Source organism: Sphingomonas sp. Xoc002 (genome assembly GCF_050408055.1).
GTDB lineage: Bacteria > Pseudomonadota > Alphaproteobacteria > Sphingomonadales > Sphingomonadaceae > Sphingomonas > Sphingomonas yabuuchiae.
The window spans coordinates 430865-543216 of the sequence record NZ_CP191175.1; the positions used below are offsets into that span (position 1 = coordinate 430865).

Sequence of the window (112352 nt, forward strand, 5' to 3'; positions counted from 1 at the left end):
GCGACCGGATGGGGGGCGGTGATGCCCGCTTCGGCCTGGGCGCAGAACGGCCCCAAGCCGATGGCATCTATGGCGGCCCCCATGCCTGCCAATGCGGTGCAGCCCTTCGACATGGCCGACGTCACGCTGGCGGACAGCCCCTTCCTCCATGCGCAGAAGATGACCGAGGCGTATCTGATGCGCCTGCAGCCCGACCGGATGCTCGCGAACTTCCGCACCAATGCCGGATTGAAGCCCAAGGCGCCGGTCTATGGCGGCTGGGAGTCGGAGGCGCAGTGGGCCGATATCAACTGCCATGGCCATACGCTGGGCCATTATCTCTCCGCCTGTGCGCTGGCGTACCGCGCGACCAAGGACAAGCGCTACCGGCAGCGCATCGACTATATCGCGAACGAACTGGCCGCGTGTCAGCAGGCGGCGGGCACCGGCCTGGTCTGCGCCTTTCCGAAGGGGCCCGCACTGGTCGCGGCGCATCTGCGCGGCGAACCGATCACCGGTGTGCCCTGGTACACGCTGCACAAGGTCTATGCGGGCCTGCGCGATGCGGTGCAGCTGGCGGGGAGCGAGGCGGCGCGGCCGGTGCTGATCCGGCTGGCCGATTGGGGCGTCGTCGCCACCAAGCCGCTGTCGGATGCGCAGTTCGAGACGATGCTGGAGACCGAATATGGCGGCATGAACGAGGTGTATGCCGATCTGTATTTCATGACCGGCAAGGACGACTATCGCCGCCTCGCCGAACGCTTCTCGCAAAAGGCGGTGATGAAGCCGCTGGGCCAGGGCCGCGACTATCTCGACGGGATGCACGCCAACACCCAGATCCCGAAGATCATCGGTTTCCAGCGCGTCTATGAGGCGAATGGCGATGACGCCTATCACAACGCCGCTGCCTTTTTCTGGCGGACGGTCGCGCATACCCGCGCCTTCGCCACCGGCGGGCATGGCGATGGCGAGCATTTCTTTGCCATGGCGGACTTCGACAAGCACGTCTTCTCGGCCAAGGGATCGGAGACATGCTGCCAGCACAATATGCTGAAGCTGACCCGCGCGCTGTTCCTGCGCGACCCGCAGGCGGACTATGCCGATTATTACGAGCGGACGCTCTACAACGGCATCCTCGCCTCGCAGGACCCGGACTCGGGCATGGCGACCTATTTCCAGGGTGCGCGGCCGGGGTACATGAAGCTCTATCACACCCCCGAGGACAGCTTCTGGTGCTGCACCGGTACGGGCATGGAAAATCATGTGAAGTATCGCGACTCGATCTACTTCCATGACGACCGTGCGCTGTACGTGAACCTGTTCATTCCCTCGACCGTGACCTGGGCCGACAAGGGGGCGTCGCTGACCCAGGCGACGAACTTCCCCGAGGCGGCCAACACCCAGTTCCGCTGGAAACTGCGCCAGCCGACCGAGCTGACTCTGAAGCTGCGCCACCCGAAATGGAGCCGCACCGCGACCCTGCTGGTCAACGGCGCGGAAGTGCAGCGGTCGGACAAGCCGGGAAGCTATGCGGAACTGACCCGGACGTGGAAGACCGGCGACACGGTCGAATGGCGCCTGGTCATGGAACCCGCTGTCGAGAGCGCCCCCGCCACGCCCGAGATCGTCGCCTTCACCTATGGCCCGATGGTGCTGGCGGGCGCACTGGGTCGCGAAGGGCTAACTCCGGGGGCGGACATCATCGTCAGCGAGCGGAAGTACGGCAAGTATAACGACACGCCTTTCCAGGCCCCGACGCTATCGGGTGAGCCGGATGCCCTGGCGAAGTCGATCAGCGCGACCGGCAAACCGCTGGAGTTCACCATCCCGGCGGCGGACGGCCAGAAGGTGCGACTGGTCCCGTACCACCGCATCGCGCACGAGCGTTACGCGACGTACTGGAAGCTGGCCTGATCGCGGGCCAGCCAATGACCAAGACCACCCCGGCGAAGGCCGGGGTCCAGTTGCCACTCCGTCGCGGCTAAAGGCGTAAAGAGATTTTGTTCGCGCGGAGGCGCGGAGGACGCAGAGAGGGCGTCCGATTGGCTGCGGCACCACTCCCTCATCATTGGTGGAGAGGGGTAGGGAGCGGCCCCAGGCGAGACACCTCCGCGTTCTTCGCGCCTCCGCGCGAACAAAATCTCTCGGCGCATCGGCGCTCCACCGCACGCATGGCATCTGGGCCCCGGCCTTCGCCGGGGAGGCGCGCTTGAATGAATGTCGGGAATGGTGGGCGATGACGGGCTCGAACCGCCGACATTCTCGGTGTAAACGAGACGCTCTACCAACTGAGCTAATCGCCCCCTCTCGGGAAGCCCCGCCTAATGCCGATGCGCTTGGCGTCTGGCAAGCCGCTTTTGTGCGTCAAACCCATCTGGTTCGTTTGTTGGATACAAACCCGGCCGCCATAGGTACATAACAGGAACATCGAGGGGCGGATGCGACCGGGGAAGCGGTCGGGTTCGCGCTCGGTGTTTCGGGGGGAGCGGGGATGGCCGGAACGGGGGAGGCCGCGCGGTGGACGCTGGCGCGGCGACGGCAATTCCTGGCGGCGCTGGCGGTCAGCGCCGATGCGGGGGCGGCGGCACGCGCGGTGGGAGAGACGCTGCGGGCTGCACGCACCTTGCGGGCGCGCGACCGGGCCTTTGGCGAGGCCTGGGACGAAGCGATCGGTGCGGCGCACGCGCTGGTCGAGGAAGGGCTGCTGCGCCGGATGCTGACCCTGTTGGCGGCCGAGGACGGGGAGGAGGGCGGAGAGGCCGGTGCGGGGACCACCGGCCTCTCCATCACCCCACCGCTCAGCGCCACCGAGGTACAATTCTATCTGAAGCTGCTCAGCCGCCGCGATGCGCTGGCCAAGGCCGGTGACGGGGCGAGCGAAGCGGCACGGGCCGACGCGGCGGAAACCGATGCGGCGCTGGAACGCGCGCTCGATGGGCTGGCGCGTCGGCGGTTGAAGGGGATGGCGTGATGGCGGGACAGGATGCGGCAACGCGGCTCGCCACGCTGGCGATGCTGGAGCCGCGCGCGCGCGAACAGGCGCTGGCCGCGCTGAGCCCTGCGCAGAAGCGCGAACTGGTCGAGCGATGGGAATTATGGGCGCATGACGGACAGGTGGCGCCGCCGGGCGACTGGCGGGCGTGGCTGATCCGCGCCGGGCGTGGTTTCGGCAAGACGCGTGCGGGGGCGGAGTGGGTGAGTGCGCTGGCCCGCGAGCAACCGGGGGCGCGGATCGCGCTGATGGGCGCGACCCTGCGCGATGTCGAGCGGGTGATGGTGCGCGGCGAAAGCGGACTGCTGGCGGTGGCGCGCAAGGGCGAGACGCCCAAATGGATCGGAAGCCTAGGCCAGGTGCATTTCGCATCCGGCGCGATCGGCTTCGCCTATTCGGCCGCCGCGCCCGAGGCGCTGCGCGGGCCGCAGCATCATGCCGCTTGGTGCGACGAACTGGGCAAGTGGAAGGGGGAGGCCGGATGGGACAATCTGATGATGACGCTCCGGCTTGGCGAGCGGCCGCGCGTGCTGGTCACGACCACGCCGCGCGCGACGCCCTTGATGCGCAAGGTCATGGCGCTGCCCGATTGCGTCGAGACGATCGGGCGGACCAGCGACAATGCGCATCTGCCCGACAGTTTTCAGGACGCGATGCTGGCGCAATATGGCGACACGCGGCTGGGGCGGCAGGAACTGGACGGCGAGATGGTCGACGACCGCGAGGGGGCCTTGTGGACCCGTGCGCTGCTCGACCGGCAGCGGGCCAAGACGGTGCCCGTGCTCGACCGGGTCGTGGTCGGCGTCGATCCGCCCGCGACCAGCAGCGGCGATGCCTGCGGGATCGTGGCGGTCGGGCTGGGGCGCGACGGGCATGGCTATGTGCTGGAGGACGCCAGCGAGGCCGGGCTCTCGCCGGAGGGCTGGGCCGCGCGGGTGGCGGGCTGTGCCCGGCGCAACCGCGCGGACCGGGTGGTGGCCGAGCGCAACCAGGGCGGCGACATGGTGGAAAGCGTGCTGCGGCTCGCCGATCCGATCCTGCCGGTGCATCTGGTGTACGCCTCGATCGGAAAGGCCGCGCGGGCGGAGCCGGTGTCGTTTCTCTATGCGCAGGGGCGGGTATGGCATTCGCGAGGCTTCCCCGCGCTGGAGGACGAGCTGTGCGGGCTGGGGGTGGCGGGGGCCTATGACGGGCCGGGCCGCTCGCCGGACCGGGCGGATGCGCTGGTCTGGGCGCTGACCGAGCTGATGCTGTCGGGGCGAGGGGCCCCGGGCATACGGAATTTGTGAGGGCATCCTTTCCTCCCGTGCAAGGGGAGGTGGCAGGCCGCAGGCCTGACGGAGGGGTGTCCCGGTCGGAGAGGTAAGGCCGTCCTCGCGGGCGGTGACACCCCTCCACCAGCTTCGCTGGTCCCCCTCCCCTTGCAGGGGAGGAATGGTTTTCGAGGAGTTCGATCATGAGGATGTTCGGTCGCAAGACCGGGCGGGGGGCCGCGCGTCCTTTGCTCGGGCTGGGTTTGGCGCGGTCGGGGGTGCCGTTGACCGGTGCCGCGCCGTCCTATGAAACGCAGGTGCGCGAGGGTTACTTACGCAATCCGGTGGCGCAGCGTGCGGTGCGGATGGTCGCGGGCGGACTGGCCGATGCGCCGCTGACTGCTTCGCATCCCGAACTGGTCGCTTTGGTCGCGGCGCGCAGCGAGGGGCAGGCGCTGCTGGAAACGGTGGCGACGCACATGCTGCTGCACGGCAATGCCTATGTGCAGATCCTGCGCGACGCCGATGGCGAAGTGGCCGAGCTGTTCGCGCTGCGCCCCGAACGGGTCGCGATGGAGCTGGACGCCAGCGGCTGGCCCGCCGCCTATCTCTACCGCGCGGGCGGTCGCGTGACGACCTTGCCGGTCGATCCGGTGAAGCCGTCGGTGGTGCATCTGAAAAGCTGCCACCCGCTCGACGATCATTACGGGCTGGGCTGTCTGGGCGCGGCGGCGGGGGCGATCGCGATCCACAATGCGGCCGCCGTGTGGAATCGGGCGCTGCTCGACAATGCGGCGCGGCCGTCAGGGGCTTTGGTCTATGATCCGGGTGACGGTTCGACGCTGACGCCCGACCAGTTCGAGCGGTTGCGCGCCGAGATGGAGGGCTTTGCGGGCAGCGGCAATGCGGGGCGTCCGTTGCTGCTGGAGGGCGGGCTGAAGTGGCAGGCGATGAGCCTGACTCCGGCCGAGCTGGACTTCATCGCGGCCAAGTCGTCGGCGGCGCGCGAGATCGCGCTGGCCTTCGGCGTGCCGCCGATGCTGCTCGGCCTGCCCGGCGACAACACCTATGCCAATTATCGCGAGGCGAACCGTGCCTTGTGGCGACAGGCGATCCTGCCGCTGGCGGGCGGAATCCTGAGCGGCCTGTCGCAGGGACTGGCGGGCTGGTTCGAAGGAGCGAGCCTGTCGGTCGACATCAACCGCGTCACCGCGCTGGCCGAGGAACGCCAGATGCTTTGGGCCATGGCGGCAAGCGCCGATTTCCTCGATCCGGCGGAGAAGCGCCAGATGGTCGGCCTGTCATGAGCGGGGACGTTCTGGCGCGGCTGTTGGCGCAGGCGGCGGACAGCGGTGCGGACCTGGTGACGCTGCGCGCGGTGGCGGAGGAAGCAGGGGAGCTGGGCGCAACGCGGGCGCTCACCCGGCTGGGCCTCGCCGATGCCGACGCCGCGGGGGATGTCGCCGAATTGCGCGAACTGCTGACCGCGTGGCGCGAAGCCAAGTCGTCGGTGTGGAAGAGCGCGGTCGGCTGGCTGACCCGACTGCTCGGGGCGCTGCTGCTGGCGGGGATCGCGATGCGCCTGGGGATGGAGGACTGGCTGAAATGAGCCTCTCCTTTACCGGCTATGCCGCGATCTGGGATCGGATGGACCGGGCGGGCGACGTCATGCGGCGCGGGGCCTTTGCGGGCGCGGGTGACGTACCGCTGCTCTGGCAGCATCGGGGCGAGGCGATGGGGCGTATCACCGCGCTGGCCGAGGACGATAGCGGCCTGGCGGTCGAGGGCGTGGTCGACGACCCGGCACTCGCCGCGCTGGTCCGCTCGGGCGCGGTGGCGGGGCTGTCGGTCGGATACCGGCCGCGCGTCGTCCACCAGGGCGCGGCCCGCGCCATCCTGTCGGCCGAACTCATCGAGATCAGCCTGGTGACGGTGCCGATGCAGCCGCTCGCCCGCGTGACTCACATTTTGACCAAGGGGGACTGATATGGACGTGATCGAACGACCCGTGCTGGACGGCGCAGGCACCAAGACGAACGGCGCGTTCGACGGCTATGTGCGCAGCGGCGCCACCGTCGAGCTGAAGGCCTTTACCGGCACCACCGGCGACAGCGGCGGTTTCGCCGTGCCGCGCGAGATCGACGCGGCGATCGGATCGGTGCTGCGCAACGTCTCGCCGATCCGCAGTATCGCCAATGTCGTGACGGTCGGCTCGGCGGGTTATCGCAAGCTGGTGACGACCGGCGGCACGCCTTCGGGCTGGGCGAGCGAGACGGCGGCGCGGCCCGAAACGGCGACGCCCAGCTTCGTCGAACTCGCGCCGCCGATGGGCGAGCTCTACGCCAATCCCTCGGCCAGCCAGGCGATGCTCGACGATGCGGCCTTCGATGTCGAAGGCTGGCTGGCCAGCGAGATCGCGACCGAGTTCGGCCGCGCGGAGGGGCAGGCCTTCGTCAATGGTTCGGGCGTCAACCGGCCCAGGGGTTTCCTGACCAACCCCATCGCCACCGCCAAGGACGGCGTGCGCCCCTTCGGTACGCTCCAATATCTGGCCAGCGGCGCGCCGGGCGCGTTCGGGGCCAAGCCGGAGGAGCGGCTGCTCGATCTGGCCCAGTTGCTCCGGGCGCCGTATCGCCAGGGCGCTTGCTTCGTGATGAATGCGGCGACGGCGACCAGCATCCGCAAGCTGAAGACGACCGATGGCGCATTTATCTGGGCACCTGGGCTGGCGGCGGGCCAGCCCGCCACGTTGCTCGGCTATCCGGTGATCGAGGCGGAGGACATGCCCGACGTCGCACAGGATGCCTGTGCCATCGCCTTCGGCAATTTCCAGGCGGGGTATCTGATCACCGAGCGCGCCGAGACCGCGATCCTGCGCGATCCGTACAGCAACAAGCCGTTCGTCACCTTCTACGCCACGCGCCGAGTCGGCGGCTGCGTCAGCGACTCGGAGGCGATCAAGCTGATGAAGTTCGCGACGGCCTAAGCCCTCGAAAAATCGGGGCAGCCGACAAAGGGCTGCCCCGTAGTTCAGGGAGGATGCCGAACCGGCCGGGGGGCGCGGGGTCGGCATGGCCGGTGCCCAAGGGGGAGGCGGGCAGCGGCTGTCGGACTCTCTGCGCGCCAACTGTGACGCCCGTGTGTCGAGCCTGTCGCAACTTGTATCGGTGAAGGAGAATTCATGATGAGCGGGACGAAGGAGGCCATGCCCCTTGCGACCGTGACGGCGGCGGCGGGCGCGGTGCGCGCGTTGCTGCGGCTGGAAGAGGGTAATGAAGCGGCGCTGGTTGAGCGCGTCGCGGGCGTCGCGCTGGGGCTGGCCGAATCCTTTTGCGGGCAGATGCTGATTCGACGGTTAGTCGAAGAGCCGCTGCCGGGATCGGTGGCGTGGCAGGCGCTGGCGGCGACGCCGGTCGTGACGATCCTGTCCGGCGGAGAAAACGCGATCGACCGCGACGGGCGCGGCTGGGTTCGCACGCGGGAGGCCGCAACGGTGCGCTATCGTGCAGGCCTAGCCGAGGCTTGGGACAGCCTGCCGCCCGAGATCGCACATGGCGTGGCGATCATGGGGGCGCATCTGTTCGACAATCGCGATGCCGCCGCCGTGCCGCCCGCCGCCGTCGCCGCACTCTGGCGGCCCTATCGGTGGATGCGGCTCGACGGGCCGAGGCGGGCATGACCGCGCGCGAGGCGTTGCGCGCCGGGCTGATGACCGCGCTCCGTCCCGCGCTCGTGCCGCTGGGGGTGGCCCTGTTCGATGCGGTGCCGGTGCGGGCGAGCGTGCCGCACGCCGTGCTGGGCGAGCCGAGCGATAGCGATTGGGGCGCGGCGGGAATCGAGGGGCGCGAGCTGCGCATCGCGCTGACCCTGAACGATGAGGGCGAGCAGCCCCGGCGGTTGCGCGCCTGCGTCCAGGCGGTGGAGGCGATCGGTCTGCCGGTGGAACTGGCGGACGGGTGGCGGGTGGCGGGGTTGAGCGTGACCGCGACCGCATGGCGAAGACGGGCGCGCGCTGGACCGCGAGCGTCGAATGGCGCGCCCGGCTGTGGCGCACGGGACAATAGGGGGGACAGGACATGGCAATCGAAAAGGGAAGCGCCTTTCTGCTCAAGATCGGCGACGGGGCCGAACCGCCCGCCTTCGCCACGATGGCGGGGCTGCGCACCACCCAGCTGTCGATCAATGGCGAGACGGTGGTGGTGACCAGCAAGGATTCGGGCGGTTGGCGCGAATTGCTGTCGGGCGCGGGCGTGCGGCATGTCAGCGTGGCGGGCGCGGGCGTCTTCACCGGATCGACGGCGGAGGCGCGAATGCGCGGCCATGCGCTGGCAGGCACGATCGAGACCTATCGGCTGAGCTTCGAGAGCGGCGGGTCGATGACCGGACGGTTCCTAGTCACGCGGTTGGATTACTCGGGCGATTTCGGCGGCGAGCGGACCTACACGCTGGCACTGGAAAGCTCCGGCCCGGTGGTGTCGGCATGAGCGCGAATCCGATGCGCGGCGAGGCGAGCGTTCGGGTCGGCGGCAGCGAGCTGGTGGTACGGCCGAGCTTTCAGGCACTGGTCGCGGCGGAGGGCGAGCTGGGGCCGCTGTTCGAACTGGTCGAGCGGGCGGGCGAGGGTAAACTCTCGCTGGGCGAGGCGGCGGCGCTGATCTGGCATTGCCTGCGCGAGGTGCCCGAGGGGCTGAGCCGCGAACAGCTGGGCGAGGCGCTGGTCGATCTGGGGCTGGCGGCGCTGGCGCCCGTGCTGCGGCAATTGCTGCGCCAGATACTGGGCGGCCGATGACCTTCGCCGAAGCGGCGGCGCGGCTGGCGGGGATGGCGGGCGCGGTGCTGGGCTGGTCGCCCGACCGCTTCTGGCGCGCCACCCCGGCCGAGCTTCAGGGAATCGTGGCGGCGATGACGGGCGGGGCGGACGGCGGTGATCCGCCCTCGCCCGCCACCCTCGCCCGCTTGCGGGAGATGTATCCGGATGGATGAGCAGGATTTCGCACCCCGCATCGATATGCGGGGCTTCATGGCGGACATGGGGTCGATGCGGGCCGAACTGTCGCGCGGGCTGGCCGACGCGGCGGAGATCGGCGCGCGCTCGGTCGAGGGGGCGCTGCTGCGCGCCGCGCGGACCGGCAAGTTCGGCTTCGAGGAACTGAAGGCGACCGCGCTGTCGGTGCTCGACCAGATCGCGCGCCTGGCGCTGAAACAGGGCGTGGGCACACTCAACGATGGCGGGTTGCTCAGCCTGCTGGGCGGCCTCGCCTCGGGTCTGCCGGGGCGGGCGACCGGTGGGCCGGTTTCGCCCGACCGCCCCTATCTGGTCGGTGAGCGCGGGCCGGAGGTGTTCGTGCCGACGAGCAGCGGACGGGTCGAGACGCTGCGCCCCGGTGGTTCCCCGCGCGATGTGCGGGTGGCGATCACGATCAACGCCGGGGCGGGCGAGGCGGCGGGCGTGCTGCAACGCTCCAGCCGACAGGTGGCGCGGGCGGTCAGGGCGGCGCTGGCGGAGGATTGAGGGCCGTGCCCCTCCACCACGCCCTTCGGGCGCGGTCCCCCTCCCCATCGGAGATGGGGAGGATTTGAGAGACCCATTCCTCCCCAAGCTGCGCTTGGGGAGGGGGACCGCCGGGCGTCTGCCCGGTGGTGGAGGGGCCGGATTTGGGGGATGAACGATGCAATGGTGCCTGCATAGCGAACGCCGCGACCAGCGGAGCGACACGCTGTCGCGCTTCGACCCGCGTTACTGGACGGTCGATTTTCCGCGCCCGATGATGGCAGCGGTGGTCGCGACCGCACCGGACGCGCTGCGGATCGACGCGATATTCTATCGTGCCGACGATCTGGCGGGGCTGATCTGGGAATCGGCCGACCGGCACGACCATCCGCTGCTGCGCTACGACACGGTGCGCGATTATCGCGATTGCCGGTTGCGGTTCCGCTGGCGCTCGGGCGGGATCAAGCCGCTGGATGCGCGGCATGGGCCGACGCTGACCATCGAGGGGCGCGACGAGAGCGGCAAGGCCCGTGCCTGGTATGTCCGGCTGTGGAATTACGCGACCGGCACGCCGGAGGATGCGGAGATCGTGATCGACTTCGCGGACCTCGCGGGCGGGTTCCGGTTTCCGGAGGATCGCGATCCCGTCTGGGCGGGCGATGTCGACCGCATGTTCGTCTCTTTGGTCGCACCCGATTATGATGCGGGCGCGACCCTGCTGGCGCAGCCGCGCGAGGGCTGGGTGGAGTTGACCGGCATCGCCTGTGACGGACCGGGCGCGGTGATCGGGGTCGGGGCAGGCGTCATGCCCGAACAGGGGTTCCGCGTCGCCAGCGGTTATGACGACAGCTATCACCTGACGCCGCAGCGTTTGCTGCGCAACATGCTGCATCTCGGCTATCGCGGCGGCATCGTCCATTATGTCGGCATGAGCCATTATTTCCGGCTCGAACGCAGCGGGGACGGGCTTTACGCCAGTCTGATCGGCGGCGCGCTGAACATGGCCTGTGCGGCATGGCATCGGGGTTTCGCGGGCGAGGCCAAGGCGTTAGGATACGACCTGATCTGGTCGCTGTCCTATGAGCTGTTCGACGCGCATTGCTGGGGCGACTGGAAACAGCGCTCTGCCGATGGCGCGCCCGCGCTGACCGGCTGGGCGCCGCCCTCGACCCTGCTCAGCCCGGCACATTCCGGCGCGATGGCCTATCTTCAGGCGGTGGCGCGGGCGTTCCTGGCGATCGGCCAAGCCGCTGGGCTCGCCCCGCAATTCCAGGTCGGTGAACCCTGGTGGTGGGTGCGTCCCTCGGACGGTGCGCCATGCCTGTACGATGCGGCGGCGGTGGTGGCCTTCGCGCCGGTGCCGATGGCAAGCATCGCGGGTGCGAAGAGCCAGGCGCAGCGCGACACGCTGGACCGCGCGGGGGCGTGTCTTGCGGCCTCGACGGCGGCGTTGTGCGCGGCGGCGAAGGCGGCGGCGCCGGGCTGCGTCACGCACCTGCTCACCTATCTGCCGACCGTGCTCGATCTGCTCGCGCCCGAGGCTAGCCGCGCCAACATGCCGATCGGCTGGGCGAGCCCCGCCTTCGATGTGCTGCAGCTTGAGGATTATGACTGGGTGACGGCGGGCGACACCGCCTCGACCCGAAAGGGCGTCGCGCTGGCCGAGGCACGGCTCGGCTATCCGCCTGCGCGCCAGCATTACCTGGCGGGCTTCGTGCTGCGGGGGGATCAGCAGGACCAATGGGGCCGCATCGCCGACGCGGCGCAGGTGGCGCGCGAGCGGGGCGTCGCCGCGACGTACCTGTGGGCGATGCCGCAGGTGATGCGCGACGGATTTGTGTGCTGGGAAGGGGAGGAGGACGAGGTGCAGGCTTTCGACGATGTGCTGTTCCCGCTGGCGCTGGGGCGCGAGGCGGAGGTGACGCCGGGCTTCTCCACCGCGATCCTGACCAGCGCGGGCGGGCGCGAGGCACGCAATGCGGCCTGGGCGGAGGCGCGGACGACCTATGATGTCGGACCCGGCATTCGCTCGGCCGAGGACATTGCCACGCTGCTCGGCTTTTTCCGGGCGCGGATGGGACCGGCGCGGGGCTTCCGCCTCCGCGATCCCTTCGACAGCAGCGGCACCGACGAAGCGATCGGCATCGGCGACGGCACCACCCGCCGCTTCGCGCTGGTCCGTCATTATGGCGACCAGTCGCGCCGCATCACCCGGCCGGTGGCGGGCAGTGTCGCCGTGAAGGTCGCGGGCCTCGCCGTCACCGGGTTCGGGCTGGAGCCGGGCGGCTGGCTGCTCTTCGACACCGCGCCTGCCAAGGGCGCGGCGATCACCGCCAGTTTCCTCTTCGACGTGCCTGTCCGCTTTGCCGAGGATCGGCTGAGCGCGACGCTGGCCGGGTTCCGCGCGGGCGCGGCGGCGTCGGTCCCGCTGGTCGAGGTGCGGGAGGCATGAGCGCCGACACGCTGACGACATGGGTGTTGTGCTGGCGGATCGACCGGCGCGACGGGGTGACGATCGGGCTGACGGGCCATGACCATGACCTGTGGATCGAGGGGCTGCGCCATCGCGCTGCGCCCGGCCTGACGCCCAGTGCGATCCTGCGCGGCGATGGCCTCGCCCCCGATCTGATGGAGGCATCGGGGGCGCTGACCAGCGCGGCGATCGGCGAGCGCGATCTGCTGAGCGGCCGCTGGGACGGGGCGAGCGTGGCGGCGATCGCGGTCGACTGGACCGGCGAGGCAGCGCCCGTGCCGCTGGGACAGGGAACGATCGGCGCGGTCCAACTTGGCGAAGGCGGCTTCACCGCCGAATTGCGCGGGGTGGCGGCATCGCTCGACCGGCCGGTGGCGGAGGAAACCTCGCCCGATTGCCGCGCCTCGCTGGGCGACCGGCGGTGCCGTGTGGCGATGGCGGGGCGGCGGCGGTTCGTGCGGGTTGCGGCCTGGGACGGCGAAGTCGTGCTGACCCTCGACGCCGCCGAGCCGGTCGCCAACGCCTATGGCCAGGGGCGGCTGATCTGGTTCGGCGGCGACAATGCCGGACTGGAGGCCATGGTCGCGCGGTCCGAGGGGAATCGGCTGTGGCTGTCCGCCGCACCGGCCTTTGCGGTCGAACCGGGCGCGCTGATCGAACTGGTCGAGGGGTGTGACAAGCGGCTCGAAACCTGCCTGTCGCGCTTCGGCAATGTCGTGAATTTTCGCGGCGAGCCGTTCCTGCCCGGCATCGACCTGCTCACCCGCTATCCCGGCGCATGAACGGCGTGGAGGCGGCGGCGCGGGCGCTGGTCGGCGTGCGGTTCCGGCTGCACGGGCGCGACCCGGCGCATGGGCTGGATTGCGTGGGGCTGGTCGCGCTGGCGACGGGGCGGGAGGCGCCGACCGGTTATGGCTGGCGCAGCGGCGACGAGGGGCGGGTGGCGGCGCTGCTCGATGCCGTGTTCGAGCGCTGCGGGGATGAGCCGGGCGCGGTGCTGCTGATGCAGGCCGGGCCGGGGCAGCTTCATCTGGCGATCCGGGTGAGCGACGGGATCGTCCATGCCGATGCGGCGCTGCGTCGTGTCGCCTGGCGGCCGGGTGTGCCGCCCTGGCCGGTGCTGGGATGTTGGAAGGGGGAGGGGTAATGGCGACCTTGGTCTTGGGCACGGTGGGACGTGCGCTGCTGGGGCCGGTGGGCGGCGCGATCGGCGCGCTGATCGGCAATCGGGTCGATCATGCGGTGCTGGGCCCGCCGCGCAGGCAAGGCCCGCGTCTGGCCGAACTGTCGGTGCAGACATCGACCTATGGCACGCAGATGCCAGCCGTCTTCGGCACGATGCGCGTCGCCGGGCCGGTGATCTGGGCGACCGATCTGGTCGAGGCACGGGGCGTGACCGGCGGCGGCAAGGGGCGGCCGGGTACGGAAAGCTACAGCTACTCCGCCAACTTCGCGGTCGCCTTGTCGGGGCGGGCGATCCGGCGGGTCGGGCGGATCTGGGCCGATGGCCGGTTGCTGCGCGGGAGCGCGGGGGACTTCAAGGTCGCGACCGGCTTTCGCCTCCATCCCGGCACCGAGGACCAGACCGTCGACCCGCTGATCGCCTCGATCGAGGGCGCACGCGCGTCGGCCTTTCGCGGTGTCGCCTATTCGGTGTTCGAGGGGTTGGCACTGGCCGAGTTCGGCAACCGTATCCCGCAACTGACCTTCGAGGTGGAGGCCGATTCCGGTTCCGTTTCCTGTGACGGGATCGCGCGGGCGCTGTCGCCCGTGGTGCGGCCCGGCGATGCGGGGATGAACGTGGCGGGCTTTGCGGCGAGCGGCGGCAGCGTGCGCGCGGTGCTGGAGATGCTGGCCGACATGAGCGGCGGGCAATGGGTCGCCGAGGGGGCGGGCGTACGGCTGACCGTGCCGGGTGCCGGGGCCGGGACGGTCATCCGCGACGAGGGCATGGGCGCGGAGGGACCCGGCCGTCGCGGCGTGCGCGAGATGGCGGGCGAAAATGTGGTCCCCGCCAGCGTCACGGTCGCCCATTACGATCCGGCGCGCGATTATCAGATCGGGGTGCAGCGCGCACGCCGCCCCGGTGGCGTGCGGGACGAGCGAGTCGAACTGGCCGCCGCGCTCGACGCCCCGACCGCGCGTACGCTGGCGCAGGACCGGCTGGCGCGCCACGACGTGGAGCGGGTGCGGCGTATCGTGACGCTGGGTCCCGAGGCGCTGACCGTCATGCCGGGCGGCATCGTGCGGATCGAGGGTGAGGCGGGGCGCTGGCGCGTGATCGAGGCGGCGTGGGAGGCCATGGCGGTCCGACTGACCTGCGTGCCGCTGGGGCAGGGCGGGCCGATCCTGCCTGCCTCGCCCGGCCGGATCGCACGGGCGGCGGATCGGGTGACCGGCACGACCCGGCTGATCGCGTTCGAGGCACCACCGCTGACCGACGAGCTGCTCTCGGCGCCGCGCCTGTCGGTGGTGGCGGCGGGCGGCCCCGGCTGGCGACAGGCGGAACTGGCCTATAGCCTCGACGACGGCGCCAGCTGGACGGCGCTCGGCCCGACGGCGCTGCCCGGCATCATCGGGGTGGTCAGCGCGGTGACGCCCGGCGGCGGCGGCGCCCTGGTCGATCGTCGGGGAAGGTTCGACGTGCAACTGGCCGAGGATCTGGCGGATGCCGATGACGCCGCGCTGGATGCGGGCGCCAACCTCGCCTGGATCGACGGCGAACTGATCCAGTTCGCCCAGGCACGACCGCTGGGTGACAAGCGCTGGCGATTGAGCGGCTTGCGGCGCGGGCTTCGTGGAACCGAGGCGATGATCGGGCGGGCGGCGCCCGGCGCATCCTTCGTCCTGATCGCGCCTGGTTCGGTGCGGACATGGGACGTGCCGGTCGAGATGCTGGGCCGCAGCGTGCGTTTCCTGGCGCACGGCCGGGGCGACCCGGTCGAGGGCGTCCAGACCGCCGCCGCGGTGACGGGTCTGTCGGTCCTGCCGCCTTTGCCGGTCGGCTGGCGGTGTCGGCGCGGTGCGGACGGGCGCGTCACCATCGGTTGGACGCGGCGGAGCCGGATCGGCTGGCGCTGGCTGGACCGGGTGGATGCGCCGCTGGGCGAGGAGACGGAGCGCTATCGCATCACCATCGGCGACCGGGTCGGGGAACTGACCGCACCCATGTGGAGCGGCACGGTGGCGGACGGAACGCGAGTGGCGATCCGGCAGATCGGGACCTGGGGTGCATCCGCGCCGCTGGTCGGAATCGTGGGGGAGGGATGATGACGACAAACGACACACCGCGCTGGATGTTGCCGATGCTGGCGGCGGGACAGGCGCAGAAGGAACTGACCCACAACGAGGCGCTGAGCCTGCTCGACCTGGTCGTGCAGCCTTGCGTCGAGGCGGTCGGCGTGAATGCGCCGCCCGCCGCTCCGCTGCCCGGCCAGGCCTGGATCGTCGGCGACCGGCCGGACGATATCTGGACGGGCCGTGCCGGAATGATGGCAGGCTGGACCGATGGCGGCTGGCGATTCCTGGTTCCGCGGGTAGGATTGTCGGTGTGGAGCCGGGCCGATGACTGCCGCTGCGAATGGGATGGAAATCAGTGGCGGCTGGGCCGTGTCGCCGCCCGGTTGCTGGTGATCGAGGGAAAAAAAGTTGTTGGCGCGCAACGACCTGGCATCGCCCTGCCATCCGGTGGACAAGTCATTGATTCCGAAGCGCGTTTGGCCCTGAACGCGATCATTGTGGCGCTTCGCGACCATGGTCTGGTGGCCTCTGGCTGACCGGAAATCTGTGCTTTTAATGCCACAGTCGGGGGCTTTTGTTCGCTTGCGTGGAAACCAACGCTCCGATAGTGGGTTTGCGCTGTCCGTAGTGACAACCAAGAAAGGGGACTATGATGCGGAAGCTTGCCATTGTTCTGGCACTCGCCTCCACCGCTCTGGCTTCGCCTGCCCTCGCCCGCGACAAGTCGTGGTACGTCGGCATCGAAGGCGGCGGGATGATCGTCGAAGACATCGATTATGATGTCACCGGCACGCGCACCGGCGTTGCGACCGTCGACCATGACTATGGTTACGACGTTGACGGCGTGATGGGTTACGACTTCGGTGGTTTCCGTCTGGAAACCGAAGTCGGCTATCGCCGCGCGACGGTTGACGGCTACAGCTCGACCACGCTGACCAACACCGGCATCGGTGCTGGCACCGTTCCGGCCGGCAGCTACAGCTATGCCGGTGGTTCGACCTCGGCGCTCAGCTTCATGCTGAACGGCTTGCTCGACTTCGGTGCTGACGACGGCATCCAGGGCTTCGTCGGCGGCGGTGTCGGTGTGGCTCGCGTCAAGGCGAACTACAAGCTCAACAATCAGGCCGACTTCCTGAACGACTCGGACACCGTGTTCGCGTGGCAGGCTCTGGCGGGCATCCGTGCACCGCTGACCGACCACATCGACGCGACGCTGAAGTATCGCTTCTTCAACGCCGAGAACGTCAAGCTGGTCGACGTCGCCAACAACACGCATGACGGCCGTTTCCGGTCGCACTCGCTGCTGGGTGGCGTGGCGTACAACTTCGGTGAGCCGGCCGCTCCGCCGCCTCCGCCGCCGCCCCCGCCGCCCCCGCCGCCTCCTCCCCCGCCGCCCCCGCCGCCGGCTCCCGAGGCCGTGCCGTGCTCGCCGGGTCCGTTCATCGTGTTCTTCGAGTGGAACAAGTCGGACATCACCCCGGAAGCAGCGTCGATCCTCGACAACGCGATCACCCAGTACCAGAGCTGCGGCAATGCCCGCGTGATGGTTGCAGGCTTCACCGACACGTCGGGTACGCCGAAGTACAACATGGGTCTGTCGCAGCGTCGTGCCGACGCGGTGAAGGCGTACATGACCTCGCATTCGATCCCCGATGGCTCGATCGCCACGGAAGCCTTCGGCGAACAGCGCGACAAGCTGCGCGTTCAGACCGCCGACGGCGTCCGCGAGGTCCAGAACCGTCGCGTCGAGATCACCTACGGTCCGGGCGCTGGCCAGTAAGCCACGCTCAACCAAGGTTGATTGCGAAAAGAGGGAGGTCGGCGAAAGCCGGCCTCCTTTTTTCTTGTCCGCAATGCGAGGGGAGGGGGGTAGCCAAGCTTGCTCGCCGGAGGCTCGGTCCACCCCTTACTCAGGCTGCGCTAGCCAGCTACTCAAGCAGGCTCCACCGATCCCCCTCTTAAGGGAGAGGGGAAAGGCGGCATTACGAATGTCGATCGATCCCGGCGTGACATTCCGGCGTCCGAACCGCCCCTGCCAGCAACGGCTATCCCGTCACACCCGGACCGCCTTGGCGTGGCGTCCATCCTCGCCGAAGATGCGCAGGTAACGTTCGATTTCGGCCGGATCGCCGGTCGCCTTGGCAGGATTGTCGGACAGCTTGACCGCCGGATGCCCATCCGCGCTGATGACCTTGGCCACCAGCGAGATCGGCTCCAGCCCCGCCGCGCCCGCCGGATCGCAGTCGCGGAAGTCGTTGGTCAGGTTGGTGCCCCAGCCGAAGCTCATCCGCACCCGGCCATGGAAATGGCGATAGGTCGCTTCGATACTGTCGACATCCATGCCGTCCGAAAAGATCAGCAGCTTGCGGCGCGGGTCGCGGCCATGCGCCTGCCACCAGGCGATGATTTGCTCGCCCCCCTCGATCGGCGGCATGGAGTCGGGGCGAAAGCCCGTCCAGTCGGCCAGCCAGTCGGGCGCATTGCGCAAGAAGGCGGTGGTCCCGAACGCATCGGGCAGCGCGATCAGCAGGTTGCCGTCATACAGCGCCTGCCACTCCTCCAGCACCCGGTACGGCGCCGCCGCTACGCCCGCATCGTCGGAGGCGAGCGCGGCCATCACCATCGGCAGCTCATGCGCGTTGGTGCCGATCGCCTCCAGGTCATTGTCCATCGCCAGCAGCACGTTGGACGAACCAATAAACCGGTCCCCCAGCCCTTCCTTCAGCGCCTCGACGCACCAGCGCTGCCACAGGAAACCGTGCCGCCGCCGCGTACCGAAATCGGAGAGAACCAGATCGGGCAGATCGCGCAGCCGCTCGACCTTGTCCCACAGCTTGGCCTTGGCGCGGGCATAGAGGATGTCGAGCTCGAACCGCCCCTTGCCCTTCAGTGCGGCGCGCGAGCGCAGTTCGTTGACGATGGCGAGTGCCGGGATTTCCCACATCGTCGTCTCGGCCCAGGGGCCGTCGAAATGCAGCTCGAACTGCCCGTCCACGGTGCGCAGCTCGTAATCGGGCAACTGGAAGCGGGCGAGCCAGTCGAGGAACTCGGGCGAGAACATGCGCTGCTTGCCGTAGAAGCTGTTGCCCGCCAGCCAAATCAGCTCCTTCTTGCCGAACCGGAGCGAACGCGCATGGTCGAGCTGTTCGCGCAGTTCGGCTTCGTCGATCACTTCGGCCAGCCGGACATGCTTGCTGCGGTTGATGAGCGAAAAGGTCGCCGTCACCTCCGGATGAAGCCGCCGGATCATCTGCAGCATCAGCAGCTTGTAGAAATCGGTATCCAGCAGGCTGCGCACGACCGGGTCGAGCCGCCAGCCATGATTATAGACGCGGGTGGCGATGTCGGTGACGGGCATGGACGCTCCCCCAGATCATGGGCCAAACTCAGCCGTGGGACCCGGGCGATGCACCATCGCCCGGACTGGGGCAAGCATGGCGCGGCTTGCGCCCGCCGCTGTTTTGGCCACTATGGTCGCCATCCGGGGAGGATGGGGGGACTATGAGGTTGCGTGGCGTAATGGCGATCGCCCCGGTGTGGGCGCTGGTGTCGGTATTGGTGGCGGTGGGCGCCGGGGCCCAGAATGCGGCAAAGCAGGCAGCGAAACAGGCGGGGCGGCCCGTAGCGGCCGAGCGCGGCCCGCAAGCAGGGCCGGTCCCTGCCTGGGTCACGCGGTCCGAACCGCTGGCGGTACCCGCCGATGTCGGTGGCCCGGTCTTCATGCGCCGACAGGATGTCGTGGCGCACATCACCGACCAGGGGCAGGCCCAATATATGGGCTATCGCATCAAGATCCTGCAATCCAACGCCCTGCAGATCGGCAATATCGCCATCGCCTGGGACCCGGCGGCAGGGCCGCCGATCGTCCACGGCATCCATGTCATTCGCGACGGCCAGACGATCGATGCGATGAAGGCCGCCGCGTTCGAGGTGCTGCGCCGCGAGGGCAAGCTGGAAGAGGCGATGCTCGACGGCACGCTGACCGCCGTGCTGCGCGTGCCCGACCTGCGCGTCGGCGATGAGCTGGAGGTCGAATGGACGACCTTTGCCAAGGACCCCACCATGGGCGGCAAGGCATCGGGCCTGCTGGTGCTGGCCGCCAGCCCGGCGCCCGGTCGCTATCATCTGGGGCTGAACTGGGAGGCCGGGCACAAGCCGCAGCTGAAGATCAGCCCGGACATGACCGCCGCGCTGAAGACGCGGGATAATGGCGTCGACTTCCACTTCGACAATCCCGCGACGCTGACCCCACCCAAGGATGCGCCGCCGCGTTACCAGTGGCAGCGCATCGTCGAATATAGCGATTTCGCCGACTGGCCCTCGGTGTCCCGCCACTTCGCCCCGCTCTATACCAAGGCGGCGATCCTCGCGCCCAATTCGCCGCTGCGCCAGGAAGCGGCGCGGATCGCCGCGGCTGCGCCCAGGCCGCTCGACCGGGCGGCGGCCGCGCTGAAGCTCGTCCAGCAGGATGTCCGCTACATCTATGTCGGGCTGAACGGCGGCAACCTGACACCCGCCTCGGCCGACGAGACGTGGCAGCGGCGCTATGGCGACTGCAAGGGCAAGACCGCGCTGCTGCTGGCCCTGCTCCGCGAACTGGGGATCGAGGCGGAGGCGGTGCTCGTCAATTCCAATGCCGCCGATGACGGGTTCGAGCAGCGTCTGTCGGGGCCGCAGCTGTTCGACCATGTGCTGGTCCGTGCGCATGTCGATGGCGCAACCTATTGGCTGGACGGCACGATGCCCGCCGTCGTGCCGCCCGCTGCGCGCCCGGTCTTTCCGGTGCAATGGGTCTTGCCGCTGACCACGCGCGGTGAGGCGCTGGAAAAGCTGAACCGGCCGCTGGCCGACGTGCCGGACGAGACGACGCTGTACGACATCGACACGCGGGCCGGGTTCGACAAGCCCGCCAGGATCACCTCCACGACGATCACGCGCGGCGTCGCGGGGCTTCAGCAGCAGATGCAGTTCTCGGCGGTGACGCCGGGGCAGATGCTCGATGCCTTTCGCCAGCAACTGACCGGCGATTTCTGGCAGGCGATCGACAGCGTGCAGTGGCGTTACGACCAGACGGCGCAGGCCAGCATCCTGACGATCGCAGGCACCGGCACCGTCGACTGGGACAAGGATGATGACGGCGGCCGCTCCTTCGCACTGCCCGGCGGCGGCTTCAGCCCGCCCGATCGCCGCGTGCGCAGTGCCGATCAGCCGCAGGGCGTGCCCTTCTATTCCAAGCCCGAATATAGCTGCCACGTCACCACTGTCCGCCTGCCCACAGGCACCGACGCGAAGCAATGGTCGTCCAAGCCCAGTTTCGACACGATGATGTTCGGCCGCCATTACCGCCGCGCCTGGCAGATGCGCGACGGCACCATCCGCATGGTCCGGGGCTCGCGCGTCGAACAGCCCGAGATCGATGCCGCCATGGCGGCGCGCGACAATGGCCGGATCGACGCCTTCGACAACAGCATGGCCTGGATCTTCTATGCGCCGAAGGGGACGAAGCCCGGCGTCGGCCAGGGCGAGACCGTGCCCGCCAGCTACGACCATGACTGGGTCGCCGATCCCGCGCCGTGCATGCCGACTGCCAAGGGGGTGTGAAACGATCCTGCCCTGCAAGGATACCCCTGCGAATGTCGGGCCGTCGCTCCAGAGCATGCACCACCCCGGCCTTCGCCGGGATGGTGGGGGGAGTTTCGTCGGGGGTATCCTGCAAGGGTAAGGAAACGGCCAATCTTGTTGATTTTGCGCCCTTTCTGCGCTTTCCCTTGATCGTCGCAGCGGGGGGAGAGCAGGGCGGTGCATCCGGCGGAGGGTTTCGAACTGATCATCGCCATGTTCCTGGCGGTGGTCGGGCTGCATTATCTGGCGCATCGGCTGTCGCTGCCGCCCGCCGCCGCGCTGATCGTCGGGGGCGGGGCGATCGCCTTCATGCCCGGCCTGCCGGGGATCACCATCGATCCCGAGTTGGTGCTGGTCCTCTTCCTGCCGCCGCTGTTGATGGACGGCGCGTGGTTCACCGCGATCGCGCCGTTTCGACGGCACATGGTCGGGATATTGTCGCTGGCGGTCGGCGCAGTGTTCTTCACCACCGCCATCGTCGCGGTCGTGACCAAGCTGTTGCTGCCCGCGCTGCCCTGGGCTGCCTGTGTCGCGCTGGGCGCGATCCTGTCGCCGCCCGATGCGGTGTCGGCACGCGCGGTGTTGCAGCGCGTGCGCCTGCCGCGACGGCTGTCGACGCTGCTGGAGGGCGAGAGCCTGCTCAACGATGCCGCCGGGCTGGTGCTGTTCCGCTTCGCCGTCGCCGCCGTCCTGACCGGAGGGTTCAGCCTGGGCGCGGCGGTGGGCAGCTTCTTCCTGCTGGTACTGGGCGGGATCGCGGTCGGTGCGGCGATCGGCGCGGCCTGGGTCCTGCTGCTCCGGCGGCTCGGCGACGATACGCTGATGATCGCGCTGACGCTGCTGGTCTGCTGGAGCGCCTATATCGCGGGCGAGCTGCTCCATGTCTCGGGCGTGATCGCGGTGGTCACGGCGGGGCTGACCTGCGGCTGGTACCAGCATGTCGTGTTCAGCGCGAGCGTCCGCATCCGGACCGTGGCGTTCTGGCAGGTGCTGGTCTTCCTGCTCGAAGCGGCGGTGTTCACCCTGATCGGCCTGTCGCTGCGCGGCCTGTCGGAGCGGGTCGGCGACCCGGCGGTGGTGATCGACACGATGGGCCTGCCGGTGCTGGTCATCGTGGCGGCGGTGATCGTCGCGCGGTTCATATGGATTTTCGGGGTCGATGCGATCGTGGCGGGCCTGCGCCGCCTCGGCTGGCTGATCGCCCGGCCGCTCGGCGGGCGCGCCGCGCTGGTGATGAGCTGGGCGGGCATGCGCGGCGTGGTGACGCTGGCGGTGGCGCTGTCGCTGCCCGAACAGATGCCCGCGCGCGACCTGATGCTGGTGACGGCCTTCGTCGTCATCCTCGTCACCGTGCTGGTACAGGGCACGTCGCTGGGCTGGGTGATCCGGCGGGCCGCACCGCGCGAGGACCCCACCTCGCATCCCCCGCTCAACCTTCATGCGGCGGAGGCGGCGATGTTCCGCGCCCAGTTGGTCGCCGTGGAGCGCGAGGCGCATGACGATGCCGGGCGACTGATCCACCCGCAACTGCTGCGCCGTTACCAGGCGCGCGCGACGGCCGGGCAGAATTTCGAGGGCAGCGCCGAGGAACTCACCGCCGCGATCACGAGCCATTTCGACGTCATCATCGCCGCCGTCACGGCGGGTCGCGCCGAACTGGTCCGCCTGCACCGCGCGGGCGAGATCGACGACGAGACGCTGCACGATCTGGAACATGACCTGGACCTGGAGGAACTGGCCGCCACCGCCGCCAAGGGGTGAGGCCGGATCGCCGCCACGCCCCCTCGCGTTGTGCAGGGCAGACCTTGGGGAGACATCTGATGGCCGACCATATCCTGATCTTCTACGGCTCCTACCGATCCGATCGGCAGGGCATCCGGCTGGCCGATTATCTGGTCCGATCCTTCCGCGAACGCGGTGCCGAACCCGAGCTGATCGACGCCAAGGCGGTCGGGCTGCCCATGCTGGACCGGATGTACAAGGAATATCCCGCCGGTGAAGCGCCCGAGGCGATGGAGACGCTCGCCGCCAAGATCCGCGCCGCCGATGCCTTCGTCTTCGTGACCGGCGAATATAATTGGGGGCAGCAGCCGGGGTTGAAGAACCTGACCGATCACTTCCTGGAGGAATGGTATTGGCGCCCCGCCGCCATCGCCAGCTATTCGGCCGGGCGGCTGGCGGGCGCACATGCCAGCGTCGCCTGGCACGGCACGCTGGGCGAAATGGGGATGGTCGTGGTGTCCAGCACGCTGACCGTCGGTGGCATCGGCCAGACGCTGGATGCCGAGGGCCAGCCGACCGGCGATGGCGGGGCCGCGCTGTCGCGCAGCTTTCCGCGCTTCGCCGACGATCTCGCCTGGTGGACCCAGGCCGCGCGGGAACAGCGGGCGAAGATCGCCCCGCCTTACTGAACCTCCCCGCCCCTGAAGGGGAGGGCCTAAAGCTTCTATACTATCGTCAGATCACCGTGCCGGTCAGCGTGCCGATCAGCGCGGTCACGCCCATCGCCAGCGCGCCCAGCAGGACCACGCGCGCCATGCCGCGCCCGACCGGCGCGCCGCCCGCTTTCGCGCCGAGCGCGCCCAGTACCGCCAGCAGGACCAGCGCCGTCGCGGGCGTCAGATAGAGGACCCAGGCCCGGGGCGACAGCGCGGCGGCCAGTACGGGCAGGATCGCGCCCGCGCTGAACGCCCCCGCCGAAAACAGTGCCGCCTGGAGCGGGTCGGAGCCGCCGTCATCGGCCAGCCCCAGTTCGTCACGGCGATGCGCGCCCAGCGCGTCATGCGCCATCATCTGCTCGGCCACCTGCCGCGCCAGCCCCGCCTCGACCCCGCGCTGTTCGTAGATCGCAGCCAGTTCGTGCGTTTCGGCCAGCGGCGCACGGACAAGCTCCGCCGCCTCGCGTGCCAGATCGGCCTGCTCGGTATCGGCCTGCGAACTGACCGAGACATATTCCCCCGCCGCCATCGACAGCGCGCCGCCGACCAGAGCGGCGATCCCGGCCACCAGCACGGCGCCCGCCGTCGCACCCGGCGCGGCCGCGACGCCGACGATCAGGCTGGAGACCGAGATGATGCCGTCATTGGCCCCCAGCACGGCGGCGCGAAGCCAGCCCGTGCGATGGACCAGATGCTGTTCGCCCATGGCGTGAATGGTGGTCTGGCTCATGGGATGTCCTCAGGCATGCCGGACGCGCAGCATCCGGGGCGCGCCTGTGGCGGGGGCCCGTCCGGGCGGTCGATCGAATGTCGGGAAGCGGCGGCGCAATATGGCGGAGACGGAGGGATTCGAACCCTCGGTACGGTTTCCCGTACGACGCTTTAGCAAAGCGTTGGTTTCAGCCACTCACCCACGTCTCCGGCTGCGGCGAGGTGCGGCTATAGCGGGGCCGGTGGAGGCAATCAACCGGGTCTGGGCGGGATTTTATCAGGAAAATCGACTAATCCCCATTTCGTCATTCATTGCGCCGCAAGCTGCGGGCTGGTTAACGTGGCCTATCGGTTCGCCGGGGGAGTTGAGAATTCATGCGTATCGTCTGTCTGGGCCTGTCATGGCGTCTGTCCCTGCTGGCTGGCCTGGCCATGGTCGCCACCGCGCCGGTTGCGGCGCAGGTCCGCACGATCGACCCCAATCAGGGTATCGACAGCGACCTCGGCACCCAGCCTTCGCGCCCCGCGCCCCAGCAGAGCGCACCGCCGCAGGACTATGATCCGCCGGCCCAGTCGACCCCGCCCGCCCAGCAACCGCCGGTCACGACCACGCCCGGCACCCCCGATTCGCGCGCGGCCCAGACGACGCAGGCCGCCGATACGTTCGAGCGCGACGACCTGCTGGCGGCGGGCGAGGGTGTGTTCGGACAGGGCGCCGAGGGGCTGGCGGGCATCATCGAGCGTATCCTGCGCGAACAGGGTCGGCCCAACGCCTATATCGCCGGGCGCGAGGCATCGGGCGCGTTCGTCGTCGGCCTGCGCTATGGCTCGGGGGTGATGACCCACAAGGTCGAGGGGCAGATGCCGGTCTATTGGACCGGGCCGTCGCTGGGCTTCGATATCGGCGGCGATGCGAACAAGGTGTTCGTGCTGGTCTACAACCTCTACGACACCGAGGAGCTGTTCCACCGCTTCCCGGCGGCCGAGGGGCGGCTGTATTTCGTCGGCGGGTTCGCGGCGACCTATTTGCGGCGCGGCAATGTCGTGCTGATCCCGGTGCGGCTGGGCGTCGGTTGGCGCGCGGGCGTCAATGTCGGCTATATGAACTTCACGCACAAGGCGCGGTGGTTGCCGTTCTGATCGGGTCTTGAGGGCCGGGGGATTCCCTTGGCCTATCCCCGCACCAGCAAGCGATAAGGCTCGCTGACGGCCATCACCGGCACGTCCCAGGGATGCGCGGCGAGCAGGGCGTCCGCCAGCGCCTCCACATCCGCCTCCGCATCATAGATGGCGGTCAGGATGACGGTCGGCGACCAGCTCGCCGCACCGACCTTGCCCAGGGTCGGCACCGCGCCCGCGCCCGGCCGGAACCCCTCATAGCCGAGCGCCAGCTCGACCACTTCGCGATATCGCCCGAAATCGCCCAGCGGGGCTGTGCGCAGGATCGCCAGCAGCGCGGCGGCGGTGGGATCGTCTTCCACCGCCGCCGGATGGCCCGCCATCAGCGCCGCGAGCGTGGCGGGTGCGACCGGGCAATAGACCCGGATGTCCCGCACCCACCGGCTCTCGCTCATCCGAAGTCGACCGCCTCGAAGCGGATCGGCTGGCCGGTCGGCGCATCGGCGAGCTGGTCTTCCCACATCGCCACCTGGCCGCGCACGATGGTGCCGATCGGCTTGCCGGTCAGTTCCATGCCGGTGAAGGGCGACCAGCCGCACTTGGACTGGAGCCACTGATCCTCGATGGTCCAGCGCTTCTTCAGGTCGACGATGGTGAAGTCGGCATCGTAGCCCGCCGCGATCCGCCCCTTGCCGACGATGCCGAAGATGCGCTGCGCGCCCGCACTGGTCAGCTCGATCACGCGCTGAAGCGACAGGCGGCCATTCGCGGCATGGTCGAGCAGCAGCGGCAGCAGCGTCTGCACCCCCGGCATGCCGCTGGGGCTGCCCGGATAGGGCTTGGCCTTTTCCTCCAGCGTGTGCGGCGCATGGTCCGAGCCGATCACGTCGGGCACGCCCTGGTTCAGCCAGTGCCACAGCCCGTCGCGATGCGCGCCCGAGCGGATCGGCGGGTTCATCTGCGCCAGCGTGCCGAGACGCGGATAGGCCTCCTCGCCCGCCAGCGTCAGATGCTGCGGCGTGACTTCGCAGGTCGCGATGTCCTTGTGCTGCGCGATATATTCCAGCTCGGCGGGCGTGGTGACGTGCAGGATGTGGATGCGGCGATTCGCCTCGCGCGCCAGGCGCAGGATGCGACGGGTAGCGAGCAGCGCGCTCTCGTCGTCGCGCCAGACCGGGTGCGACGACGGATCGCCCTCGATCCGCTGGTCGGCGCGGGCGTTCATCCGGTCCTCGTCCTCGGCATGGATCGCGACGCGGCGATGGCCCGAGGCGAGCACTTCGGCCAGCCGCGCATCCTCCGACACCAGCAGGTCGCCGGTCGAGGCGCCCATGAAGATCTTCACGCCCGCCGTGCCCGGCATCCGCTCCAGCTCGGCGAGGTCGCGGGCATTGTGGTTGGTGGCGCCCACGTAAAAGGCGTGGTCGCAGAACATCGTCCTGGCGCGGGTCAGCTTGTCGGTGATCGCCTCGGCCGAATCGGTGTTCGGCTTGGTATTGGGCATCTCGAAGACGGCGGTGACGCCGCCCATCACCGCGGCGCGGCTGCCGGAGGCCAGGTCTTCCTTGTGCATCAGGCCGGGCTCGCGGAAATGCACCTGGCTGTCGATCACGCCGGGCAGGATGTCGAGGCCGGTGCAGTCGATCACCCGGCCCGCATCGCCTTTTGCCCCGATCGCCACGATCCGGCCGTCGCGCACGCCGACATCGGCGCGGACGGGGCCGCCGGGGGTGTGGACGGTGCCGCCGGAGAGAAGCAGGTCGAAGGTCATGGCAAACGGGCCTTTCGCATAGGGTCACGCCCTCCTACCTTGCGGTCATGACCGATGCCACCCCAACAGCCATTCCCGCGAGGACCGCCGCGACGACCCTCTCCGATCGCCGCCTGATCCGTATCGCGGGCGAGGATGTGCGCGGTTTCCTGCAAGGGTTGGTAACGCAGGATGTCGTGGGCCTGACGCCGGATGCCCCGCGCTGGGCCGCGCTGCTGACGCCGCAGGGCAAGGCGCTGTTCGACTTCCTCCTATGGGCCGAGGGCGAGGCGGTGCTGGTCGACGCGGAGGCGTCGCAGGCCGAGGCGCTGGCACGGCGGCTGGGCATGTATCGCCTGCGCCGCGCGATCGCGATCGATCCGGTCGAGGGACTGGCCGTCCATTGGAGCCGCAGTGCCGAGAGACGCCCCCATGATCCGCGCCTGCCCGAATTGGGCCATCGCTGGCTCGCCCCGGCAGGGGAGGCGGCGAGCGGCTGGACCGCGCACCGGCTGTCGCTGGGCGTGACCGAGGGTGTCGGCGAGCTGGGCTCGGGCGAGACGCTCTGGCTGGAATGCAATGCGCGCGAGCTGAACGGCGTCAGCTTCACCAAGGGCTGTTATGTCGGGCAGGAGAATACGGCGCGGATGCACCACCGCTCGAAGGTCAATCGGCGGCTGGTCGTCGCTCCCCTGGGCGAGGCGGGCGACCGGACCCGCGCGACCTATCCGGAACTGGGCCTGATGGTCGAGCATCGCCGCGTCGAGGCGCTGGGCGACGCGATCCGCCCCGACTGGCTGGCGGCGGCGTTGCAGGCCGATCCGGACTGACCGGCCCTTCGGGTTACCGCGACAGGGCCCGGGTGATCTGCGCGGCCGGCGCGGCCAGCACATGGCCGACCTGGATCGCGATGGTCGCGGCGGCGACCAGCCCGAACAGCCCGAGCGCACCGAACTGCATCGCCTGCGACACCGAGCGGCTGCGCTCCATCCGCCGGGCGGCGTCGATCTCCCCCGCCATGGTCTGGCGCAGGGTGGAGCGATCCTCGCTGCGACGCGTGCCGACCGGGCGGGCTTCCAGGCGGGGCTCGTTGACCAGCGCATCGGCGCTGATCACATCCTGCGTACGGACGCCCGAGAATCGGTCGCGCCGCCAGACGACCCGGCCGATCACCACCTGACGACCGCGCCGCAGATCCAGATATTCACCCGGCGCGAGCGGATCGTCACAGGCGATCATCATGCCCCGCGACGAGATGTTGTGAATACACGCATCGCCCCAGCCCCGGACGGACTTGATACGACAGGGGATCAGAACCTGTCGGCGCGCTTCGCGGTTTTTATAGCCCGGTCCGGACCGCCCCATGGCAGTATCCTGTTCCAAATTCGACGAATTTTCCGTCCATAGTCAGCATAGGAAAAGAAAGGGTGAATCGGTTTTCACCAATGTATGTTGCGCCGGGTCTGACGGCGTAAGCAGACGTCTTGGCTGCGGCATCTTTGCTGTGGAGAATGCGAAAGACATGACGTGCCCGACCTTTTCGGGTAGCTTCGCGACCTGGAAACCGAGGAGAGGTCATGCCGAAGATCGGTCTTGCGCTTGCCCTGTTGTGCGTGTCGTCATCCGCCCTGGCCGCAACTCCCCAGGCCTATAGCTGGGGCAGGCCCGGTGCTTCGCGGGAGGCTTTCGACGGCGGCAGCCGTGCCTGCATGTTGCAGGCGGCCCGGCGCGACGTGGCGGGAGACGAGGCGACGAAACGCTATGTGCGCGGCGCCGCCGTCCTGGATCGCGAGAGTAACGTCGCCCCGATCGTCCCGACCGACGACACGTTCGATATCAGCACGCGCCAGATGCTGCTGCGGCGCGCCTATGCCCCGGACCGGCAGGTCGATGCCCTGCAGTCGCAATTGCAATCCGAAGTCGACCGGTGTCTGGTCCAGTCGGGCTATGTCCGCTTCGCCCTGACCCGCGAACAGACGCGCACGTTGCGCCGTTACCGCCCCGGCTCGGAGCAACGAAAGGCCTATCTCTATACGCTGGGCAGCGACGCCCGGATCGTGACGGCACAGAAAGTCGCCGACTGATCGCACCCGCCCCCCTTGCCAGCCCGTCGGGCGGGCCATAGCCTCGCGCGCATCTCTTGGGGGGGCCAGGGTTACAGTGACGACATGTTTTGTGCCGCGACGCCGGTGGATCGGCTTCGTGTTGATGGCGGGGGCGGCGGCGGCGTCGCTGGGTGGGGCTTCGACGGCGGCCGCTGCGGTCAACGAGACCAAGGCGCAAGCCGTTGCCGTCGAGGCGATGCCCGACTGGGTGCGCGACCGCAGCGTCCCGGCGGCGACGCCCGCTCGGGTCGAGCGCGCGCAGGACGGCACCGTCTATCTGCTCAACGACCAGCAGTTTCGCGCCCGCGCCGATGGCCATGACGACTGGTTCCGTTTCGCCAGCAAGGTGATCGACCGCAGCGGGCTGGAGTCGGCGGGGCAACTGACGCTGACCTATGACCCGGCGTTCGAGACGGTCGGCGTCGCCTTCATCCGGGTGATCCGCGACGGCAAGGTGATCGACCTGACCCGCGAGACCCAGTTCCGCATCGTCGAGCGCGAAAGCGACCTGAAGGACGGGATCGTCAACGGCAGCCTGAAGGTCATGGCGAACCTGCGCGATGTACGGGTCGGCGACGTGGTCGATTATGCCACCATCGTCCACACCCGGTCGACGCTCTGGGCCGGCCAGTCCTTCCACCATTTCTCGCAGCGTTTTTCCGATCCGTTGGCGCTGCGCACGATCCGCATGGTCTGGCCGAGCGGCATGACCCCGGCCTTCAAGGCGCTGAACAGCGATATCGCGTTCAAGACCAGGGCGATCGACGGCGGCACCGAATGGGAATGGTCGGCGGAGGATCCCGCACCGGCCAAGGGTGAAGCCAATGTCCCCGACGGCGCCTTTCAATGGGGGCGCGTCGACGTGTCGACGATGGCACGCTGGGCCGATGTCGCGGCCTGGGCCAACGGGTTGTACCAGGGTGACGAGACGCTGCCCGCCGACTTCACCGCGCGGCTGGATGCGATCGCCAAGGCCTCGCCCGCCGCAGCGGACCGGCTGACCGCCGCCTCGCGCTATGTGCAGGACAATATCCGCTATGTCGGCGAGGAACTGGGCGAGGGGTCCTATGTGCCCCGGCGTCCCTCGACCGTGCTGGCGCGCGGCTATGGCGACTGCAAGGACAAGAGCCTGTTGCTGGCCCTCGCGCTGCGTCGGCTGGGCATCGATGCGGTTCCGGCGCTCGTCTCGACCAGTGCGGGCGAGCGCCTGCCCGACCGGTTGCCCGCGCCGACCCAGTTCGATCATGTCATCGTGCGGGCCGTCGTGGACGGCCGGGTGATGTGGATCGACCCGACCGGCACGCACCGGGGCGGGCGCGGGGCGGCGATCGTTGCCTCGGACCTGGGCTATGCGCTGCCGATCCGGGCGGGGCAGGCCGCGCTGGAAAAGATGGAGGGCTTTGCCGACCATGCCGGGCGCATGAGCGTCGTCGAACAGTTCGCGGTCGACGAAAAGGCCCCGGTCGCCATGACCCTGCATGTCGAGACACGTTTCACCGAGGCGCGGGCCGATCAGGTGCGGGCGCAATGGGCGTCGGGTTCGGCGCGCAGCATCGCGGACAACAACCTGGATTTCTATCGCAAGCGCTTTCCCGGCATTACAGAATCCAGGCCGTTGGTCCTTAAGGACGACCGTGACGCCAATGCGCTGACCATGGTCGAGGACTATACCCTGTCGCACGACGCGTTCGACAAGGCCAAGCTGTCCGCCAAGTTCGTCACCCGCGCCTATGCGCTGCAGAATGTCCTGCCCGACCGGCAGACCGGGCCGCGCCGCAACCCGCTGGAGCTGCCCGACCATATCGTCAACGAGCAGGTGATCGAACTGCGGGTCAAGGACCGGATCCTCCAGCCGCTGGCGGATATCGATGCCAAAAGCGGCCCTATCGGGTTTTCGCGCGTGTCGACCAGGCTGCCCGACGGACTGCGCCTTGCCTATCGTCTGGATACCGGCACGAGAGCCTCGGTGCCCGCCACGGATGCGGATGCCGTCTATACCGTGTCGGATCAGGTCGGCGACGAAACGGGGATCGAGTTCTACCTCGAAAAGTCCGGGCGTCCGTCGGAAATCCCCGGCGGGCTCGATCCGACCCTGATCGAGGCGATCCGTCCCGACATGGAAAAGGTTCAGGCGCTGATCGAAAAGCCCGACCAGGCCTCCAAGGTCGAGGCGCTGTCGCTGATTGCGCGCATGTCCGAAAAGCTGCCCCATCCGTCGCCCGCCGCCGGCTTGATCGACGGGTTGAAGGGCGCGGTGCTGTCGATGCTGCAACGGCCGCAGGCGGCGCTGGCCGCCTTCCGCTCCGCCACCGAGCAGTTCGACGGCAATCCGCAGGTCTATCGCGCCTGGATCGGTTATGAACTGGACCAGGGCACGGCGGAGTCGGCTGTCAAGGCGCTGCGACGCACCCGCGCGGTCCAGCCGGAAGTGCTCGCGAGCCTCGACGAGCAATGGATCCGCCTGGCCCTCCAGAAGGTGCAGCGCCTGCCGGTCGATCAGCGGACGCCGGTGCGCGAGGATATCTGCCTGACGCTGGTCGAGGGTGGGTGGCAGCAGTCGCCGCGTACCCCGATGGGCGAAGCCATGCTGGGCTGTGCGCTGATGGCGCAGGCACGGCGCGGACAGGTGGCGGAGGCCCGCACGCTGATTGCCCAATCGCCGCCGACGGGCCCGCTGGTGGTGATGGGCATGGACCGGCGCTATCAGGCGCTCTGGCCCGAACTGGACCGGCTGGCCGCCGATCATTTCCGCGGCGCGCTGCAGGCCGAACTGGCGCGCAGCGCGGCGGCGGCCAAGGCCGCGCCTGGCGATTACAAGGTCGTGATGCGCCATATGCAGGCGCTGCGCAGCCTGGGGCGTTTCGATCAGGCGATCGCGGCGGGCAAGGCGATGGCGACCGACCGGGCGAAAATCGAAATGGTCGGCAGTGATGGCTTCTGGCTCGTCAACGAATATGCCGCCGCGCTGAACATGGCCGGGCGCAACGACGAAGCGATCGCGGCGATGGAAAACGTCCTGACGCTCGGGATCGGGCAATATCCGGAACTGGGGTCGCTGGCGATCAACCATGCCGAAATGCTGATGAGCGCCGGGCGCAATCAGGCGGCGGTCGACCGGCTGAATACGCTGGCGACCGACCATTCGGCCAGCCTCAGCCCCTTTGGCCAAGCGTGGATCTGGGCAGACCGGGGGTGCGCGCTGTACCGCATGGGCCGGATCGAGGAGTCCAAGGCGGACGAGGCGAAGCTGACCGCGAAGCCGTCGGAGAATTGGGGTGCGGTCACGCGTATCGCGGCCTGCCGTGGCGACGTGTCGGCGGTTGCGAACCTGCTGATCGCCCGCCTGCGGGACGAGGATGCGCGCGCCGGTGTGATGGAGCAGTTCCTGACCTTCGAAACGCCGGAAGCGCAACTTCCCGCCGACCAGCCCATCCTCCAGACCCTGGCCAAGGCCCGCGCGACGCCTGCCCTGCAAGCCGAATTCGCCAAATATGGCCGCACCCTGCGCTATGCCGGGACGACGCAAGGGTGGAGCACGAACTGACGATCCTCCCTCCCGGTGGGAGAGGATTACCATGACAGGCCTTCGTCGTTCATGATAACCCTCTGATCGAACAGGCGAACATGCCTGGCGAACACGGGAGAGCATCATGCGGGACGCCGATCGTCGGACCATCATCGCGGGGCTGGGAGCCGGGCTGGCCCTGGCGGCGGGGGGCGGGGCCTGTGCCGCGCCGCGCGGCCGCAAGGCGGGATACGCCATTGTCGGGCTGGGCCGCTATGCCGAGCTGATCATGTCGAAATTCGCCGAATGCGAGCAGTCGCGGCTGGTCGCGCTGGTCAGCGGCACGCCGGAAAAGCTGGCGCGCTTCGGCGAGAAATATGGCGTGCCCGAGAGCCACCGTTATTCCTATGCCGATTTCGACCGCATCCGCGACAATCCGGATGTCGACATCGTCTATGTGATCCTGCCCAATTCCATGCACGCCGAATATACGGTGCGCGCGGCCAAGGCGGGCAAGCATGTCATGTGCGAAAAGCCGATGGCGATCTCAGTCGCCGAATGCCGCACGATGATCGCGGCGTGCCGGGCGGCGGGGCGCAAGCTGATGATCGGATATCGCTCGCGGTTCGAGCCGCACAACCGGTTGGCGATCGACATGGCACGGAAAGGTTTCGTCGGGCCAACGCGGATCATCACCGCCGATCATGGCTTCAACGCGCAGCCCAACCAGTGGCGGCTGGACCGCAAGCTGTCGGGCGGCGGCTCGCTGATGGACATCGGCATCTACAGCCTGAACGCCACCCGCTATCTGACCGGCGAGGAGCCCGTGGAGGTCAGCGCGATCGAATCCACCGACCGCAGCGATCCGCGTTTCCGCACCGTCGAGGACCGGATCAGCTTCCTGCTGCGCTTCCCTTCGGGCATCGAGGCGACCTGCGTGTCGAGCTACAGCTCCAACCATAATATGTACCGCGTGTCGGGCACCGATGGCTGGATCGAACTGGAGCCCGCCACCTCTTATGAGGGGCAGAAGATGTGGGTCCGCCGCAACGGCCGGACCGAGGAGCAGCAGGTGCCCGCAGGCAAGGGCCAGCATGCCGGACAGCTCGACCATTTCGCCGAGTGCATCGCCAATGGCACCGATCCGCTGGTGCCCGGCGAAGAGGGGCTGGCCGATATGCGGGTGATCGAGGCCATCTATCGCTCGGCGCGGGAGGGGCGACGGATCACCCTGGCCTGACCGTTGCCACGGGGCGGTACGGCGGATTTCGCCCTGAAATCCGTCGCATGGCGCGGGAATTTGGTCTAGCGTCGGGACCAGCGCCCGGCTCCGTCGGTCGCGGCCCTGGAGGATTGCACCCACTCATGACGACCGCCCCCGGCTTTCGCGACAGCCTGTACAGCGGCGGGATGTGCGGCGCGCTGATCGCCGAGCGTGACTGGTCGCAAACGGCGCTGGGGCCGATCGAAGGCTGGAGCGCGCCGCTGCGCACCGCCACGCTGATCCTGTTGCGCTCGCCCGTGCCGATGGTGATGCTGTGGGGCGAGGGTGGCGTCATGCTCTATAACGACGCCTATGCGGTCTTTGCGGGCAAGCGGCATCCCCAGTTGCTGGGATCGCGGGTGCGCGAGGGCTGGCCCGAGGTCGCCGACTTCAACGACAACGTCATGCGCGTCGGGCTGGCGGGGGGCACGCTGCGCTATCAGGATCAGGAACTGACCCTGTACCGCAACGACGTGCCCGAACAGGTATGGATGAACCTGGATTACTCGCCGGTCATAGACGAGGACGGGCGGCCCGGCGGCGTGCTGTGCGTGCTGGCCGAGACGACCGGCCATGTCACCGCCCGCGCCGCGCTGGTCGAGAGCGAGGCGCGGTTCCGGCTGATGGTCGACACCGTGCCGCAGATCATCTGGATCGCCGATGCCGAAGGGCGGATGGAGTTTCTGAACCGGCAATTCTCCGACTATACCGGCGCCGCCTTCCAGTCGCTGTCCCCGGCCGAGATTGCGGGGGCCTTCATCCATCCCGGCGACGGCCCGCATGTCGTCGCGGCGTTCCAGGCGGCCCGCGACAGCGAAGGCGTGCACCGGTCCGAGCACCGCATCCGCTCGGCCGCGGGGGAATATCGCTGGTTCCTGGACCTCGCTCACCCCTATCGCGACCCGCGCACCGGCGAGATCGTCCGCTGGTTCGGATCGTCGGTCGACATCCATGACCGCAAGGTGGCCGAGGACCGGCTGCGCGAGCTGAACGCCACGCTGGAGCAGCGGGTGGCCGAGCGGACCGCCGAGCGCAACATGCTGGCCAAGCTGGTCGAACATACCGACATCATGGTCATGGCGATCGACCTGGATTTCAACATCCTGGCGCTGAACGCCGCCAATGCCGCCGAGTTCGAGCGGGTGTTCGGCGTGCGCCCGCACACCGGCGACAATATGCTGGCGCTGCTCGACGACCAACCGGTGCTCCGCGAGGAGGTGCGCGCGGCCTGGACGCGGGCCATGGACGGCGGGCGCCTGACCGTCGTTCAGGAGTTCGGCGATCCCGATCGTGACCGGCCCTGTTACGAGATCAGCTTCCACCCCCTGTTCGACGAGGCGGGCGTGCAGGTCGGCCTGTACCAGTTCGTCACCGACGTGACCGAGCGCCTGCGCCGCGAGGCGCAGCTGGTCGAGGCGCAGGAGGCGCTGCGTCAGGCGCAGAAGATGGAGGCGATGGGCCAGCTGACCGGCGGCGTCGCGCATGACTTCAACAATCTGCTGACCCCGATCGTCGGGACGCTCGACCTGTTGCAGCACAAGCAGTTGGGCGGGGCGCGCGAACAGCGGCTGATCGCGGGCGCGGCGCAGTCCGCCGAGCGCGCCCGCACGCTCGTCCAGCGGCTGCTCGCCTTTGCGCGGCGCCAGCCGCTTCAGCTGATCCCGGTCGACATGGCCCAGCTGGTGGCGGGCATGAGCGATCTGGTCGCCAGCACCACGGGGCCGCAGATCGCGATCGAGGTCGATATCGCCCCCGGCCTGCCGCCCGCCGACGCCGATCCCAACCAGCTGGAAATGGCACTGCTCAACCTGGCTGTGAATGCGCGCGATGCGATGCCGGACGGCGGCACGCTGCGCATCACGGCGTCACGGCGCGACGCGGGCACCGATGGCGCGCCGGGCGACTATATCTGCCTGTCGGTCGCCGATACGGGCAGCGGCATGGATGCCGCCACGCTGGCGCGCGCGGTCGAGCCTTTCTTCTCGACCAAGGGCGTGGGCAAGGGCACGGGACTAGGCCTGTCGATGGTCCATGGCCTGGCTTCGCAACTCGGCGGTGCGCTCGATATCCAGAGCGTGCCGGGGCAGGGGACGCGGGTCGCGCTGTTCCTGCCGGTCAGCGGATCGGCGTCGCCCGTCGCCGCAACGGGGCCGGCTTGTGCGGGGCCCGCGAAGCGCAGCGGCCGGGTGCTGCTGGTCGATGACGAGGAACTGGTGCGCCACAGCACCGCCGACATGCTGGGCGACCTGGGCTATGCGGTGATCGAGGCGGGCTCGGCCGAGGAAGCGGTCCGGCTGGTCGAGGCGGACACGGCGTTCGACCTGCTCGTCACCGACCATCTGATGCCCGGCATGTCGGGCACCGATCTCGCCCGACTGGTCCAGGCACGGCGGCCGGGCGTCGCGATCCTGCTCGTCTCGGGCTATGCCGAGGCGGAGGGGGTCGAGCCCTCCATGCCGCGCCTGACCAAGCCGTTCCGCAAACAGGAACTGGCGCAGATGCTGGCGCAATTCACCAACGCGCCGGAGGCGGTGGCCTGACCGCCGTTACCGCAGCGTGCCGTCCACGACATGCTCGCGGTGGACGAAACCGAAATAGCCCGCGACCAGCGCCAGCAGCGCGTGCAGCCAGATGTCGTTGCCATAAAGCGGCACCAGCCCGAAGGTCGTCGCGGTCAGCGGGATCAGCCCCATCACCGTCAGCACGGCATAGATGATCGCCACCCCCTTGGCATAGCCGAAGGCGGCCGGGATATGGCGCGCCGCCAGCACGCCCCACAGGCCGAAGGCGAGGTGGACCAGATTGTGCAGGATGTTCACCGGAAACAGCCCCAGCGCCAGCCGGGACGATGCGGTGACGCTGACCCCCGGATGGGCGTGCGTGGGCGACAGGCCGGGCACGAACCCCGCCGCGCCCGCGAGGAGGAAGACGATACCGAAGATCGCGGCAAAGTGTCTGACCGACATGGAGGGTGCTCCTTTGGCGTTGCCTGTCCCAGCGCCTCCGGCGGGGGGCTTGTTCCCCGCTCCTGATCCAGATGAGTCGGTTTAACCGATTGTAAGAGAACGGAATAAGGAACCGTCCTCTGCGTCGCCCGGTTGAGGGGATATGCGGATTCACCATCTCAACTGTGGCACCGACTGCCCATTGGGCGGGGCGCTTTTCGACGGACGCAGCCGGGGCCCGATCGGCCAGCTCGTCTGCCATTGCCTGCTGATCGAGACCGAGGCGAACGGACTGGTGCTGGTCGATACCGGCTTTGGCCTGCGCGATGTGGCGCATCCCCATCGCCGTCCCGAACCTCGTATCCCGCTGGCGTGGCGTGCGATGCTCAACATCCGGCTGCGCGAGCAGGAGACGGCGATCCGCCAGATCGAGGCGCTGGGCTATACCGCGCACGACGTGCGGCATATCGTTCTGACCCATCTCGACTTCGATCATGCGGGCGGGCTGGAGGATTTTCCGCACGCGACCGTGCACGTCATGGCCCGCGAATATGACGATGCGACCGGTCCCCATCGCGGCATCGTCGCGCGCAACCGCTGGCGCTCGCCGCAATGGGACGGGGTGGATCGCTGGCGCCGCTATACGGCCAGCGGGGAGTCGTGGTTCGGCTTCGACGCGGTGCGCGATCTGGCCGGGCTGCCGCCCGAGATTCTGATGGTGCCGTTGCCGGGCCATACATGGGGCCATGCCGGGGTCGCGATCCGCCAGCCGGGCGGGCGCTGGCTGCTTCATGCGGGCGACGCCTATTTCTACCGGGGTGAGATGCGCAGCGCCCGGCGGCATTGCACGCCCGGCCTGCGCGCGTACCAGCGTCTGATGGAGGTCGACGCCACCGCGCGCATCACCAACCAGGCCCGCTTGCGCGCATTGTCGATCGAACGGCGGGACAGCGTCACCATGGCCTGCGCGCATGACCCGGTGGAATGGGAACGCTGTCGCGACGGGCATCCGCTATAGCAATCCCGCCCCTTGCAGTCCGCATTTCGAGAATGTCAGGCGCGCGTCATCCTGGCCCGCGCCCTGCGCTGATATGCTCGGCCCCTATAGCTGGCATGGGGATGGTGGCATGGTGACGGGGACAGGGCGCAGGCGGATCATGGTCGCAGCGCTGTTGGTTGGGGCGGCAGCGCGCCCGGCCATGGCGGAGACGTGCAAGGTCGGCCAGATGGCGGCGATCCCGGTCACGATGCAGGGCCTGCGCCCGGTGGTCGAGACCCGGATCAACGGCAAGCCCGCCCCCTTCATCCTCGACAGCGGGGCCTTTTACAGCAATATCTCGCCCCCCGTCGCACGCGAGCTGGGCCTGCCGGAACAGCCCTTGCCCTTCGGTTTCCGGGTGAACGGGATCGGCGGCAGTTCGGACGCCACCGTCGCCACGGTCAAGCACTTCACGCTGGCCGGGACCGACATCCCGAACATCCAGTTCATCGTCAGCGGCAGCGATGTCGGACAGACCGGGCTGCTCGGGCAGAACGTCCTGGGCCTGGGCGACGTCGAATACGACCTGCCCGGCGGCATGGTCCGCCTGTTCAGGCCCAGTGGCTGCGCACACGCCTCTATGGCCTATTGGACCGGCGGCAAGCCCTATTTCGAAATCCCGATCGAAACCAAGGATCAGGCGCACAGCCACACCGTCGGCACGGTCGAGCTGGACGGCGCGAAGCTGAATGCGACCTTCGACACCGGCGCGGCGCAGACCGTCCTGAGCTTGCGGGCCGCCGCCCGGGCGGGCGTCCATCCCGGCGATCCAGGCGTCGAGGCGGCGGGATGGGAGCGCGGGCTGGGCCGCCGTGTCGTCCAGGGTTGGACCGCGCGGTTCAAGCTGCTGAAGATCGGCAATGAGGAACTGCACAATGTGCGCCTCCACATCGCCGATCTGGGACCGCTGGAGACCGACATGCTGCTGGGCGCGGACTTTTTCGTGTCGCACCGGCTCTATGTCTCCAATCTCCAGCACCGCATCTATTTCACCTATAGCGGCGGGCGGCTGTTCGACACGGTGGCGCATGCCGATCCGGGTACGGCGGCGGTCGTCGCGCAAAATGCGAGCGAGACTGCGCCCCCGACCGATGCCGAGGGTTACAGCCGTCGCGGCGCGATGTTCGTCACCCAGCACGACCTGCCCCATGCGATCGACGCCTTTACGCAGGCGATCGCGATGGCGCCCAAGGACCCGCGCTTTCCCCGTCAGCGCGCGCTCGCCTATCTGGACCAGCATCGCCCGGTGCTGGCGATCGACGATCTCAATACCACGCTGACGCTCGACCCGGCCGATACGCAGGCGCGGCTGATCCGCGCCGAGCTGCGGCTGCGCGCGGGCAATCCGGCGGGGACGATCACCGATCTCGACCTGCTGAACGGGCAGTTGCCGCGCGAGGACGCGGTACGGCTTCAGATGGCACGGCTCTATTCGGGGGCGGACGCCTTCGATGCGGCGATCGCGCAATATGATCTGTGGATGGCCGCGCATCGTGACGACTCGCATCGCAGCAGTGCGCAGAACGGCCGGTGCTGGTCGCGGATGCTGGCCGATAAGGATCTCGACAAGGCGCTGGGCGACTGCAACGCCGCCGTCCACGCGATCCCCGGCGATCCGAGCTTTCTCGACAGCCGGGCCTTCGTCCATCTCCGCCAGAAGGACGACCGGGCCGCGCTTGCGGATTTCAACGCCGCGCTGGCGATCGATCCGAAGCGACCCTGGGCGCTGTACGGGCGCTCGATCGCCGAGACGCATCTGGGCATGACCACCGAAGCCGCGCGCGACCGGACGCTGGCGATGGGGCTGGACAAGCGCATGCCCGAGCGCATCCGGAAATACGCGATCGGCTAAAGATCCTCCCCGGTACGGGGAGGTAGCAGGCCGAAGGCCTGACGGAGGGGGCGTGCCACAAAGGGCACCCCTTGCCGCACGCCCCCTCCACCATCCTGCGGATGGTCCCCCTCCCCGTGCCGGGGAGGAGTTCTCAGAACGCCTTCGACACGCCGACGAAGAACCCGCGACGCGGGCCATATTGCGGCGCGCCGACACCCACGCCGGTCCCGTCGCGGATTTCATATTTGTGGTCGAGCAGGTTGATGACGTCGAACCGGATGTCCAGGTTCGGCCCCGCCAGATGCTGGCTCGCGGTCAGGTTGAACTGCGCATAGGGTGACAGCTTGGCGCCGTTGGGGATGGAATTGACGTCGTCGTCGCGGCGCAGGCCCGAACCATAGATCATGCTGCCGCCCAGCTTGGTTCCTTGCGCAAAGGCATAGGACAGGCCCGCCGACCCGGTGAACGTCTGGTCGTGGTCCAGATAGATGTAATGCCGCGCAATATAGTCGAGATCGTCCTGGCCGAAGCTGAACTGGCTGGAGACGATGCTGCGCCCCTTGGCCTTGGCGGCGGCGAAATTGGCATAGGCGAGCAAGCCGCCGCGGGCATAGCTCATATTCGCCTCGATCCCGCCGATGCGGCCCTGCTTGTAGTTGAACGGCGTCAGGATGATCGGCGCGCCGAACTGCCCCTCGTCAATCAGGTTCTTCGAGATGCGATAATAGGCGTCGATGCCATAGGTGAAGTAGCGGCTGGGCTTGGCCTGGAATCCGATATCGAAATAATCCTGCCGCTCGGCATAGGGTACGTCGTTGGCGGTAACGGCCGGATAGGCGCTGGTGCCGACGAACTTGGCGATGCTGGTGTTGCCGACCAGCTCGAAGGGCGGCGGCACGAAATAGCGGGAATAGCCCGCATGCAGCGTGTAGATATCACCCGGCTGCCAGACCAGATTGACGCGCGGCGACAACTGCCCCTCGCGCCGATAGCCATTATAGAGGTCGTAGCGTGCGCCATAGTTGAGCGTCAGCTTGGGCAGCAGCTTCCACTCGTCCTGAAGATAGGCGCTGAAGCTGGTCGCGGTCTTGCCGCTATTGTCGACGATCGCAATCGGCTCGCCCGCCTGGGCGCCGCTGGTGTCGACGGGGAAGACATTGGTCGTGGTCGCGCTGGTCGAGCGGTCGCGTGTCACCAGCAGGCCGCCGCGCAGCGTGTGCGCATCGCCGACATGATAGACCGCATCGACCTGTCCGCCGATCGCGAAGTCCTGCTTATACGCCTGTTGCGCCTGCCCGTTATAGAGCAGCTCGCCCAATATGTCGGGGCGATAGCGCAGCGACGAATAGCGCGCGAAGAGCGAGGCCTGCACGGTCAGCGGCTCAGCATCGTGGAGGAAGGCGACCTGGCCGAAGCCGGTCTTTTCCAGCTGCGTCTCGTTCAACCGTTCGCTGGGGAAGGCGGTCTGGCCGCCGACGCTCCATCCGGCGCTCGGCTGCTGGCCGACGGGGTCGGGAATCTGGAACCACTGGTTGGAATAGCCGCCGACGAACGACACGCGATTCTGGTCGTCCAGGATATGGTCGATATAGGTGAAGGCCTGATACTGGTCGGTATCGTCATGCACCGGGTTCGACCGGCCATCGACGCTCTCGATGCCGAGCCCGCTGTGCCGGTAATCGCCCGACACGAAGTAATTGGTGCTTCCCGAAGAGCCGCCATAGGTCAGGCTCGGCTGGATGGTATTGTGGCTGCCGCCATAGATGGAGGCGGTGCCACCATTGTCGAACAGCCCGCTCTTGGTGGTGATGTCGATGATCCCGGCGGTGCGCAGGCCATATTGCGCGGGCAGGGCGCCGGTCAGGATGTTGACCTTGTCGACCAGGCGCGGCGACAGGGTCTGGCCGAACACCGCCAGCCCCTCGGGCAGGATGGTGCCGTTGATGCGATATTGCAGGCCGTTGTGATCGTCGCGGACATGGAACTGGCCGAAACCGTCCTGCACGACGCCGGGGGCCTGGAGCAGGATCTGGTTGAACTGCTGGTTCTCGCCACCGGGCAGCGCCTTGATCGTGGCGCTGGTGATTTCATAATTGGAGGCGCCCAGGCTCGGCTGGATATGCTCGCGCGCGGTGTCGAGCCGCTTGGCGGTGACGACGATGTCGGAGGGCTGATTCGCCGTGGCCGCCGGGGTGGCGTCCGCATCGGGTGTCGGCACGCCGCGGGTCTGGGCGAGCGCGGGCAGGGCAATCGCGGACGACGCGACACAGCAGAGGAGAGCACAAAAACGCATTGACGACCCCAAATGTTATAACGTCTCCCAAGCGGACTATCTTGCTGCGCCGCAATGCGATGGCAAGGCAGGTCAGGGTTCATGACGCATTTGTAAGCAGGCCATCATGCGGGGCGCCGCCATGGTCAGGGGCCCGCGAGCGCGCTATAAGGGGTCATGGCCGAACGCTTCGAACGACACCGCCAGCCCTGGCGGCAGGACGAGATTCAGAAACTCCACACCCTTGCCAAGAAGGGCATGGCGCTGAAGGCCATCGCCAAGGCGCTGACCCGCAGCGAGGAGTCGGTCAAGGCGCGGGCCAAGGAAGACGGGCTGTCGATCGCCAAGCTCCACTAAGGCCGGATCGCCATTCAGCCATGCCCCTCGCCCCTCACAGAGGAGAGAGGGTTGCGCAGACTTAGGCTTTGCGAAAGCAAAGGCTTAGTCGGAGCTGGGTGAGGGGTGCTGCGCTCGCTTGTGCGAGCGCGCGAGCCGGAGGCTCGCCCGACCCCTCACCCAAGCTGCGCTAGCCAGCAGGCTGGCAAGCTCCGCTAACCCTCTCCCCTGTCCAGGGGAGAGGGAAAAGGGGATGCTGAATGTCGATCCGTTTCAAGGTTCGGGAATGGCGGGGCCGGGCGCCCCCGCCGTCCCGGATCGTCAGCGCAGGATGAAGGCGGCCCCGTGCTTGTGCGCCCGGATTTCCTCTTCGGTCAGGCCGTTGATCTCGTGCGGGAAGATCAGCCAGTCATTCGTCTCATGGACGAAGAAGTCCGGCGTCAGGTCTGTCACGTTGCGTGACGGCTTGTAATAGACGGTCGCAACTTTCACCTCGTCCGGGATATTGTTCCGGCAGCGTTGCTTCAGTTCCTTCAGCAAGGCGCGGACCGAACGCCCGGAATCGAACACATCGTCGATCAGGAGCAGACGATCCTCCGGGTTCAGGACGTCGACCAGATGACCCAGCCCGTAAATGCGGACCTGCGGCTCCTGCTGGTCGATGCCGGTATAGGAGGCGGTGCGGATCGCGATATGGTCGCTCTGTATGCCGCGATATTCGAGCAGTTCCTGGACCGCGATGCCGACCGGCGCACCGCCGCGCCAGATGCCGACGATATGGGTCGGGCGAAAGCCGGAGTCGAAGACCAGATTGGCCAGGCGGAAGGAATCCTCCAGCAGGCGGTCGGCGGACAGGTAGATCTTGGTGGTCACGGCAATCGTCCATCATCGTTGCGGGGCCGGGCACATAGGCTTCGGCATCCGGACAGGCCGCCTATGTGATGCGGTCGGGCCGACAGGGCAAGTTGGGGGCTAGTCGACGATCCGTCCGATCCGCACCAGCACCCCGGTCGGGTCGCTGACCGCGAATTCATAGGTGCCCCAGGGCTTGGCGTGCGGCGTGCCCGGCTCGATGATGCAGTCGCGGACCCGCTCGGCGACCGCGTCGACATCCTCGACATAGAGATAGAGACCGAACGGATTGTCCTGCGTGCGCACCGGCCAGCCCGGCATGTGGTTGAGGTGCAGATGCCAGCCGCCTCCGTCCTCCAGGATGCGATAATGGCCGAAATCGGCGGCGACCGAAAAGCCGAGCCGTTGGTAGAAGGCGGTGCTGGCATCGAGGTTGTCGGCGGGGACGATGGCGACGCAGTGGTGGTTCATGATGACGCCTTTCTTGCTGCCGACCAGACGTGCCAGCGGGAAAAGTTCCGGCGGGTTCTCATGAAGTTATTGTCACGTAGCTCTGTGCGGTATGTCTGCCGGTATCAGGTTTATCCTTGTTCTACAGCGGGATAACTTTACCACCAATCGTTCGCCAAACATAAATCATACGATCGGCGGATATTTCAAACTATTGCCGGGTTAGGCCCCGCATCTCGCGGAGACCTGTCATGGCCACAGCGGCATTACCCGATTCTCGAACGTCCCCATCGTCCGAAGGCGATCGCCGCCGCGCGACACGCTGGTTGCAGGCGCTCAACTTCTTCATGGCCGATATGCAGGCCGGGATCGGCCCGTTCCTGGGGGTCTTCCTGCAACAGCGCGGGTGGCAGACCGGGCCGATCGGCACCGTCATGACGCTGGGCGGCGTGGCGGGCATGGTGATGACGGTGCCTGCGGGCGCGTTCATCGACCATACCGACAAGAAGCGCTGGGTCGTCGTCATCACCGGCATCTGCACGGTTCTGGCCTCCTTCCTGATCCTCTGGTCGCAGACCGGCATCGTTGTCGGGGTCAGCCAGGTGGCGACCGCCATTGCGGGCGCGGCGATCGGCCCGGCGGTGACCGGCATGACGCTGGGCGTCGTCCGGCAAAAGGGCTTCAACGCGCAGAACGGCCGCAACCAGGCGTGGAACCATGCGGGCAATATGGTCGGCGCGGGGCTTTCCGGCTTTCTCGGCTGGAAGTTCGGCATGCCCGCCATCTTCTTCCTGGCCGCCGCCTTCGGCGTGCTGGCGATCATCTCGGTCCTGTCGATCCCCGAACGCGCCATCGACCACCGCGCCGCGCGCGGGCTGGAAGATGAGGACGGCGACGATCAGGAAGGCGGTCAGGCCGAGGGTTTCAAGGCGCTGCTCGCCAACAAGCCGATGCTGATCCTGGCGGCGGCGCTGGCCTGCTTCCATCTCGGCAACGGCGCGATGCTGCCGCTGTACGGTATGGCGGTGGTCGGCGCGGGGAAAGGCGATGCGGCGATGTTCACCGCGACCACCGTCATGGTGGCGCAGGCGGTGATGATCATCGCCAGCCTGGTCGCGATGAAGGTCGCCGCCGGGCGCGGTTACTGGCTGGTCCTGCTGATCTCCTTCGCCGCCCTTCCACTGCGTGGCTTTCTGGCGGGCACCTTTATCGAGCATTGGGGCGTGTGGCCGGTCCAGGCGCTCGACGGCATCGGTGCTGGGCTTCAGAGCGTCGCGGTGCCGGGCCTCGTTGCCTGCCTGCTGAGCGGCACCGGCCGGGTCAATGTCGGGCAGGGCGCGGTGATGACCATCCAGGGCGTCGGCGCCTCGCTGTCGCCCGCCATCGGTGGCTGGCTGGCGCAGGAGCTGGGCTATCACATCGCCTTCTACATTCTCGGCGGTTTCGCGGTGGCGAGCCTGGGGCTGTGGATCGGCTTTGCAGGGACTCTGCGCCCCGCCTGCTCCGGTGGTGCCAAGCCCGAGGAGGCACAGGCGTGAGCGGTATCTGCTGGGTCCATATCGGCGACCTGCATCTGGACGAAGCGGATGACTGGCAGGGCCTCGACCGGCTGAGGACCATCGTCGCGCAGGTGAATGCGCGGATGGGCGATGCGGACTTCGTCTTCGTGCCTGGCGACAACGCCAATCACGGCACGCCCGAGCAATATGCCCGGATGATCGACGCGCTCACGCCGCTGTCGCTGCCATGGCGGATCATCCCGGGCGACCATGATTTCGAGCCCGGCGACCTGTTCCACTACGAAGCGGCGATCCCCAAGGCCAACCGGCCCGAGATGGAAGTGATCGCCGGGTATCGCTGCCTGTTCCTGGACGTGGTGTCGGCGGGGGCCGGTGGTCCCGATTTCCGGCTGACCATGCACCACCGCAACAAGCTGGCCGAGGAGCTGGCGCGGGCAAAGGCGGAAGGACAGGTGCCGCTGGTCTTCATGCACGCCTATCCCGGCGATCTGGCGGCGGACGGCGACATGATCGCGCGCCAGTTCATCGACGGCGAGGTCGCCTTCGTCGATACCGGCCATACCCATTACAACGAGCTGCTCAACGACGGCCGCGTGATCTATGGCGCGACCCGCTCGACCGCGCAGATCGAGGAGGATGGCGGCGCACCGGGCTTCACCATCGTCTGTGTTGAGGACCGGGTGGTCAGCTGGCGCTTCCGGCGGCTGGATGCGGCCTGGCCGCATGTGCAGATCGTGTCGCCGGGCGATGTCCGGCTCATCACCCGCCCGACCGACCCGCATCACGTGCCTCGGCCCGGCGCGGTCGAGGTCGTCGCGCGACTGTTCGGTGCGGATGCGACGCCGGTCGCGCGGGTCGGCGATAGCGACACGCCGATGACGCGGGGCGAGGACGGCCTGTGGCGGGCGACCGTGACGCTGGTCGAGGGATTGGCCGCGATCGAAGTCCGCTGTGGCGAAGGCTATGACCGGATCGACTGTCTGGTCCGTGACGCCCATGCCATCCCGAAGCGCCGCCTGCCGGTCGCACCGGGCGAGGATTGCCACGCGATCGGCGCCTGGCCTATCGCCGGGATCGATGGTGCCCGGCTCGGGCCGAACAAGAATGGGTGCGGATGGTGACGCTGGCATACGGAGCCACCTGGGCGATTGCGGGGCTGTCGACCGCAGGCGTAATCGCGCGGCCGATGCGTTGGCCCGAATGGATCTGGGCGGTGGCGGGCGCGGTGCTGCTGATCGTGCTGGGCCTGATGCCGCTGGGCGAGGCGGGGCAGGCGGTCGCGAAGGGCACCGACGTTTATCTCTTCCTGATCGGCATGATGCTGCTCAGCGAGACGGCGCGCGAGCATGGCGCGTTCGACTGGATCGCCGCCACCGCCGTCAACATGGCGGGCCGGTCGCGCGCGAAGCTGTTCGCGCTGGTCTATGCGACGGGCGTGGTCGTCACGACCTTCATGTCCAATGACGCCACCGCCGTCGTGCTGACGCCCGCCGTGTTCGTCGCGGCGAAAAAGGCCAAGGCCGATCCGCTGCCTTTGCTGTTCGCCTGTGCACTGATCGCCAATGCGGCCAGCTTCGTGCTGCCCATTTCCAACCCGGCGAACCTCGTCCTCTATGGCGGGCACATGCCGCCGCTGGGCGCATGGATGGCGGCGTTCGCGCTGCCATCGCTGGCGTCGATCCTCGTGACCTTCGCGGTGCTGCGCTTCACCCAGCGGGCGCGGATCGCGGGGGACTGCGAGAGTGATGTGACCCGCGACCCGCTGTCGACCGGAGGCAAGCTGGCCATTGCGGGCATCGTGCTGACGGCGCTGCTCCTGTTGGTCGTGTCGGCGCTCGATGCCGAACTGGGCCTGCCGACCGCATTGGCGGGGATCGCGACGGCGGTGATCGTGTCGCTGCTGGCGGGGCGCTCGCCGCTGACGCTGGCCAGGTCGGTCAGCTGGGGTGTGCTGCCGCTGGTCGCGGGGCTGTTCGTGCTGGTCGAGGCGCTGGACCGGACGGGCGTAATCGCCTGGGTGGCGCGGGGGCTTCGCGACATGCTGGCCGATCCGACGCGGGCGGCGGCGGTGTCGGGGACGACGCTGGCCTTTGTCAGCAACGCGATGAACAACCTGCCCGCTGGCCTCGTTGCCAGCAGCGCCATCGCACAGGCGCATCCGCCGCAGATCGTTACCGACGCGTTGTTGATCGGCGTCGACCTCGGGCCGAACCTGTCGGTCACGGGGTCGCTGGCGACGATCCTGTGGCTCCAGGCGATCCGGCGCGAGGGGGAGGATGTAAGCTTCCTCGCCTTCCTGAAGGCCGGGGCGGTGGCGATGCCGCTGGCGTTGCTGGCGGCGTTGGGGATTCGGTTGTTGATCGGGTAGTTCTCCGACACCCTCACCCTTCCGGCGCCTTGCGCCTCCCTCCCTCTCCCGATGGGAGAGGGAAAGGCGAGCAGCGGCTCAAAGTGTTGCCAGATCGATCGCCCCGTTCTTGTCCAGCCACTGCCCCGCCTCGGGCATCGGGTATTTCAACCCGGTGGCGCAGTTGAACAGCACCACCCGCTCATCCTCGTCGACCAGATTGTCGCGCACCGCCTGATTGTACGCCGCCAGCGTGGCGCCGCCCTCGGGGCAGAGCAGCAGTCCGTCGCGCTTGGCGCAATCCTCCACCGCCTTCAGGATCGCGGGGTCGCCCACCGCCAGCGCCGCGCCGCCGGACTCGCGGACCGCGCGCAGGATCAGGAAGTCGCCGACCGCCTTCGGCACGCGGATGCCCGCCGCCACCGTCGCGGCATCCTCCCAGCGTTCGGCATGTTCCTCGCCCGCTTCATAAGCGCGAACGATGGGGGCGCAGCCGCTCGCCTGTACCGCATACATGCGCGGACGTTTGCTGCCGATCCAGCCCAGCCGCTCCATCTCGTCGAACGCCTTCCACATGCCGATCAGGCCGGTGCCGCCGCCGGTCGGATAGAAGATCGCATCGGGCAGCTCCCACCCCGATTGCGCGGCGAGTTCCAGCCCCATCGTCTTCTTGCCCTCGATCCGGTAAGGCTCCTTCAGCGTCGAGAAGTCGAACCAGCGCCCCTCCGCCGCGCCGCGCCCGACGATGGCGCCGCATTCGTCGATCTGGCCGTTGACCCGCCAGACGCGCGCACCCTGTGCGGCGATCTCGCGGACATTCACTTCCGGCGTTTCCTCCGGGCAGAGGATGACGGTCTCGATCCCGCAGCGCGCAGCATAGGCGGCCAGCGCCGCGCCCGCATTGCCGTTGGTCGGCATCGCGATCCGGGTCACGCCCAGTTCGCGCGCCATCGCCACCGCCATGACCAGTCCGCGCGCCTTGAACGAGCCGGTCGGCAGCCGCCCCTCATCCTTGACCAGCACATTGCCGCCGCCCGAGCGGGGAATGGGGATCAGCGGCGTCTCGATCTCACCCAGCGAGACGATGCTGTCGGTGCGGCGGACGGGCAGCAGTTCGCGCCAGCGCCACAAGTCCGTCTCACGCGCGGCGATGGTGTCGCGCGACACCGCCCGGCCCAGCGCCTCCAGATCGTAGCGGACCAGCAGCGGGCGGCCTGCGCGCGACAGGCCATGAAGCTGGTCCGCCTCATAGCGTTCGCCGGTCAGCGAGCATTCCAGATGGGTGACGAAGGTCGGGCGGTCTTCGGTGAGGTTGCGATTCATGGCCCCAGCCTATCGGCCGAAACCGCCCGACACCATAGGTTTAGCCCGGGCTCGCCGCCGACCCCGCGAGAAGCCCGCCATCGATGGTGAACTCCGATCCGGTGATATAGGTCGCCTCGTCCGAGGCCAGCATGACCGCGATCGCGGCAACCTCGTCCGGTTCGCCGAAGCGTTTGAGCGGCGTATCGGCGACGAGCGCGGCCATCCTCGCGGCGCGGTTGGGGCCGTCACCCAGCATCGGCTCCCAGATCGGCGTCAGGATCGCGGCGGGGTGGATGGAATTGCAGCGGATTTTCCACCCCGCCTGCGCACAATAGAGCGCGACCGTCTTGCTGTGATTGCGGATCGCCGCCTTGGACGAGGCATAGGCCGCCGCGCCCGGTATTCCGACCAGGCCCGAGCGCGACGAGATGTTGATGATCGAACCGGTGCCCGCCGTCTTCATCGCGCCGATGGCATAGCGACAGCCCAGGAAGGTGCCGTCCAGATTGACCCGGTGCACCGCGCGCCAGTCCACCAGCGACGCATGTTCGGGATCATGCGGCACATAGCCGTCCTCGAACCCGGTGATCCCGGCATTGTTGACGACGACATCGGCGGTGGGGACGACCCGGGAGAGGCGCGCCCAGTCGGCTTCTTCCGAAACGTCGAGCGGCTCGAAGCGGCAGCCGATGCTCTCCGCCGCCGCAATGCCGGTGTCGGCATCGCAATCGGTCAGGATGACGATCGCGCCCTCCTCGTGAAAGCGGCGGGCGATGGCATGGCCGATCCCGCGCGCGGCGCCGGTGACGACGCACGTCTTGTTCTGCAAGCGTGGCATAAATCTCTCGAAATGATGGGGCAGGGGGGCGGTGCGTGCCGCCGGAATTTACCTTTGCCGCGTCAGCGGTGCCGCTGGATCATTTCGAAAACTCCCGGTTTTGGGCTGGTCCCTTTTACCATGCTTTGAGTCCCGGATCATCGTTTTTGTTCGCGCGGAGGCGCGGAGACGCGGAGGTGTCTGGATGGGCCGCGCTGTCGCATGCTCTCTCGATCGGAAGACGAAGTCGGTTGGTTGTGAATGGAGGCAGCCTGCGGCTGGGCGAGACTTCTCCGCGTCTCCGCGTCTCCGCGCCTCCGCGCGAACAAATTACTTCTCCGCCATCCCTGCCATCTGCCGATCATGCATCCGCGACAGCGTCGCCAACGCCGCGACCGCGCCGACCAGGCACATCAGCATGTCCCATTGCGTGTCCCACGGATCGCCCTGCGTCCCCAGAAACTCGTCCGCGCCCTGGCCCAGCGCCATTGCCGCGCCGAACTCGATCAGTTCATACGCCGCGCTCACCGCCAGGCAGCATGCGATGACGAGGAAGGTCAGCATCCCGCCGCGCACCAGCCCGCCCCGCCGGACCAGCCATTCCCGAAACACGATGGCGGGCACGAACCCTTGGGCGAAATGGCCCAGCCGGTCATAGGGGTTGCGCGCCAGATGCAGCCAGTCCTGCACCCAGAACCCGGCGGGCACGCGCGCATAGCTATATGCCCCGCCGAGCATCAGGATCAGACCGTGAAGTCCGATCAGGACCAGCGCCAGCCCGGTCAGCGGAAAGCCCCGCCGCCATCCCCAGAGCAAGGGCAAAGCGACCAGCACCGGCGCGACCTCCATCCACCAGGTCGCCCGGTCGAACGGATGCAACCCCGAGGCGATCAGCCCCAATATCCAGACCGCGCTCAACAGCGCCAGTCGCATCCTGTTTCCCGACATGCCCGGACGATAGCGACGGCCGTGGTCCGCGCAACCCGATTGCCCTGTCTTCAACGGGATGCGATGGGCAAGGCCATCAACCAGGACAGGCCCGCCATGATCATACGCAGCGACGAGACCCAGGATGTCGAGGTGCCCGGCAACGGCACGATGCGGATGCACCTGTTCCGCCCCGCGATCGACGGGCGCTTTCCCGGCATCCTGCTGTTTTCCGAAATCTATCAGGTGACCGCCCCGATCCGGCGGTTGGCCGCGATGCTGGCGGGGCAGGGCTATGTCGTCGCGGTGCCCGAGGTCTATCATGAATATGAGCCCGCCGGAACGGTGCTGGCCTATGACAAGCCGGGCACGGACCGGGGCAACGACCTGAAGTTCACCAAGCCGGTGGCCGCCTATGACGCCGATGCGACCGCAGGCCTGACCGCGCTGTCCGAGCATCCCGCATGCAACGGGCATCTCGGCACGTTCGGCGTGTGCCTGGGCGGGCATCTGGCCTATCGCGCCGCGCTCGATCCGCGCGTGGGGGCCGCGGCATGCTTCTATGCCACCGACATCCATTCGGGCACGCTGGGCGAGGGACGGAACGACGACAGCCTGGCGCGCATGGGCGAACTGAAGGCCGAGACGATGTTCGTCTGGGGACGGCAGGACCCGCATGTCCCCTATGCCGGGCGCGAAGCGATCCGCGCGCGGCTGGAAGAGGTCGGCGCCTCCTATGAATGGCATGAGGTCGCCGGGCAGCACGCCTTTCTCCGCGACGAGGGGCCGCGTTACGACCCCGCGCTGTTCCTCCAGGCGATGGCCTGGACGCTGGCGCTCTACGCCCGCGCGCTGCGCTGAGGCAGGCGGGGGCGGTTTGGTCGGCGTCCATTATGTATCGGATTTGTTTTCCAAAATTTAACGGGTTCTGACCGAAATGGGTGGAAAGGATATCCGCCCACCCATGTTTGACGCTTTCCGTTTCCGCCCTTCGGGTGGCGCTCGACCCGTGCTCCGGACCGATCGGCGGGGCGCGGTGATCGTCGAGTTCGCACTGGTCGCCGCACCGTTCATCGCACTGCTGCTGGCGATCCTCCAGTCGAGCCTCGCCTATCTGGCGCAGGAGGCGCTGGAGAGCGCGGTCGAGGTCGCGGCGCGCGGTATCGTCACCGGCCAGACCCAGGCCGCCGATCTCCAGGGCCTCGGCACCGGCCTGACCAAGGCACAGCTGGCCGAGCGGTTTCGCAGCAAGGGGTGCCAGTCGCTGCCCAGCTTCCTGTCCTGCTCGCGGCTGTTCGTCGATGTGCAGAGCGTCGCGGCGGGAGCCACCATCCCGACGGGTGGCACGGGATCGTTGAACTTCGATGCGGCGACCCGGAAGTTCACCGACCTGTCCTATGACGTGGGGTCGCAGGGCTCGCTGGTTACGGTGCGCTTCATCTATCTCTGGCCGATGCCGATCGCGCCCGCCGCCGATCTGTCGCCGCTCAGCAGCAAGCCGACCATCCTGATCGCGACATCGGTGTCGAAGACCGAGGCCTATCTGTGACGGCGCGCATGTTCCGGGCCCTGCGCGGCGACAAGCGCGGCGTCGCCCTGGTCGAATTCGCGATCATCCTGCCGGTGATGCTGATCCTGTATCTGGGCGGGGTACAGTTGCAGGACGCGATGGCCTGCAAGCGCAAGGTCACGATCACCGCCCGCGCCGCCGTCGATCTGATCGCGCAGAACACGACGGGCAAGATGACGGAGGCCGAAATCGGATCCAATCTGATCGCCGCGTCGCAGGTCATGCAGCCTTATGCCGACGGCAATGCACAGATCAGGGTGACCGAGGTTTCGACCGATCGATATGGTCGGACCTGGATCATCTGGAGCGAGGGGCGCAACACGCAAGGTTATCCGCGCGGCGCGCGGGCCAATGTCCCGGCGGCGATGGGCACCCCCGGTACGACGTTCCTCGTTGCCCAGGTCGGCTATCCCTATCGCCCCGTCGCGACCTTCGGCGGCGTCGGTGCGATGACGTTGAGTGACATATTGTGGATGGTCCCGCGCAACGCGGACCAGATCGCCTGTTCGGATTGCTGAAAGCCATGATCCCCGCATTCCTCCAATCCGCAAGCGACGCGCTGCGGCACCGCCGCGGCGCGGTGATGATGATGTTCGCGATGGCGCTGCCCGTGCTGGTCTTCTCGATCGGAATGGGCATCGATTACGCCCGCGCGATGAAGGCGCAGACCAGGATGAACGCGGTCGCGGATTCGTCCGCGCTGTCGGCGGTCAGCAAGACCGCGATGAATATGACGGACAGCGATGCGGCGGCCTATGCCCGCAAGATCTTCGATACCCAGGCGCAGTCGCTCGTCACGGCAGGCGACATCAGCATTTCGAACGTCAGGATCGACGCCCCCACGGACAATACCGGTCGTCGCAACGCCACGGTCATCTACAAAGCCACGTCCAACAATTTCTTTGCGAAGATTCTCGGGCTGAACACGCTGGCCATTGGGGGGCAATCGCAAACGACCAATGCTCTGGCACCCAATATCAACTTCTATATGCTGCTCGACGTTTCCAGCTCGATGGCGCTTCCAACCACGACGGCGGGGCTGGCCAAGGTGGCCGCGAGCAACGACCAGAATTGCCAGTTCGCGTGCCATTCCGCCAATGATCTACAAGGTCGCGATGCGAACGGCAAAATGACAAGCTTGTATGACGTTGCCAAATCCTATGGCTTCAAATTACGGATCGACGAGGAAGGCGCGGCCGTTTCTAGACTGGCGTCTAACGCCATGAGCACGTCGAGCAAAACTGGCGCCAAATATCAAATTGCGATTGCGACGTTTCGTGGTCGGGGCGCTTTCAACATATTGCTGGGTCTGACCCCCGATATGTCCACGGCGGCGGCGAAAACTCAAAATCTCGTGCCATTTAAATTCGACAGAAACGGCTGCCCGACCAACGCCTGCAATCGCAACGAGCCGGGTTTTGCCGATCAGGATACCGCAACCAGCGATGCGATGGATCAGATCAATAGTCAGGTGATCACGCAGGCCCCCGGCACGGGAATTGGAACGGATGCCCCCCAGGGTGTCATGTTCATCGTGACGGATGGCGTACGGGACGAAGTTCGTACACCCTCGCCTGGTAATCAGCCGGAAGTCGTGATCGACACCGCCAAATGCGACATGATCAAGGCCCGGGGCGTTCGTATCGCTGTGCTTTACACGGAATATCTGCCGCAATCGATCGAAGGCAATAATTTTGGCCAGACAAGAGTTCAGCCGTATCTCTACAAGGTAGAACCCGCGCTTCAGGCCTGCGCGTCCCCGGGGCTCTACACCAAGGTATCGACCGATCAGGATATCTCGGCGGCGATGGCCGCGCTGTTCCAGAACGCCGTGGCGACCGCGCGCATCACCAAGTGACGGGGCGAGGCGCGCGGTCAGTTCGTTACCCCGCCAGCGCCTCGACCTGCTCGGCCAGTTCCAGCCAGCGCATCTCGGCCTCGTCCTTTTCGTCGCGCGCCTTTTCGATCGCCTTCATCAGGCGGTCGAACTGGGCCGGGTCCTTGGCATAGAGATCGGGATCGGCAAGCTTCGCCTCGTTGCGCGCGATGCCCGCCTCCAGCTCCTCGATCCGCTTGGGCAGCAGTTCATAGTCGCGCTGGTCCTTGTAGCTCAGCTTGGTCTTCGCCTGCACCGGCGCGGCGGGCGAGGGGGCGGCCTTGGCCGGGGCCTTCTTCGTTTCCGGGGCGGCCTTGCGCTTGGCCACCCAGTCGGCATAGCCGCCCGCCACGACGTCGACACTGCCCGACCCGTCGAGGCCGAGCGTCACCGTGACCGTGCGGTCCAGGAAGTCGCGATCGTGGCTGACGATCAGGACGGTGCCCTCATAATCGCCGATCACCTCCTGAAGCAGGTCGAGCGTCTCCAGGTCGAGGTCATTGGTCGGCTCGTCGAGGACCAGCAGGTTGGATTCGCGCGCAAACTCGCGGGCCAGCAACAGGCGCGAGCGCTCGCCGCCCGACAGCGTGCCGATCTTCGCCTCGGCCAGCGAAGGGTCGAACAGGAATTCCTTCAGATAGCCGTGGATATGCTTGCGCACGCCCCGCACGTCGATCCAGTCGCCGCCGTCCGCCAGCACCTCGCGCACGCGCTTCTCGGGGGCCATCAGCTTGCGCTGCTGGTCGATGATCACGCCGTCCAGCGTCTTGGCCAGGAAGACGCTGCCCTCGTCGGGCTGGATCTCGCCGGTCAGCAGGCGGAGGAGCGTCGTCTTGCCCGCCCCGTTCGAGCCGACGATGCCGATCCGGTCGCCGCGCGTGACCTTCAGGCTCAGGTCCTTGATGATCGTGCGGTCGCCGTAACGCTTGGTGACATGCTCGGCCTTGATGACCTCCTTGGTCTTCACATCGTCCGACGCGATGCCGAGCTTGGCAGCACCCTGCGGCCCGATCATTGCGGCACGGGTGGCGCGCATCTGGACCAGCTTTTCCAGGCGGCCCTGGTTGCGCTTGCGCCGCGCGGTCACGCCGCGGTGGAGCCAATGCTCCTCGATCTTGAGCTTGGCGTCGAGCTTTTCGGCGGCGCGCTGTTCCTCGGCATAGACCTGCTCGGTCCACGCGTCGAAGCCGCCGAAGCCGACCTCGTTGCGCCGCATCTGGCCGCGATCGAGCCACAGCGTCGACTTGGTCAGGCGGGTCAGGAAGGTGCGGTCGTGGCTGATGACGATGAACGCGCCGGTGAAGCGCTTCAGCCAGTCCTCCAGCCATTCGATGGCCGCGAGGTCGAGATGGTTGGTCGGCTCGTCGAGCAGCAGCACGTCCGGGTTCATCGCCAGCGCGCGGACGATCGCCGCACGCCGCCGTTCGCCGCCGCTGGCGGTCGATGCCTCGCGCGTCAGGTCGATGCCCAGCTGTCCGGCGATGGCATCGGCCTCATAGGCTTCCGGCGCGTCGTCGCCCGACAGGACATAATCGCCCAGCGTTGCGCACCCGGCCAGATCGGGGTCCTGTTCCAGATAGACGACATGGGTGCCCGGCACGATCACGCGCCGCCCCTCGTCCGAATCGATGATCCCGGCCATCAGCTTCAGCAGGGTCGACTTGCCCGCCCCGTTGCGCCCGATCAGCGCGAGCCGGTCGCGCGGACCGACATGGATATCGAGATGCCGGAAGAGCCAGCCCGAACCTTGTACAAGGCCCAGGTCTTCGTAGGAAAGAACGGGTGCTGCCATGATGGCCTTGCAGTTAGGGGCGGATGCGGAACCCGGCAAGCACCCCAAGCGCTGTCGCGCGGCTGCATGATCCATTCAGAGGCTGTTCAACGGTTGACCGCTATGCCAATTTCATGTCGATGACCGTCCTTCTGGCTCTGCTCGCCGCACCGATGGGTTCACCGCCGCTGATCGAGGCCCCGATGGGAATGGGCGCCGATCAACGTCGCGGCGACCAGATGCGCGCCTATCAGCAGCGCAAGGAAGGCAATCTGTCGCTGCGCGAGATCGAGGCGCGGGTGGTGCCGACCATGCGTGATTCGCAATATATCGGTTTCGATTATGATGCGGGTGCGTCGGTTTACACGCTTAAATTCCTGCGCAATGGCACGGTGATCTGGGTGGAGGTGGACGGCCGCACCGGCAAGGTCATCGGCCGGACCGACGGCTGATGACCGGCTTGTCGGTCAGCCCCATAGAAATACAGGGAGTTTTGCGATGCGCGTTCTGATCGTCGAGGACGAGCCCAATCTCGGCCAGCAGTTGAAGGCCACGCTGGAAGGCGCGGGCTATGCCATCGACCTCGCCACGGACGGCGAGGAAGGGCATTTTCTGGGTTCGACCGAAAGCTATGACGCGATCGTGCTCGACTTAGGCCTGCCCGAGATTGACGGGCTGACCGTGCTCGACCGCTGGCGAAAGGAGGGCAAGACCACGCCCGTCCTCGTCCTGACCGCGCGCGACAGCTGGTCGGACAAGGTGGCGGGGCTGGATGCGGGCGCCGACGATTATGTCGCCAAGCCCTTCCAGACCGAGGAACTGATCGCCCGTCTTCGCGCGCTGATTCGCCGGGCCAGCGGCAATGCCTCGTCCGAGCTGACCGCGGGCGACGTCCGCCTCGACACGCGTTCGGGCAAGGTCACGCGCGCGGGCGAGCCGGTGAAGCTGACCGCGCAGGAATATAAGCTGCTCAGCTATCTGCTCCATCACAAGGGCAAGGTGGTCAGCCGCACCGAGCTGATCGAGCATATCTACGACCAGGATTTCGACCGCGATTCGAACACGATCGAGGTGTTCGTGACGCGTATCCGTAAGAAGCTTGGTCAGGATGTCATCACCACCATCCGCGGCCTGGGCTATAGCCTGGACGATCCAGCGGCGGGGGCTGTGGCGGGTTCGGCGGCCTGATCCGGCTTTTTCCGTGACGGAGGGACATACACCGCGCCGGACGCTGCGCACGGGGTCGCTGTCGCGCCGCATGATCCTGATCGCCGCGGGGTGGATCCTGGTCTTGCTGGCGGGCGGCGGTTTCGCGCTCGACCGGGTGCTGGTGTCCGCCGTCACGCAGAATTTCGACGACCGTCAGGGCTACGTGCTCCAATCGCTGCTGGTGTCGGCGGCGGTGGATTCAGAAGGTGAGGTCTGGTTCAATCGTGAGCCCGCCGACCAAGGCTTTTTGGAACCGGGATCGGGCGTCTACTGGCAGGTGTCGGGCAAGGGTCATGAGCCCTTTCCGTCACGCTCGCTTTGGGATCGGCGGCTCGCGTTCGGCTCGGCGCACAATGACGACACGATTCACGTCTATACCAGCACGCAATTCCCGGACGAGAAGCTGCGCGTTGTCGAACGCGATGTGAAGCTTCCCGGCTCAGACGTGCGCTGGCGGTTCCAGGTGGCGCAGCGGACGACGGGGCTGGATGCGCAGATCGGGGCGCTGCGACGGACGCTGGTGCGCAGCTTCGCGCTGCTGGGCGTCGGCCTGTTGCTGATGGCGGCGATGCAGACCTTTTATGGCCTCTATCCCTTGCGCCGCGTGCGCGAGGAGATTGCGGCGATGCGCGCCGGAAAAGCCGATCGCATCTCCGACGCGATGCCCAACGAGGTCGCGCCGATGGTCGAGGAGCTGAACGCCCTCATTGAGCATAACGAGAAACAGGCCGAGGAGGCGCGGCGTCATGCGGGCAATCTGGCGCATGCGCTGAAGACTCCGCTGACCGTCATCATGAACGCCGCGACCGCCCAGTCCGAGGATCTGGCTGAAACGGTGATCCGCGAGGCGCGCACGATGCGACGCCAGGTCGACCACCATCTGGCGCGCGCCCGCGCGGTCGGGCGGCGCGGTTCGGCGCACAGCCGCGCCGAGGTCTGGCCCAGCCTGCAATCGGTCGAGCGCGCGGTCGGTCGCCTCTATCGCCATATCCGTATCGACGTGGATGGGCCGAAGGACCTAGTCGTCCATGTCGAGCGGCAGGACCTGGACGAGATGCTGGGCAATCTGGTCGAGAACGCCGCCAAGTACGGCGGCGGCAGCGTCTTCGTGACGGTGGGTGCGCAGGCCGGGTTCGTCGAAATCCTGGTCGAGGACGACGGCACCGGCATTCCCGAAGATCAGCGCGTCCGCATCTTCGATCGCGGCGTCCGGCTCGACACCGGCAAGCCGGGAACGGGCCTGGGCCTCGCCATCGTGCGCGACGTGGCGGAGATCTACGGCGGCACCGTGGCGCTGGAGGAGAGCGAGGACCTGGGCGGGTTGCTCGTGCGGCTCCGGCTTCCGGCGGCGGTGGGGTGATTTCGGTTCGCGCGAAGCCACGACGGCGCGAAGAGGATTATGTTCGCGCAGAGGCGCGGAGGACGCAGAGGTGTCTTGGGTGGCGGGGCCAAATTGTCCCATCCTGCGTCGTTGCTGGCGATATGACGGATATCATTCCTCCCCTGTAAGGAGAGGGGGACCATCCGGAGGATGGTGGAGGGGTGTCCCCCTATCGACAGCGCGACACCCCTCCGTCAGCGCTTCGCGCTGCCACCTCCCCTTGCAGGGGAGGAATGGGGGGACCCCGGTCCATACAAGCCAAACCCCCTCCGCATCCTCCGCGCCTCCGCGCGAACCATCATCTTCTCTTCGCGTCGTCGCGGCTTCGCGCGAACCCCAACAGTTCAGGCCGCCACCATATCCAACGCGTCCATCGCCCGTGCCGCGATCCCGATGGACCGTTTCCGGGCCTCGTGGTCGAAGATCGAGCTGACGATCATCACCTCGTCCACCTTGGTCCGCTCGACAAAGGCCGCCAACTGACGCTCCACGCTCGCAGGCGAGCCGATGGCCGAGCAGGACAGGACATGGTCGAGGATCGCCGACCCCTGAACCCCCAGGCTTTCACGATAGCCGGGGACGGGCGGGGGCAGCTTGCCGGGGTTGCCGGTGCGCAGCGCGACGAAGGCCTGTTGCTGCGAACTGGCCAGCAATTCGGCTTCGGCGTCCGTATCCGCAGCGAAGACGTTGAAACCCGCCATCGCATAGGGCTTGTCGAGCACCGCCGAAGGTCGGAAATCGCGACGGTAAATGGCCAGGGCATCGTCCAGCGCGTCGGGCGCGAAGTGTGAGGCGAAGGCATAGGGAAGGCCCAGTGCGGCGGCGAGTTGCGCGCCATAGAGGCTCGACCCCAATATCCACATCTGCGGTTTTGCACCTGCGCCGGGCGTCGCGACGATGCCGGTCTGCCCGTCGTCGGCGAAATAGCTTTGCAGCTCCATCACGTCGCGCGGGAAGGCGTTGGGATCGCTGTCGAGCGTCCGGCGCAACGCGCGGGCGACGCGCTGGTCCGATCCCGGCGCACGGCCGAGCCCCAGGTCGATCCGGCCGGGGAACAGCGCATCGAGCGTCCCGAACTGCTCGGCGATGGTCAGCGGCGCATGGTTGGGCAGCATGATGCCGCCCGCGCCGATGCGGATCGTCTCAGTCGCCTGCCCGACATGCGCCAGCACCACGGCGGTCGCGGCGGACGCGATGCCCGCCATGCCGTGATGTTCGGCGGTCCAGTAACGGTGAAAGCCGACCGCCTCGGCATGGGCGGCGAGGTCGGCGGCGTTGGCCAGTGCCTGGGCCACGGTGCCGCCCTCGACGACGGTCACCAGATCGAGCAGGGAATAGCGTGTCATATGAGGAAGATGGGGACGATCCGCCGCCCCCGCCAGCCAAGACCGCGTATCAGAAGGTCAAGCCATACTTCACCGCCATGCCCCGCTCCGGCGGCAGCATCGCGATATTGCCGGGGTCACGCCGCCAGAACAGATGCGTCGACCACTCGCCCCCGCCCAGCCGGATGCCATGGCGCAGCTCGACCAGCGTTTCCTGGCCCGTGGGGGCCAGCGACAGCCGGTTGCTCGTCCAGCCATCGACCTGGCCGCTGGCATAATCCCAATGGCCGGGCAGCCGCAGGTCCAGTCCCCCGCCACTGACCCGCAAGGGCCGCGACAGGCGCAGGTCGATCCGGTCGTGGCCGAACAGCCCGGCCTTGCCCGCTTCGACCGACCAGGCGCGGCTGGCCAGCATGCCGCCGCCCAGGCCGCCGATCGCGCGAGTCCAACCGCTGCGCCAGCGGGCGCCCAGCGTCCAGCCGCCATCGTCCTGCCAGCGCGCGGCCCCGTCGGCGAACCAGCTGCGCCCGCGCGCCTGGCCCAGCGCGCCGCCGAACCAGCCGCCCAGCACGGTCGATTGCTCGTCCAGCCGGGTCACGCCCAGTGTCGCGGCGACCGGCCCGATCCTGCGGTCGAACGTCACCGTCATCTGGTCATAGCTGGGCGCGGCCATGCCCGGCATCGGCGCGGCGAAGCGGCCATTCTCGGCCGCGACGCTGACACCCACCCGGCCCATGACATGATGCAGGGCAGCCGCGGCGCGAGGCGCGCGGTCCATGCCCGCGCCGGGATCGGTCATCAGATAGGCGGGGCCGGACTGGCCGGTCCACCCCGAGACCATGGCGTCGCCGGTGCTGGCAAAGCCGAATCCGATGGCGGTGTCGGGGGTGAGAGTCTGGGTGACGCTGCCCGCGACGATCCGCTGGGTGGCGCTGGGCGCGTCGGTGGGGACGATCGCGCGCAGCCGCGCCTCGCCGGGCGAGGTGATCGCACGGGTCAGCGCGATCGAACGGGTGCCGTCGCTGACGACCGTGCCCTCGATCCGGCCGAGCAGCGATGGCGCCAGCATCGGGCGGGGGGCGGCCTGCGCCACCGTGCCGGATATGTCGATATGGTAGGCGCGGGCATAGCCGTCGAGCGCGACCAGGGTCAGCCCCTCCGCCCGCGCATCGCCCATCGCCGGGGACAGTCGCGCATTGACCCCCATCGAAATGGCCGCGCCGGTGCCAGCCACGCTGGTGCTGCCGACCGGCCGGAAGGCGGCGGTCAGGTCCAGCGTGCCGCGACCATAGACATCGTCGGTGCCGCTTGTCCCCGCCTCGCGCGCGGTGCGCAGCAACAGGTCGGCGATCTGCGCGCCGGTCATGTTGGGAAAGGCCTGGGCGAGCAGGGCGACCGCGCCGCTGATCTGCGGTGCGGCAAAGGAGGTGCCCGACCAGAGGAACCGCTCGCCCTTGGCATCGGGGGCCTCCACCCGTTCGCCCAGCGCGGTCAGATAATGGGCGGACGACTGGCCCGCCCGGTTGCTGAAGGACGAGATGGTGCCGCCCGCGTTCACCGATCCGGCGATGATGACTTGGCCGCGCGCGACCGCATTGTTGTTGGCGACCTGCGCCATCAGCGTGGGGTTGGATTCGCCGTCATTGCCCGCCGCGATCACGATCACCATGCCCGCCGCCGTCGCCCGCCCGATCGCCGCGAGCAGCGCGCTGGGCGGCGTATCGTTGGAGCCGAGCGAGATGTTGACGACCCGCGCGCCTGCGTTGCGGGCGGTGTCCAACCCTCGGGCGATGGCGTCGGAGGAAAAGCTGCACGTCCCGCCCAGCCCGCCATTTTCGGTGGAGCCGCCGCAACTGCCCGGCTCGTCGGCGCGCAGCACGACCAGCGTGGCGTCGAACGCCACGCCCTGTGCCCGGTTGCCGTTGCGGCCGCCCAGGGCGGTAAAGGCGACGGCGGTGCCGTGCCCGTCCAGATCGCCGGTGCCGCGCGCGCCCGCGACATCGGCGGAGGCACTGGAAATCCGCCCAGTGAAGGCGCCGGTGCGGTCGTCCACGCCCGAATCGATGACGCCCAGGGCAACACCCGCGCCGGTCGCGCCGCGCTGATAGGCGGCCAGCGCATTCATCGAGACCGCGCCCGCCGTCGCCCGATAGCCCGCCGTGTCGTAATTCTGGGTCGGCGCCGGGGTAGGGGTGGTCTGGGTGGGTGTCTGTGTTGGGGTCGGGGTCGGACTGGCGATCGGGGTTGGGATCGATTGGATGCCGTTGCCGCCGCCACAGGCGGCGACCATCGTGCCCGCGCCGATGACCAGGCTCCAGACTGTCGCGATGCCCCCGGCACCGCGCGCTTCCCGCGCTCGCAAGCTCAGACCCCTCATCCATCATTCCGCCTGCCCAACCGACAGGGGTGAGCCTGATCTTTGGGATAGCATGATTTTCTTGCGCCGTCGTTAAGGAGTGGCGAGAGATGGGGCGCGGACGGGCCACGGGGCGGCTTGCGGCCATGGGGCCTCACGCCTACACGCTGCCGCCATGCTGCCCGCGCTTGCCCATATCGACGCCTGGATCTTCGATCTGGACAACACGCTGTATCCGGCGAGCGCCAATCTGTTCGCGCATATCGACCGGCGCATGACGCAATTCGTCGGCGACCTGCTGGGCCTGGACCCGGCCGAGGCGTTCCGGGTGCAGAAGGAATATTTCCACGCGCACGGCACGACGCTGGCGGGGCTGATGGCCGAGCATGACGTCGATCCCGCCGCCTTCCTGGCCTATGTCCATGATATCGAGATGGACGTGCTGGAACAGGACGCACCGCTCGCCGCCGCGCTGGCCAAGCTGCCAGGGCGCAAGCTGGTCTTCACCAATGGCGACAAGCCCTATGCGCTGAAGGTCCTCGACCGGCTGGGGCTGGGCAGCCATTTCGAGGCGGTGCACGACATCACCGCCATGGGCCTGGTGCCGAAGCCGCAGCCGTCCGCCTATGCGGGGCTGTGCGCGGCGTTCGACATCGATCCGACCCGCGCGATCTTCTTCGAGGACATGGCGCGCAACCTGGTCCCCGCCAAGGCGATCGGGATGACGACCGTGTGGGTCGACAACGGCTCCGAACAGGGGCCCGAGGCGGCCCGCGACCATATCGACTATACCGTCCACGCGCTGACGCCGTGGCTGACGAGCATATTGGAGGACTGACGATGGCACATGAACTGGCCGCCACCATCGATGCCGCCTGGGACAACCGGGCCGAACTGAACTTCGCCACGCAGGGTGAGGAGCGGATCGCCGTCGACCGCGCGCTGGCGCTGCTCGACCGGGGCGAGGCGCGCGTGGCCGAGCCGGACGGCCATGGCGGCTGGACCGTCAACCAGTGGCTGAAAAAGGCCGTCCTCCTCTCGTTCCGCCTGAACGACAATGTCCTGATCGACAATGGTCCGGGCGCGGGCCACTGGTTCGACAAGGTGCCGTCGAAGTTCAGCGGCTGGTCGGAAGCCGATTTCCGCGCCGCGGGGTTCCGCGCTGTGCCCGGCTCGGTCGTGCGCCGCGGCGCGCATGTCGCCAAGGGCGCGATCCTGATGCCGAGCTTCGTCAACATCGGCGCCTATGTCGGTGAGGGCACGATGGTCGACACCTGGGCGACCGTGGGCAGCTGTGCGCAGATCGGCAAGAACGTTCATCTGTCGGGTGGCGCGGGTATCGGCGGCGTGCTCGAGCCGCTCCAGGCCGATCCCGTCATCATCGAAGACGGCGCGTTCATCGGCGCGCGGGCCGAGGTGGCCGAGGGCGTCCGCGTCGGCGAGGGTGCGGTGCTGTCGATGGGCGTCTATCTGGGCGCCTCGACCAAAATCATCGACCGCGAGACGGGCGAAGTCTTCCGGGGCCATGTGCCGCCTTATTCGGTGGTGGTGCCCGGCACGACGCCGTCGGTGGACGGCAAGCCGGGCCTGTACTGCGCGGTGATCGTCAAGCGTGTGGACGCGCAGACCCGCTCGAAGACCAGCATCAACGACCTGCTGCGCGATTGATCGCACCGGACATCTGATACTTGGCACGCCCCTCCCGCAGGCGGGAGGGGATGGGGGAGGGAACGCCACGGGTGATGGTCTCGGTGAGACTCCTTGCCCTCCCCAACCCAGTTTCAGGTAAACGATGCCCCGCATCGTTTAGGTCATGCCGGGGGCATGACCGACCTGAAACTCGCTTGCGGGAGGGGCTTAAGGTTCACGCGAAGCCGCAAAGTCGCGAAGAAGATTTTGTTCGCGCGGAGGCGCGGAGAACGCGGAGGTGTCGGGCCCGGCGGCAGCCTTCATCCTGCCTAATTGGCCGGTGAAAAAAGCAGAGCGGTCGCCCAGCGCGATCCCCCTCCGCGTTGTCCGCGCCTCCGCGCGAACCAAAATCTTCTCTGCTTCGCGACTTTGCGGCTTCGCCTGAACCAAAACTACAACCCCACCCGCCTGGCCAGCCACCGTGCCGCCGCCTCCGGGCTTTCCTTCGCGGCGTCATCGCGGTCGACCCGGTAGTTCGCCTCGCGCATCGCCTCGACGGGAATCCGATTCAGCATCGGCCGCAGCGCCTGAACGAACTTCGCGTCCCCCGCCCGGTCCTTCGCCACCAGCAGCACCGCATCGTAACCGGGGATCGCCCGTTTCGGATCGCCCAGCACGGTCAGCCGTTCCGCCGCGATCCGGCCATCGGAGGAGAAAGCCGAGATCACATCCGCCCGTCCGCTCTCCAGCGCGCGGTACATGAAGGTCGGGCTGTACGGCGTCATGCCGGCGAAGCGTAGGCCGTACGCGTCCCGCACCGCCGCCCATTCGGGCCGGTCCAGAAACTCCAGGTCGCTGCCCAGCTTCAATCGCGGCGCGGCGTCGGAGAGATCGGCGAGCGACCGCACGCCCAGCCGCTGCGCCAGCGGTGCCTTCATCGCAAAGGCATAGGCATTCTCGAACCCCAACGGCCCGAGCATCGCGACATCACGCGTCGCCGCCCAGTCCTTCAGCGCGCCCAGCATCGCCGCGCGGGGCGGGGAATCATGCCGACGCATCGCGGTCGTCCACAAGGTCCCGGCATAATCGACATAGACGTCCACACGCCCGCCCGCCGTCGCCTCGAACGCCACGGTCGAGCCCAGCCCGTCGCGATAGCTGACCTCATAGCCCGCGCGCGTCAGCCGGTCGCCGATCAGCCGCGCCAGGATATATTGCTCGGAGAAGTTCTTCGCCCCGATCACCACCTGCCGCCGCGCATCGCTTCCGCGCGGCCAGAGCGGCTGGGTCGCCAGCGCGATCCCCAGTGCCAGCGCAACCAGTCCGCCCAGCCACATCCAGCGCCGCCGCGTCGCCAGCCCGCGCTCGATCAGCCCGATCAGCGCGTCGACCACCAACGCCAACGCGGCGGCGGCGAAGCATCCCGCCAGCACCAACGCCCAGGCCTGGGTCTGAAGGCCCGCAAAGATCAGGTCGCCCAAGCTCGGCTGGCCCACCGTCGTCGACAGGGTGGCGGCCCCGATCGTCCACACCGCCGCCGTGCGGATGCCCGCCGCCAGCACCGGCGCGACCAGGGGCGCCTCGACCAGTCGCAGCTTTTGGCCTCGCGTCATCCCCACCGCATCGGCGGCCTGCAACACCGCCGGGTCGAGCCCGACCAACCCCGTCACGCCGTTGCGCAGGATCGGCAGCAGCGCATAAAGGGTCAGCGCCAGCAGCGACGGCAGGAAGCCGAGCGCCGGTATCCCGCCGCCGACCAGCCCCGACAGGCTGAGCAGCACCGGATAGAACAGCGCCAGCAGCGCCAGCGCCGGGATGGTCTGCACCAGGCTGGCGAAGCCCAGCGCCACGCGCGACAGCCCCGGCCGCCGTGCGCAGGCAAAGGCCAGCGGCACCGCGATCAGGATGCCGAGCAGCAGCGCGGCCATGCTGACCAGCACATGCTGGGCCAGCAGCGGGGGGACGCGGGTGAGGGCGTCGAGAAAGGGGCTCATGCCCGGAGCGCCGCGAGCCGCTCGGCCTGATGCCGGGGGACCGCCATCAGATTCTGCGCCGCGCTGCCGCCTTCGGCGCGTACCAGTTGGGCAGGGGTGGCATCGGCGACGATCCGGCCTGTTTCCATCACCAGCACGCGGGCGGCGGTCAGCAATGCCTCGGCCATGTCATGCGTGACGAGGATCGTGGTCAGCCCCAGCCTTTGGTGCAGTTCGACCAGCCGCCCCGCCACCGCATCGCGGGTGACCGGATCGAGCGCGCCCAGCGCCTCGTCGAGCAGCAGGATCGGGGGTTCGGTCGCCAACGCGCGGGCGATGGCGACGCGCTGGCGCTGGCCGCCCGACAGCGCATCGGGCATACGCTGCGCCACGTCGCGCGGCAGGTCGACGAGATCGAGCAGTTCACTCACCCGGTTTCCCACGGTCCGCCCGGCGATGCGCAGGCCGATGGCGATATTGGCCGCGACCGTCATGTGCGGGAACAGGCCATGTTGCTGAAAGACATAGCCGATGCGGCGACGGAGCAGGGGCGGGGGCTCGGCGGTCACATCCTGTCCGTCGATCAGGACCCGGCCCGTATCGGGCTGCTCCAGCCGGTTGATCATGCGCAGCAGCGTCGACTTGCCCGATCCGGATGCGCCGACCAGCGCGACGAACGCGCCCCGCTCGACGGTCAACGACACCGTGTCGACCGCCGCGATCGTGCCGTAACGGCGGCTGACACTCTCCAGCGCGATCATCGGTTTGAGCATGGGGCCATCTTGGGAGGGAAGCGGGAACGGGTCAAACGCGGTGGCGTACCGTTTCGCTGCACCGTCTTCGCGGCTTTCGGGCTATGCCTGTGCCGCCACGCGCGATATGGCGCTGTAAAACATGTTCAACATGGCCGCACGTCAGTGGCAGGAGAGTTTATGAGCCAGACCGATCTTCAGAGCGCCAGCCAGGTTCTCGACCGTGTCCTCGTCCTGGAAATGGTGCGCGTGACCGAGGCGGCGGCGATCGCGGCCTCGACACTGGTCGGGCGCGGGGATGAGAAGGCGGCGGACGCGGCGGCGGTCGAGGCGATGCGCGCCGCGCTCAACGAACTCGATATGGACGGCACCGTCGTCATCGGCGAGGGCGAACGCGACGAGGCCCCGATGCTCTTCATCGGCGAGAAGGTCGGCACCGGCAACGGCCCCGAGATCGACATCGCGCTCGATCCGCTGGAGGGCACGACCATCTGCGCCAAGGCGGGGCCGAACAGCCTGGCGGTGCTGGCGATCGCCGAGAAGGGCCATCTGCTCAACGCACCCGATGTCTATATGGACAAGATCGCGGTCGGTCCCGGCTATCCGGCGGGCGTGATCGATCTCGACCGCAGCCCCAGCGACAATATCCGCGCCATCGCCGAGGCCAAGGGCGTGGCGGCCAAGGACATCGTGGTCTGCGTGCTCGACCGTCCGCGTCACGAGGGGCTGATCGCCGAGCTGCGCGGCCTGGGGTGCGGCGTGGTGCTGATCGGGGACGGCGATGTCGCGGGGGTGATCGCGACGACCGATCCCGACACGACCATCGACGTCTATATGGGCTCGGGCGGCGCACCCGAGGGCGTGCTGGCCTGCGCCGCGCTGCGTTGCGTCGGCGGGCAGTTCAAGGGGCGGCTGCTATTCCGCAACGATGCCGAGCGGGCGCGGGCGCACAAATGGGGCGTGACCGATCTGGACAAGCAATATGACCTGACCGAGCTGGCGCAGGGCGACTGCATCTTCGCGGCGACCGGCGTGACCGACGGCTCGCTGCTGGCCGGGGTCAAGCGTCGGCCCAAGGTCATGACGACCGAAAGCGTGGTCATGCGCGCCTCGTCGGGCACGGTGCGCTGGGTGAAGGGGCAGCATCGGCTTTGATTTTGGGGCAAGGGGACTTCGTCTTGAATGAGCTCCTCTCCTTCAGGGGAGGGGTTGGGGTGAGGCCTCGCCTCAAACCCTGTGCTTGCGGAAGCGCCCCACCCCCGTCCACTCCCCTGAAGGGGAGGGGTGAATGATGACGGCCGCCGTCCTCCTGCTGCTGCTGGCCGCCTTGGCGGGCATCTGGTGGTTCCAGAAGGGCGATCTGGGGGAGTATCGGCGGTTCAGCGCGCTGAACGACAGCCATTCGCGGCGGATGCGCTTCCGATTGTGGCTGGCGCGGTCGGCGCTGGCGTTCCTGTTGCCGGTACTGGTCGGGCTGGCGCTGCTCGGCCGGATCGACGCGCTGGCCGTGATTCCGGACGAGTTCGCCCCTGTCGCCGCGACCATGCCGCCGATCTTCGACAGCGGCGAGGCGATGCAGGGGATGCTGCTCGGCGGCGCGATCGGTGGGCTGGTCGTCGGTGGGGTGCTGGCGCGCCTGCGCAAGCGCAAGCCGCTGGGCAATATTTCCGCCCTGCCGCCGCGCGAGCGGCGTGAGGTGAAATATGCCGCCGCGCTCAGCATCATGGCGGGGGTGACGGAGGAGGCGTTCTTCCGCCTCTATCTGCCGCTGCTGGTCGCGATGGTGACGGGGCAGGCGGGGATCGGCTTTGTCGCCTCGTTGATCCTGTTCGGGGCGATGCACCGTTATCAGGGCTGGGTCGGGGTGGCCGCCACCACCGCGCTGGGGGCGGTGATGACCGGGCTGTATCTGATGACCGGCAGTTTGTGGGTGGTGATGCTGGTCCATGTGCTGGTGGACCTGAACGGGTTGGTGGTGACGCCTGTGCTGGGCGGGGTGCTTAAGAAGTAAATCTTCCTCCCCTGTAAGGGGAGGGGGACCAGCGAAGCTGGTGGAGGGGTGTCCCGCTGTCGAGAGGGTGACACCCCTCCGTCATCGCTACGCGATGCCACCTCCCCTTCCAGGGGAGGAATGAGGTTAGTTCTTCAGTCGCCAGCCGGTGCGGAAGATCCAGCCGATCCACGCCAGGCACGCCAGCAGGAACAGCGCCGTCACGCCCAGGCTGACTCCCGGCGTCACGTCCGAGGTGCCGAAGAAGGTCCAGCGGAAGCCGTTGATCAGATACACGACCGGGTTGAACAGCGTCACCGTCCGCCACGGCTCGGGCAGGATCGTCACCGAATAGAAGGCGCCGCCCAGGAAGGTGAGGGGGGTGACGATCAGCAGCGGGATGACCTGCAACTGCTCGAACCCGCGCGCCCAGATGCCGATGGCGAAGCCGAACAGCGAGAAGGTCACCGCGACCAGCAGCAGATAGAAGAGCATCGCGACCGGGTGCAGGATCGTCAGGTCGACGAACAGATGGGCGGTGGCGAGGATGACGAGGCCGATCACCATCGACTTGCTCGCCGCCGCGCCGACATAGCCCAGCACCGTCTCGATCGGTGACAAGGGGGCGGAGAGGATTTCGTACATCGTCCCCGTGAATTTGGGCATGTAGATGCCCAGGCTCGCGTTCAGGATGCTCTCCGAAAAGATCGACAGCAGCATGAGGCCCGGCACGATGAACGCGCCGTAGGGCACGCCCGAAACCTGGTTCATCGCCGAGCCGATCGCGGTACCGAACACCACGAAATAAAGCGTCGTGGTGATGACCGGCACCATCAGGCTGGTCCACACCGTCCGCCGGAACCGCGCCATTTCGAAGCGATAGATCGACCAGATGCCATGCAGGTTCATGCGCGTGTCCCCTCGACCAGATCGACGAAGATATCCTCCAGCGAGGATTTATAGGTTTCAAGATCGACGAAGCCGATGCCGCTGTCGCCCAGCTTGCGCAGCAGCGACGGGATGCCGGTATGCTCGGCGCGCGCGTCGAAGATGTAGCGCAGGCGCTTGCCCTCGTCCTCCAGGGTCAGCTGCCATTCGGCCAGCGCCGCCGGGATCGTCGCCATCGGTTCGGCCAGCGTCAGCACCATCTCGCGCTTGCCGAGCTTCTTCATCATCTCGGCCTTTTCCTCGACCAGGAGAAGCTTGCCCCTGGCGATCACGCCTACCCGGTCGGCCATCTCCTCGGCCTCCTCGATATAATGGGTGGTCAGGATGATGGTGACGCCGCGCTCGCGCAGGCGATGGACCAGTTTCCACATGTCGCGGCGCAGTTCGACGTCGACGCCCGCGGTCGGCTCGTCGAGGAAGAGCAGGTCGGGTTCGTGGGACAGCGCCTTGGCGATCAGCACGCGGCGCTTCATGCCGCCCGACAATTCCATCAGCTTGGCATGGCGCTTGTCCCAGAGCGACAGGTCGCGCAGCACCTGTTCGACATAGGCGGGGTTGGGCGCACGGCCGAACAGGCCCCGGCTGAAATTGACGGTGTCGATGACCCGCTCGAACATGTCGACCGACAATTCCTGCGGCACCAGCCCGATCTTGCGACGTGCGCCCTTATAGTCGCGCAGCGCATCATGCCCGTCGACCCGGATGGTCCCGGCCGAGGGCGTGACGATGCCGCAGACGATCGAGATCAGCGTCGTCTTGCCCGCGCCGTTCGGTCCCAGCAGCGCAAAAATCTCGCCGCGCCGGATGCTCAGATCGACCGGCTGAAGAGCGGTGAACCCGCCCTTATAGGTTTTGGTCACGCCCTCGACGGACAGGATCGGGTCGGTCATGCGGCAGTCCCCCGTTGGAAGACCGCCGCCTTATCAACGGTTTCGCGCTTCGGCGACGGCCTTTTGCAATTGTTCGAGCGGCAACGCGCCCGACAGGATGCGGTTGCCGACGATCCAGCTCGGCGTGCCGGTCAGGCCCAGCCGCCCGGCCGCTTCCAGATTGCGGGCGATCTCGGCATCGGCCTGGGGCTGGAAGGCCGCCATCCTGCTCATGTCGACGCCCGCCTTGGCGGCGGCGGCGGCGATGGTCGCGTCGCTGACCGGACCCCCGGCATAGAGCGCGTCGTGGAAGGCCGCGAACTTGCCCTGCGATGCGGCGAGCAGGCTGGCGCGCGCCGCCGCACGGCTGGACGGCGCCAGGATCGGCAGCTCGCGATAGACGATGCGCAATTTGGGATCGGCCTGGGTCAGCTGCTTCAACAGCGGCAGGCTGGCCCGGCAATAGCCGCAATTATAGTCGTAGAACTCGACCAGCGTGACATCGCCCTTGGGATTGCCGGTATAGGCATTGCCGAACGGCTTGGTCAGGTCGCCGCCGATCGCCGCCACCGCCTTGCCCTGTTCGCGGTCCTGCAGGCGCTGCATCGCCTCCGGGATCACCTCGGGATGGTCGAGCAGATAGGCACGCACGCTGTCGCCCGAGGCGCCGCCCGGCGCGACCAGCGGAGCCAGGGCCAGCGCGGTGCCGCCACCGACCAGGCCGCCCAGGACCGCGACGGCGGCCAAGGTCTTCATGCCCATCAGCGGCGCTTCTTCTTGGAACTGGCGGCGGCGTCGGCAGAGGTCATGGCGATATCCTGCGCCCGAATCCATTCGGACGTATTGGGGGTGAGATTGGCCATCGCATAGCGTGCGCTCTGGATGGCGGTGCGGGTGTCGCCCATCATGCTCGCCCGCTCGGCGGTGGCGAGCGCGGCGCGGGGTTCGTCGCCCATCTGTTCATAGGCGGTGCCCAGCTGGACCCAGGCAAAGGGATTGTCCTCGTCCCGCTGGACCGCGACCTTCAGGACCTTCACCGCCTCGGGCAGGTTGCGCTTGTCCTCGGTGGCGATCAGCGCATGGCCGAAGGTCGTGGCGATCAGCGCATTCTGGCCCGACCCCATGGTCGCGGCACGTAAAGGCGCCAGCGCCTCCTGCGGCTTGCCCGATTCCAGCAGGATCTGGCCCTGGATTTCCTGGAAATACGGGTCCTTGGGATCCTTGGCGATCAGCGCCGTGGCCTCCGCCTCGGCTTTGTCGGGATAGGCGGCCTTGTGATAGGCATAGGCGCGGGCATAATGCGCATAGATCGACTGGTCGGTGTCGGGATATTTGCTCAGCGTCGTCTCGGGCGGCGAGACATAGCCGAACAGCTTGGCCTTCACCCGCAGGAAACGTTCCTGGAGCCTGGGATCGATCGGCGTGTTCCAGGCGGGCGATCCCTGAAGATCGGCAGTCAGCGACTGGATACGCGTCGCCGACAGCGGATGGGTCTGCGCGAACGGATCGATATTGGTATAGCCGTACCGATATTGCTGGTTTTGCAGTTTCTTGAAGAAGCTCAGCATCCCCTTGCCGGTGACGCCCGCCGTGGTCAGATAGCGCGCGCCCGCCGCGTCCGCCGCCGATTCCTGGTTGCGGCTGAAGGCGAGAACCTGGCCCATCGCGGCCTGCTGTCCCGCCGCGAGCACGCCCATGCCCGCCGCACCGCCGCCCATCGCAATGGTCGCCAGGCCCAGCACCATCGACAGAAGCTGCATCTTCATCGCGGGCTTCATCGCCTGTTCGCTCAGGATGACATGACCATCGGCGATATGGCCGAGTTCATGCGCGACGACGCCCTGCACCTCGTTCACATTGTCCGCCGCCTGAAGCAGCCCCGAATGGACATAGACGATCTGTCCGCCCGCGACGAAGGCGTTGATCGAGTCGTCGTTGATCAGGACGATCTTCACGTCGCGCGGAGAAAGCCCGGCAGCCTTGATCATCGGCGCGGACATGTCGGCGAACAGCGATTCGGTTTCCGCATCGCGCAGGATCGACTGCGCGGCGGCCGGCTGCGCCCAGATCAGGACCGTAACGGCGAAGGCGGCGATCAGACGCTTCATGCTTCCTCTATCGACGGGTCGGCCGTGGTAGACAACCGGGTTTGCGGCGGTGATAGTTATTGCCTCTGACACCGGGCGGCTGAACGCCCGGCGAACGAAAAGGGTGGCGCGGCTATGCTGATGATCGATACCGGACAGGTTTCCCCGATGCCCGCCTTGCCGTCCTGCGCCATTCCCGGCGCCCGGCCCGAAACCAAGCGCATGGCGGACCTGCCGACGCCGGTGCACGATGCGCTGCTCGCATCGGTCGGACAGCCGATCGCCGAGGCGGGGGCGCCGTTCAATGCCTCGGACGTGGTGCCGCCGAACGCCCCGCCGCGCGTGCGCTTCCTGCGCGCCTACCGCGTGCGCGACCTGTGGCTGGTCTGGGTCGAGAAGGGCGGCATCGGTCACGACTTCCGCCTGCTCGCCTTTCGCGATGCGGCGAAGGGGGCAAGCGTGGCTGTCCCCGTGCCGCATGGGGCTAGCCGCAAGCTGTGCACCGCGTCGCGGGCGATGGCGGGGAAGGGTTCACGCGACAATTATTCCTCCCCTGCAAGGGGAGGTGGCAGGCCGAAGGCCTGACGGAGGGGTGTCACCCCTATCGAGAGCGGGACACCCCTCCACCAGCTTCGCTGGTCCCCCTCCCCTTGCAGGGGAGGAATAGGAAAAAGCCCGCCTTCTTGCGAAGACGGGCTTTGCAAATCGACCGGCGTTACGCCTGTTCGGCTTCCTTGCGGGCGCGTTCCTCGTAGAAGTTGCGGACCACGTCCCACGCCTCTTCGGCGGTTTCGACATAGGTGAAGATGCCGAGATCGCGCTCGGACACCACGCCTTCCTCGACCAGCGCCTCGAAATTGACGACGCGTTCCCAAAAGGCGCGGCCGAACAGCAGGACGGGGATCGGCTGGATCTTGCCCGTCTGGATCAGGGTCAGCAGCTCGAACAGCTCGTCGAACGTGCCGAAGCCGCCCGGGAAGGCCGCCAGTGCGCGGGCGTGCAGCAGGAAGTGCATCTTGCGCAGCGCGAAATAGTGGAACTGAAGGCTCAGCGACGGCGTGACATAGGGGTTGGGCGCCTGCTCGTGCGGCAGGACGATGTTCAGGCCGACCGACTCGGCGCCGACGTCAGCCGCACCGCGATTGGCGGCTTCCATGATCGAAGGACCGCCGCCCGAGCAGACGACGAACTGGCGCATCCCGCGATCGTCGCGGGGCAGGCGGCTGGTGATCTGCGCCAGCTCGCGCGCGATGTCGTAGTATTTGCTCTTGGCGACGAGATTCTCGGCGATCTTGCGCGACTTGTCGTCATGCGCCAGCGTCAGCAGCGCCTCGGCCTTGGCGGGCTCGGGGATGCGCGCCGAGCCGTAGAAGACGAAGGTCGAGGCGATCTTGGCCTCCTCGAGCAGCAGCTGTGCCTTCAGCAGTTCCAGCTGGAAACGGACGGGGCGAAGGTCTTCGCGCAGCAGGAAGTCCATGTCCTGAAAGGCCAGCGTATAGGCGGGGCTTTCGGTCTGCGGCGTCGAGACGATCGTCTTGGCGCTCTCGGCGTCCTGGCTGGCATTGGGGAAGACGCGGTTCGGTACTTGGGTTTTATCGGTCATTTTGGGTGATGTAGGGTATCGCCGGTCCATGCGCTACCGGCAAAAATGTGCGGCATCATCCTCCAGATGCAGGTGGTTGCGATGCGCGGCGTTGTAATCCGGACTTAAAACCGTGCCGAAGCGCTTGCAGGCCGAGGCGCGGATGACCGTCCAGAACTGCCGCACCTGCGGATCGCTCGAATACCAGTCGTTCAGCAGGGTGATCCGCCGCCCGTCCTTCAGCACGAAACCGCCGACATCGACCGCATTGGCCAGCGCATGGCCCGAACGCCGGTCGCCGATCCGCTTGGTCCCGACGATGTTGCGACAGGCATAGGTGCCCATCCCCTCGACCTTGGCCAGCGGCGAGCCCAGGATCTGCCAGGCGGCGGGGGCGACGGCGTTGCGCACCCATCCGGCAAAGGCGCGCGCATTGCCGCATCGCATCGCGGTGACGCCGGTGACGGGCACGCCGATATCGGTCAGCTGCACCGCGCCGTAGAGACCGCAGCCGGGCCCCAGTTCCTTGTCGGGCAGGCGGCGATAATCGACGCCCTCGCGCCGCAGATCGGCCTCGCACTGCGCGGTTTCGCGGATCGGCGGGCGATAGGGTTCGGGGCGCGAGGCCTGCTGAACGGGCCGATCGGGACGCCCGCAGGCGGAGAGGAGCGCCGTCCCCAGGATCGGAACGACGAGAAACGGGGGGACGCGAACCATGCCGCCCCTTGCTCCCTTTGCCGCTGCCTTGGCCAGCCCCGATCAGCCATTCTGAGGCGTGTCTGCGACATGCGCTATTCTTCCCCTCCCCTGGATAGGGGAGAGGGTTAGCGAAGCTTGCCAGCTTGGCTGGCTAGCGCAGCTTGGGTGAGGGGTTGAGCGAGCCAAAGGCTCGCGCGCTGCGCGCCCACCCCTCACCCAGCTCCGACTAAGACTTCGCTCACGCAAAGCCTAAGTCTGCGCAACCCTCTCCCCTCTGCGAGGGGCGAGGGGAGAAAAGCCTCTGTCGACTCAGACGAGCGCGGCTGCCTTATCCTCGGCTGATACCGCAACCTCAGGCATGGTGATGCGCGATGCCTGTCGACGGCCCAGATCGATCAGCAACCGGCACGTCAGCAGCGCCAGCGGCGCATCGATGACGACGCGCACTACATTCGCCCCTAATATCGAAATCCGTTGATCCGGAATTTCTGCCGCCCCGAGGCACATGGCCGTCATGGTGCCGTAGATCGCCGCCATGACCCACAAGCCCCACCACAGGTTCAACCAGATCGGAACTGGTACCCATGCGGGAGCCTCTGGGTCGATAGTGGCGCCGCGCGTTTCCCGAATCCCCTCGAATGGCTTCCAGAGGGCTGCGATCGGCACGAAAAACCAACCGACATTCCAGCCCGGGCTGATCGTCATCGCAGAGTTCCACTGTTGGGCGTTACGATTGACGATATAGACCCAGCGAAAGAAAACGAGATGGTAGAACAAGGTGAGCAGGGCAAACTGATAGAGGGTCGATCCTTGCTCCGCGATCACCCGCTCCGCTGCTTCTGGTGTAACGGCCGCGCTATTCAAAACGCTGATCCGCCACAAATATAATGTCGTCTGGCCCAGGCTGCCGAGCAGCCAAAGACAGGTCAGCGCGACGGTCCACCGGGTCAAACGGCTCGGGTCCCTAAGCATTCGAAATTCCCCCATGGGTGGTTGCCCCTAGATGCAATGTTGCGTCACAACGATTGTGGTTGTCATCTTCGTTCGACATCGCTAGGGCCGTCGACGGGCCACGCGGTCCCAACGCCGCGCGTGCTCTCTGTGAGGAGAGTCTTAAATGACTGATGTGAATACCGCTGACGCCACTCTTGCGCCTGCGAAGCCCGCCACCAAACCGGCGCGTCCCTATTTCTCCAGCGGTCCCTGCGCCAAGCCTCCCGGTTGGGAAGCCGCCAAGCTCGCGACGGACAGCCTCGGCCGTTCGCATCGCTCGAAGATCGGCAAGCAGCGGCTGCAATATTGCATCGACCTGATGCGCGAGCTGCTCAAGCTCCCCGACACCCACCGCATCGGCATCGTCCCCGGCTCCGACACCGGCGCGTTCGAAATGGCGATGTGGACCATGCTGGGCGCGCGCCCCGTCACCACCCTCGCCTGGGAAAGCTTCGGCGAGGGCTGGGTGACCGACGCGGTCAAGCAGCTGAAGCTCGACCCCAATGTCCTGCGCGCCGATTACGGCCAGATCGCGGACCTGGATGCGGTCGACTGGTCGAACGACGTGCTCTTCACCTGGAACGGCACCACCAGCGGCGTGCGCGTGCCGAACGGCGACTGGATCGCCGACGACCGCGAAGGCCTGTCCTTTGCCGACGCGACCAGCGCGGTGTTCGCCTATGACCTGCCCTGGGACAAGATCGATGTCGCGACCTTCTCGTGGCAGAAGGTGCTGGGCGGCGAGGGTGCGCATGGCGTCCTGATCCTCGGGCCCCGCGCGGTCGAGCGTCTGGAGACCTACACCCCCGCCTGGCCGCTGCCCAAGGTGTTCCGCCTGGTGTCGAAGGGCAAGCTGGCCGAGGGCGTCTTTAAGGGCGAGACGATCAACACGCCGTCGATGCTGGCCGTCGAGGACGCGATCTTCGCGCTCGAATGGGGCAAGGGCCTTGGTGGCGCGGAGGCACTCATCAAGCGCTCGGACGCCAATGCGGCGGCCCTCAACAAGATCGTCGAGGAGCGCGACTGGCTCGGCCATCTCGCCGCCGATCCGGCGATCCGCTCGACCACCAGCGTCTGCCTGACGGTCGAGGGCGCGGACGAGGCGGTCATCAAGAAGATGGCCTCGCTGCTCGAAGCGGAAGGCGCGGCCTATGACGTGGCGGGTTACCGCGACGCCCCCGCTGGCCTGCGCATCTGGTGCGGCGCTACGGTCGAAACCGCCGATATCGAGGCGCTCGGCCCCTGGCTCGACTGGGCCTACGCGACCGCCAAGGCCTGACCTTTCAAAGCCCTCTCCCCATCGGGGAGAGGGTTGGGTGAGGGGCGATGCTGGGCTAATCGGCCAGTGTGTCGCCAAGCCCCAACCCCTCACCCCGACCCTCTCCCCAGGGGAGAGGGAGCATTGCTTCTCTGCGCCTACGCGCGCCCCAATTCCCCGGAGCTTTCCCCATGCCCAAAGTTCTCATCAGCGACAAAATGGACCCCAAGGCCGCCCAGATCTTCCGCGAGCGCGGGGTCGAGGTCGACGAAATCACCGGCAAGACGCCCGAAGAGCTGAAGGCGATCATCGGCGAATATGACGGTCTGGCGATCCGCAGCTCGACCAAGGTCACCAAGGAAATCCTCGAGCACGCGACGAACCTGAAGGTCGTCGGCCGCGCCGGGATCGGTGTCGACAATGTCGACATCCCCGCCGCCAGCGCCAAGGGCGTGGTGGTGATGAACACGCCGTTCGGCAACTCGATCACCACCGCCGAACACGCCATCGCTCTGATGTTCGCACTCGCCCGCCAGCTGCCCGAGGCCGATGCCTCGACCCAGGCCGGCAAGTGGGAGAAGAACCGCTTCATGGGCGTCGAGCTGACGTCCAAGACGCTGGGCCTGATCGGTGCGGGCAATATCGGCTCGATCGTCGCCGACCGCGCGCTGGGGCTTCGCATGAAGGTCGTCGCCTTCGACCCGTTCCTGACGCCCGAGCGCGCGCTGGAGATGGGCGTCGAGAAGGTGACGCTGGACGAGCTGCTCGCCCGCGCCGACTTCATCACGCTGCACACGCCGCTGACCGACCAGACCCGCAACATCCTGTCGGCCGAGAACCTCGCCAAGACCAAGAAGGGCGTGCGCATCATCAACTGCGCGCGCGGCGGCCTGATCGACGAGGACGCGCTGAAGGCAGGGCTCGATTCGGGTCATATCGGCGGCGCGGCGCTCGACGTGTTCAAGGTCGAACCGGCCAAGGAAAGCCCATTGTTCGGCACGCCCAACTTCATCTCGACCCCGCATCTGGGCGCGTCGACCACCGAAGCGCAGGTCAATGTCGCGATCCAGGTCGCCGAGCAGCTGGCCGATTTCCTGGTCTCGGGCGGCGTCACCAACGCGCTCAACATGCCCAGCCTGACCGCCGAGGAAGCGCCGAAGTTGAAGCCGTACATGGCGCTGGCCGAAAAGCTGGGCTCGCTGGTCGGCCAGCTGTCGCATGGCGCGGTCACGGGCATCGCGATCGAGGCGGAGGGGGCCGCCGCCGCGCTCAACCTCAAGCCGATCACGGGCGCCGTGCTGGCGGGCTTCATGCGCGTCCATTCGGACACGGTGAACATGGTCAACGCGCCGTTCCTCGCCAAGGAGCGTGGGCTCGACGTGCGCGAAGTGCGTCATGACCGCGAGGGCGATTACCACACGCTGGTCCGCGTGACGGTGACGACGGCGGACGGCGAGCGCTCGGTCGCGGGCACGCTGTTCGGCGATCAGGCTCCGCGCCTGGTCGAACTGTTCGGCATCAAGGTCGAGGCCGATCTCGCCGGGCCGATGTTGTACGTCGTCAACGAGGACGCGCCGGGCTTTATCGGCCGTCTCGGCACCACGTTGGGCGAGGCGGGCGTCAACATCGGCACCTTCCACCTCGGTCGCCGCTCGGCGGGCGGCGAGGCAGTGCTGCTGCTCTCGGTCGACGAGGCGGTGGATGCGGAGCTGCTGGGCAAGGTCAAGGCGCTGCCGGGCGTGAAGACCGCCATGGGGCTGGTGTTCTGATCTCGCCCTTATTGACGTGAAAGACGGGCTGGATACTCCTTGGGGTGTCCGGCCCTTTTTTCTGGTGTGCCATGCGTGATGTCAGGTCCTTTTTGCAGGCCGTATTGATCGGCGGCTTTGTCGGGGCCGCGCCGTTTCTGTGGTTCACTATTGGGTTGTCGACCTATGCATTCGATAAAAGCGATGGCGGCAGAGTGTCTGATTTCGCCCAGGCCTTATGGTTTGCCTTGCTACCTTTGACGATTTCGTGCGCGATTGTCCTTGCCGCCGCTATCATGATCGGCCTTCCTCTGACGTGGTTCCTAAGGCGCAGAGGTTATGCCAGCGGCGGCGTCTATATCGTGTCAGGTGCTTGGACAGGATTGTTGATTTCCATCGTCGCGCTTTTATTGGCTGGCATTTCGGACGCATACTGGTTCGCTCTTCTGGGGGCGTTCAGCGGCGCAGCGACGAGCGGGAGCTGGTCACGCTCGATGCGCCGTTTGGAACTTAGTAGTAACATACCTGCTGACACTAAAAGCCCTCTCCCCGCTGGGGAGAGGGTTGGGTGAGGGGCGGGGGCTGGGCCGCCACGTTTCGCCTGGCCCCAGCCCCTCACCCCGACCCTCTCCCCAGTGGGGAGAGGGAGTGGTATGCTTTTTGAAACAGGGGGCTGCCATCTTATGCAGACTGATCCGGTACTCCGCGATCGCGCCCGCGCCATGCGTCGGGAGATGACCGAGCCCGAAAAACGCCTCTGGCTGATCCTGCGCGACCGTCGCTTCCACGGCATCAAATTCTCCCGCCAGGTCGCGATCGGCCCCTATATCGCCGACTTCGCCGCGCGGTCCCACAAGCTGGTCATAGAGGTTGACGGCGATACGCATAACGACCAATCACGCGACGCCCACCGTACCACCTGGCTCCAAGGCCGAGGCTATGCGGTGATCCGCTTCCAAAACGCGGATGTCATGACCAACCCCGACGGCGTGGCGCACACGCTGATGAACAGGCTTATCCGATGACCGCGCTCCTTCCCGAAGGCTATCACGACCGTCTTCCCCCCTATGCCGATGCCGCCGCCTCGGTCGAGGCGCGGGTGCTGGAGGCGGCGCGGCTGCATGGCTATGAGCGCGCCGATCCGCCGTCGATCGAGTTTGCCGAGGCGCTGGGCTCGCGGCTGAAGGCGGGTGGCTTGCATGACGCGGTGCGCTTCGTCGATCCGGTGTCGCAGCGGACGCTGGCGATCCGGCCCGACCTGACCGCGCAGGTGGCGCGCATCGCCGCCACCCGCATGGGCCATCACCCGCGCCCGGTGCGTCTGTCCTATGCGGGCACGGTCGTCCGCCTGCGCGGCTCCGAACTGGCGCCCGCGCGTGAGTGGCGGCAGATCGGGGCGGAGCTGATCGGCCTCGACTCGACCGCCGCCGCCACCGAGGTGGTGCGCGTGGCGGTCGAGGCTCTGGTCGCCGCAGGCACGACGGGCATTTCGATCGACTTCACGCTGCCCGATCTGGTCGACCTGCTGGCCGCCGGGCCGCTGCCGGTCGCTGCCGATCAGGTGGCAGCGTTGCGCGATCGGCTGGACGCCAAGGATGCGGGCGGGGTCGCGGCGATTGCGCCCGACTATCTGCCGCTGGTCGAGGCCGCCGGGCCGTTCGCGACGGCGATGGAGCGGCTGCGCGCGTTTGACACCCAGGGGGTGCTTGCCAGCCGCCTCGATGCGCTGGAGGCGATTGCGGCGGCGCTGGGCGAGGGCGTGTCGATGACGCTCGACCCGACCGAGCGCCATGGTTTCGAGTTTCAGAGCTGGCTGGGCTTCTCGCTGTTCGTCGCTGGCCCTCCGCGTGAGGTCGGGCGCGGCGGCACCTATACGATCTTCCATGAGGACGGCGCGGAGGAGAAGGCCACCGGTTTCTCACTCTATGCCGATGCCATCGTCGCCACCGCGCCGCCGACCGAGCGGCGGCGGCTGTTCCTGCCCTTCGGCACCGCGCCTGAAACGGGCGCCTTGCTCCGGGCGCAGGGCTGGGTGACGGTGCAGGCGCTGGAGGAAGGCGACACGCCCGAAGCACAGCTTTGCACCCATATCCTCGACAACGGCCAGCCGACCGCCATCGCCGGTTGACATAGGGGGCCGCGTCCCGCTAGGCGCGCCCCGCACATTATTGGAAACCCCCATCCGCCGAGTCCTGTCGAAGGGCGCATGGGGTCCGTCCGGCAGGCGGAGCATAGCATCCATGGCAAATGTAGCAGTCATCGGCGCGCAATGGGGCGACGAAGGCAAGGGCAAGATCGTCGACTGGCTGGCCGAGCGCGCCGACATGGTCGTCCGCTTTCAGGGCGGGCATAATGCCGGTCATACGCTGGTCGTCGGCGAGAATGTCTACAAGCTGTCGCTGCTTCCCTCGGGCATCGTTCGCGGCACCCCCAGCGTCATCGGCAACGGCGTCGTCCTCGACCCCTGGGCGCTGAAGGCCGAGATCGAGCGTCTGGCCGAGCAGGGCGTCCATGCCTCGCCCGAGACGCTGCGCGTCGCCGACAACTGCCCGCTGATCCTGCCGATCCACCGCGACTTGGACGGTCTGCGCGAAGACGCCAGCGGCGCGGGCAAGATCGGCACGACGCGGCGCGGTATCGGCCCGGCATACGAGGACAAGGTCGGCCGTCGCGCGATCCGCGTGTGCGACCTGGCGCATTTGGACGACCTCGGTCCGCAGCTCGATCGCCTGTGCGCGCATCACGACGCGCTGCGCGCCGGGTTCGGCGAGCCGCCGGTCGATCGCGAGCGGCTGCTGGCCGATCTGCGCGAGATCGCGGCCTTCGTCCTGCCCTTTGCCAAGCCGGTGTGGCGCGATCTCAACGAGGCGCGCAGCGGCGGCAAGCGTATCCTGTTCGAGGGTGCGCAGGGCGTGCTGCTCGACATCGACCATGGCACCTATCCCTTCGTCACCTCGTCCAACACCATCGCGGGTGCGGCGGCGGGTGGTTCGGGCCTGGGGCCGTCGGGCGTCGGCTTCGTGCTGGGCATCGCCAAGGCGTACACCACCCGCGTCGGCTCGGGCCCGTTCCCGACCGAGCTGGAGGACGAGACGGGCCAGCGCCTGGGCGAGCGTGGACATGAGTTCGGCACCGTCACCGGCCGCAAGCGCCGCTGCGGCTGGTTCGACTCGGTGCTGGTGCGCCAGTCGGCAGCGGTCGGCGGGATCACCGGCATCGCGCTGACCAAGATCGACGTGCTCGACGGGTTCGACGAGGTGAAGATCTGCGTCGGCTACAAGCTGGGCGACGAGACGCTCGACTATTATCCGACCCATGCGGCGGATCAGGCCAAGGTCGTCCCCGTCTATGAGACGATGGAAGGCTGGCAGGAGTCGACGGCGGGTGCGCGGAGCTGGGCCGATCTGCCCGCCCAGGCCATCAAGTACATCCGCCGGATCGAGGAGCTGATCCGCTGCCCCGTGGCGCTCGTGTCGACCAGCCCGGAGCGCGAGGACACGATCCTGGTTCGCGATCCCTTCGCGGATTGATCCTGGAGGCCCCGGCGGAAGTCGGGGCCTTTTTTTTGGCAGGTTTCCCTTGCCCCGGAACACAGCAAAAGGCCCGGCCGCTTGCGCGACCGGGCCCTTGTCGTAGTGACGAACCTGAAAGGGATTACATGCCGCCGCTGCTGCCCGGCGGCGTGGTGGTCCCACCGCTGGTGCCGGTGCCGACCTGGCCGCTGGTGGTCGCATCGGCGCCCAGTGTGCCGCCGTTTACCGAGCCGCTGCCGCTCATGGTCGACGATCCGGTCGCATCCGGCAGGGTCGAGGGGGTGTTGACCGTGCTGTCCGGCGTGGTCGTCCGGCTGCGGCTCTTGCCGCGCGTCGTCGAGCGGGTGGTGGTGCCGGGCGTCGTGCTCATCGTGTCACCGGGCTGGCCCATGGTCTGGCCCGGCATGGTCTGACCCGGCATCGACTGGCCCGGTGCGGTGGTCTGTCCCGACATCCCGCCGGTCGTGCCGCCCGACACCTGGGCGAAGCCCGCGGCGGGGATCACAAGCGCGGCGGCGGCGATTACATGCATGTAACGCATCGATTCTCTCCTGCTTTATTCTCGCAATGGTTAACGAGGCAGGAGAACGTCCGTTCCTTTAGTTAACCACATTGGCCGCGATGAAGCAACGCCTGATCGGCTAAAACCAGGGCGACCATCGCCTCGACCACGGGAACGCCGCGAATGCCGACACAGGGATCGTGACGGCCCTTGGTGGCGATCTGCGTCTCTTCGCCGGTGCGGGTGATGGTGTCGACGGGGGTCAGGATCGAACTGGTCGGCTTGAACGCGACGCGCATCGTGACGGGCTGGCCGGTGGCGATGCCGCCCGCGATGCCGCCCGCATGATTGGCCAGGAAGCGCGGGCCACCATTGCCGGCGCGCATCGGATCGGCATTCTGCTCACCGGTCAGCGCAGCGGCGGCGAACCCGTCGCCGATCTCGAAACCCTTGACCGCATTGATGCTCATGCAGGCGGAGGCGAGTTCGCTGTCCAGCTTGGCATAAAGCGGCGCGCCCCAGCCTGCTGGAACGCCGGTCGCCTCGCACGCCACGACCGCGCCGACCGAGGAGCCGGACTTGCGCGCGCCGTCGACGATCGCTTCCCAGCGTTCGGCGGCCGCCGCATCGGGGCAGAAAAAGGGGTTGGCGTCGATCTGCGCATCGTCGAACGCGTCGTAATCGATCCGGTCGCCGCCGATCGACTCGACCCAGGCGCGAATCCTCACCTGAGGGATCACCGCACGCGCGACCGCGCCGGCCGCGACCCGCGCCGCCGTCTCGCGCGCCGAGGAACGCCCGCCGCCGCGATAGTCGCGAAAGCCGTACTTCGCGTCATAGGCATAATCGGCATGGCCGGGGCGATAGGCGAGCGCGACGTTGCCGTAATCCTTGGACCGCTGGTCGACATTCTCGATCATCAGGCTGATCGGGGTGCCGGTGGTTTTGCCCTCGAACACGCCGGACAGGATGCGGACCTGATCCGGCTCGCGGCGTTGCGTCGTGAAGCGGCTGGTGCCGGGGCGGCGCTTGTCGAGCCAGGGCTGGATGTCCTCTTCGGACAGGGCGATCCCCGGCGGGCACCCGTCGACCACCGCGCCCAGCGCCGGGCCATGGCTCTCGCCCCAGGTGGTGAAGCGGAACAGGCGGCCGAAACTGTTGAAGCTCACGCAGCATCTCCCAGCCGGGCAAAGGCCGGCGCATGTGTGGCGGCCCCGCGCACGCCGCAGGGGATCAGGCCGCCCTGCAGCGGGGCGGCCAGGAAATAGTCGCCCGCATAGGGGCTGTCGAAACCGCTCGCGACATCGGCGGCGAAACCGAAGCGGCCGTAGAAAGCGGGATCGCCCAGCGCGAAGCACAGGACGACGCCTTCCTTCTCCAGCCGTTCCAGCCCGGCGGCGACCAGCGCCTCGCCGACGCCCTGCTGCCGCCAGTCTCGCGCGACCGCGATGGGGGCGAGTGCGACCGAATTGATCGACTTGCCGCCGATCTCGACGGCCATCCGGCTGAAGGCGATCGCGCCGATCAGGCCGTCCGTGGCCTCGTCGATCGCGACCAGCATCAGCACCATGTCGCCCTCCACGCACAGGTCGCGGACCAAGGCGGCTTCGGCGGGGGCGGGGAAGCTGGCGACGAGCAGCGCGTCGAGCGCGGCGACGTCCTGCCCTTGGGCCGGGCGGATGGTGATGGCGGCGGTGGGCTGGTCGGACATGACTTGGTCTTTAGCGTCGCCGGGGCGCAAGGCGCGATAGATAATGTTGGCCGCCCATTCCTCCCCTGTAAGGGGAGGTGGCAGGCCGCAGGCCTGACGGAGGGGTGTCGGCATTCGCGATGGCGGGCTGTCCTCGCCACCGCCCATGCCCCTCCACCATGCTCCGCATGGTCCCCCTCCCCAAGCGGAGCTTGGGGAGGATTGGGGTTACGCCAGCGCGATGTCCGGTGCGTCTTCGGCCTTCATGCCGATGACATTATACCCGGCGTCGACATGGTGTATCTCGCCCGTCACGCCCGAGGACAGGTCGGACAGCATGTACAGGCCCGCACCGCCGACATCCTCGATGGTCACGGTGCGGCGCAGCGGCGCGTTCAGCTCGTTCCACTTCAGGATATAGTTGAAGTCGCCGATGCCGCGCGCGGCCAGCGTCTGGATCGGACCCGCCGAGATGGCATTGATGCGGATATTCTCCGGGCCGAGGTCGACCGCGAGATACTTCACGCTGGTCTCCAGCGCCGCCTTGGCCACGCCCATGACGTTGTAATGCGGGATGACCTTTTCCGCGCCATAATAGGTCAGCGTCAGGATCGAGCCGCCCTCGGGCATCATCGTCCGCGCGCGCTGGGCGACGGCGACCAGCGAATAGGCCGAGATGTTCATGGTCATCAGGAAATTGTCGAGCGTGGTGTCGTAATATTTTCCACGCAACTGCGACTTGTCCGAAAAGCCGATGGCATGAACCACGAAGTCGATCGTCGGCCACTCGGCCTTCAGATCGGCGAACAGCTTGTCGAGCGACTCCATCTCGGACACGTCGCAATCGAACAGGCGCGCCACGCCCAGCTGTTCGGCCAACGGGCGGACCCGCTTTTCCATCGCCGCGCCCTGATACGAAAAGGCGAGCTCCGCGCCCGCCTCCGAAAGCTGCTTGGCGATGCCCCAGGCCAGCGATTTGTCATTGGCCAGGCCCATGATGAGCCCCCGCTTGCCTGCCATCAATCCGTTCACGCCGTTACCGCTCCTGCCGGTTCACTTCCATCAATCCCCCTCTCTAGCGCCGGTTCGGGGGGTTCCGCCAGTGCCGCGTTCAAATGCGCGCCGAAAACCAGCCCCAGGCCGATCAGATAGAAGAACAGCAGCATCACGACGACGCCCGCCAGGCTGCCATAGGTCAGGTCATAGCCACCCAGCTTGGACAGCACCCAAGGCAGCAGCGCGGTCATGCTGACCCACCAGGCGGCGGTGAACAAAGCCCCCGGCCATTTCGGGCAATCGCTCTCGCGATATTTGCCGGGCGTGACCGAGTAGAAGAGCAGGTAGAGCGCCCCGAACATGACCGCGCCGGGGATGAGCCGCGACAGCCCGACCCAGCCGGCCACGTCCTGCGAAAAGGGGACGAGGCGATAGATGAACTGCTCCGCCGCCGTCAGGATACCGGCCGCCAGGAACGACAACAGCGCGACGACGACCGAGGCGATCATCACCAGCGTGGAGGACAGCCGCGATTTCCAGAAGGCTGCCGTCGCCTTTACGCCATAGGCGCGGTGGAAGATGTCGCGGATCGTCTCGATGAACCCGCCGACCGTCCATAGGCCGACCAGCCCGCCCAGCCACAACAGCGATCCGGTCCGTGCCGCCAGCACGTCGGAGATGGGCTTGCGCAACAGCTCGCTGACATCGGGGGGCAGGACGTGGAGGAAGCTCTCCACCGCATGCTGCGTCTCGTTGCTCTGCCCGAACAGCGACAGCAGCGCGGCGGTGGTGATGAAGAAGGGGAACAGCGTCATCAACGCCAGATAGGCGAGGTTCCCGGCGTGGATGAACCCGTCGTTGAACACGCCCAGGCTCGTTCGCTTCAGGATTTCAAAAGCATAGGAGCCGGGCCGGACCTTGGCGATCTGCCGGTCCAGCCGCTGGCGAGCCCTGCCGGGATGGTGCGCGCGTTCTTCTGGAGTCAGGCCGTTCACATCGCTCATGGAACGATCAGACGCCCATGGCGGCCCTCGGGTTCCTGCCGTCGGTCCATTCCGCCGCAAACTGTTGCAGCGCGGCATCATCGGCGGGGATGTCGATCATCAGCGTGATCAGCTGGTCGCCGCGCCCGCCATCCTTCTTGTGAAAGCCCTTGCCCTTCAGGCGCAGCGTCTTGCCCGAACTGGTGCCCTTGGGCACGGTCAGCATCACCGGACGCTCGACCGTCGGCGCCTTCACCTGGCCGCCCAGCACCGCCTCGGCCAACGAGATGGGCAGGTCCAGCCGGACATCGTCGCCGTCGCGGGTGAAGAAGGCGTGGGGCACGACCTCGATCGTGATGATCGCGTCGCCGGGACCGCCGGGGCCTTGCTCGCCCTTGCCGCCAAGACGCATCTGGGTGCCGCTCTCGACCCCGGCGGGCAGTTTCAGGTCGATGGTCTTGCCATCGGCCAGCGTGATCCGCTGCGGGCTGAGCGTGGCGGCGTCGACAAAGGGAACGCGCAGGGCATAGGCGCTGTTCGCGCCCTTGGCGGCCGAACGGCCCCGTCCGCCGAACCCGCCAAAGCCGCCCGAAAAACCGCCGCGCCCGGCACCGCTGAACATCCCCTCGAAGATATCCGACATGTCGGCGCCCTCGCCGCCGAAATCGAATTGCTGGCGAAAGCCGCCCCCGGCTCCACCAGCGCCGCCCGCACCCGGGCGCGGACCGCCGCCGAAACCGCCGGGGCCGCCGCTATAGCCGAAGGGCGAGGTGGGGTTGCCGTCGCCGTCGATCTCGCCCCGGTCGAACCGGGCGCGCTTGTCCTTGTCGTTCAGCAGATCATAGGCGTTGGTGACCTGGCTGAACTTCTCGGCCGCTTTCGGATTGTCCTTGTTGCGGTCGGGATGCAGTTCCTTCGCCAGCTTGCGATAGGCTTTCTTGATATCGGCTTCGCTGGCCATGCGGCTCACGCCCAGCGTCTGATATGGATCGGCCACTCTGTTCCCCGTTGGCAGTGTATTACCTTCTCATGTGGGGGAGTCCGTGCCGGAGCGCAATCCGTTCCCCATGCGTTGAGCCGTCGGAAGGAGACGGATCATGACCGAACCGATGCAGGCCGTTGGCAAGGACGGAAAAAAGGGCGCGCCGGACGGCGTTTCGGATGCGCCGGGCAAACATGGCGGCGAGAGCCAGGGCGGCGGTTACGAAGGCGTGCCCGAGCGCGAAGGCGATTTCCATGGCGGCCAGAGCGGCGCGGCCTATCACGGCAAGGGCGGGCATCCGGACCCGGACAAGGACAATCCCAATGCGGTGACGGAAGAGGGCTGATCTTCCGTCCGTTCAGCCTGGGCGAAGCCGAAGGCCCCGGGAAAAGGCTCGCGGCAGGGTGCAGACCATGCACCTCGGCTTCGCTCGGTGCGAACGGAGGGAGGATCGAGGCGGGGAGGGCTGGCCTAGGCCGCCACCATTTCCTCCAACGGCGCGACGTCGACACTGACGTCCATCTTCTGCGCTCCCGAGCCTAGGACGACGCCATCGACCGGCGCGATTTCGGCATAGTCGCGGCCGACCGCGACGATGATGTGGTCGCCCGCCATCCAGGTGCCGTTGGTCGGATCGACCCCGACCCAGCCATGCTCCGGCCCGCCCCAAATCAGCACCCAGGCATGGGTCGCGTCCGCGCCGACCAGCCGCGCCTGGCCGGGCGGCGGCAGCGTGCGGATATAGCCCGAGGCATAGGCCGCCGGGATGCCCGCTGCGCGTAAGCCCGTGATCATGATCTGCGCAAAGTCCTGGCAGACGCCGCGCCGCTGGCGGAACGCCTCGGCCGGGGGCGTGTCGACCAAAGTGGCGGCGGGGTCGAAGGCGAATTCGCGCTGGATGCGGTTGGCGAGCGCGAATCCGGCTTCCAGCGCGCCGCGTTCCGGCGACAGGTCCGGCGCGCACCATTCGGCAATGGCGGGGTCGAGCGGGATCAGCGGCGAGGGGAAGATGTAATTGGCCGGGCTCGCCGCCGACAGGTCGCGGCTGCTTCGGGCGAGCGCGGAGACTTCGGCCAGTGTCGGATCATTCGGGGACGGCATCGGCACCGGACGATCGACGACCATGCGCGCGCGGCTCTCGATGGTCAGGCTGCGCACCGGCCGGTCGACGACCAGCCGGGTGACATGCGCCAGCCCCGCCTCGGCATGGGCGGCGCGGGTGCGGCCGACCGGCTCGACGATCAGGTCGTAAGACTCCAGCGTCTGGCCGGGCCAGTCGATCGGCTTCAGCCGCAGATTGCAGCGCGCATATTTGACCTGCGCGCCGTAATCGAAGCGGGTGATGTGGCGGATGTCGTAGATCATGCCCCGTCTCTCATGCCAGGGTAAGTCCCCCGGCGCGCAACGGCTCCGCGCCTTGCAGGAAATAGCGGCGCGCGATCGCTTCCGACAGCAGGCCCAGCCGCCGCTCGACATCGCCCAGCGTATCGGCGTCGAGCGTGCGGGCGTCCGCCGTTTCCAACGCGGCGCGGATGGCGATGGCCTGGGCCTGTTGCGGTTCGGCCATGTCATCGTCGGACAGGACGGGCAGGCGCGACAGGCAGTCGGCGATGCGCGCGGTCTGATAGGCGAGCGCGCGCGGGTTGTTGGGATCGAGCGCGACCAGATCGACCACCGCGACGCGCGCCAGGCCGGTCGGATAACGCTGGCGATAGCTGATCTGGCTGTTGGCGAGGTCGAGCAGGGTGGACAGGTCGTCCGCCGACGCGCCCGCCATGCCGAACAGTCGAGTCGCGCGCGCCACCGCCACGGCCCGCTCGACGCGGCGACCGAGATCGTGGAAGCGCCAGGCGGTCGTGCGCACCATATGCTCGGCCGACAGTCCGGCGATCGCGGCATAGCGGCGTTGCAGCGATCCTGCCCGGTCGAGCATCCCGGCATGGCTGGGGAAGGGGGCTTCCAGCAGTCGCACCATGTCGGCGGACAGGCGGTCGCGCGATCCTTCGCTGATCCCGCGCGCCAGCCGGTTGATGCGGGCGACCGAATGAAAGCCCTCATCCTCCATCGCGGTGCGCGCGAACTGGGTGAGCGCGGCGCGGTGCAGGCTGTCGGGATGCGGGGCCGCGCCGCCGCCGGTGATGAGGCCGACCAGCCGCCCGACCGTACGCGGGTCGAGCGCGGCGCCGCCATCGACGTCGATCGAATTGCCCAGCATCACGCGGATCGCGGCGAGCAGCGCTTCGCCCCGCTCCAGATAGCGGCCCAGCCAGTAGAAATTGTCCGCCACCCGGCTGGGCAACGTCCCCGGATTGCGCCGGACATGCAGCGAATCGGGGTCGGCGAGCAGCGATATCGGCGTCACCGGCTCCGGCCCATGGATGCAGACATCGGCGGACCACAGCCCTTCGCCGATCATCGCCGCGGTCGCCTCGGGATGGTCGCCGATTCGGCCGAAGCCGCCGGGCATGACGGTCCACCGCCCCTCGCCGTCGCGTGCGGCAAAGACGCGCAAGGTGAAGGGGCGCGGCTCCAGCCGGTCGCCGATGACCACGGGCATGGTCGACAGGCGCACCATCTCCTGCCCGACATAATCCTGCGGCCGTTTCGCCATGTCGGTGAGCAGCGTGGCGCGCTCCTCGGCCGACAGGCTCGCGCCCGTGCGAGCTCCATCGGGCAGGCCCAGCGGGCGGGGGCCGAAGGCGGGGGCGATCAGCAGCGTATCAAGATGCTCGGCGACATGCGCGGCCTGGCGCGGCCCACCGCACCACCAGGTCGCGATATTGGGCAGCATCAGCGGCACACCCGCCAGAGCCTGTGCCAGCGCGGGCAGGAAGGCGGAGACGGCGGGGCTTTCCAGCACCCCCGCGCCGGGGGCGTTGGCGATCACCACCTGCCCCTCGACATAGGCGTCGATCAGGCCGGGCACGCCGATCTGCGAATGGCTGTCGAACGCCAGCGGGTCGAGCAGCCGGGGATCGAGCCGCCGCCACAGCGCGTCGATCCGCTTCAGCCCCGCGACGGTGCGGACATAGACCTGCCCCTCGATCGCGGCGAGGTCCGCGCCCTCGACCAGCAACAGGCCGAGATAGCGGGCGAGATGCGCCTGTTCCGGGTAGCTCGGGTTGAACCGGCCCGGCGTCAGCAGGCCGATGCGTGGATCGGTGCGGCGGCATTGGGCGGCGAGACCGGCGCGGAAGGCGGCGAAGAAGGGCGCGTGCCGCTGCACGTTCAGCCGGTTCTGCAGGCCGCCCAGCGTCCGGCTGACCGCCAGCCGGTTCTCCAGCGCATAGCCCGCCCCCGCCGGGTTGCGCAGATGATCGGCCAGCACGCGCCACTCGCCGTCCGGCCCGCGCGCCAGGTCGAAGGCGACGAAGCTCAGATGATGGCCGCCGGACGGGCGCACCCCGACCATCGGGCGCAGGAAATAGGGGCTGCCGGTCGCCAGCGCTGCGGGGATGAGGCCTTCCGCCACCAGCCGACCGGGGCCGTAGAGATCGGCGAGGATCGTCTCCAGCAGCGCGGCCCGCTGGATCACCCCCGCCTCGATCCCCGCCCATTCTCGTGTGTCGATCAGCAAGGGGACGGGCGAGACGGGCCAGGGCCGCTCGTCAGTTTCGCCGATGATGCGAAAGCCGGTGCCGATATCGGCGGCGTGGCGCTGCACCCGCTCGCGCGCATGGGCCAGGTTGCTGGCGACGGCGGCCAGTTCCTCCAGCATGGCGGGCCAGGCCGGGTCGTGGGAACCCGCCAGCACGTCCGCGCCGGGGGCGGCCGCGCGATAGGCGTCGATCCAGGCGGCGGCCTGCGCGGGGCTATCCTCCGAGGGGTCCATCGGCGGGGAAAATCGCCGGATCGGCCCAAGGTTGCAACAGGCGATTAGAGATCGGGCAGGATTTGATCCGCCACACCCCAGCCGCGCAACGCCGCGCTGCCCGCGCGCGTCGCCAGTTCCCCGGCATCGCGGATCGTCCAGCGCGCCGCCGTGTCGATGCCGTCCAGCTCGCGCCACGCCACCGGGGCCGCGACCGGCGCGCCCGATCTTGCCCGCGCCGAATAGGGCATGACGGCGGTCGCCCCGCGCTGGTTGCGCAGCCAGTCGATGAAGATGCGGCCCTTGCGCCTGGCCTTGGTCGCCACCGCGACGAAGCGGTCGGGGTCGCTCTTCGCCAGCGCCTTGGCGAAGCGTTCGGCGAAATCCGACACGGCGGGCCATTCGGCGTCCGGGGTCAGCGGCACGACGACATGCACGCCCTTGCCGCCCGACAGCATGGCAAAGCTGGTCAGGCCCAGTTCGGCGAGCTGGTCATGGATATGCGCGGCGGCGCGCTTCACATCGCCGAAGGTCACGGACGGGTCGGGGTCGAGGTCGAAGATCATCCGGTCGGGCTGTTCCAGCGTGGCGATGGAGGAGCCCCAGCCGTGAAACTCGATCGAGCCCATCTGGATACAGGCGCGCAGGCCCTCCGCATCCTCGACATAGAGATAGGGTTCGGTGCCGCCGTCCTTTTCCCGGATCGGCACCGAGTGGACATGCGGCCCGAAACTGCCCGCGTCATGCTTCTGGAAGAAACACGCCCGCGCCCGCCCTTGCGGACAGCGGACCAGGCTGACCGGCCGGCGCGCGACCCAGGGCAGCATCAGCGGGGCCACCGCCGCGACATAATCGGCGAGATCGCCCTTGGTCAGGTCGCCGTCGGGGAAGATCACCCGATCCGGATGGGTGATGGCGATGTCGCTCTCTTGGGCCGAAGGCGCGGGGGCGGGGCGTTCCTCGACCACCTGATCGGCGGGCTTGTCCTCGCGAAGGCCGATGAAGCTGGGATGGCGGAGCAGGCCGTCGGGCGTCGTCTCGGTAAAGGCGATCTCGGCGACCAGATCGGGGCGCACCCATTTCGCGCCGCGTACCATCGCGCGCGGCGCCTCGACGGGGGCGGTCTTGCGGGTGCGGGCGTCGAGCAACGTGCGCAACTCGGCCATGCGGTCTTGCGTAAAGCCGGTACCGACCTTGCCGACATAGGCCAGCTTGCCGTCGCGGTTCACGCCCAGCAGCAGCGACTTCAATCCCCGCCGCGCCTTGTCGGACGGCAGCCAGCCGACGATCACGAACTCCTGCCGCTTCAGGCATTTGATCTTCAGCCAGTCGCGGCTGCGCGCGTCGGGATAACGGCTGTCGGCGCGTTTGGAGACGACGCCCTCCAGCCCCTCGGCACACAGCGTGTCGAACAGCGCCTCGCCCGAGCCGGTGACGTGTTCGGCGAACTGGATAACCTCGTCGCCCTTGGGCACGATGCCGCGCAGCCGTTTCTTGCGCTGGACCAGCGGCAGGCCGGTCACATCCTCGCCGTCCAGCGACAGCAGATCGAAGGCGAACAGGCTCATCGGCTTGGTCGTGCCGATCGCATCCTTCAGCGTCGAGAAGTCCGGCCGTCCGTCCTTGAACGCGACGATCTCTCCGTCGATCAGCGCGCTGGTGACGGGCAGGTCGGCGGCGGCCGCGACGATGCCGGGGAATTTTGCGCTCCAGTCCAGCCCGCTGCGGGTGAAGACCCGCGCCTTTCCCCCGCCGACCGCGATCAGCGCGCGGTAGCCGTCATATTTGATCTCATGCAGCCAGCCATTTCCGGCCGGGACCTGATCGACCAAAGTGCAGAGCGCCGGGGGGCGAAATTCGGGCATCGTGCCCGCTTTCGCCTTGGCCTTCGTTTTCGCACTGCCCGGCCGCGCCTTCGATGTGTTGGTCGACTTTGGCTTCGCCGCTTTCCCTTCGGCGATCTGCGCCATGGTCCGTCCGGTCGACACGCTGGTCAGCGCCTGATCGGTCAGCGTGTCGGTGCCCCCGGCCTGGGCGTCGGCGACCTTGCGCAGCAGCCAGTTCTCGCGCTTCTCCTTGCCCCTGGGCTTCATGCGGACGAGCAGCCACTCGCCTTTCATCCGCTCGCCATCGAGGATGAAGTGGAGATGCCCGTCCTCCAGATCCTTCGCGCTCTTGCCCGCGACCGGCGACCAGGTGCCGCGATCCCACAGCATCACCGTGCCGCCGCCATATTCGCCCGCCGGGATGGTCCCCTCGAAGGTTGCATAGGATAGCGGATGATCCTCGGTCCGCACCGCCAGCCGCTTTTCGTCGGGGTCCAGGCTCGGGCCGCGCGTCACCGCCCAGCTTTTGAGCACCCCGTCCACCTCCAGCCGGAAGTCCCAGTGGAGCCGGGTCGCGTCATGCTTCTGCACGATGAAGCTGTTGCCCTTGCCCGGCGCCAGCGTCCCCGCCGGTTCGGCGGTGCGGGTGAAGTCGCGCTTGGCGTTATAGCGTTCGAGCGGATCAGCCATGTTTGCGCGCCGGGGCTTTGCGGGTGGTCTTTTTCGCAGGCGTCTTGCGGGTCGTCTTGGCCGGAGCCTTGCGGGATCGGCTGCGCGTCTCGCCCGTCTCCATCGACTGTTTGAGTGCCGCCATCAGGTCGGCGACATTGCCGCCCGACTTCGCAGGCGCGTCATCCTCGTCCTCAATGACCTTCTTGCCCTTGCCCTTGCGCTTGCGTTCGATCAGGCGGTGCAGCGCCTCGACATAATGGTCGTGGAATTGCTTGGGGTCGAAGGGGCCGGACTTTTTCTCGATCAACGCCTCGGCCAGATCGAGCAGCTCGGCATCGGGCTTGGCATCGCCGATATCGCTGAAATAGCTTTGCGCCTTGTTCACCTCATCGGCGTAGCGCAGCGTCTCCAGGATCAGCCCGCGCCCGCATGGCCGCAGGCTGACGATATATTCGCGCCCCCGCAGCGCCAGCTGACCCAGCCCGACCTTGCCGGTCCGCTTCAACGCCTCGCGCAGGACGATAAAGGCTTCCTCGGCCAGATCGTCGGCGGGCACGACGAAATAGGGGCGCTCATAGTAAAGGACGTTGATCTCGCCCGCATCGACGAAGCGGGTCAGCTCCAGCGTCTTCTTCGACTCCAGCTTGACCGCGTCGATCTCGTCCTGGTCGAGCAGGACGTAATCCCCCTTGGCGACCTGATAGCCCTTCACGATCTCGTCGGTGTCGACCGGGCCGATGTCGTTCACGACCTTTTCGTAATGGATCGGTTTGCCGCTGGGTTCGTGGATCTGCTTGAACTGGATGGTCGCGCCGCTTTTGGTCGCCGGATAGATTTCGACCGGGATCGACACGAGCGCGAGGCGTATCTGGCCCTGCCAGTAAGCGCGTGCGGGCATTGGGGAAATCTCCGTTGCGTAACCCCTCCAATGACGGACTCAGCGTTTCCGTTCCCGACATTGGTTTTCCGCCCCCACAAGCGTATGGGCGGGCGCATGGCTGACGATCCCTTTGCCCTGTTCGACGCGTGGCTTGCCGAGGCGCGGGCGAGCGAAATCAACGATTACAACGCGATGGCGCTGGCGACGGTGGATGCGCGCCTGCAACCTTCGGTTCGCATGGTCCTGCTGAAGGGCCATGACCGCCGCGGATTCGTGTTCTACACCAACCGCGAGAGCCGCAAGGCGCAGGATTTGGGGGAGGGCAGCAACGCCGCGCTTCTCTTCCACTGGAAATCGCTGCGCCGCCAAATCCGCATCGAGGGGCCGGTGAGCCTTGTCGACGATGCCGAGTCGGATGCCTATTTCGCGAGCCGTGGCCGCGACTCGCAGCTGGGCGCCTGGGCCTCCGATCAGTCGCGCCCGCTCGACGCCCGCGAGACGTTCGAGGCGCGCTTCGAGGACATGCGCGCCCGCTTTGAGGGCGGCGACGTGCCGCGCCCGCCGCATTGGGGCGGATACCGCGTGACCCCGCAGCGGATCGAGTTCTGGCTCGACCGCGAACACCGGCTGCATGAGCGCCGTGTCTTCACCCGCACCGGCGAACATGGCTGGGACGAAGGATTGCTGTTTCCGTGACCCAGGACGAACGCAAGAAAGTCATTCCGCTGGCGACCAAGGCGGCGCTGGCCAGCGTCGCGATGGCGCTGTTCCTGCTGGCGCTGAAGGGGTTCGCCGCGTGGCGGACGGGCTCGGTCGCGATGCTGGGGTCGCTCGCCGACACCGCGCTAGACCTGCTGGCCAGCCTGGTGACGCTGTACGGCGTGCGGCTGGCGGCGACCCCGGCCGACCACGACCACCGCTTCGGCCATGGCAAGGCGGAGGCGCTGGCGGCGCTGTTCCAGGTTGCGCTGATCACCGCCTCGGCGGCGGGGATCGCCTGGCGCGCGGTGATGGCGCTGGGCGCGGACAATCCGACCAGCGACGCGGAATTCGGCATCGGCGTGTCGGTGATCGCGATCCTCGCGACCATCGTCCTGCTCGCCTATCAGCGCAGCGTGATCCGCCGCACCGGTTCGGTCGCGATCCTGGCCGACAATGTCCATTACCAGTCCGACGTGCTGCTCAACGGATCGGTCATCATCGCGATGGTGCTGGACCAGTATTTTGGCTGGCACGGCGCGGACCCGGTCTTCGGCATCGCCATCGCCGTGTGGCTGGCCTGGGGCGCGTTCCAGGCATCCTCGACCGCGATCGACCAGCTGATGGACAAGGAATGGTCCGACGACCAGCGCGCCGCCTTTCTCGACGTCGCCGCGCGCCAGCCGGGGCTGAAGGGCATTCACGACTTCCGCACCCGTCGTTCGGGCAGCCACGACTTCGCGCAGTTCCATATGGAGGTCGACCGCGACATGACGGTCGCCGCCGCGCATGACGTGGTCGAGGGCGTCGAGCGCGCGCTGCGCCGTGCCTTCCCCAAGGTCGAGGTGCTGATCCATCTCGATCCCGAAGGCCATGTCGACACCGACAATCCGCTGGTCGAGGCGGACGTGACCCCCCACTGGTTCGGCAAGCGGGTAGGCTATTGATGCGTATTCCCTTTACCCAGGTCGACGCCTTTGCCGATGCCGCGTTCGGCGGCAATCCGGCGGCGGTAATGACGCTGTCCTCCTGGCCGGGCGACGCCACGCTGCTGGCGATCGCGCAGGAGAACAACCTGTCCGAAACCGCCTTCCTGGTGCCGATGGACGGCGGTGAAGCGGATTTCGAGCTGCGCTGGTTCACGCCGGGCGACGAGGTCGAGATGTGCGGCCACGCCACGCTGGCGAGCGGACATGTCGTGCTGTCGTCGGATACGACGCGCGAGCGTGTGCGGTTCGCGACCCGCCATGCCGGGGTGCTGGAGGTGGCACGCGACGGGCTGGGCTACAGCATGTCCTTGCCGGAGCGGACGCCGTCGCCCGAGGCGCTGCCGGGGGTGGTCGAGGCGCTGGGCGTGGAGGGCGTGGTCGAGACGCTGCGCCATCCGGCGGGCTATGCGGTCGTGGTCGTCGACGATGCGGCCAGGGTGCGCGGCTGCACGCCGGACTTTACCGCGCTGGCCAAGGCGGGGCGCTATGTCGTGATCCTGACCGCGCGCGGCGGGGCGGGGGAGGCCGATGTGGTCAGCCGCGTCTTCGTGCCCGCCTTCGCCATCGACGAGGACCCGGTGACGGGCGCGGCGCATGCGGTGCTGACGCCCTACTGGACGCAGAAGCTGGGGCGCGAGTCCTTCGTGGCGGAGCAGGCCAGTGCGCGGGGTGGACGGTTGAGCTGTCGGCTGGCGGGTGACCGGGTGATCCTGGGCGGTGGATGCGTCACGGTGATCGAGGGGACGTTCCTGCTGCCGTGAGCCGCTGCTATTCCTCCCCATCGGAGATGGGGAGGGGGACCGCCCGGCATAGCCGGGTGGTGGAGGGGCCCGCCCCACTCTTGCGGTGATCGTCAACGGCGTGGTCTTGCCCCTCCACCACCGCTTCGCGGCGGTCCCCCTCCCCAAGCGCGCTTGGGGAGGAATGGGGCTACTCCGCCGCCAGCAGGGTCTCCGCTGCCTGCAGATCCACCGACACCAACCGGCTGACGCCGCGCTCGATCATCGTCACGCCGAACAGCCGGTGCATCCGGCTCATCGTCACCGCATTGTGCGTCACGATCAGATAGCGCGTATCCGTCTCGCGCGTCATTCGGTCGAGCAGACCGCAGAAGCGATCGATATTGGCATCGTCCAGCGGGGCATCGACCTCGTCCAGCACGCAGATCGGCGCCGGGTTGGTCAGGAACAGGCCGAAGATCAGCGCCACCGCGGTCAGCGCCTGCTCGCCCCCCGACAATAGGGTGAGCGACTGGAGCCGCTTGCCCGGCGGCTGCGCCATGATCTCCAGCCCCGCCTCCAGCGGATCGTCCGAATCGATCAGTGCCAGATGCGCCGAGCCGCCGTCGAACAGCGTCGCGAACAAGGTCTGGAAATGGCCGTTCACCGCCTCGAACGCCTCCAGCAGCCGCTGCCGCCCCTCGCGGTTGAGCAGTCCGATCGAGCTGCGCAGCCGTGCCACCGCCTGCACCAGATCCTCGCGCTCGGCGGCACTGGCCGCGCCGCTCGCCTCCAGATCGGCCAGTTCCTGTTCGGCGACCAGATTGACCGGGCCGATGCGTTCGCGGTCGGCGGACAGCTTGTCATGCGCGGCGGCCTCGGCCTGGGGCGAGCCGACGCCGGCGCTGTCGAAGGCCAGCTTCTCGGGTAGCACCGGCGCGGGGCAGGCGAAGCGTTCGCCCGACACACGGCCCAGCTCGACCCGGCGAAGTTCGTGATTCTCGACCCGCGCCAGCGCCCCCGCGCGCGCTTCCCGCGCGGCGGACAACAGCGCATGGGTCTCGGCATGCGCGGCCTCGATGGCACGCAGCGCGCGTTCGGCGTCGGCTTCCTCGATCTGGGTGCGCTCCGCCTCGGCCTTGGCGGTGTCGTGCGCGGCGGCGAGCCTGGCAATCTCCTCCGCGAGCAGGCTGGGCTGGTCGGCCAGTGCGGCGGCGTCGCGGTCGAGCGTTGCGGCGCGGTCGTCCATCTCGGCGATCCGGCCCGCCGCCTGGCCCGCACGCTGGTCCCAGCCCTGCGTCTCGGCCATGGCAGCGGACAGCCGATCGCGGGTCTGGGTCAGGCTGCGCTCCAACGTCGTCCGCTCCGACCGGGCCAGCGCCACCGCCGAGCGCGCCAACTGCGTCTCCTGCTGGAGCCGCGCCGTCTCCGCCGCGCTGGCAGTGCCGTCGGGCAGTCCGGCCAGCGTCGCCTGGGCGCGGTCGCATTCGGCCAGCGCCTCGTCCATCTCGGCGGCGATGCGTTCGGCGCGGGTGGCGAGGTCGGTGCGCTGGGCGGACAGCCGCTCGATCACCGCCTGTGCCCGGTCCTCGGCGCGCTGGGCATCGCGCAAGGATGCTTCGGCGGTGGCGTGGAGGTTCCGCGCGCTGGCGGCGGCGGCGCGGGCGCGGGCGATCCGGTCCTCGATGGCAGCACGTGCCTCGGTCGCGGTCTGGACCGCCGCCTCGGCCGCCGGACGTTCGGCCTCCAGCGCGGCGAGCCGGTTGCGCCGCTCCATCCGCTCCGCCGCCGCCGCGCCGCCGCCCTCGCCGATATAGCCGTCCCAGCGCCGCAGCCGCCCCTCGCGCGTGACCAGCCGCTGCCCGACGCTCAGATGCTGGCCCGAATCCGCCTCGACCAGGAAAATCTGCGACAGCCGCCGGGCAAGCGTCGGCGGCGCCTTGATCCGCTCACCCAGCCTTAGCGTGCCGACCGGCGCGGCGGGGTCGTCGGGTGCGACGGGGGAGCCATGCCAGTCGACTAGCGGCGTCTCCAACTCGTCGCCCAGCGCGGCCGCCAGCGCGCGTTCGAACCCCGGCTCGGCCTGCACCTCGTCGAGCAGCCGGTCGCCGCCCTTGCTCGCGGTCGCACGGGTCAGCGTCGCCGCTTCGGCCTCCAGCGCGGCGAGGGCGGCGATGGCGCGGGCGCGGGCTCCCTCGGCGGAATCGCGTTCGCCGGTCGCGGTCAGTTCGCTTTCCTCGGCCCAGCCCAAAGCCGCGCGTGCCTTGTCCGCATCGACCTTGGCGGCGGCCTGGGTCGCAATCGCCGCTTCGCGCGCCGCCTCCTGCTCGGCCATGTCGGGCAGCGCCTCGATCGCGGAGGCGACCGCGCGGGCATCGCGTTCGGCACGGGCATGGCGGGCGCGGGCGGCGGCCAGCGCGGCCTCGGCGATGCGGCGCTCGGCGGCCTCGGCGGCCTGGGCCGACAAGGCGCGGGCCAGCGCGACCTCGGCATTGCGGTTCTTCGTCTCCGCCTCGGCCAGCAGCGCGTCGAGCCGGGGCATGGCCTGCACCGCATGGGCGATGCGCGCCTCCAAATCCTCGCACTCCTCGGCCAGCCGCCGGATCGCGGCGGCCGCGTCGTGCGCCAGCGCATCCTCGCGCGCGCGGTCCTCGTCGATGCGGGTGCGCGCGGCGGCCAGCTCCTCGATCCGCCGTTGCAGGCCATGGCGGCGGTCGCGGGTGCGCGACAGGGCATGACCCGCCTCGCTGAGCGTATCGCGCGCGGCGAGCGAGGCGGCGCGGGTCCGGGCGGCGCGCGCACCCGCCTGTTCCTGTGCGGCCGCAGCCTCCCGCTCGGCGGCGGTGGTTTCGGTGACGCGGCGCTCGGCCGCTTCCGCCTCGATCTTGGCCGCGCCCGCCGCCTCGGCCGCATCGCGCCAGCGGGCGAAGATCATCCGCGCCTCGGCCACCCGGATCTGGTCGGAGAGCAGGCGATAGCGCTCCGCCGCGCGCGCCTGTCGCCGCAACGTCGCGATGCGGGCGTCCTGGTCGGCGATCGCCTCGTCCAGCCGGGTCAGGTTCGTCTCGGTCGCGCGCAGCTTGGTCTCGGCATCGCGGCGGCGGACATGGAGCCCGGCGATCCCGGCCGCTTCCTCCAGCATCGCGCGGCGCTCGGCGGGCTTGGCGGCGATGACCGCGCCGATCCGGTTCTGGCTGACAAGGGCGGGCGAGTGCGCGCCGGTCGCGGCGTCGGCGAAGAGCAGCGCCACGTCCTTGGCGCGCACGTCGCGCCCGTCGATCCGATAGGCCGAGCCCGCGCCCCGCTCGATCCGGCGGACGATCTCGGTCTCGTCGCCTTCGCGCTCGGCCAGGATCGTGACCTCGGCAAAGTCGCGCGGCGGGCGGGTGGCGGTCCCTGCGAAGATCACATCTTCCATGCCCGCACCGCGCATCGACCGCGCGCTATTCTCGCCCATCGTCCAGCGCAGCGCCTCGAGCAGGTTCGACTTGCCGCAGCCATTAGGCCCGACAACGCCGGTCAGCCCCGGTTCGATGACCAGATCGGCCGGATCGACGAAGCTCTTGAAACCCGAAATGCGAAGCCGCTTGATCTGCACGGACCCGGTCGCCGCTCCCCCGATGCGCTGTGGTTAACCGATAGCGAATGGGGGCGGGATGTCGAGGGGGGTGGGCGATAGTCAGCGAGCGGGCAAGGCGCCCGTCGACAATCACTATCGTTTCAGGGGCCAAGCGTTCGTGCGGGCGGACAATTCCTTAGTCCTGCTGGCAACGACCCGCGAAGCCCGACCATGTCCACTTCCAAAACCCAGGTCGCCTATTTTGGAAAATCATATGCTCTGAACGTTCGCTCGCACGGTCAGCGGGGTCGTCTTCCATTCGCCAGATCGTTGATAAGGCAGCGATAAGCCTGGCACCCATTATCGCGAATGCTGGGGTGCATGATTGCCAAGATCATCTAGAACAAGTTTATCAATAGAAAGGCGAAAGGGGGCTTGCTTTGCGCTGCTAAGCTTTGGGATTGCCACGTAATTTCTTTACACTTTTACTGGAAAATCGATAACTTATGAATTACAAAAAAAGAATTATAAATTTATGATGAAATGATGATTGACAGAGTTGTTATAAAGAAGGATTTTCATAAAATAGACAATCTCCGGTTATGGAGTCGCTGTATGCGAGAGTTTAAGGGTTTATCTTTAACTTTTGTATTGGCGTTTGTGGCGGTTCCAATGGCCGCCGCGCAGATGCGAGTCGTTGGCCTGCAGGTCGATGAGCCGGACTTTGTTGACGTCTGGTCGGAGCCGATTACGCCAAAAGCCAAGCGGCCCAAAATTGGGCCATGGCGGATGCCGTCTTTTCCGGAAGTGCACCGCTATATTCGTGATACGCCCGCCCGCGCAGCGGACATCCAGCGCGAGCGTGCTATTCGCTACGCCTTTACAAGGGCGGGCGCCTTTTCGAAGCCAGCCAAGCATATTCGCATCAGTTGCCGGGCAAAAGCGTGCGAGTATGTTCTTCTGTACCCGGATACTGTGTCGGATGCGGACCGCGTGCGGGCCGCCCAAGCCATACACCGGGTCACATCGTCCCTCTGTCTCAAGTCATCGTGCGAAAGCGGCATTGTCATGTCGGGCGGCCGAACCAAAGGTACCGGACTGGCCGAGCTTGGTTACTTCATTCAAACCGACAGCGGTTTCATTTGAAGGGAAATGTCATGAAAGCCACTCTCTCTGTCTTCTTGTTGATGATCTCGGCACAGGCTTCGGCTCAAAGTGAATGTCAGACGTGTAAGAAACAAGACCATCGATCCGGGAACTACTATTCATGTGAGACCGCTGGGCGCGGTAGGAATAATAGCGATAAGAAATATCGTTATTGTAGTAAAGGGCAAGAATATCGTGATGCGAGGGGGCAGGTGTCACGTGAATGTTCGACATTTTCAGAATGCACAACGCCGGTTGCTTCGCGCAATGGCCGTAAAATGTTTTATGTTTCGACACGGTGGTCATGCCCCGAAGGTGTGAAATATGCGAACCGTCAGCTTTTCGCTTGATGTGATCGTGAGAAGGGTTGGTGAGAAAGTGACAGCCAAGCGTTCCTTTGCGACCCTATGCATCGTCATACTCGGTGTGGCGCTGATCGTTTCGATCCACTTGAGTAAGGTCGGGGCTTCCGCCGATGATGGCTCGATCCAAGGATCGATCGTGCAGGTGGTGTCGTCCGGCGCGGCGCCGCCTCAGGCAAAGCCGCCCTCCTCCATCGGGCGGGTGCGCGCGCCCCGCCTCGCCCCGGAGATCCAACATGACCCAATGGCGAATATGCGCGCTGCGGAACTAGCCCGGATTTCGGACGTGGCATCGCCGTTCTTCGGCTATGATCCTAACCTCAAATCGCTGCACGATCGCCTTCGTGCGGAAGGGCGTGACGAAGCTTGGGCGAGTCGATCCGAAGACATGCTCGCGAAAGAATATGCCGATATGTCCGGGATCAAGGGCACCGACCAAGCTCCGCATATACATTGCGGCGCCACTTTGTGTGAAGTCAGCGGCAGTCTGGATTTCCCCCTACGCGATATCGCCATGAAAAGCGTACAGGCACCGGAGTTTTCCGAGCGGATGTGGGCGCGGGGCTATCATCCGATGAACCAGGGTTTTGGCCCAGGAAAGGATGGGCGGCAAATGTTCATTGGCTATTTCCGCCGCGAAGCGCCAATCATCATATCCAAAGGCCAGTGATTAGTGTCATTCGGCTGGTCTGTGCTTCCAAGGCCGAACATGAATAATATTCGTTAGGCAAAGTTCATTGGAGATACTATAAAGGTTTGTCGTGATAGCATTTGGCTAGTGTTCGTCAAAATTCGTAGACTTTTTGAAAGTCCATTTTCAAATTCACTCGATCTTTGTCGCCTGTACAGGGTCATCCGAACCTGGCCAGGGCGAATGGCTCGAGAGGTACCGGGGTTGCCACATTCTCCACCATCGCCGCCACCAACTCGCCCGTAATCGGGGCGAGCGTCAGGCCGAGATGGTTGTGCCCGAAGGCATAGGACACACCCGTCGTCCCCGGCACTCGCCCGATCGCGGGCAGGTAATCCGGCAACGTAGGCCGCGCGCCCATCCAGGGTTTGGCGTCCTCGCCGATCGGCAGGCCCAGCGCGGCGATATGGTGACGCAGGCGGTTCCACTTGGCGGGATCGGGCTTGGCCTCGGCGCGGGCGAACTCGACGATGCTGGCGGCGCGCAGGCCCCCTGCGAAGCGGGTGACGATCATCGAGCGGTCCTCGAACACCACCGGCGGCAGGTCGGCGGGCCAGTCGACGTCGGGGCCGGTCTGGAGGTGATAGCCGCGCTCAGCGATGATCGGGGCCTTCAGGCCGAAGGGGCGGAGCAGCGCGGCGCTCGCCACGCCCGCCGTCACGACGATCTGGTCGGCGGTCAGGCGGCGATGGTCGGTCAGGCGGACCTCGCCGTCGCTGATCGCCTCGACGCGCGCGATGAGGCGGGTGCCGCCGTCCGCCAGGAAGCGCGCTGTCGTCGTTTCGGCCAGCCGGGTCGGGTCGGCGATCTGGCCGCTGCCCTCGAAACGGATACCGCCAGCGATGGGCACGCGAACCCGGGCGCGCCAGTCCTGCAATTCGGCCTCGGTCAGCGGGCGGAAGCGCGCGGTGCCGGTGTCCGCCGCCTGCCAGTTGGCCAGGCCGCGCGCGGCGCTCTCCGGCGTTTCCCACAGCACGACATGACCGTCTGGGCGGAGCAGATTGGGCTCGCCCAGCGCGGCGACGTGCCGCTGCCATGCGGGCATCGCCTGGGCAAGCAGCGCGGCCAGCGCCTGATGCGAACGTTCGTACCGGGCGGGGCGCGCCGCTTTCAGCAGGCGGAGCGAAAAGGGCAGCCATGTCGCGATCTCGCGCGGCGGCAGGGCGAGTGCGCCGCCGCGGAAGAACAGCCGTTTGGCGAAACCGCGCACCATCGCGGGCGAGGCGATCGGCTCGGCCTGTTCGGTCGCGATATGGCCCGCATTGCCCCAGGACGCGGCGCGCGGAGTGTCCTCCGCCTCGATCATCGTCACCGTCCAGCCGGTGCGTTGCAGTGCGAGTGCGGTGGTGGTGCCGATGACGCCGCCACCCACGACGATGGCGCTGCGGCGGTCCGATGGGTTGGCCGATGGTTGCGCGTGATTTTCCGGCTTGGGCATGACCCTGGTCATATCGTATACGGATTTTACAGCAAGGGAATCCCGATGACGTCACCCACGATCCGCCATACCTTCTTCTGCATCGACGGCCATACGGCGGGCAATCCCGTCCGGCTGGTGGCGGGCGGCGCGCCGCTCCTGCGCGGGTCCAGCATGGCCGAGCGGCGGCTGGATTTTCTGGAGCGGTTCGACTGGATCCGCACCGGCCTGTGTTTCGAGCCGCGCGGGCATGACATGATGTCGGGCGGCTTCCTCTATTCGCCGTGCGAGCCGGACAGCGACGCCGCGATCCTGTTCATCGAGACGAGCGGCTGCCTGCCCATGTGCGGGCATGGCACGATCGGCATGATCACCTTCGGTCTGGAAAACGGCCTGATCACCCCGCGCGAGCCGGGCAAGCTGAAGGTCGAGGTGCCCGCAGGCACCATCCATATCGAATATGAGAAGGCCGGCGCGAAGGTCACCGCCGTTCGTATCCGCAACGTCCCCGCCTATCTGGCGGCCGAGGGGATCGCAATCGACGTGCCGGGCTTCGGTCCGTTGACGCTGGATGTCGCCTATGGCGGCAACTATTATGCGATCATCGAGCCGCAGGGGGCCTATACCGGGCTGGACGATCTGGGCGCGTCGAAGCTGGTCGAACTCAGCCGCACGATCCGCGAACTGGTGCGCGAGAAGTTCGAGCCGGTGCACCCCCTCGAACCCTCGATCCGGGGGGTCAGCCATGTGCTGTGGGCCGACAAGCCCTCGGCCGAGGATGCCGATGGCCGCAACGCGGTGTTCTATGGCGAGCGGGCGATCGACCGGAGCCCTTGCGGCACCGGCACCTCGGCGCGGCTGGCCCATCTGGCGGCGAAGGGGCGGCTCAAGGTCGGCGACCGCTTCGTGCATGAAAGCTATATCCGCAGCCGTTTCATCGGTCGGGTCGAGGAAGCGACCGAACTCGGCGGGCAGACGGCGATCGTGCCGTCGATCCAGGGCTCGGCGGTGTCGACCGGCTACAACACGATCTGGATCGACCGCGAGGACCCGTTCTGGGCAGGGTTCACGGTAGTATAAGGCCGTCGTTCACGCGAAGCCGCGAAGGACTGGATCGACTGCATTCCTCCCCTGCAAGGGGAGGGGGACCGTGCGAAGCATGGTGGAGGGGTGTCCCGGTTTGAGGGGCATCCCACCCTCGCAAAAGGTGACACCCCTCCGTCAGGCCTTCGGCCTGCCACCTCCCCTGCAAGGGGAGGAATAGGATCAAGGGCGATCCTTCAGCCCAGATCGTCGATCGCGGGCTGGGGCTGGGTGAACCAGGCGGCGCCTGTCTCGGTGACGTGGAAATGATCCTCCAGCCGCACGCCGAAGCGGTCGGGCACGACGATCATCGGCTCGTTGGAGAAGCACATGCCCGGCGTCAGCGGGGTCTTGTCGCCGCGCACCAGATAGGCGGGTTCGTGGATCGACAGGCCGATACCGTGACCGGTGCGATGCGGCAGGCCGGGCAGGCGATAGTCGGGGCCGAGGCCCGACCGCTCCAGCACGGCGCGCGCGGCAAAGTCGACCGCCTCGCACGGCTCGCCGGGCCGGACGGCGGCGAAGGCGGCGGCTTGCGCTTCCTTTTCGATGTCCCAGATGCGGCGAACCTCGTCACCGACCTCGCCGAACGCATAGGTCCGGGTGATGTCGCTGTGATAGCCGTCGATCAGCGTGCCGGTGTCGACCAGCACCACGTCACCGTCGCGCAGCACATCGTCCTGCGGCAGGCCATGCGGGAAGGCCGTCGAGCGCCCGAATTGCACCGCGCAAAAATAATTGCCGGTCGACGCACCTAGCGCGCGGTGCGCCTGGTCGATGAAACGGATGACCTCCGACGCGCGGATGCCTTCGTGCAGGATGCGTGCGGCGCGACGATGCACCTCCAGCGTGATGTCCATCGCCTGTTGCATCAGCGCGATCTCGGCAGGCGACTTGATCATGCGGCAACCGTCGACGACCGGCCCGCCATCGACCAAGGCGACGCCCGGCGCGGCGGCGCGGATCCGCTCGACGAACAGGAAGGCCATGGCGGGGTCGATCGCCAAGGTCTGGGCTCCCGCCGCCTTCAGCGCGTCGGCGACCAGCGTGGAGGGGCTTTCATCCTCTTCCCACAGGCGGATGTCGGTGGCGGGGATGGACAGGCCGGCCTCGAACGAGCCCAGTTCGAAGCCGGGGCAGATGAAGATCGGCTCGCCTGATATCGGCAGCAGCATCGCCACCAGTCGCTCGGTCGCGCCCCAGGCGACGCCGGTGAAATAGCGCAAGCTGGCCCCCGCACCGATCAGCAGTGCGTCGGCGCCCATCTGGCCCATCAGTTCGCGCGCGCGGGTCAGCCGCTGCGCCCGTTCCTGTGCGGTGATGACCGGCGCGGGGTTCGCCCAGGGCGACAGGCTCGCCAGTTCGCGTTCTGCCGTCGATCCGCCGATCATTCCTGCCATGTCACTCGCTCCGTTTCGTATACGGTTGGCGTGTTAGCGCGGGTTGGCATGAGGCGCCAGACGGGGCGTCGCCCTCGACACTTCGTCCCGTGCGAACAGAGGTCAGGCCTATCCCATCACCCCCCGTACATCGCCATTGCATCGCGCCGGAACGCCGCGCCGCTGTCGGTGCGGCTGTAGAACATGTGTCCGCCCGGATAGACGTTCAGCTTCACCCGCTGCGCCACGCCATAACTCGGCATCTGGTCGACGATCAGCCGCGACGCGAAGTACGGGCAGGACAGGTCGTCCCAACCGTGCACGATCATCACCTTCATCTTGGGATCGTTGGCGATCGCCTTGCGCAGGTCGGTGACGGGAGCATCCTCGGGCTTGCCGCGATCCCAGGCGCTGTTCACCTCATAGGACAGTGCATGATAGCGGGCGTCGGTCTTCCAGCCCACTTCGCGCGTCACGAAATCGACCATCGCGCTGGTCGTCGGCGCGATCAGCGAATCGAGCAGCGGGTCGTTGGACCGTTGCTGCGACGACCAGGGGAAGGGATCGAAGGCGGTGACGTTCGAATCGTAGATGCTGCCGATCGTCGAATCGTTGCGGTGAATTTCGCGCAGGTACGTCCGCGTATCGATCCGCCCGCCCAGCTTGCGGACCAGGGCCGGGTCCAGCCCGGTCAGCTCGGTGACGCGGGTCACCATCCGGTCGACGGCCTGCGTATCCGACCGCCCGCGCATCAGGTCGCGCAGGTAGTCACCGCGCGCATAGGCCTCGACCCCGGCCATCGCTTCGGGCGTCAGCTTGCCCTGCCGCTCCAACTGGGCGGCGGCCATCGAGGGCAGGTCGATCATCCACGGTAAGGGCGACAGCGCGGTGGCATCGTCGCCCGAGGCGGGGTCGAGATAGGGCGACACCATGATCAGCCCGTTCACCCCGACGCCGATCTGCGACTGAAGTTCATAGGCGATGCGCGGGGCGCGATAGCCGCCATAGCTTTCGCCCATGACGTACTTCGGCGAGCGCAACCGGCCTTCCTTGACCAGCCAGTCATAGACGACCTTGGACAGATATTTGATGTCCGGGTCGTTGGCGAAGAAGGCCTTTTTGGTCTCCGCCTCGTCGACCAGGCTGCGGCTGAAGCCGGTGCCGATCGGATCGATGAAGACCAGGTCGGTGAAGTCCAGCCAGCTATTGGGATTGTCGGTCGTCACCGGCGCGTCGGAGGGCGCATCGCCCTGCGCGCCGAACGGCACGCGCTTGGGGCCCACTGCGCCCAGGTTCAGATAGACCGAGGCCGCGCCCGGCCCGCCGTTGAATGCAAAGGTCACCGGCCGCCGCACATCGCCGCCGGGCACGGTATAGGCGGTATAGACGACCTGCCCGATCTCCTTGCCCTTGTCGTCGCGCACCGCGATCTTGCCGATGGTCGCCTTGTAGTTGACGATCCGGCCGCCGATCCGTGCCGATTGGTTGATCGTCTTGTCGGCGGGCAGGGGCGGACGCTTGCTGTCGTCGTCCTTCGTTTCGGTGGTCGTCTTGGTCTCGGTCTTCTCGGCCTTTTGCGCGAAGGCGGGCGAGGCGGCGCTGGCGGCCAGCAGCAACAGGGCGGTCAGGTGCAAGGTCTTGGACACGTTGGAAACTACTCCCCCTCGAACGGCGATCGATAGGGATCATGCGCCGGACTTCCGCGTTCCCGCAAGCCCGCCCCTCTCGAAACGGCCGTCCCCACTTCCTATCTCGCCTCTGGCCTTCCTCCCGGAACAGAAGTAGAACCTGCCTCATGCTGACCAAGATTTCCGTCCGCGGCGCGCGCGAGCATAATCTCAAGGATGTCGATATCGACATTCCCCGTGACACGCTGACGGTGATCACCGGCCTGTCGGGGTCGGGCAAGTCTTCGCTGGCGTTCGACACCATCTATGCCGAGGGGCAGAGGCGTTACGTCGAGTCGCTGTCGGCCTATGCGCGCCAGTTTCTGGAGATGATGCAGAAGCCGGACGTCGACCATATCGAGGGGCTGTCGCCCGCCATCTCGATCGAGCAGAAGACGACCAGCCGCAATCCGCGTTCGACCGTGGCGACGGTCACCGAAATCTACGACTATATGCGTCTGCTCTGGGCGCGCGTCGGCATCCCCTATAGCCCGGCGACCGGCGAGCCGATCGCGGCGCAGACGGTCAGCCAGATGGTCGACCGGGTGATGACCCTGCCCGAGGGGACGCGCCTCTATCTGCTCGCCCCGGTCGTGCGCGGTCGCAAGGGCGAGTATCGCAAGGAAATGGCCGAGTGGCAGAAGGCGGGCTTCACCCGCGTCCGCATCGACGGCCAGCTCTACGAAATCGATGAGGCCCCTGCGCTCGACAAGAAGTTCAAGCACGACATCGAGGTGGTCGTCGACCGTCTGGTCGTACGCGAGGACATTGCCACGCGCCTGGCCGACAGTTTCGAGACCGCGCTGAAGCTGGCGGACGGCCTGGCCTATGTCGACCCCGCCGATCCGGTCGAGCCCGCGACGCCCAAATCCGCCGTGCTGGGCAACAACGCGCCCGATGGCCGCATCGTGTTTTCGGAAAAGTTCGCCTGCCCGATCAGCGGCTTCACCATTTCCGAGATCGAGCCGCGCCTGTTCTCGTTCAACGCGCCGCAGGGCGCGTGCCCGGCCTGCGACGGTCTGGGCGAGAAGCTGATCTTCGACGAGGACCTGGTCGTCCCCAATCACGAGCTGTCGATCAAGAAGGGCGCGGTCGTGCCCTGGGCCAAGTCCAACCCGCCCAGCCCCTATTATATGCAGGTGCTCGGCAGCCTGGCGCGCGAGTTCGGTTTCTCGCTGGAGACGCCGTGGAAGGATCTGGAGGACAAGGTCCGCGAGGCGATCCTGCATGGCACCAAGGGCAAGGCGGTCACGCTGACCTTTGTCGACGGCAAGAAGTCGTACGACGTGAAGAAGCCGTTCGAGGGCGTGATCGGCAATCTCAACCGCCGGATGCTCCAGACCGAGAGCGCCTGGATGCGCGAGGAACTGGCCAATTACCAATCGTCGCAGCCCTGCGAAGTCTGCCACGGCGCGCGGTTGAAGCCCGAGGCGCTGGCGGTGAAGATCGCGATGCAGGACATCAGCTACGCCACCCATCTGTCGGTGGTCGATGCGCTGGCTTTCTTCACCGGCCTGCCCGAACATCTGACCGACCAGCAACGCGCCATCGCCCAGCCGATCCTCAAGGAGATCGTCGAGCGGCTGGGCTTCCTCAACAATGTCGGCCTCGACTATCTGAATCTCGATCGGACCAGCGGCACGCTGTCCGGCGGTGAGAGCCAGCGCATCCGGCTGGCGTCGCAGATCGGCTCGGGGCTGTCGGGTGTGTTGTACGTGCTCGACGAGCCGTCGATCGGGCTTCACCAGCGCGACAACGACATGCTGCTCGCCACGCTGCGCCGGTTGCGCGACCTGGGCAACACCGTGTTGGTCGTCGAGCATGACGAGGATGCGATCCGCACCGCCGACTATGTCATCGACATGGGGCCGGGCGCGGGCGTGCATGGCGGCCAGATCGTCGCGCATGGGACGCTGAAGCAACTGCTCAAGTCCAAGACCAGCGTCACCGCCGACTATCTGAACGGCACGCGCGAGGTCGCGGTCCCGGCCAAGCGCCGCAAGGGTTCGGGCAAGAAGTTGACGGTGCACAAGGCGACCGCCAACAATCTGCAAGGCGTGACCGCAAGCATTCCGCTGGGCACCTTCACCTGCATCACCGGCGTGTCGGGGTCGGGCAAGTCGAGCTTCACCATCGACACGCTCTATGCCGCCGCCGCGCGGTCGCTGAACGGTGCGCGCATCCTGGCGGGCAAGCATGAGAAGATCACCGGGCTCGACCATCTCGACAAGGTGATCGACATCGACCAGTCGCCGATCGGTCGCACGCCGCGTTCGAACCCGGCGACCTATACCGGTGCCTTCACCCAGATCCGCGACTGGTTCGCCGGACTGCCGGAGGCGCAGGCACGCGGCTACAAGCCCGGCCGGTTCAGCTTCAACGTCAAGGGCGGGCGGTGCGAGGCGTGCCAGGGCGACGGCGTGCTCAAGATCGAGATGCACTTCCTGCCCGACGTCTATGTCACCTGCGACGTGTGCCACGGGGCGCGCTACAATCGCGAGACGCTGGAGGTGAAGTTCAAGGGCCACTCGATCGCCGATGTGCTCGACATGACGGTCGAGGACGCCGCCGAGTTCTTCCAGGCGGTGCCGCCGATCCGCGACAAGATGGCGATGCTGGTCGAGGTGGGGCTGGGTTACGTCAAGGTCGGCCAGCAGGCGACGACCCTGTCGGGCGGCGAGGCGCAGCGGGTGAAGCTGGCCAAGGAATTGTCGCGCCGCGCGACGGGCAACACGCTCTACATCCTCGACGAGCCGACGACCGGGTTGCATTTCGAGGATGTGCGCAAGCTGCTCGAAGTGCTCCACGCGCTGGTCGAGCAGGGCAATACGGTGGTGGTGATCGAGCATAATCTCGATGTCATCAAGACCGCCGACTGGATCGTCGATCTGGGCCCCGAGGGCGGTGTGAAGGGCGGCGAGATCGTTGCGGTCGGAACGCCGGAAGTCGTCGCCGCCGAACCGCGGAGCTTTACGGGCAAGTATCTGAAGCCATTGCTCGACAAGGGGCAGGCGCAGGCGGCGGAGTAAGTCCTCTCCGGGACGGGGGTGTGCGGGTTTTTATAGGCCCCTGCATTGAAGATGGTGCGGCCTGTACCAGGAAGCGTGTGCAGGCCGCGTCATAGTGAAGGCGGTCGTCCGCCTGAGGCGAACGTGACCGAGCCGAAGGGAAGGCCTTCTCTCCTTTCTGCCACCCCGGCGAAGGCCGGGGTCCAGTTGCGGAACGGTCGGGGTCACCTGCGGCGGCCACCCAACTGGATCCCGGCCTTCGCCGGAATAGTATGACGGGTCGTTAGCGAGCTTCGGTCGAGACGTCGCTTGGCTTGGAGAATAGGCTTGCCACCTCCCTGCGTTGATAGGGTATCCCTTGGCCTTCGACTTCGCTCAGGCTGAACGGAGGTTGGATATGGCCCGGGTGCTTCCCCGTTCGCACCGAGCGAAGTCGGAGGGCACGCCCCCACCTGCAAACCCACACCCGAAATCCCGGCAAAACCCCTTAACATATCGCAACCTTTGGCCCCGCAAAGCGATTCCCCCGCATCACCCATGAGGGAGGATGTAATGCGTGCATGGACACTCGGCCTGATCGGGGCCGCGACGCTGGTTTCCGGTTGTTCCACCTATGACAATGGCTATGGCGGCTTCGGCGGCGGCCCACGTTATGCCTATGACTATAACCGGCCTGATCCCGCTTATGGCGGCTATTATGCCGACCGTTATTATGTCGACAATGCGCGCTATCGCGAGCGGCGGCTGAGCCGGAACGACCGTGTCTATGTCGGGCAGGACGGCCGCTATTATTGTCGTCGCAACGACGGCACCACCGGCCTGATCGTCGGCGGTATCGCGGGCGGCGCGCTGGGCGCGGCGATCACCTCGGGCGGGTCGCAGACGCTCGGCACGCTACTGGGTGCAGCGGGCGGTGCACTGGCCGGACGCGCGATCGAGCGGGACAATGTCCGCTGCCGCTAAACCCGGCTGTTGACGTTCGACAAACGATTGGGCCGGACCTCTCCCTGTTGTAAGGAGAGGTCCGGCCTTGTCGTGTCCGGCGCCAATAAACGCCGGATGAACGGCATGTCACTTTCTGCGACAATTGGCGACATATTAGCTAAGTCGTTGGTATAGCTTTGCGATTGTCGGGACCCATATTGCGGATCGGGCC

Annotated in this window: 99 protein-coding genes and 2 tRNA genes; 61 read left to right on the plus strand and 40 right to left on the minus strand. The window is 67.5% G+C overall.

Features of this window, described 5'->3' with window-relative positions; all coding sequences use genetic code 11:
* Positions 1 to 60 precede the first annotated feature (60 nt).
* Positions 61 to 1893 (plus strand): glycoside hydrolase family 127 protein, encoded by a 1833-nt coding sequence (locus ACQR50_RS02105; protein ID WP_428970620.1) that lies wholly within the window; start codon positions 61 to 63, stop codon positions 1891 to 1893.
* A gap of 313 nt (positions 1894 to 2206) precedes the next feature.
* Here ACQR50_RS02105 and ACQR50_RS02110 read toward each other — a convergent pair.
* A tRNA-Val gene (locus ACQR50_RS02110) sits at positions 2207 to 2282 on the minus strand.
* A 188-nt stretch (positions 2283 to 2470) separates the two neighbouring features.
* On the opposite strand from ACQR50_RS02110, the gene ACQR50_RS02115 reads away from it, so the two are divergent.
* From ACQR50_RS02115 to ACQR50_RS02200, 18 genes are all read left to right on the plus strand, one after another.
* Complete coding sequence (locus ACQR50_RS02115; RefSeq protein ID WP_428969626.1) at positions 2471 to 2950, plus strand: hypothetical protein; 480 nt, start codon at positions 2471 to 2473, stop codon at positions 2948 to 2950.
* Positions 2950 to 4260 (plus strand): DNA-packaging protein, encoded by a 1311-nt coding sequence (locus ACQR50_RS02120; RefSeq protein WP_428970621.1) that lies wholly within the window; start codon positions 2950 to 2952, stop codon positions 4258 to 4260. The genes ACQR50_RS02115 and ACQR50_RS02120 overlap by 1 nt, the downstream gene beginning before the upstream one ends.
* Before the next feature lie 167 nt (positions 4261 to 4427).
* A complete protein-coding gene (locus tag ACQR50_RS02125; RefSeq protein ID WP_428969627.1) occupies positions 4428 to 5531 on the plus strand; it encodes a phage portal protein in 1104 nt (367 codons plus the stop codon).
* Positions 5528 to 5833, plus strand: coding sequence for a DUF6127 family protein (locus ACQR50_RS02130; RefSeq protein WP_058734548.1), 306 nt, complete (start codon positions 5528 to 5530; stop codon positions 5831 to 5833). Before ACQR50_RS02125 ends, ACQR50_RS02130 begins: the two co-directional genes overlap by 4 nt.
* The gene (locus tag ACQR50_RS02135) at positions 5830 to 6210 is read left to right on the plus strand and encodes an HK97 family phage prohead protease (RefSeq protein ID WP_428969628.1); all 381 of its coding nucleotides are present in this window, start codon (positions 5830 to 5832) and stop codon (positions 6208 to 6210) included. The genes ACQR50_RS02130 and ACQR50_RS02135 overlap by 4 nt, the downstream gene beginning before the upstream one ends.
* 1 nt (position 6211) lies before the next feature.
* The gene (locus tag ACQR50_RS02140; protein WP_428969629.1) at positions 6212 to 7210 is read left to right on the plus strand and encodes a phage major capsid protein; all 999 of its coding nucleotides are present in this window, start codon (positions 6212 to 6214) and stop codon (positions 7208 to 7210) included.
* Between the two features lie 198 nt (positions 7211 to 7408).
* Entirely contained in the window at positions 7409 to 7903 is a 495-nt protein-coding gene (locus tag ACQR50_RS02145) for a hypothetical protein (protein ID WP_428969630.1), read from the plus strand.
* 29 nt (positions 7904 to 7932) lie between these two features.
* Positions 7933 to 8427 (plus strand): tail completion protein gp17, encoded by a 495-nt coding sequence (gp17, locus tag ACQR50_RS02150; protein WP_428970622.1) that lies wholly within the window; start codon positions 7933 to 7935, stop codon positions 8425 to 8427.
* Positions 8337 to 8708: a phage major tail protein, TP901-1 family gene (locus ACQR50_RS02155; protein ID WP_428970623.1), complete on the plus strand. Its 372-nt coding sequence runs from the start codon at positions 8337 to 8339 to the stop codon at positions 8706 to 8708. Before gp17 ends, ACQR50_RS02155 begins: the two co-directional genes overlap by 91 nt.
* Positions 8705 to 9013: a gene transfer agent family protein gene (locus ACQR50_RS02160; protein WP_428969631.1), complete on the plus strand. Its 309-nt coding sequence runs from the start codon at positions 8705 to 8707 to the stop codon at positions 9011 to 9013. The genes ACQR50_RS02155 and ACQR50_RS02160 overlap by 4 nt, the downstream gene beginning before the upstream one ends.
* Positions 9010 to 9207 carry a phage tail assembly chaperone gene (locus tag ACQR50_RS02165; RefSeq protein WP_428969632.1) on the plus strand — a complete coding sequence of 66 codons (198 nt, stop codon included), beginning with the start codon at positions 9010 to 9012 and terminating at the stop codon, positions 9205 to 9207. Before ACQR50_RS02160 ends, ACQR50_RS02165 begins: the two co-directional genes overlap by 4 nt.
* Positions 9200 to 9736: a tail tape measure protein gene (locus ACQR50_RS02170; RefSeq protein ID WP_428969633.1), complete on the plus strand. Its 537-nt coding sequence runs from the start codon at positions 9200 to 9202 to the stop codon at positions 9734 to 9736. Before ACQR50_RS02165 ends, ACQR50_RS02170 begins: the two co-directional genes overlap by 8 nt.
* Before the next feature lie 157 nt (positions 9737 to 9893).
* On the plus strand, positions 9894 to 12167 hold the full coding sequence (locus tag ACQR50_RS02175) for a DUF2460 domain-containing protein (RefSeq protein WP_428969634.1): 2274 nt from the start codon (positions 9894 to 9896) through the stop codon (positions 12165 to 12167).
* Positions 12164 to 12970 carry a DUF2163 domain-containing protein gene (locus ACQR50_RS02180; RefSeq protein WP_428969635.1) on the plus strand — a complete coding sequence of 269 codons (807 nt, stop codon included), beginning with the start codon at positions 12164 to 12166 and terminating at the stop codon, positions 12968 to 12970. The genes ACQR50_RS02175 and ACQR50_RS02180 overlap by 4 nt, the downstream gene beginning before the upstream one ends.
* The gene (locus tag ACQR50_RS02185) at positions 12967 to 13335 is read left to right on the plus strand and encodes a peptidoglycan endopeptidase (protein ID WP_428969636.1); all 369 of its coding nucleotides are present in this window, start codon (positions 12967 to 12969) and stop codon (positions 13333 to 13335) included. Before ACQR50_RS02180 ends, ACQR50_RS02185 begins: the two co-directional genes overlap by 4 nt.
* The gene (locus ACQR50_RS02190) at positions 13335 to 15458 is read left to right on the plus strand and encodes a phage tail protein (protein ID WP_428969637.1); all 2124 of its coding nucleotides are present in this window, start codon (positions 13335 to 13337) and stop codon (positions 15456 to 15458) included. The genes ACQR50_RS02185 and ACQR50_RS02190 overlap by 1 nt, the downstream gene beginning before the upstream one ends.
* Positions 15455 to 15964, plus strand: coding sequence for a DUF2793 domain-containing protein (locus ACQR50_RS02195; RefSeq protein ID WP_428969638.1), 510 nt, complete (start codon positions 15455 to 15457; stop codon positions 15962 to 15964). The genes ACQR50_RS02190 and ACQR50_RS02195 overlap by 4 nt, the downstream gene beginning before the upstream one ends.
* Before the next feature lie 116 nt (positions 15965 to 16080).
* Entirely contained in the window at positions 16081 to 17208 is a 1128-nt protein-coding gene (locus ACQR50_RS02200; protein WP_428969639.1) for an OmpA family protein, read from the plus strand.
* 273 nt (positions 17209 to 17481) lie between these two features.
* Here ACQR50_RS02200 and pncB read toward each other — a convergent pair whose 3' ends face one another.
* Complete coding sequence (gene pncB, locus ACQR50_RS02205; RefSeq protein ID WP_428969640.1) at positions 17482 to 18786, minus strand: nicotinate phosphoribosyltransferase; 1305 nt, start codon at positions 18784 to 18786, stop codon at positions 17482 to 17484.
* Between the two features lie 161 nt (positions 18787 to 18947).
* Between pncB and ACQR50_RS02210 the strand changes: the two genes are divergently transcribed.
* From ACQR50_RS02210 to ACQR50_RS02220, 3 genes are all read left to right on the plus strand, one after another.
* Positions 18948 to 21029, plus strand: coding sequence for a DUF3857 domain-containing protein (locus tag ACQR50_RS02210; protein WP_428969641.1), 2082 nt, complete (start codon positions 18948 to 18950; stop codon positions 21027 to 21029).
* Between the two features lie 198 nt (positions 21030 to 21227).
* Positions 21228 to 22811, plus strand: coding sequence for a Na+/H+ antiporter (locus ACQR50_RS02215; protein ID WP_428969642.1), 1584 nt, complete (start codon positions 21228 to 21230; stop codon positions 22809 to 22811).
* Between the two features lie 59 nt (positions 22812 to 22870).
* Positions 22871 to 23461, plus strand: a complete 591-nt coding sequence (locus ACQR50_RS02220) for an NADPH-dependent FMN reductase (protein ID WP_428969643.1) — start codon at positions 22871 to 22873, stop codon at positions 23459 to 23461.
* A 46-nt stretch (positions 23462 to 23507) separates the two neighbouring features.
* Here the strand turns inward: ACQR50_RS02220 and ACQR50_RS02225 are convergent, their stop codons facing one another.
* The gene (locus ACQR50_RS02225; protein ID WP_428969644.1) at positions 23508 to 24218 is read right to left on the minus strand and encodes a VIT1/CCC1 transporter family protein; all 711 of its coding nucleotides are present in this window, start codon (positions 24216 to 24218) and stop codon (positions 23508 to 23510) included.
* Between the two features lie 101 nt (positions 24219 to 24319).
* Positions 24320 to 24409: transfer RNA gene (locus ACQR50_RS02230), tRNA-Ser, on the minus strand.
* Between the two features lie 165 nt (positions 24410 to 24574).
* Between ACQR50_RS02230 and ACQR50_RS02235 the strand changes: the two genes are divergently transcribed.
* Complete coding sequence (locus tag ACQR50_RS02235; protein ID WP_428969645.1) at positions 24575 to 25339, plus strand: EipA family protein; 765 nt, start codon at positions 24575 to 24577, stop codon at positions 25337 to 25339.
* Positions 25340 to 25371: 32 nt separating this feature from the next.
* Here the strand turns inward: ACQR50_RS02235 and ACQR50_RS02240 are convergent, their stop codons facing one another.
* Entirely contained in the window at positions 25372 to 25773 is a 402-nt protein-coding gene (locus tag ACQR50_RS02240) for a hypothetical protein (RefSeq protein WP_428969646.1), read from the minus strand.
* Positions 25770 to 27089: a dihydroorotase gene (locus tag ACQR50_RS02245; RefSeq protein WP_428969647.1), complete on the minus strand. Its 1320-nt coding sequence runs from the start codon at positions 27087 to 27089 to the stop codon at positions 25770 to 25772. Before ACQR50_RS02245 ends, ACQR50_RS02240 begins: the two co-directional genes overlap by 4 nt.
* A 47-nt stretch (positions 27090 to 27136) precedes the next feature.
* Between ACQR50_RS02245 and ACQR50_RS02250 the strand changes: the two genes are divergently transcribed.
* A complete protein-coding gene (locus ACQR50_RS02250) occupies positions 27137 to 27898 on the plus strand; it encodes a YgfZ/GcvT domain-containing protein (RefSeq protein WP_428969648.1) in 762 nt (253 codons plus the stop codon).
* 13 nt (positions 27899 to 27911) lie between these two features.
* On the opposite strand, the gene ACQR50_RS02255 is transcribed toward ACQR50_RS02250, so the two are convergent.
* Positions 27912 to 28433 (minus strand): PilZ domain-containing protein, encoded by a 522-nt coding sequence (locus tag ACQR50_RS02255; protein ID WP_428969649.1) that lies wholly within the window; start codon positions 28431 to 28433, stop codon positions 27912 to 27914.
* Between the two features lie 212 nt (positions 28434 to 28645).
* Between ACQR50_RS02255 and ACQR50_RS02260 the strand changes: the two genes are divergently transcribed.
* From ACQR50_RS02260 to ACQR50_RS02275, 4 genes are all read left to right on the plus strand, one after another.
* Positions 28646 to 29152: a hypothetical protein gene (locus ACQR50_RS02260; RefSeq protein WP_428969650.1), complete on the plus strand. Its 507-nt coding sequence runs from the start codon at positions 28646 to 28648 to the stop codon at positions 29150 to 29152.
* A gap of 76 nt (positions 29153 to 29228) precedes the next feature.
* The gene (locus ACQR50_RS02265) at positions 29229 to 32717 is read left to right on the plus strand and encodes a DUF3857 domain-containing protein (protein ID WP_428969651.1); all 3489 of its coding nucleotides are present in this window, start codon (positions 29229 to 29231) and stop codon (positions 32715 to 32717) included.
* Positions 32718 to 32823: 106 nt separating this feature from the next.
* Positions 32824 to 33918 carry a Gfo/Idh/MocA family protein gene (locus tag ACQR50_RS02270; protein ID WP_184103449.1) on the plus strand — a complete coding sequence of 365 codons (1095 nt, stop codon included), beginning with the start codon at positions 32824 to 32826 and terminating at the stop codon, positions 33916 to 33918.
* Positions 33919 to 34043: 125 nt separating this feature from the next.
* The gene (locus tag ACQR50_RS02275) at positions 34044 to 36482 is read left to right on the plus strand and encodes a PAS domain-containing protein (RefSeq protein ID WP_428969652.1); all 2439 of its coding nucleotides are present in this window, start codon (positions 34044 to 34046) and stop codon (positions 36480 to 36482) included.
* Between the two features lie 6 nt (positions 36483 to 36488).
* On the opposite strand, the gene ACQR50_RS02280 is transcribed toward ACQR50_RS02275, so the two are convergent.
* Positions 36489 to 36908 (minus strand): DUF4383 domain-containing protein, encoded by a 420-nt coding sequence (locus tag ACQR50_RS02280; RefSeq protein WP_428969653.1) that lies wholly within the window; start codon positions 36906 to 36908, stop codon positions 36489 to 36491.
* A 142-nt stretch (positions 36909 to 37050) separates the two neighbouring features.
* On the opposite strand from ACQR50_RS02280, the gene ACQR50_RS02285 reads away from it, so the two are divergent.
* Both ACQR50_RS02285 and ACQR50_RS02290 read left to right on the plus strand, forming a co-directional pair.
* Entirely contained in the window at positions 37051 to 37905 is an 855-nt protein-coding gene (locus ACQR50_RS02285) for an MBL fold metallo-hydrolase (RefSeq protein WP_428969654.1), read from the plus strand.
* Positions 37906 to 38014: 109 nt separating this feature from the next.
* Positions 38015 to 39778, plus strand: a complete 1764-nt coding sequence (locus ACQR50_RS02290) for an aspartyl protease family protein (RefSeq protein ID WP_428969655.1) — start codon at positions 38015 to 38017, stop codon at positions 39776 to 39778.
* 133 nt (positions 39779 to 39911) lie between these two features.
* Here ACQR50_RS02290 and ACQR50_RS02295 read toward each other — a convergent pair whose 3' ends face one another.
* Positions 39912 to 42053, minus strand: coding sequence for a TonB-dependent receptor (locus ACQR50_RS02295; protein ID WP_428969656.1), 2142 nt, complete (start codon positions 42051 to 42053; stop codon positions 39912 to 39914).
* Positions 42054 to 42209: 156 nt separating this feature from the next.
* On the opposite strand from ACQR50_RS02295, the gene ACQR50_RS02300 reads away from it, so the two are divergent.
* Positions 42210 to 42389 carry a hypothetical protein gene (locus tag ACQR50_RS02300; protein WP_042490606.1) on the plus strand — a complete coding sequence of 60 codons (180 nt, stop codon included), beginning with the start codon at positions 42210 to 42212 and terminating at the stop codon, positions 42387 to 42389.
* 300 nt (positions 42390 to 42689) lie between these two features.
* On the opposite strand, the gene ACQR50_RS02305 is transcribed toward ACQR50_RS02300, so the two are convergent.
* Together ACQR50_RS02305 and ACQR50_RS02310 are read right to left on the minus strand one after the other, a co-directional pair.
* Positions 42690 to 43241 carry a phosphoribosyltransferase gene (locus ACQR50_RS02305; protein ID WP_428969657.1) on the minus strand — a complete coding sequence of 184 codons (552 nt, stop codon included), beginning with the start codon at positions 43239 to 43241 and terminating at the stop codon, positions 42690 to 42692.
* Positions 43242 to 43340: 99 nt separating this feature from the next.
* On the minus strand, positions 43341 to 43691 hold the full coding sequence (locus ACQR50_RS02310) for a VOC family protein (RefSeq protein WP_428969658.1): 351 nt from the start codon (positions 43689 to 43691) through the stop codon (positions 43341 to 43343).
* 230 nt (positions 43692 to 43921) lie between these two features.
* Between ACQR50_RS02310 and ACQR50_RS02315 the strand changes: the two genes are divergently transcribed.
* From ACQR50_RS02315 to ACQR50_RS02325, 3 genes are read left to right on the plus strand one after another with little or no spacing between them, the layout of a single operon-like run.
* On the plus strand, positions 43922 to 45208 hold the full coding sequence (locus tag ACQR50_RS02315; protein ID WP_428969659.1) for an MFS transporter: 1287 nt from the start codon (positions 43922 to 43924) through the stop codon (positions 45206 to 45208).
* Positions 45205 to 46311 carry a metallophosphoesterase family protein gene (locus ACQR50_RS02320; protein ID WP_428969660.1) on the plus strand — a complete coding sequence of 369 codons (1107 nt, stop codon included), beginning with the start codon at positions 45205 to 45207 and terminating at the stop codon, positions 46309 to 46311. The genes ACQR50_RS02315 and ACQR50_RS02320 overlap by 4 nt, the downstream gene beginning before the upstream one ends.
* Positions 46308 to 47558 (plus strand): arsenic transporter, encoded by a 1251-nt coding sequence (locus ACQR50_RS02325; protein ID WP_428970624.1) that lies wholly within the window; start codon positions 46308 to 46310, stop codon positions 47556 to 47558. The genes ACQR50_RS02320 and ACQR50_RS02325 overlap by 4 nt, the downstream gene beginning before the upstream one ends.
* A 78-nt stretch (positions 47559 to 47636) precedes the next feature.
* Here the strand turns inward: ACQR50_RS02325 and ACQR50_RS02330 are convergent, their stop codons facing one another.
* The 3 genes from ACQR50_RS02330 to ACQR50_RS02340 form a co-directional block, all read right to left on the minus strand.
* Positions 47637 to 48860 carry a threonine synthase gene (locus ACQR50_RS02330; RefSeq protein ID WP_428969661.1) on the minus strand — a complete coding sequence of 408 codons (1224 nt, stop codon included), beginning with the start codon at positions 48858 to 48860 and terminating at the stop codon, positions 47637 to 47639.
* Positions 48861 to 48900: 40 nt separating this feature from the next.
* A complete protein-coding gene (locus tag ACQR50_RS02335) occupies positions 48901 to 49680 on the minus strand; it encodes an SDR family oxidoreductase (RefSeq protein ID WP_428969662.1) in 780 nt (259 codons plus the stop codon).
* A 309-nt stretch (positions 49681 to 49989) separates the two neighbouring features.
* Positions 49990 to 50607 (minus strand): DUF2238 domain-containing protein, encoded by a 618-nt coding sequence (locus tag ACQR50_RS02340; RefSeq protein WP_428969663.1) that lies wholly within the window; start codon positions 50605 to 50607, stop codon positions 49990 to 49992.
* Between the two features lie 96 nt (positions 50608 to 50703).
* Between ACQR50_RS02340 and ACQR50_RS02345 the strand changes: the two genes are divergently transcribed.
* The 4 genes from ACQR50_RS02345 to ACQR50_RS02360 all read left to right on the plus strand — a co-directional run bounded on the left by ACQR50_RS02345 (position 50704) and on the right by ACQR50_RS02360 (position 54014).
* Positions 50704 to 51447, plus strand: coding sequence for a dienelactone hydrolase family protein (locus ACQR50_RS02345; RefSeq protein WP_428969664.1), 744 nt, complete (start codon positions 50704 to 50706; stop codon positions 51445 to 51447).
* A 148-nt stretch (positions 51448 to 51595) separates the two neighbouring features.
* A complete protein-coding gene (locus ACQR50_RS02350) occupies positions 51596 to 52135 on the plus strand; it encodes a TadE/TadG family type IV pilus assembly protein (protein WP_428969665.1) in 540 nt (179 codons plus the stop codon).
* Between the two features lie 8 nt (positions 52136 to 52143).
* A complete protein-coding gene (locus ACQR50_RS02355; protein WP_428969666.1) occupies positions 52144 to 52674 on the plus strand; it encodes a TadE/TadG family type IV pilus assembly protein in 531 nt (176 codons plus the stop codon).
* A gap of 5 nt (positions 52675 to 52679) precedes the next feature.
* Entirely contained in the window at positions 52680 to 54014 is a 1335-nt protein-coding gene (locus ACQR50_RS02360) for a pilus assembly protein TadG-related protein (protein WP_428969667.1), read from the plus strand.
* A 25-nt stretch (positions 54015 to 54039) separates the two neighbouring features.
* Here the strand turns inward: ACQR50_RS02360 and ACQR50_RS02365 are convergent, their stop codons facing one another.
* Positions 54040 to 55824, minus strand: a complete 1785-nt coding sequence (locus ACQR50_RS02365; protein WP_428969668.1) for an ABC-F family ATP-binding cassette domain-containing protein — start codon at positions 55822 to 55824, stop codon at positions 54040 to 54042.
* A 113-nt stretch (positions 55825 to 55937) separates the two neighbouring features.
* On the opposite strand from ACQR50_RS02365, the gene ACQR50_RS02370 reads away from it, so the two are divergent.
* The 3 genes from ACQR50_RS02370 to ACQR50_RS02380 all read left to right on the plus strand — a co-directional run bounded on the left by ACQR50_RS02370 (position 55938) and on the right by ACQR50_RS02380 (position 58372).
* A complete protein-coding gene (locus ACQR50_RS02370; RefSeq protein WP_156884172.1) occupies positions 55938 to 56255 on the plus strand; it encodes a PepSY domain-containing protein in 318 nt (105 codons plus the stop codon).
* 46 nt (positions 56256 to 56301) lie between these two features.
* Positions 56302 to 56991 carry a response regulator transcription factor gene (locus tag ACQR50_RS02375; RefSeq protein WP_056430910.1) on the plus strand — a complete coding sequence of 230 codons (690 nt, stop codon included), beginning with the start codon at positions 56302 to 56304 and terminating at the stop codon, positions 56989 to 56991.
* A gap of 70 nt (positions 56992 to 57061) precedes the next feature.
* On the plus strand, positions 57062 to 58372 hold the full coding sequence (locus ACQR50_RS02380; RefSeq protein WP_428970625.1) for an ATP-binding protein: 1311 nt from the start codon (positions 57062 to 57064) through the stop codon (positions 58370 to 58372).
* Positions 58373 to 58737: 365 nt separating this feature from the next.
* Here the strand turns inward: ACQR50_RS02380 and ACQR50_RS02385 are convergent, their stop codons facing one another.
* Complete coding sequence (locus tag ACQR50_RS02385) at positions 58738 to 59739, minus strand: LLM class flavin-dependent oxidoreductase (RefSeq protein WP_428969669.1); 1002 nt, start codon at positions 59737 to 59739, stop codon at positions 58738 to 58740.
* A gap of 49 nt (positions 59740 to 59788) precedes the next feature.
* The gene (locus ACQR50_RS02390) at positions 59789 to 62080 is read right to left on the minus strand and encodes a S8 family serine peptidase (protein ID WP_428969670.1); all 2292 of its coding nucleotides are present in this window, start codon (positions 62078 to 62080) and stop codon (positions 59789 to 59791) included.
* Positions 62081 to 62249: 169 nt separating this feature from the next.
* Here ACQR50_RS02390 and ACQR50_RS02395 point away from each other — a divergent pair, with 169 nt between their 5' ends.
* Entirely contained in the window at positions 62250 to 62912 is a 663-nt protein-coding gene (locus ACQR50_RS02395) for a pyrimidine 5'-nucleotidase (RefSeq protein ID WP_428969671.1), read from the plus strand.
* 2 nt (positions 62913 to 62914) lie between these two features.
* On the plus strand, positions 62915 to 63742 hold the full coding sequence (gene dapD / locus ACQR50_RS02400) for a 2,3,4,5-tetrahydropyridine-2,6-dicarboxylate N-succinyltransferase (protein WP_056430899.1): 828 nt from the start codon (positions 62915 to 62917) through the stop codon (positions 63740 to 63742).
* A 413-nt stretch (positions 63743 to 64155) separates the two neighbouring features.
* Here the strand turns inward: dapD and ACQR50_RS02405 are convergent, their stop codons facing one another.
* Positions 64156 to 65697, minus strand: coding sequence for a glycine betaine ABC transporter substrate-binding protein (locus ACQR50_RS02405; protein WP_428969672.1), 1542 nt, complete (start codon positions 65695 to 65697; stop codon positions 64156 to 64158).
* Positions 65694 to 66449, minus strand: a complete 756-nt coding sequence (locus tag ACQR50_RS02410; protein ID WP_428969673.1) for an ATP-binding cassette domain-containing protein — start codon at positions 66447 to 66449, stop codon at positions 65694 to 65696. The genes ACQR50_RS02405 and ACQR50_RS02410 overlap by 4 nt, the downstream gene beginning before the upstream one ends.
* 159 nt (positions 66450 to 66608) lie before the next feature.
* Between ACQR50_RS02410 and glpX the strand changes: the two genes are divergently transcribed.
* Positions 66609 to 67583 carry a class II fructose-bisphosphatase gene (glpX, locus tag ACQR50_RS02415; RefSeq protein WP_056430890.1) on the plus strand — a complete coding sequence of 325 codons (975 nt, stop codon included), beginning with the start codon at positions 66609 to 66611 and terminating at the stop codon, positions 67581 to 67583.
* A 133-nt stretch (positions 67584 to 67716) separates the two neighbouring features.
* Positions 67717 to 68439: a CPBP family intramembrane glutamic endopeptidase gene (locus ACQR50_RS02420; RefSeq protein ID WP_428969674.1), complete on the plus strand. Its 723-nt coding sequence runs from the start codon at positions 67717 to 67719 to the stop codon at positions 68437 to 68439.
* Positions 68440 to 68565: 126 nt separating this feature from the next.
* Here ACQR50_RS02420 and ACQR50_RS02425 read toward each other — a convergent pair whose 3' ends face one another.
* The 4 genes from ACQR50_RS02425 to ACQR50_RS02440 are packed head-to-tail and all read right to left on the minus strand — an operon-like array spanning position 68566 to position 72343.
* Positions 68566 to 69327 carry an ABC transporter permease gene (locus ACQR50_RS02425; protein WP_058745464.1) on the minus strand — a complete coding sequence of 254 codons (762 nt, stop codon included), beginning with the start codon at positions 69325 to 69327 and terminating at the stop codon, positions 68566 to 68568.
* Positions 69324 to 70256, minus strand: a complete 933-nt coding sequence (locus tag ACQR50_RS02430) for an ABC transporter ATP-binding protein (protein WP_428969675.1) — start codon at positions 70254 to 70256, stop codon at positions 69324 to 69326. Before ACQR50_RS02430 ends, ACQR50_RS02425 begins: the two co-directional genes overlap by 4 nt.
* Before the next feature lie 33 nt (positions 70257 to 70289).
* Positions 70290 to 70997 carry a DsbA family protein gene (locus tag ACQR50_RS02435; protein WP_428969676.1) on the minus strand — a complete coding sequence of 236 codons (708 nt, stop codon included), beginning with the start codon at positions 70995 to 70997 and terminating at the stop codon, positions 70290 to 70292.
* Positions 70997 to 72343, minus strand: coding sequence for a M48 family metalloprotease (locus ACQR50_RS02440; RefSeq protein WP_428969677.1), 1347 nt, complete (start codon positions 72341 to 72343; stop codon positions 70997 to 70999). Before ACQR50_RS02440 ends, ACQR50_RS02435 begins: the two co-directional genes overlap by 1 nt.
* 114 nt (positions 72344 to 72457) lie before the next feature.
* On the opposite strand from ACQR50_RS02440, the gene ACQR50_RS02445 reads away from it, so the two are divergent.
* Positions 72458 to 72907, plus strand: coding sequence for a hypothetical protein (locus tag ACQR50_RS02445; RefSeq protein WP_428969678.1), 450 nt, complete (start codon positions 72458 to 72460; stop codon positions 72905 to 72907).
* 130 nt (positions 72908 to 73037) lie between these two features.
* Here the strand turns inward: ACQR50_RS02445 and ACQR50_RS02450 are convergent, their stop codons facing one another.
* The 3 genes from ACQR50_RS02450 to ACQR50_RS02460 all read right to left on the minus strand — a co-directional run bounded on the left by ACQR50_RS02450 (position 73038) and on the right by ACQR50_RS02460 (position 75554).
* Positions 73038 to 73925: a TIGR00730 family Rossman fold protein gene (locus ACQR50_RS02450; protein ID WP_428969679.1), complete on the minus strand. Its 888-nt coding sequence runs from the start codon at positions 73923 to 73925 to the stop codon at positions 73038 to 73040.
* 33 nt (positions 73926 to 73958) lie between these two features.
* Positions 73959 to 74621, minus strand: a complete 663-nt coding sequence (locus ACQR50_RS02455) for an extensin family protein (RefSeq protein WP_428969680.1) — start codon at positions 74619 to 74621, stop codon at positions 73959 to 73961.
* Between the two features lie 291 nt (positions 74622 to 74912).
* Positions 74913 to 75554 (minus strand): DUF4328 domain-containing protein, encoded by a 642-nt coding sequence (locus ACQR50_RS02460; RefSeq protein ID WP_428969681.1) that lies wholly within the window; start codon positions 75552 to 75554, stop codon positions 74913 to 74915.
* A gap of 166 nt (positions 75555 to 75720) precedes the next feature.
* Here ACQR50_RS02460 and ACQR50_RS02465 point away from each other — a divergent pair, with 166 nt between their 5' ends.
* From ACQR50_RS02465 to ACQR50_RS02490, 6 genes are all read left to right on the plus strand, one after another.
* Complete coding sequence (locus tag ACQR50_RS02465) at positions 75721 to 76875, plus strand: phosphoserine transaminase (RefSeq protein ID WP_428969682.1); 1155 nt, start codon at positions 75721 to 75723, stop codon at positions 76873 to 76875.
* Positions 76876 to 77045: 170 nt separating this feature from the next.
* Positions 77046 to 78623, plus strand: coding sequence for a phosphoglycerate dehydrogenase (gene serA / locus ACQR50_RS02470; protein ID WP_428969683.1), 1578 nt, complete (start codon positions 77046 to 77048; stop codon positions 78621 to 78623).
* A gap of 71 nt (positions 78624 to 78694) precedes the next feature.
* Positions 78695 to 79174, plus strand: a complete 480-nt coding sequence (locus ACQR50_RS02475; protein WP_428969684.1) for a hypothetical protein — start codon at positions 78695 to 78697, stop codon at positions 79172 to 79174.
* Positions 79175 to 79285: 111 nt separating this feature from the next.
* Positions 79286 to 79627, plus strand: a complete 342-nt coding sequence (locus ACQR50_RS02480; protein WP_082442026.1) for an endonuclease domain-containing protein — start codon at positions 79286 to 79288, stop codon at positions 79625 to 79627.
* Positions 79624 to 80730 carry an ATP phosphoribosyltransferase regulatory subunit gene (locus ACQR50_RS02485; protein ID WP_428969685.1) on the plus strand — a complete coding sequence of 369 codons (1107 nt, stop codon included), beginning with the start codon at positions 79624 to 79626 and terminating at the stop codon, positions 80728 to 80730. Before ACQR50_RS02480 ends, ACQR50_RS02485 begins: the two co-directional genes overlap by 4 nt.
* Positions 80731 to 80842: 112 nt before the next feature.
* A complete protein-coding gene (locus ACQR50_RS02490) occupies positions 80843 to 82132 on the plus strand; it encodes an adenylosuccinate synthase (RefSeq protein WP_322538509.1) in 1290 nt (429 codons plus the stop codon).
* A gap of 124 nt (positions 82133 to 82256) precedes the next feature.
* On the opposite strand, the gene ACQR50_RS02495 is transcribed toward ACQR50_RS02490, so the two are convergent.
* From ACQR50_RS02495 to ACQR50_RS02520, 6 genes are all read right to left on the minus strand, one after another.
* Complete coding sequence (locus tag ACQR50_RS02495) at positions 82257 to 82676, minus strand: hypothetical protein (RefSeq protein ID WP_428969686.1); 420 nt, start codon at positions 82674 to 82676, stop codon at positions 82257 to 82259.
* A gap of 62 nt (positions 82677 to 82738) precedes the next feature.
* Entirely contained in the window at positions 82739 to 83806 is a 1068-nt protein-coding gene (gene aroC, locus ACQR50_RS02500) for a chorismate synthase (RefSeq protein WP_428969687.1), read from the minus strand.
* Entirely contained in the window at positions 83803 to 84348 is a 546-nt protein-coding gene (locus tag ACQR50_RS02505; RefSeq protein WP_428969688.1) for a GNAT family N-acetyltransferase, read from the minus strand. Before ACQR50_RS02505 ends, aroC begins: the two co-directional genes overlap by 4 nt.
* A 207-nt stretch (positions 84349 to 84555) precedes the next feature.
* The gene (gene fabI / locus ACQR50_RS02510; RefSeq protein WP_058744888.1) at positions 84556 to 85347 is read right to left on the minus strand and encodes an enoyl-ACP reductase FabI; all 792 of its coding nucleotides are present in this window, start codon (positions 85345 to 85347) and stop codon (positions 84556 to 84558) included.
* Between the two features lie 8 nt (positions 85348 to 85355).
* The gene (locus ACQR50_RS02515; protein ID WP_428969689.1) at positions 85356 to 86327 is read right to left on the minus strand and encodes a YihY/virulence factor BrkB family protein; all 972 of its coding nucleotides are present in this window, start codon (positions 86325 to 86327) and stop codon (positions 85356 to 85358) included.
* Positions 86328 to 86334: 7 nt separating this feature from the next.
* Complete coding sequence (locus ACQR50_RS02520) at positions 86335 to 87303, minus strand: DnaJ C-terminal domain-containing protein (RefSeq protein ID WP_184103555.1); 969 nt, start codon at positions 87301 to 87303, stop codon at positions 86335 to 86337.
* A gap of 100 nt (positions 87304 to 87403) precedes the next feature.
* Between ACQR50_RS02520 and ACQR50_RS02525 the strand changes: the two genes are divergently transcribed.
* Entirely contained in the window at positions 87404 to 87634 is a 231-nt protein-coding gene (locus ACQR50_RS02525) for a hypothetical protein (RefSeq protein ID WP_076714885.1), read from the plus strand.
* A gap of 125 nt (positions 87635 to 87759) precedes the next feature.
* Here ACQR50_RS02525 and ACQR50_RS02530 read toward each other — a convergent pair whose 3' ends face one another.
* From ACQR50_RS02530 to ACQR50_RS02545, 4 genes are read right to left on the minus strand one after another with little or no spacing between them, the layout of a single operon-like run.
* Positions 87760 to 88653, minus strand: a complete 894-nt coding sequence (locus tag ACQR50_RS02530) for a transglutaminase family protein (RefSeq protein WP_428969690.1) — start codon at positions 88651 to 88653, stop codon at positions 87760 to 87762.
* Positions 88654 to 88663: 10 nt separating this feature from the next.
* On the minus strand, positions 88664 to 91120 hold the full coding sequence (locus ACQR50_RS02535; protein WP_428969691.1) for a circularly permuted type 2 ATP-grasp protein: 2457 nt from the start codon (positions 91118 to 91120) through the stop codon (positions 88664 to 88666).
* A 44-nt stretch (positions 91121 to 91164) separates the two neighbouring features.
* Positions 91165 to 93615 carry a DNA ligase D gene (gene ligD / locus ACQR50_RS02540; RefSeq protein WP_428969692.1) on the minus strand — a complete coding sequence of 817 codons (2451 nt, stop codon included), beginning with the start codon at positions 93613 to 93615 and terminating at the stop codon, positions 91165 to 91167.
* Positions 93608 to 94495, minus strand: a complete 888-nt coding sequence (locus ACQR50_RS02545; RefSeq protein ID WP_428969693.1) for a Ku protein — start codon at positions 94493 to 94495, stop codon at positions 93608 to 93610. Before ACQR50_RS02545 ends, ligD begins: the two co-directional genes overlap by 8 nt.
* Before the next feature lie 96 nt (positions 94496 to 94591).
* Between ACQR50_RS02545 and pdxH the strand changes: the two genes are divergently transcribed.
* The 3 genes from pdxH to ACQR50_RS02560 all read left to right on the plus strand — a co-directional run bounded on the left by pdxH (position 94592) and on the right by ACQR50_RS02560 (position 96926).
* Complete coding sequence (gene pdxH / locus ACQR50_RS02550; RefSeq protein ID WP_428969694.1) at positions 94592 to 95173, plus strand: pyridoxamine 5'-phosphate oxidase; 582 nt, start codon at positions 94592 to 94594, stop codon at positions 95171 to 95173.
* A 62-nt stretch (positions 95174 to 95235) separates the two neighbouring features.
* Positions 95236 to 96123, plus strand: coding sequence for a cation diffusion facilitator family transporter (locus ACQR50_RS02555; RefSeq protein ID WP_428970626.1), 888 nt, complete (start codon positions 95236 to 95238; stop codon positions 96121 to 96123).
* Entirely contained in the window at positions 96123 to 96926 is an 804-nt protein-coding gene (locus ACQR50_RS02560; RefSeq protein ID WP_428969695.1) for a PhzF family phenazine biosynthesis protein, read from the plus strand. Before ACQR50_RS02555 ends, ACQR50_RS02560 begins: the two co-directional genes overlap by 1 nt.
* A gap of 169 nt (positions 96927 to 97095) precedes the next feature.
* Here ACQR50_RS02560 and ACQR50_RS02565 read toward each other — a convergent pair whose 3' ends face one another.
* Positions 97096 to 100482: a chromosome segregation SMC family protein gene (locus ACQR50_RS02565; protein ID WP_428969696.1), complete on the minus strand. Its 3387-nt coding sequence runs from the start codon at positions 100480 to 100482 to the stop codon at positions 97096 to 97098.
* A 576-nt stretch (positions 100483 to 101058) separates the two neighbouring features.
* On the opposite strand from ACQR50_RS02565, the gene ACQR50_RS02570 reads away from it, so the two are divergent.
* Together ACQR50_RS02570 and ACQR50_RS02575 are read left to right on the plus strand one after the other, a co-directional pair.
* The gene (locus ACQR50_RS02570; RefSeq protein WP_428969697.1) at positions 101059 to 101589 is read left to right on the plus strand and encodes a hypothetical protein; all 531 of its coding nucleotides are present in this window, start codon (positions 101059 to 101061) and stop codon (positions 101587 to 101589) included.
* Between the two features lie 324 nt (positions 101590 to 101913).
* On the plus strand, positions 101914 to 102621 hold the full coding sequence (locus ACQR50_RS02575) for a hypothetical protein (RefSeq protein ID WP_428969698.1): 708 nt from the start codon (positions 101914 to 101916) through the stop codon (positions 102619 to 102621).
* A 181-nt stretch (positions 102622 to 102802) separates the two neighbouring features.
* Here ACQR50_RS02575 and ACQR50_RS02580 read toward each other — a convergent pair whose 3' ends face one another.
* Complete coding sequence (locus tag ACQR50_RS02580; protein WP_428969699.1) at positions 102803 to 104080, minus strand: NAD(P)/FAD-dependent oxidoreductase; 1278 nt, start codon at positions 104078 to 104080, stop codon at positions 102803 to 102805.
* A gap of 45 nt (positions 104081 to 104125) precedes the next feature.
* Between ACQR50_RS02580 and ACQR50_RS02585 the strand changes: the two genes are divergently transcribed.
* The gene (locus ACQR50_RS02585) at positions 104126 to 105139 is read left to right on the plus strand and encodes a 4-hydroxyproline epimerase (RefSeq protein ID WP_428969700.1); all 1014 of its coding nucleotides are present in this window, start codon (positions 104126 to 104128) and stop codon (positions 105137 to 105139) included.
* Between the two features lie 200 nt (positions 105140 to 105339).
* Here the strand turns inward: ACQR50_RS02585 and ACQR50_RS02590 are convergent, their stop codons facing one another.
* Positions 105340 to 106542, minus strand: a complete 1203-nt coding sequence (locus ACQR50_RS02590) for a M24 family metallopeptidase (protein WP_428969701.1) — start codon at positions 106540 to 106542, stop codon at positions 105340 to 105342.
* 116 nt (positions 106543 to 106658) lie between these two features.
* Positions 106659 to 108167 carry a S10 family peptidase gene (locus ACQR50_RS02595; protein WP_428969702.1) on the minus strand — a complete coding sequence of 503 codons (1509 nt, stop codon included), beginning with the start codon at positions 108165 to 108167 and terminating at the stop codon, positions 106659 to 106661.
* Positions 108168 to 108316: 149 nt separating this feature from the next.
* Here ACQR50_RS02595 and uvrA point away from each other — a divergent pair, with 149 nt between their 5' ends.
* Both uvrA and ACQR50_RS02605 read left to right on the plus strand, forming a co-directional pair.
* On the plus strand, positions 108317 to 111217 hold the full coding sequence (uvrA, locus tag ACQR50_RS02600; RefSeq protein ID WP_428969703.1) for an excinuclease ABC subunit UvrA: 2901 nt from the start codon (positions 108317 to 108319) through the stop codon (positions 111215 to 111217).
* Between the two features lie 531 nt (positions 111218 to 111748).
* Positions 111749 to 112159, plus strand: coding sequence for a glycine zipper 2TM domain-containing protein (locus ACQR50_RS02605; protein WP_428969704.1), 411 nt, complete (start codon positions 111749 to 111751; stop codon positions 112157 to 112159).
* The last annotated feature ends 193 nt before the right edge of the window (positions 112160 to 112352 follow it).

Excerpts from the sequence above, each read along its gene's own strand:
- ACQR50_RS02445 (WP_428969678.1), top strand. The coding sequence starts at position 72,458 with ATGCTGATGATCGATACCGGACAGGTTTCCCCGATGCCCGCCTTGCCG.
- ACQR50_RS02245 (WP_428969647.1), bottom strand. The coding sequence starts at position 27,089 with ATGACCTTCGACCTGCTTCTCTCCGGCGGCACCGTCCACACCCCCGGC.
- ACQR50_RS02200 (WP_428969639.1), top strand. The coding sequence starts at position 16,081 with ATGCGGAAGCTTGCCATTGTTCTGGCACTCGCCTCCACCGCTCTGGCT.
- uvrA (WP_428969703.1), top strand. The coding sequence starts at position 108,317 with ATGCTGACCAAGATTTCCGTCCGCGGCGCGCGCGAGCATAATCTCAAG.
- ACQR50_RS02160 (WP_428969631.1), top strand. The coding sequence starts at position 8,705 with ATGAGCGCGAATCCGATGCGCGGCGAGGCGAGCGTTCGGGTCGGCGGC.
- ACQR50_RS02175 (WP_428969634.1), top strand. The coding sequence starts at position 9,894 with ATGCAATGGTGCCTGCATAGCGAACGCCGCGACCAGCGGAGCGACACG.
- ACQR50_RS02465 (WP_428969682.1), top strand. The coding sequence starts at position 75,721 with ATGACTGATGTGAATACCGCTGACGCCACTCTTGCGCCTGCGAAGCCC.
- ACQR50_RS02105 (WP_428970620.1), top strand. The coding sequence starts at position 61 with ATGGCATCTATGGCGGCCCCCATGCCTGCCAATGCGGTGCAGCCCTTC.
- ACQR50_RS02275 (WP_428969652.1), top strand. The coding sequence starts at position 34,044 with ATGACGACCGCCCCCGGCTTTCGCGACAGCCTGTACAGCGGCGGGATG.
- pncB (WP_428969640.1), bottom strand. The coding sequence starts at position 18,786 with ATGCCCGTCACCGACATCGCCACCCGCGTCTATAATCATGGCTGGCGG.
- dapD (WP_056430899.1), top strand. The coding sequence starts at position 62,915 with ATGGCACATGAACTGGCCGCCACCATCGATGCCGCCTGGGACAACCGG.
- ACQR50_RS02145 (WP_428969630.1), top strand. The coding sequence starts at position 7,409 with ATGAGCGGGACGAAGGAGGCCATGCCCCTTGCGACCGTGACGGCGGCG.
- ACQR50_RS02130 (WP_058734548.1), top strand. The coding sequence starts at position 5,528 with ATGAGCGGGGACGTTCTGGCGCGGCTGTTGGCGCAGGCGGCGGACAGC.
- ACQR50_RS02195 (WP_428969638.1), top strand. The coding sequence starts at position 15,455 with ATGATGACGACAAACGACACACCGCGCTGGATGTTGCCGATGCTGGCG.
- ACQR50_RS02335 (WP_428969662.1), bottom strand. The coding sequence starts at position 49,680 with ATGCCACGCTTGCAGAACAAGACGTGCGTCGTCACCGGCGCCGCGCGC.
- ACQR50_RS02310 (WP_428969658.1), bottom strand. The coding sequence starts at position 43,691 with ATGAACCACCACTGCGTCGCCATCGTCCCCGCCGACAACCTCGATGCC.
- ACQR50_RS02255 (WP_428969649.1), bottom strand. The coding sequence starts at position 28,433 with ATGGGGCGGTCCGGACCGGGCTATAAAAACCGCGAAGCGCGCCGACAG.
- ACQR50_RS02125 (WP_428969627.1), top strand. The coding sequence starts at position 4,428 with ATGAGGATGTTCGGTCGCAAGACCGGGCGGGGGGCCGCGCGTCCTTTG.
- ACQR50_RS02420 (WP_428969674.1), top strand. The coding sequence starts at position 67,717 with ATGATGACGGCCGCCGTCCTCCTGCTGCTGCTGGCCGCCTTGGCGGGC.
- ACQR50_RS02450 (WP_428969679.1), bottom strand. The coding sequence starts at position 73,925 with ATGACCGATAAAACCCAAGTACCGAACCGCGTCTTCCCCAATGCCAGC.
- ACQR50_RS02480 (WP_082442026.1), top strand. The coding sequence starts at position 79,286 with ATGCAGACTGATCCGGTACTCCGCGATCGCGCCCGCGCCATGCGTCGG.
- fabI (WP_058744888.1), bottom strand. The coding sequence starts at position 85,347 with ATGGCAGGCAAGCGGGGGCTCATCATGGGCCTGGCCAATGACAAATCG.
- ACQR50_RS02375 (WP_056430910.1), top strand. The coding sequence starts at position 56,302 with ATGCGCGTTCTGATCGTCGAGGACGAGCCCAATCTCGGCCAGCAGTTG.
- ACQR50_RS02135 (WP_428969628.1), top strand. The coding sequence starts at position 5,830 with ATGAGCCTCTCCTTTACCGGCTATGCCGCGATCTGGGATCGGATGGAC.
- ACQR50_RS02585 (WP_428969700.1), top strand. The coding sequence starts at position 104,126 with ATGACGTCACCCACGATCCGCCATACCTTCTTCTGCATCGACGGCCAT.
- ACQR50_RS02290 (WP_428969655.1), top strand. The coding sequence starts at position 38,015 with ATGGTGACGGGGACAGGGCGCAGGCGGATCATGGTCGCAGCGCTGTTG.
- ACQR50_RS02425 (WP_058745464.1), bottom strand. The coding sequence starts at position 69,327 with ATGAACCTGCATGGCATCTGGTCGATCTATCGCTTCGAAATGGCGCGG.
- ACQR50_RS02385 (WP_428969669.1), bottom strand. The coding sequence starts at position 59,739 with ATGACACGCTATTCCCTGCTCGATCTGGTGACCGTCGTCGAGGGCGGC.
- ACQR50_RS02240 (WP_428969646.1), bottom strand. The coding sequence starts at position 25,773 with ATGAGCGAGAGCCGGTGGGTGCGGGACATCCGGGTCTATTGCCCGGTC.
- ACQR50_RS02515 (WP_428969689.1), bottom strand. The coding sequence starts at position 86,327 with ATGAGCGATGTGAACGGCCTGACTCCAGAAGAACGCGCGCACCATCCC.
- ACQR50_RS02575 (WP_428969698.1), top strand. The coding sequence starts at position 101,914 with ATGCGAACCGTCAGCTTTTCGCTTGATGTGATCGTGAGAAGGGTTGGT.
- ACQR50_RS02340 (WP_428969663.1), bottom strand. The coding sequence starts at position 50,607 with ATGTCGGGAAACAGGATGCGACTGGCGCTGTTGAGCGCGGTCTGGATA.
- ACQR50_RS02190 (WP_428969637.1), top strand. The coding sequence starts at position 13,335 with ATGGCGACCTTGGTCTTGGGCACGGTGGGACGTGCGCTGCTGGGGCCG.
- ACQR50_RS02560 (WP_428969695.1), top strand. The coding sequence starts at position 96,123 with ATGCGTATTCCCTTTACCCAGGTCGACGCCTTTGCCGATGCCGCGTTC.
- ACQR50_RS02530 (WP_428969690.1), bottom strand. The coding sequence starts at position 88,653 with ATGATCTACGACATCCGCCACATCACCCGCTTCGATTACGGCGCGCAG.
- ACQR50_RS02270 (WP_184103449.1), top strand. The coding sequence starts at position 32,824 with ATGCGGGACGCCGATCGTCGGACCATCATCGCGGGGCTGGGAGCCGGG.
- ACQR50_RS02115 (WP_428969626.1), top strand. The coding sequence starts at position 2,471 with ATGGCCGGAACGGGGGAGGCCGCGCGGTGGACGCTGGCGCGGCGACGG.
- ACQR50_RS02380 (WP_428970625.1), top strand. The coding sequence starts at position 57,062 with ATGATCCTGATCGCCGCGGGGTGGATCCTGGTCTTGCTGGCGGGCGGC.
- ACQR50_RS02370 (WP_156884172.1), top strand. The coding sequence starts at position 55,938 with ATGTCGATGACCGTCCTTCTGGCTCTGCTCGCCGCACCGATGGGTTCA.
- ACQR50_RS02180 (WP_428969635.1), top strand. The coding sequence starts at position 12,164 with ATGAGCGCCGACACGCTGACGACATGGGTGTTGTGCTGGCGGATCGAC.
- ACQR50_RS02235 (WP_428969645.1), top strand. The coding sequence starts at position 24,575 with ATGCGTATCGTCTGTCTGGGCCTGTCATGGCGTCTGTCCCTGCTGGCT.
- ligD (WP_428969692.1), bottom strand. The coding sequence starts at position 93,615 with ATGGCTGATCCGCTCGAACGCTATAACGCCAAGCGCGACTTCACCCGC.
- ACQR50_RS02280 (WP_428969653.1), bottom strand. The coding sequence starts at position 36,908 with ATGTCGGTCAGACACTTTGCCGCGATCTTCGGTATCGTCTTCCTCCTC.
- ACQR50_RS02485 (WP_428969685.1), top strand. The coding sequence starts at position 79,624 with ATGACCGCGCTCCTTCCCGAAGGCTATCACGACCGTCTTCCCCCCTAT.
- ACQR50_RS02395 (WP_428969671.1), top strand. The coding sequence starts at position 62,250 with ATGCTGCCCGCGCTTGCCCATATCGACGCCTGGATCTTCGATCTGGAC.
- ACQR50_RS02580 (WP_428969699.1), bottom strand. The coding sequence starts at position 104,080 with ATGCCCAAGCCGGAAAATCACGCGCAACCATCGGCCAACCCATCGGAC.
- ACQR50_RS02185 (WP_428969636.1), top strand. The coding sequence starts at position 12,967 with ATGAACGGCGTGGAGGCGGCGGCGCGGGCGCTGGTCGGCGTGCGGTTC.
- ACQR50_RS02315 (WP_428969659.1), top strand. The coding sequence starts at position 43,922 with ATGGCCACAGCGGCATTACCCGATTCTCGAACGTCCCCATCGTCCGAA.
- ACQR50_RS02140 (WP_428969629.1), top strand. The coding sequence starts at position 6,212 with ATGGACGTGATCGAACGACCCGTGCTGGACGGCGCAGGCACCAAGACG.
- ACQR50_RS02210 (WP_428969641.1), top strand. The coding sequence starts at position 18,948 with ATGGCGATCGCCCCGGTGTGGGCGCTGGTGTCGGTATTGGTGGCGGTG.
- ACQR50_RS02605 (WP_428969704.1), top strand. The coding sequence starts at position 111,749 with ATGCGTGCATGGACACTCGGCCTGATCGGGGCCGCGACGCTGGTTTCC.
- ACQR50_RS02170 (WP_428969633.1), top strand. The coding sequence starts at position 9,200 with ATGGATGAGCAGGATTTCGCACCCCGCATCGATATGCGGGGCTTCATG.
- ACQR50_RS02250 (WP_428969648.1), top strand. The coding sequence starts at position 27,137 with ATGACCGATGCCACCCCAACAGCCATTCCCGCGAGGACCGCCGCGACG.
- ACQR50_RS02220 (WP_428969643.1), top strand. The coding sequence starts at position 22,871 with ATGGCCGACCATATCCTGATCTTCTACGGCTCCTACCGATCCGATCGG.
- ACQR50_RS02405 (WP_428969672.1), bottom strand. The coding sequence starts at position 65,697 with ATGAGCCCCTTTCTCGACGCCCTCACCCGCGTCCCCCCGCTGCTGGCC.
- ACQR50_RS02545 (WP_428969693.1), bottom strand. The coding sequence starts at position 94,495 with ATGCCCGCACGCGCTTACTGGCAGGGCCAGATACGCCTCGCGCTCGTG.
- serA (WP_428969683.1), top strand. The coding sequence starts at position 77,046 with ATGCCCAAAGTTCTCATCAGCGACAAAATGGACCCCAAGGCCGCCCAG.
- ACQR50_RS02490 (WP_322538509.1), top strand. The coding sequence starts at position 80,843 with ATGGCAAATGTAGCAGTCATCGGCGCGCAATGGGGCGACGAAGGCAAG.
- ACQR50_RS02430 (WP_428969675.1), bottom strand. The coding sequence starts at position 70,256 with ATGACCGACCCGATCCTGTCCGTCGAGGGCGTGACCAAAACCTATAAG.
- gp17 (WP_428970622.1), top strand. The coding sequence starts at position 7,933 with ATGACCGCGCTCCGTCCCGCGCTCGTGCCGCTGGGGGTGGCCCTGTTC.
- ACQR50_RS02410 (WP_428969673.1), bottom strand. The coding sequence starts at position 66,449 with ATGCTCAAACCGATGATCGCGCTGGAGAGTGTCAGCCGCCGTTACGGC.
- ACQR50_RS02570 (WP_428969697.1), top strand. The coding sequence starts at position 101,059 with ATGCGAGAGTTTAAGGGTTTATCTTTAACTTTTGTATTGGCGTTTGTG.
- ACQR50_RS02475 (WP_428969684.1), top strand. The coding sequence starts at position 78,695 with ATGCGTGATGTCAGGTCCTTTTTGCAGGCCGTATTGATCGGCGGCTTT.
- ACQR50_RS02505 (WP_428969688.1), bottom strand. The coding sequence starts at position 84,348 with ATGTCCGACCAGCCCACCGCCGCCATCACCATCCGCCCGGCCCAAGGG.
- ACQR50_RS02455 (WP_428969680.1), bottom strand. The coding sequence starts at position 74,621 with ATGGTTCGCGTCCCCCCGTTTCTCGTCGTTCCGATCCTGGGGACGGCG.
- ACQR50_RS02535 (WP_428969691.1), bottom strand. The coding sequence starts at position 91,120 with ATGGACCCCTCGGAGGATAGCCCCGCGCAGGCCGCCGCCTGGATCGAC.
- ACQR50_RS02495 (WP_428969686.1), bottom strand. The coding sequence starts at position 82,676 with ATGCGTTACATGCATGTAATCGCCGCCGCCGCGCTTGTGATCCCCGCC.
- ACQR50_RS02360 (WP_428969667.1), top strand. The coding sequence starts at position 52,680 with ATGATCCCCGCATTCCTCCAATCCGCAAGCGACGCGCTGCGGCACCGC.
- glpX (WP_056430890.1), top strand. The coding sequence starts at position 66,609 with ATGAGCCAGACCGATCTTCAGAGCGCCAGCCAGGTTCTCGACCGTGTC.
- ACQR50_RS02435 (WP_428969676.1), bottom strand. The coding sequence starts at position 70,997 with ATGGGCATGAAGACCTTGGCCGCCGTCGCGGTCCTGGGCGGCCTGGTC.
- ACQR50_RS02225 (WP_428969644.1), bottom strand. The coding sequence starts at position 24,218 with ATGAGCCAGACCACCATTCACGCCATGGGCGAACAGCATCTGGTCCAT.
- ACQR50_RS02260 (WP_428969650.1), top strand. The coding sequence starts at position 28,646 with ATGCCGAAGATCGGTCTTGCGCTTGCCCTGTTGTGCGTGTCGTCATCC.
- ACQR50_RS02285 (WP_428969654.1), top strand. The coding sequence starts at position 37,051 with ATGCGGATTCACCATCTCAACTGTGGCACCGACTGCCCATTGGGCGGG.
- ACQR50_RS02590 (WP_428969701.1), bottom strand. The coding sequence starts at position 106,542 with ATGGCAGGAATGATCGGCGGATCGACGGCAGAACGCGAACTGGCGAGC.
- ACQR50_RS02525 (WP_076714885.1), top strand. The coding sequence starts at position 87,404 with ATGACCGAACCGATGCAGGCCGTTGGCAAGGACGGAAAAAAGGGCGCG.
- ACQR50_RS02300 (WP_042490606.1), top strand. The coding sequence starts at position 42,210 with ATGGCCGAACGCTTCGAACGACACCGCCAGCCCTGGCGGCAGGACGAG.
- ACQR50_RS02365 (WP_428969668.1), bottom strand. The coding sequence starts at position 55,824 with ATGGCAGCACCCGTTCTTTCCTACGAAGACCTGGGCCTTGTACAAGGT.
- ACQR50_RS02345 (WP_428969664.1), top strand. The coding sequence starts at position 50,704 with ATGATCATACGCAGCGACGAGACCCAGGATGTCGAGGTGCCCGGCAAC.
- ACQR50_RS02440 (WP_428969677.1), bottom strand. The coding sequence starts at position 72,343 with ATGAAGCGTCTGATCGCCGCCTTCGCCGTTACGGTCCTGATCTGGGCG.
- ACQR50_RS02295 (WP_428969656.1), bottom strand. The coding sequence starts at position 42,053 with ATGCGTTTTTGTGCTCTCCTCTGCTGTGTCGCGTCGTCCGCGATTGCC.
- ACQR50_RS02120 (WP_428970621.1), top strand. The coding sequence starts at position 2,950 with ATGGCGGGACAGGATGCGGCAACGCGGCTCGCCACGCTGGCGATGCTG.
- ACQR50_RS02555 (WP_428970626.1), top strand. The coding sequence starts at position 95,236 with ATGGCGCTGTTCCTGCTGGCGCTGAAGGGGTTCGCCGCGTGGCGGACG.
- ACQR50_RS02165 (WP_428969632.1), top strand. The coding sequence starts at position 9,010 with ATGACCTTCGCCGAAGCGGCGGCGCGGCTGGCGGGGATGGCGGGCGCG.
- pdxH (WP_428969694.1), top strand. The coding sequence starts at position 94,592 with ATGGCTGACGATCCCTTTGCCCTGTTCGACGCGTGGCTTGCCGAGGCG.
- ACQR50_RS02330 (WP_428969661.1), bottom strand. The coding sequence starts at position 48,860 with ATGAATCGCAACCTCACCGAAGACCGCCCGACCTTCGTCACCCATCTG.
- ACQR50_RS02355 (WP_428969666.1), top strand. The coding sequence starts at position 52,144 with ATGTTCCGGGCCCTGCGCGGCGACAAGCGCGGCGTCGCCCTGGTCGAA.